Genomic DNA, 113654 nt, shown 5'->3' with positions numbered 1-113654 from the left:
GCGCCGCCGAGCCGCTTCGACCACCGCTCGGCATGGTAGAGCGGCGAGGGCCGCCCTACGTAGTGGGCCAGGTCGTAGTCGAATTCCGCCTGGAAGGCCGGGTCGTCGCGAAGACTCAGGTAGGTCTTCTCCAGCTCGTCCAGGGCGAAGCTCAGGGTCTCCGAGACGAACCGGCCGCCGTAGGGGCCGAAGTGGCCGCGGGCATCCGGCAGTCGGGTCAGGTCACTGAACTTGCTCACGAAAGACACCTCACAGGTCGCCATTGGGGCTTGGGGATGGAATGCATGGACACCGGGGGCACGAATCGCCGGCGCGCTTCAGCGCCCGAGGCGGCGGGCATCGCCCTGGCGCACGGCCGCCATGAAGGCGGCCATCCGCCGGACATCCTTGATGCCCGGCGCGGCCTCGATGCCGCCGGAGACGTCCACCGCGAAGGGCCGGACCCTGGCGATGGCCTCGGCCACGTTGTCCGCGCTCAGGCCTCCGGCGAGGATAACAGGTTTTGCCAGGTTTGCGGGCACCCGCGACCAGTCGAAGGCCGCGCCGGTGCCGCCCGGCACGCCGGGACGGTAGGCATCCAGCAGCAGCGCCTGGGCCCCCCGGTAGGCCGCGGCGACGGCGTGCGGATCGACATCGTCGCGCATGCGCAGCGCCTTGAACCAGGGCCGGCCGAAGCCCTCACAGGCCTCGGGCGCCTCGTCGCCGTGGAACTGCAGCAGGTCGAGGTGGGGGGCGCAGCGTGCGATGAGCGCCGGGTCGGCATCGACGAAGAGCCCCACCCGGGTGACGAAGGCCGGCACCCGGGCGGCCAGCTCGGCCAGCCGCGCCTCATCGAGGGCCCGCTTGCTGCCGGGCCAGAGCACGAAACCCAGGGCGTCGGCGCCGGCGGCCACGGCGGCGTCGACGTCCTCGGGGCGGGTCAGGCCGCAGAACTTGACGCGGGTGCGTTGCATCATGGTGTCTTGCTCTCGACGGGGGTGGAGGAGGCCACCGGCCGGCCGCGGCGGAACTCGACCCAGGGGCAGTCGGGCAGCGCCCGCTCGCCGGTCCACTCGCCGAGGAAGGCCAGCAGGTTGGGGCCCAGCGGCTCCCGCGGCAGGCCCCAGTGCCCATCATACAGGGAATCGACGAAGTGCAGGCCACAGGCCGGGGCGGTAACGTCGGCCCGGGTGCGGTCCTTGAGGGCCAGCAAGTCGGCCAGGTAGTCGTCGCCGACCTCACCGCGCCCCACCGTCACCAGCGCGCCGACGATATTGCGAATCATATGGTGCAGGAAGGCGTTGCCCTGGACGTCCACCACCACCAGGGGACCGTGGCGATGCACCTCGATGAAGTGCAGGTGCCGCCAGGGGGTCTTCGACTGGCAGCCAGCGGCGCGGAAGCTCGAGAAATCGTGCTCGCCGACCACGGCCTGGGCGGCGCGATGCATGGCCTCGGCGTCCAGGGGGTCGCGACACCAGGTAACGTTGGCCCGCTCCAGCACCGGGCGACTGGGCTGGTTGAGCAGCACGTAGCGGTAGCGCCTGGCCAGGGCCTTGAAGCGGGCATGGAAGTCGTCGGGCACTTCGGTGATCCAGCGCACGGCGATGTCGCGCGGCAGGTTGGCGTTCACGCCGAACACCCAGGCCTTCTCGGCGCGCGGCGCCGGCGCATCGAAATGGATGATCTGGCGGGTGGCGTGCACGCCGGAGTCGGTACGCCCGCTGGCGTGGACCTTCACCGGTTGGCTGGCCACCCGGGACAGCGCCGCCTCCAGCGACGCCTGCACCGAGGCGGCGTGCTTGAGGCGTTGCCATCCACAGTAGGCACTGCCGTCGTATTCCACCCCCATGGCCAGGCGGCCGGTCATGGGGGTGCGGTCATCGAGAGGTTGGAAGAGAGTCATGCGGCGGTCAGCTGTCCAGGCGTCGGCGCAGCGCTATCGCCTCGTCACGGACGGCCGGGTCGTCGCTCTGGCACAGGTCGTTCAGCAGGTCGCGCGCCCTGCCGCCCTCTCCTGCCTCGACCAGGCGACGCGCCTCGGCCAGCCGATCCGGGGAAGCGCTGGAGGCAAAGGCACCATTATCCGGATCCAGGGGCGGGAAGGCCACCTCCTCGACCTCCCAGTCGTCCGGCAGGGGCCGCTGGGACGAGGGCGGCTCGTCGGGTTTGTCGGGCGCCGCGGAGGGCGTGAAGTCGACGCTGGGCTGCATGGGCGTCTCCTCGCGGGGGGCCGGGGCGGGGTCGAGGCTCGGCGGACGGTAGTCGATGATTTCGCTGCCGTCGTCGCGCCGGTGGGTGGTCACCGGGGGCAGCTCATCGGCCTCTTCGGGCAACGGCGGAACGTCGTCGCCCGGGCTCGGCATCGCCGGCACCTCGTCCTCCCCGGCCGGTCCCGCCTCGGCGGGCGAGGCTTCGGCTGGTGCCGAGCCCGGGCGACGGAAGCGCTCGGGATCCGGCGCCGGTGGCGCGGCGTCGGGCGCCTCATCGGGCGTCGAGTCTGACGAGGCGGCGTATTCAGGGCGCGTCGAGTCGGTAGCGGCGCCCTGCGCCTCCTCATCCTCCTCGTCGAAACGCCGCGGGGGCATGGCGGCTGCGGTGAAGATGGCCCGATCCTCGGCCGTCCCGCTGGCGGGTGCGGCAGGAGGCGCCTCGCTCGCCACGGGCCCGGCGGCGCCGAGCCCGTGGCGAGCCAAGAGGCGCTCGACCTCCTCCGCCACCGCCGGGTTGCCGCCATCGCGCAGGCGTGCCGCCTCGCGTTCGGCCTCGTCGCGGCTGCCCTGCTCCAGATGCACGGTCAGCAGCTTGAGGCGCAGGTCGTCGCGCTCGGGCTCCCGGGCCAGGCTGGCCTCGAGCAGCTCGCGGGCCTGGTCGTAGCGGCCGTAGGCGATGAAGATGTCGGCCTCGTTGATCGCCTCCGCCTGGGGCAGGCTGGACTGCACCGACTCGCGCGGTGCGGCCGGGGCACTGGGGCGCTGTGGCGAGACCGGCGACTCCCCGCCCGGCGTGGCCACCCGCACCTCGCCGAAGCCGCCCCCTGCGTCCTCCTCGCGGCGACGCCGCACCCTCATCGCCAGCCACAGCGCCAGCAGTGCCGCCAGGCCGGCGCCCCCCAGCATCAGCTTGCGGTCCAGCTCCGCCGGGTAGAAGGCGCCCCACCAGGGGGCCTCCTCCGGGGTGGCGTCGTCGGCCGTGACCAGGCCGCCGGCACCGGGCCCGTCGACGCCGGCGCCACCGGCGGTCAGGGCGGCCAACTGGTCGCGCATTGCCGCCAGCTCGTCGCGCATCTCGCTGACCTCTTCCTGGAGGCGATCACGCTCCTCCTGTACCTCGCTCAGCTGTGCCTGGCTCTCCCGCCAACGATCCTCCAGACGCAGCAGGCGCTCGTCGCTGGTGAGCTCGCCGCCTCCGCCACCATGCAAGGCCTCAAGCAGCTCGGGGTCCACGTTGACCCGCGGTTCGCCCCCCTGCCCGGTCCCCGGGGCGGCGCCAGTATCTTCGGTATCCGCTTCCGCCAGGGCCTGCTCGGCGGCCACCTCGGCATCGGTCAGCAGCGTCAGGCGCGGGGCCGGTTCCTCGCCGGCCGGCGCCTCGACGCCCTCGGGCGGCTCGGCAGCCTGGGCGGCACCCTGCTCTTCCGGCGCCGCCCCTGCCGTCGACGACCCGACATCGGCCACCCGCTCTGCGGGCGCCGTGGCCACCGCCACGTCCGTCTCGCCGTCGCTCGCCCCGCCGTCCAGGGGAACCCGGGCGGGGGCGCCGCTGCCGCGGTTGGCCCAGGCCTGGTTCATGGCGGCGACGAGACGCTCGGCCTCGGTATCGGGCCGCGCGGCGATCGCCTCGCGACCGGGCACCACCAGGGTGAAGCCGGCGCGCATGGCGTTGATGTTTCCCGAGGGGAAGGCATCGGGGTTGGCCTCGACCAGGGCCACCATCATCTGGTTCATGCTGATGCCGCTGTCCGGCCGCAGGCGACCGGCCACGGCCCACAGGGTATCGCCGCTGCGCACCCAGGCGGGGTCGTCGGGGGTCGCTGGCGACGAGGGGCGCGCCACCGGGCGGGTCGACTCGCGGTCGCTGGGGGCGGCCGAGGTCCCGGTGCTCGCGCGGCGCGAGCCGCCGGCCACCAGCACCGGCATCTCGTCGTAGTTGGGCGGATCGAGCAGTAGGGTCACCTCGCGCAGCTGCTGGCCGCCCGGCCAGTCGAAGCGCAGCATCAGATCGAGCCAGGGCTCGCGCACCGGCCGGTCGGTGGTCAGGTCCACCACCAGGCGTCCCTGACGCCGCTCCACGGCCAGCCGAACGCTGGCCGCGAGCGGCGTGCGCGCCAGCCCCGCCGCACCATAGGCATTCTCGTCGGCCACCGAGACATTGAGCAGGCCGGCCTGGATCCCGACGGTATCGGTCAGCGGGATGCTCGCGCGCAGCGGCGCGTTGAGGGTCGAGCGCACTTCCGCCTCGCCCAGCCCCAGGGCCAACGCCATCGGACTGGTGGCGGAAAGCGATAGCAGCATGGCAACAGTCAGCTTGCGGTTCATGGAACTCCCTTGCGTACGTCGGCAAAGCCTGGCAGTTCTCGTCAGCCGATGCGGTGCCGTGGCGTCGTCTTGTTCTGGTATCTGTGTACCATAATTCTCAGCCGATCGCGCCCACCCCGGATCATCCTCGGCCCCATGACTTCAACGTAAGCCATTGATCCGAGGGTTGGCGAATTCGGCTTCCACGCAAATGCAACGGGGCGCCCCTCGAAAGGAAGCGCCCCGTTGGTTACCGAGCCGGCGTGTCACGCCGAGGGAGACATTACTGCTCCCGGAGGATCTGGAGCATCCGCTTGAGCGGCTCGGCGGCCCCCCAGAGCAGCTGATCGCCGACGCTGAAGGCGGAGAGGTACTCGCCGCCCATGGCCAGCTTGCGCAGGCGGCCCACGGGGACGCCCAGGGTGCCGGTGACGGCCGCCGGGGTGAGGCCGGCGATGGTGGCATCCTTGTCGTTGGGGATCACCTTGACCCAATCGTTGTGCTTGGCCAGGCGATCCTCGATCTCATCGATCGGGACATCCTTCTTGAGCTTGATGGTGAAGGCCTGGCTGTGGGAACGCATGGCGCCGATGCGCACGCAGAGGCCGTCGATGGGGATGGGGTTGTCCTGGAGGCCGAGGATCTTGTTGGTCTCCACGGAGCCCTTCCACTCCTCCTTGCTCTGGCCGTTGTCGCGCTTGACGTCGATCCAGGGCAGCAGGCTGCCGGCCAGGGGCGCACCGAAGTTGTCGGTGGGGAAGTCACCACCGCGCATGGCCGCCGTCACCTTGTGGTCGATATCGAGAATCGCACTGGACGGGTCGGCCAGCTCGGCAGCCGAGCTGTCGCGCAGGGCGCCCATCTGGTTGAGCAGCTCGCGCATGTGCTTGGCACCGGAGCCGGAGGCGGCCTGATAGGTCATGGAGGTCATCCACTCGATCAGGTCCGCTTCGAACAGGCCGCCCAGCCCCATCAGCATCAGGCTGACGGTGCAGTTGCCGCCGACGAAGGTCTTGGCGCCCTTCGCCAGCTGGGCATCGATGACGTGACGGTTGACCGGGTCGAGGACGATGGTGCCCTCGTCGGCCATGCGCAGGGTGCTGGCGGCATCGACCCAGTAGCCCTTCCAGCCGCCGTTGCGCAGGTCGCCATAGACCTTCTCGGTGTAGTCGCCGCCCTGGCAGGTAACGACGACGTCGAGCGCCTTGAGCGCGTCCAGGTCGAAGGCGTCCTTGAGCGGGGGCACGTCCACGCCGACGTCGGGACCGGCCTGGCCGACCTGGGAGGTGGTGAAGAAGACCGGCTCGATGCCCTTGAAGTCGCCGTCTTCCACCATGCGCTGCATGAGCACGGAGCCCACCATGCCGCGCCAACCGACGAAACCGACTTTCAACATGTGAAGTCCTCCAGTAATCGAGTGTGGGGCCCATTATACACGAGCCTGCCGCCTCGGGCAGATGGCACCAGGCTCGATCCTCTCCTGATGCAGGCTGCCTCCGCACCGGCGCAAGCCGCCCCGCCGTTAACATAAATTGACAAAAAATACAGTACGGAAATATACTGTAACAGTATCGGCACTCACGGATACCGGTACTCAGGCGCCGCATCGGTCTGCGCTGCGTTCCTGGACACCAGACCACCACTCGCGGGTGGAAGGGGATCTCGGGAGATGTACCACGTCAACGGCTGTTCGGCCTATCGCACGGGAACGGCGCCCATTGAGCGGCGCGGACACCCCAGCCCCACCGATTCGCCCCATTACTACGCCACCTGCGGGCTCCGACTCGCCTCGCAACTCGAGTTTCCGGAATTGCGACCTCTCCTGGCCGGCATGCCAGCGGATGTGGAGATCGTCGCCGAGGACCTTCCCGACTGGCTCGAGGATCCCGATGGGAGCGAGCACGGCTTGCAGTACTCGGGAGACCGCTGCCAGTTCAACTTCGAGGGCATCGCACGCTACCGGGTCGAGCAGGGCCACCGCATCCGGGTCGACAGGCGGGTACGGCCGAAACCGGGGGCCAGCACACCCGACGGCGACCCGCGCCTCTACCCGCTCGGCACCGCTCTCGGCGCCCTGCTGCATCAGAAACACTGGTTTCCCCTCAACCTCAGTGCCCTGGAGACGCCATCCGGCATATGGGGCTTCACCGGTGCTTCCGGCGCCGGCAAGTCGACCCTGGTCGCCTGGCTGCACTACTGTCAGGGCTGGCCCCTGGTGTGCGACGACGTCGGGGTGATCAGGCCAGGCGAAGTACCCCCCTACCTGTATCCGGGTCCGCCTCGCCTCAAACTCTGCGAGGATGCCCTGGCCACTCTGGGAGTCGAGACTCGCGGCCTGGTCAGGAAACCGGCGCGAGCTGGCAAGTACCACCTCATTCAGCACCAGGGTTTTCGCAGCTATGCTCAACCCCTGCGGGCATTGGTCACGCTGGAACCTGCCGAAGAGGGAGAGAGCGCCACTCTCGAACCGCTGAACGGCCGGGAGGCGTTCAAGGTGGTCACGGCCTCTCTCTATCACCCGGAATGGGCAAAGATACTCAATGGTTCGGCACGCCTGATGACCCATGCCGCCGACCTGGCCCGGCGCATCAGGGTCTACCGGTATCGGCGCCACTGGTCACTCGACGACATGGAACAGAGCCTGGCCCCACTGGTGGCGCACATCCATGAGGCCGCGAGACACGAGGCCTGACACCGCGCCGCAGACTCACGCCGCCTCGAAGGCTGCCAGCACGGCGTCGCCCATCTCGGTGGTGGAGACGGTGCGAGTGCCCTCGGCGGCGATATCCGCGGTGCGCAGGCCGTCGTCCAGCACCCGGCCCACGGCATCCTCGATGCGGCGGGCCAGCGCCGGTTCGTCCAGGGAATAGCGCAGCATCATGGCCACCGAGAGGATGGTCGCCAGCGGGTTGGCGACGTCCTGGCCGGCGATGTCCGGGGCGCTGCCGTGGCACGGCTCGTACATGCCCTGGCCGGACTCGTTGAGTGAGGCCGAGGGCAGCATGCCGATGGACCCCGTCAGCATCGCCGCCGCGTCTGAAAGAATATCCCCGAACATATTGCCGGTAACCATGACGTCGAACTGCTTGGGCGCGCGCACCAGCTGCATGGCGGCGTTGTCGACGTACATGTGCGAGAGCTCGACGTCCGGGTACTCCGGCGCCAGGCGCTCCATCACCTCGCGCCAAAGGATGGTGACCTCGAGGACGTTGGCCTTGTCGACGCTGCACAGCTTCTTGCCGCGCTTCTGCGCCATCTCGAAGGCCACCCGGCCGATGCGCTCGATCTCGCTCTCCGAGTAGACGTAGGTATTGAAGCCCACCCGCTCGCCGTCGCGCTCCTCGATGCCGCGCGGCTGGCCGAAGTAGATGCCCCCGGTGAGCTCGCGCACGATCATGATGTCCAGGCCCGCCACCAGCTCGGGCTTGAGGCTGGAGGCGGAAGCCAGCTGTGGGTAGGTGATCGCCGGGCGCAGGTTGCCGAACAGCCCCAACTGCTTGCGCACGCCGAGCAGGCCCTTCTCGGGGCGCTTGGCGAGGTCCTCGATACTGTCCCACTGGGGTCCGCCCACGGCTCCGAGCAGGATGGCGCGGGCGGCCCTGGCCTTCTCCAGGGTCTCGGCGGGCAGCGGCTCGCCGTGCGCGTCGTAGGCGGCACCGCCCAGCAGGCCCTCCTCCACCTCGACGTCGAGGCCACGCGCCTGGCAGGCCGCCAGGATGCGGCTGGCCTGGGCGGTGATCTCGGGACCGATGCCGTCGCCCGGCAATACCAGAATCTTCTGCGTCATGATGTCGTCCTTGCTGGATCAGCGGTGCCTGCTGGTAAGACTCCGCTGAGAGATTGCTTGCGTGACTTATGCATCGCTGCTCGGTGCGTGGCGCTGACCTGCAGGAGGGAGACTTTGTCTCGCGACTGGAGGCCAACGGCCTCCTCCGCCAAATTCCCATGCCGAGGCAACGCCGCGAGGCGCCTGCCGGCGCCAGTCGCGCAGCAAAGCTGCCCTCCTACCTTACGCTCAGCACCAGGCCCGCCGGGTCAGGCCTGGGCGGAATCGCGGAACAGCCAGGGCCGTGCGGCGCGATGCTTCTCCTCGAAGGCGCGGATGGCATCCTCGTCCTTCAGCGTGAGACCGATGTCGTCGAGGCCCTCCAGCAGGCACTGCTTGCGGAACTCATCCACCTCGAACTCGAGGATCTCGCCGGCCGGCGTGGTGATGCGCTGGTTCTCCAGGTCCACGTCGAGGCGATAGCCCTCGCTGGCCTCCACCTCGGCGAACAGCCGGTCCACGGTCTCCTCGGGCAGGGTCACCAGCAGCAGGCCGTTCTTGAAGGCGTTGTTGTAGAAGATGTCGGCGAAACTCGGCGCGATGATCACCCGGAAGCCGAAGTCCTCCAGTGCCCAGGGGGCGTGCTCCCGGGAGCTGCCGCAGCCGAAGTTGCGCCGCGCGAGCAGCACGCTGGCGCCCTGGTAGCGCGGCTGGTTGAGCACGAAGTCGGGATTCAGCGGTCGGCTTGCCACGTCCTGCCCCGGCTGCCCCTCGTCGAGATAGCGCAGCTCGTCGAACAGGTTGACCCCGAAGCCGGTGCGCTTGATCGACTTGAGGAACTGCTTGGGAATGATCAGGTCGGTGTCGACGTTGGCCCGGTCGAGCGGCGCGACGAGCCCTTCGGTACGTTCGAACTTCTTCATGGTTCAGGCCTCCTGTACCTGGGCATCATCGTTGGCGGCAAACTGCCGGACATCCACGAAGTGGCCGGCGATGGCGGCGGCGGCGGCCATCGCCGGGCTCACCAGGTGGGTGCGTCCGCCGAAACCCTGGCGACCCTCGAAGTTGCGGTTGGAGGTGGAGGCGCAGTGCTCGCCGGCACCGAGCTTGTCGGCGTTCATGGCCAGGCACATGGAGCAGCCCGGCTCGCGCCACTCGAAGCCCGCCTCGATGAAGACCTTGTCGAGCCCCTCGGCCTCGGCCTGGCGCTTCACCAGGCCGGAGCCGGGCACCACCATCGCCAGCTTGATGGAGTCGGCCACCTTCTTGCCCTTGGCCACCCTGGCGGCCTCGCGCAGGTCCTCGATGCGCGAGTTGGTGCAGGAGCCGATGAACACCTTGTCGAGCCGGATGTCGGTGATCTTCTGGCGGGCGGAGAGCCCCATGTATTCCAGGGCCCGCACGTAGCCGCGCTGCACCGTCTCGTCAGGCGCCTCGGCCGGGTCCGGCACCTCGCCGGAAACGCCGGTGACCATCTCCGGGCTGGTCCCCCAGCTGACCTGCGGCTCGATCTCGGCGGCGTCGAGGGTCACGACCTTGTCGAAGGCGGCGTCGGCATCGGAAACCAGGTGACGCCAGTCGGCCACCGCAGCTTCCCACTGCTCGCCTCGGGGCGCATAGTGGCGATCGCGCAGGTAGTCGATGGTGGTGTCGTCCACGGCGATCAGGCCGACGCGGGCACCGGCCTCGATGGCCATGTTGCACACCGTCATGCGGCCTTCCATGGAGAGATTCTGGATGGCGCTGCCGGCGAACTCGATGGCGTAGCCGGTCCCTCCGGCGGTGCCGATCCGGCCGATGATGGCCAGCACCACGTCCTTGGCGGTGACGCCGGTGCCGAGTTCGCCTTCGACGCGCACCTGCATGTTCTTCATCTTCTGCGCCAGCAGGCACTGGGTGGCCAGCACGTGCTCCACCTCGGAGGTGCCGATGCCGTGGGCCAGGGCGGCGAAGGCGCCATGGGTGGCGGTATGAGAGTCGCCACACACCACGGTCATGCCCGGCAGGGTGGCCCCCTGCTCGGGTCCCACCACGTGGACGATGCCCTGGCGCGGGTCGTTGATGCGGAACTCCTCGATACCGAACTCGTTGCAGTTGTCGTCGAGGGTCTGCACCTGGATCAGCGACACCGGATCCTTGATGCCGGCGTTGCCCTCGGCGCGCTCCTTGAGGGTGGTGGGCACGTTGTGGTCGGGGGTCGCCAGGTTGGCGTCGAGGCGCCACGGCCGACGTCCCGCCAGGCGCAGGCCCTCGAAGGCCTGGGGCGAGGTCACCTCGTGGAGCAGCTGGCGGTCGATGTAGATGAGGGCGGTACCGTCGTCGCGCTCCTTGACGAGGTGCTGCGACCACAACTTGTCGTAGAGTGTCTGGCCTGCCATGTCGTGTCTCCCGGGCCCGGGGCCCTTCATTTCGTGTCCGGTCTCCTGCAGTGTCCGGCGACTCGCCCATAAAAGCAATTCATGTTATTTATGGATTGCATTCCTTACTGGAATCCTTGACGGCATTGGAGGCGCCATGGACACCCAGAGCCTGCAGGCCTTCCTGGCCGTGGCCGAGAGCGGCAGCTTCTCGCGGGCCGCCGACCAGCTCCACCTGACCCAGCCGGCCATCAGCAAGCGCATCGCCACCCTGGAGGGCCAGATCGACGCCCGCCTCTTCGACCGCATCGGCCGGCGGGTGTCGCTGACCGAGGCCGGCCGGGTGCTGCTGCCCCGCGCCCGCCAGATCCTGGTGATGGTCGACGACAGCCGCCGCGCCCTGGGCAACCTGGAGGGCGAGGTCAGCGGCAGCCTGACGCTGGCCACCAGCCATCATATCGGTCTGCACCGCCTGCCCCCGCTGCTCAAGGCCTATACCCGCGACCACCCCGAGGTCCGCCTCGACCTGCACTTCCTGGACTCCGAGGAGGCCTACCAGGGGGTGCTCGACGGCAACCTGGAGATCGCCGTGGTGACCCTGGCGCCCTCCCCCGATCCCCAGCTCACCGTGGTACCGGTATGGATCGACCGGTTGTGCTTCGTCTGCGCCCACGACCATCCCCTGGCCGGCCAGGCGCAGCCGACCCTGCAGGCACTGTGCGAGCACGACGCCGTGCTGCCTGGCCCGCTGACCTTCACCCGCGGGCTGATCGAGGCCCGCTTCGCCGCCGCCGGCCTGCGCCTGCCGGTGACGCTCTCCACCAACTACCTGGAGACGCTGAAGATGATGGCCGCCATCGGCCTGGGCTGGAGCCTGCTGCCGGAGCGCCTGGTGGCCGGCGAACTGCACGAGATCGCGGTGGACCATCCGTCCATCCATCGTCCGCTGGGCTACATCGTGCACCGCAGCCGCACCCTCTCCAACGCCGCCCGGGCCATGCTGGCCCTGCTCGACGCCGCCCGGGAAACCGACGGCGATATCGGTTAGGCTGCTTATTTTGCCAGGAGCCGCCGCGCATGTCCGAGCCCAGCCCCGAGACGCCGTCGCCGCACCATGCCATCGCCGGGGTAGCGATCCTCGTCGGCCTGCTGCTGCAGGTGCTGGGCTTCGCCGGCCTGTCGCCATCCCCCCACCTGGTCGGCTACGCCCTGTGGCTGGCCACGCTGCTGCTGTGGCGGGACATCCCGCGGCGCACCCGCTGGCAGGCCGGCGCCCTGGTGGTGATCGGCCTGGGGATGCTGCTCACGGCCCGATGGCGCTACGACGCCTCGCTCGACTGGCCGGCGCTGCTCGACGGCAACACCTATGTGGTGGCGATGCTGGTGGGGGTGAGCTTCATCGGCCTGATCGGCAACCGCCGCCAGGGGCGCCCCCTGGGGCGAGCCGTCACCGGCGCCCCCGGCACCGCCGGCACCTGGCTGGGCGTGCACCTGCTCGGCACCATCCTCAACCTGTCGACGGTGTTCATGATCGGCGACCGCCTGGCCAGGCGCGGTCCCCTGACGCTGCCGCAGCTGCTGGCCCTGAACCGCGGCCTCTCGAGTGCCGCCCTCTGGTCGCCGTTCTTCGCCTCCATGGGCGTGGTGATGACCCTGGCACCGGGCATGGATTATCTCCACGTCCTGGCGGTGGGACTGCCCCTGGCGTTGGCGGCCGGCCTGCTCACCGTCACCGAGCTGTCACGGCGCTTCGACCTGGCGACGGTGGCGGGCTTCTCGCTGTCGCCACGCAACCTGCTGATGCCGGTGACCATGGCGGCCCTGGTGATGCTCTTCCACTACGTCCTGACGCCGGCGCTCTCCATCGTCAGCATCATCACCTTCCTGCTGCCCGCGGCGGCCCTGGTGACCAACCTGCCGGCGGGGACGCGCTGGACGCTGGGGCGGGTGCGCCAGCACACCCTGACGCGCCTGCCGGCCATGCGCGGGGAGATCGCCCTGTTCCTGTGCGCCGGCCTGCTCACCCTGGGGCTCTCGACGCTGATCGCCGCGGCCACCGGCAGCGAATGGACGCTCTTCGCGCGGTTCGGCGCCGGCGAGGCCATCCTCAGCTTCCTGGGCATCGTGGCCAGCGCCATCGCCGGGCTGCATCCGATCATCGGGGTCTCGGTGCTGGCCTCGATGCTCGACCTGGAGGGTAGCCGGCAGACGCTGTTCGCCTTCGTCGCCCTGGCCTCCTGGGCAGTGGGCACCTCGGTGGGGCCGCTCTCCGGGATCAATCTCTCGTTGCAGGGCCGCTACGGGGTCAGCGGCTACCGCATGATGAAGCACAACCTGGGCTATGCGATCGTCATGGCCGGCCTGGTGACGGGGGGCATCCTGATCCTCGACGCCTGGCTGTGACTACTCCGACACCCGCCGGAAATAGCGGTGCCCACAGCCATGACAGGGCTCGATGCGGGCGACGCCGTCGAGATCGACCTCGGCGCCGCAGTGCACGCAGGCCAGGCGACCGGCCACGGCCATCTCCCCCTCGCAGTAGTCGGCGCGGGCCGCCTCGAGATCCTCCTCGAAGCGCTCGCGCTCGATCACGCTGCGATCGGCGATGGAGAGCAGCGACTCGCTGATCTTGCGCGACAGCGCCGAGAGGTCGATCCCCAGCCAGGTGGCCACGCCCTCGCCCCCGGCGCTGAGGTAACGACGCATGTCCTTGAGATCGCGCTCCACCCAGGCGCGCAGCAGCGACAGCTCGTCCTTGGTGAACTCCTCCAGTTCGGCCTCGAACTCCACCGCCTCGTCGAGTTCCTGCTGCAGGTTCTCCCAGGTCAGCTCCTGGGCCCCCTCGCGCAGGCGGTCGAGCATACGCTCGTAGCCCTCGCGCAGGCGACGCTCCTGGTGCGGTTTGTGCGGCTCGCTCATGGCACTCTCCTTCTGCTGCGATGGGGTCACGGCGGCCGGGGCATAGCCTGACCCTGCCGTGCTGGGGTATCCTTGCCTACCATTTAGACGACTTCCTGCCGGCAGTTCAACGTCTTGTCGCCACCTTGCGCCAGGATCACGACGCCGGACAAGCCATTCGAGCCCGCGGCGCCTCGAGGCGGCGCGCCGACTTCCAAGGTATCCGTAAACAGCGATGGACGCACAGTACAAGCCCTTCGAGATCGAACGCGACGCCCAGCAGTTCTGGGAAAAGAACCAGTGCTTCAAGGCGGTGGAGGACGCCGACCGCGAGAAGTTCTACTGCCTGTCGATGTTCCCCTATCCCAGCGGCAAGCTGCACATGGGGCATGTGCGCAACTACACCATCGGCGACGTGGTCTCCCGCTACCAGCGCATGCAGGGCAGGAATGTCATGCAGCCCATGGGCTGGGACGCCTTCGGCATGCCCGCCGAGAACGCCGCCATCCAGAACCGGGTACCGCCGGCCCAGTGGACCTACGACAACATCGCCACCATGCGCGGCCAGCTCAAGGCGCTGGGCTTCGCCTACGACTGGAGCCGCGAGTTCGCCACCTGCGACGCCGACTACTACCGCTGGGAACAGTGGTTCTTCACCAAGCTGGTGGAGAAGGGACTGGTCTACAAGAAGATGGCCACGGTGAACTGGGATCCGGTGGACCAGACGGTGCTGGCCAACGAGCAGGTGATCGAGGGGCGCGGCTGGCGCTCCGGCGCCCTGGTGGAGCGCAAGGAGATCCCGCTGTGGTTCCTCAAGATCACCGACTACGCCGAGGAACTGCTCGCCGACCTGGACAGGATCGACTGGCCCGAGCAGGTCAAGACCATGCAGCGCAACTGGATCGGCAAGTCGCGCGGCGTCGAGCTGACCTTCGACATCCAGGGCAACGGCGAGCCGCTCTCCGTCTATACCACCCGCCCCGATACCCTGATGGGCGTCACCTACATGGCGGTGGCTGCCGACCACCCCCTGGCCAGGCAGGCCGCCGAGGGCGACGCCGAACTGGCCGCCTTCTGCGAGGAGTGCGCCCGGGGCGGCACCTCCGAGGCGGAACTGGCGACCCGCGAGAAGAAGGGCATGCCCACCGGCCAGGTGGCCGTGCATCCCCTCAGCGGCCGCGAGATACCGGTCTACGTGGCCAACTTCGTGCTGATGGAGTTCGGCACCGGCGCCGTCATGGCGGTCCCCGGCCATGACCAGCGCGACTGGGAGTTCGCCACCAAGTACGACTTGCCCATCGAGGCGGTGATTGCCACCGAGGACGGGGAGGCACCGGACCTCAGCCAGGGGGCCTTCGATGACTACGGCACCCTGATCCACTCCGGGGAGTTCGACGGCCTGGACTTCGATCAGGCCTTTGCGGCGATCGCGGCCAAACTGGCCGAGCTGGGCCGCGGTGAGGTCAAGACGAACTTCCGCCTGCGTGACTGGGGCGTGGCACGCCAGCGCTACTGGGGTGCGCCCATCCCGGTCAAGTATGGCCCCGCGGGCGAGACCGTGCCGCTCTCCGACGAGGAGCTGCCGGTGGCCCTGCCCATGGAGGTCACCGTCGACGCCACCGGCTCGCCGCTCAAGCGCATGCCGGAGTTCTCCGACCTGGGCGACGGCTGGGTGCGCGAGACCGACACCTTCGACACCTTCATGGAGTCCTCCTGGTACTTCGCACGCTTCTGCTGCGCCGACAACCACACGGCGATGCTCGACGAACGCGCCGACTACTGGCTGCCGGTGGACCTCTACATCGGCGGCATCGAGCACGCCATCCTGCATCTGCTGTATGCGCGCTTCTTCACCAAGCTGATGCGCGACTTCGGCCTGGTGAAGGCCGACGAGCCCTTCCAGCGCCTGCTCACCCAAGGCATGGTGATCGCCGAGACCTTCTACCGCGAGACCGCCAACGGCGGCAAGCAGTGGTTCAACCCCGCCGACGTCGAGGTCAGGCGCGACGACAAGGGGCGGCCGATCAGCGCCATCCTGCTCGACGATGGCCAGCCGGTGGCGATGGGCGGCATCGAGAAGATGTCCAAGTCGAAGAACAACGGCGTCGACCCCCAGTCGATGATCGACCGCTTCGGGGCCGACACCGTGCGCCTGTTCATGATGTTCGCCGCCCCGCCGGAGCAGTCCCTGGAGTGGTCCGACTCCGGCGTCGAGGGTGCCCACCGCTTCCTCAAGCGCCTATGGCGCCTGGTGGCGGAACACCTCGAGGCCGGCACGCCCGGCGCGCTGGATGTCGACGCGCTCGATGAGCCCCTGCGTGAGCTGCGCCGCAAGACCCACGAGACCATCGCCAAGGCCGGCGACGACATCGGCCGGCGCACCACCTTCAACACCGCCATCGCCGCGGTGATGGAGCTGACCAATGCGCTCGGCAGGTTCGACGACGCCAGCCCCCAGGGCCTGGCCGTGGTCCGCGAGGCGGTGGAGGCCTGCGTGCTGCTGCTCGCGCCCATCGTGCCCCACGCCTGCCACGCCCTGTGGCGTGAGCTGGGCCATGAGAGCCCGGTGATCGACGCCCCCTGGCCGACGGTGGATGAATCGGCGCTGGCCCGCGACAGCATCGAGCTGGTGGTGCAGGTCAACGGCAAGCTGCGTGCCCGCATCCAGGTCGCCGCCGACGCCGACAAGGCGGCCATCGAGGCCGAGGCCTTCGCCGCCGAGAACGTCCAGCGCCACACCGAGGGCAAGACGATCCGCAAGGTGATCGTGGTGCCGGGCAAGCTGGTCAACATCGTGGTGGGCTGAGCCCGCCACGGCACAGACGGCACAGGGAGTCACCCATGCAGCGTCGCACCCTCCTTTCGCTCGCCCTGGCCGGCACCGCCGGCCTGGCCCTGACCGGCTGCGGCTTCCGCCTGCGCGGCCTCGATGCCCCGAGCCTGAGCCTGGACGAACTCGCCGTGGCCGGCGGCGACGACGCCTTGTCGGGCCGGGTGGCGGACCGCCTCGAGGCCGCCGGCACACGCGTCCACGATGCCGCCCCCCTGGTGCTCAACCTGGGACCGGAGGCCGTGGATCGCCGCCGACTGGGCGTGCTCGACGCGGGCCCGCGCGACGAGGAGCTGACGCTCTCGGCCCCCTTCTCGGTGCAGCGCCGCGAGGACGGTGCCTACCTCCTCGACCAGCAGCGCCTGAAGGTCGCGACCCACTACACCGTCAGCGACGACGACCTGCTCAATCGCGAGACCCTGCGCGACGAGGCGCTGGACGAGCTGCGCGAGGCCGCGGCACGCCAACTGCTCGACCGCCTGCGCGGCCTATGAAAATCTTCCCCGACAAGCTCCCCGAGGCCCTGGCCAGGAAGCTGCCGCCGGTGGTAATCGTCGCCGGCGAGGAGCCGCTGCAGCACATCGAGGCCTGCGACGCGGTGCGCGAGGCCGCCCGCCAGGCGGGGATCGAGGAACGCGAAATCCTGCACGTGGAGGCCAACTTCGCCTGGGGGCGCCTTCACGAGGCGAGCGCCAGTCTGTCGCTGTTCGCCTCGCGCAAGCTGATCGAGCTGCGCCTGGCCGGCAACAACCTGGGCCAGGACGGCAGCAAGGCCCTCAAGGCCTACGCCGACGGCCTCAAGGGCAGCGACAACGTCCTGCTGCTCAGCATGGGCAAGCTGGACTTCCGCCAGCAGAAGAGTGCCTGGTTCCAGGCCCTGGACAAGGCCGGCCTGTTCGTGCCGGTGTGGCCGGTGGACGTCTCGCGGCTGGGCTTCTGGCTGCGCGACCGTGCCGGACGCCATGGCCTCAACCTCGACCTCGACGCCGCCCGCCTGCTGGGCGAGCGCACCGAGGGCAACCTGCTGGCCGCCGACCAGGAGCTCCAGAAGCTCGCCCTGCTGCTGCCCCAGGGCGCCCGGGTCTCCCCACGCGAGGTGGCCGGCGGCGTGGAGGACAGCGCCCGCTTCGACGTCTTCACCCTGGTGGATGCCTGCCTCAAGGGGGAACGCTCGAGGGTCGCCCGCATCATGGCCGGTCTGCAAGGGGAAGGTGTGGAGCCCCCTATCGTGCTCTGGGCGCTGACCCGGGAGCTGCGCACCCTGCTCTCGCTGCACCAGCACCTGGATCAGGGACAGAGCTTCGAGCACGCCTGCAAGGCCCAGAAACCGTCGATCTTCGAGAAGCGCCGCCCCGCCTACCAGCAGGCCCTGCAGCGCCTGCCGGTGAGGCGCCTGCACAAGCTGCTGCTGTTCGCCCAGCGCCTGGACCTGGCCATCAAGGGTGCCGCGGCCCTGCCGGTCCAGGACGGCCTGCACGACCTGGCACTGACCCTGGCCGGGGGCCGCGGCCTGCTGGCCGAGCTGCCTTCCTCCTACCGCATCGCCTGAACTGTCCCAGCGTTGACTGCCAAGGGCATGAAATCTCTCACCCTTTCGTCCATACTGGATGGCACTCATCGCACTGCCACACCCTGTCGCCGGGACGCGACGCGTGGATCATCAAGGAGCCGGAAGCCCAGCCGAAGAAGAAGGAAGCCTGACATGATGAAGACGATCTGCCGTTACCTCAGCCCCCTGCTCATCGCCGCCCTGGTGCTGGGCAGTCTCCCGGCCATGGCGGCCCCCGCCGGCAGTGGCCTGGTTTCCACCCAGGACGCCCTGAGCGCCGAGCAGGTCCGCTCCGATCGCGAACGCATCCACGAGGTGCTGGCCCGCGATGACATCCGCGACCAGCTCGTCGCCCAGGGAGTGGACCCTGCCGAGGTGGAGGCCCGCGTGGCGGCGCTCTCCGACGCCGAGGCGGCCCAGATGGCCGACCAGCTCGACCAGCTCCCCGCCGGAGCGAGCGTGGTCGGCGCCCTGTTCGCGGTCTTCGTGATCCTGCTGGTCACCGATATCCTCGGCCTGACCAACGTCTACCCCTTCACCCGCTGAGGGAAGGGCCATGACCTCGAGCCCGTTACGGCATCCTGCCCGTCGCGGCCTCCGGAACGCCCGCCCAGCGGGCGTTCTTGCGTTGGCGCTGTCGCTGTTGCTGATGGCCGGCTGCGCCGCCACGCCGCAGATCGACGAGGCCACCCTGGCCAGCGTGCCCCGCCAGGCCCTGCTCGACGACGTCCCCTTCCACGGCCAGCGCGACTACCAGTGCGGCCCGGCCTCCCTGGCCATGGCCCTAGAGCACGCCGGCGTCGATGCCGAGGTGGATGCCCTGATCCCCCAGGTCTTTCTCCCCGACCGGGAGGGCAGCGTGCAACCCGAGATGCTGGCCACGGTGCGCCGTCATGCACGCATCCCCTTCCGCATCGAGGGGGACATGGACGCCCTGCTCACCGAGATCGCGGCCGGCCACCCGGTGGTGGTGATGCAGAACCTGTCGCTGCCCGCCTGGCCGCTGTGGCACTACGCCGTGGCCATCGGCTATGACCTCGACGCGGAAGAGATGATCCTGCACAGTGGCGAGGAGCCACGGCGGCGCGAGTCGTTCCGCGCCTTCGATGCCACCTGGGCGCGCAGCGACCGCTGGGCTTTCGTGGCCTTGCCAGCCGGGGAACTTCCCGCGGGCGCCCGCCCCGGGCCGGCCACGGAGGCGATCAGCGACTTCGAGCGGGTGCAGGGCCCGGCCGCCGCCCTGCCGGCCTGGGAGGCCCTGGCGGAACGCTTCCCGGATGCCGGCATGGTGCACTTCGCCCTGGGTAACGCCCGCCATGCCGCGGGCGACGAGGCGGCGGCCATCGACGCCTTCGAGCGGGCCGTCGCCCGGCAACCCGACCTGGCCGCGGCCTGGCTCAACCTGGGGCTCGCCCAGGAGGCCCGGGGCAGGTCGGACGCCGCCGCCCAGGCCCTGCGCCGTGCCGCCGCCCTGTCGGGCCGCTGGCAGGCGCAGGCCGAGGCGGCCCTGGAGTCACTGGAGGAACGCCATGACCCATGACATCCGCCTCAAGCGCATCTACGCCGCCCCCGCCGAAGAGGACGGCGCCCGGGTGCTGGTCGATCGCCTCTGGCCCCGCGGCAAGCGCCGCGAGGGCCTGGCGCTGACCGACTGGTACCGCGACGCCTCGCCGTCTCCCACCCTGCGACGCCAGTATCGTCAGGCCGAGATCAGCGCCGGGGTGTTCGCCGTCCGCTACCGCGGGGAGTTGCGCGACCGCCCCGAGGTCCTGGTGCCGCTGATGCGACTCGCCCGACGGGGCCCGCTGACCCTGCTGTCGGCCGTCCGCGACCTCGAGGCCTCCCACCTGCCGCTGCTGCGCGAGGCGCTACTCCGGGCCCTTCACGAGGAGGACATCCAGGACATGGAACCTGCCTCGCCGCCCTGCTTCGCCCACCAGCTGCGCAACCCACCGACCCCCTGACACACCACGGCCCCGCCGGATCCGGCGGGGCCAGAACACGCGATCCACCCCGTTCCGGGCCACCACCCGATGAGGCGCCCGCCACCCGCCGAATGGCCCTGGTGGTAGCTTGCGGCTGCCCGCCTCAGCGCCGCGTGGCGTCGTAGCCGAGATCGGCGCCGCGGCTCTCGTCGCTGCGGCGGCGGGCGCTGACGTTGCGCTTGCGGTTCTCTTCCTCGCACACCTCGTCCTTGCCGCCGCACACCTCGCAGCCTTCCTTGAGGCCCAGCTTGTTGAGGCCGCCGCAGGAGCCGGCGATGGGCTTGCGCCCCATGATCACGCCGATGGCCATGGCGGCCATGATCAGCAGCATGAAGGCGAAGGCGATGAGCCAGATGGTCATGTAATCTCTCCTTCGGCTAGCGCTCCAGCAGGGGCAGGAGCGCGGCGCCGTAGCGTATGTCGATGCCCCGTGGCTTGAGGACAATAAGGCGGATGGCCCGTTCCACGGTCCGGGGCGGGTCGCCGGCCAGCAGCTCGCGGGCCAGGCGGTCGGCCTCGAGCGCGCTGGGCGCCACCGCGCTGACCGCGAGGATACGCGCCTGGTCGGCGGCGTCAACGGTATCGGGCGCCTGGCGCGTGACCACGGTCAGGTCTTCCAACTGCAGGACGTCGTCCCGTCCCGCCTCCAGGCCGGGGCGCGCCAGGGACACCCGCCAGGGTTGGCGATTGGCGCGACCCAGGCCGTGCTGCATGCCGCCGAGCTCAACCAGGGCATCGCGCACGCCGGCCTGGCCGAGGCGTTCCACCAGGCGGTCGAGGGCGCGCAACCGGTAGTGGCGGGCGAGCGCCTCCAACAGCCGGTGGTTGGCGGCCGGCCCGAGGGGCGGCCGAGCCATCTGGAAGGGGCGCGCCTGGCGGTCGTGGGCGTGCTGCAGGGCGTCCAGTTCACCCTGGATGACGGCCTCCAGGCGGCGGCGCGCCGCGGACGTGAGGTCGTCATTCAGGGTGATGTGGTAGCCGGTGCCGAGGACGGTGCCCTCGAGCGGGGGGTCGCCCGCCGCCGGCCGGCAGCCCGCGAGCAGGGCCAGCGCCATGGGCAGGGCGAACGCAAAGAGGGCCGGCCGCCAGGCCAGCCCCCGATGTCGCCACTTGGCGAGCGAGATCATCCGCCGAAGTCGTCCAGCATGATGTTCTCGGGCTCGACGCCCATGTCGATCAGCATCTTGATGACGGAGGCGTTCATCATGGGCGGCCCGCACATGTAATACTCGCAGTCCTCCGGTGCCGGATGGTCCTTGAGGTACATGTCGTAGAGGACGTTGTGGATGAAGCCGGTGGGGCCCTCCCAGTTGTCCTCGGGCTGCGGGTCGGAGAGCGCCAGGTGCCACTCGAAGTTGTCGTGCTCCTCGGCCAGCTTGTCGTACTCCTCGTTGTAGAAGGTCTCACGCCAGGAGCGTGCGCCGTACCAGAAGGTGATCTTGCGCTTGGTATCCAGGCGCTTGAGCTGGTCGAAGATGTGGCTGCGCATCGGCGCCATGCCGGCACCGCCACCGACGAACACCATCTCGGCATCGGTGTCCTTGGCGAAGAACTCGCCGAAGGGCCCCATCACGGTGACCTTGTCGCCCGGCTTCAGGTTGAAGACGTAGGTGGACATCAGACCCGGCGGGTGGTTGGTGTTGGGCGGCGGCGTGGCGATGCGGATGTTGAACTTGAGGATGCCCTTCTCTTCCGGGTAGTTCGCCATGGAGTAGGCGCGGATGACTTCTTCGGTGCTCTTGTGGCGGATCTTGAAGAGGTCGAACTTCTCCCAGTCGCCGCGGTACTCCTCCTCGATGTCGAAGTCGGAGAAGGAGATGTCGTAGGGCGGCGCCACCAGCTGCACGTAGCCGCCAGCGCGGAAGGCCACTTCCTCGCCCTCGGGGAGCTTGAGGTTGAGCTCCTTGATGAAGGTGGCGACGTTGGGGTTGTCGATGACCTCGCACTCCCACTTCTGGACGCCGAAGACCTCCTCCGGGACCTCGATCTTCATGTCCTGCTTGACCGGGACCTGGCAGGAGAGGCGCCAGCCCTCCTTCTTCTCGCGCAGGGTGAAGTGCTGCTCCTCGGTGGGCAGGATGGCGCCCCCACCCTCCTCGACGCGGCACTTGCACTGGGCGCAGGAGCCGCCGCCGCCGCACGCCGAGGAGAGGAAGATGCCGTTGGCGGCCAGGGTGTTGAGCAGCTTGCCCCCGGCCTGGGTGGTGATGGTGTGCTCGGGATCGGCGTTGATCTCGATGGACACGTCACCGGTGCTGACGAGCCTGCTGCGGGCGGCCAGGATGATCAGTACCAGGCCGATGACGACCAGGGTGAACATGACCACACCGAGCAAGATGAGCGTTGTATCAACCATGTCGGTTTCCTATTGCTTGACGTTGCCTGGTACCCGACGGCGCCGCGCGCCGCCGGGTGAACACGACCTGCTTCAGAGCTGGATGCCGGAGAAGGACATGAAGCCCAGCGACATCAGGCCCACCGTGATGAAGGTGATGCCCAGCCCCTGCAGGGAGGCGGGAACGTCGCTGTACTTGAGCTTCTCGCGGATGCCGGCCAGGGCGGTGATGGCCAACGCCCAGCCAACGCCGGAGCCGAAGCCGTAGACCACGGACTCGCCGAAGTTGTAGTTACGCTCGACCATGAACAGCACGCCACCCAGGATGGCGCAGTTCACGGTGATCAGCGGCAGGAAGACGCCCAGCGCGTTGTAGAGCACCGGCACGTACTTGTCGAGGAACATCTCCAGGATCTGCACCAGGGCGGCGATGACGCCGATGTAGCTGAGCAGGCCCAGGAAGGAGAGGTCGATGTTCTCGGCGCCGTTGATGCCGGTCCAGGCCAGGGCCCCTTCCGAGAGCAGCAGGCCGTAGACCAGGTTGTTGACCGGCACGGCGATGGTCAGCACCACGATGACCGCGATGCCCAGGCCGAAGGCCGCGGAGACCTTCTTGGACACCGCCAGGAAGGTGCACATGCCCAGGAAGAACGCCAGGGCCAGGTTCTCGACGAAGACCGAGGCGACGAACAGGCTGATGTAGTGTTCCATGTTACACGGCCTCCTTCGGCTGGGTGTTTTCCTTCATCTTGAACTCGTTCTCCTCGACCTGCTCCGGGTTGATGGAACGCAGCACCCAGATGATCAGGCCGATGATGAAGAACGCCGAGGGCGGCAGCAGCAGCAGGCCATTGGGCACGTACCAGCCGCCGTCCTGCACCGGCTGCAGCACGGTGAAGCCGAACACGCTGCCCGAGCCGAACAGCTCGCGGAAGAAGCCCACGGTCATCAGGATGAAGCCGTAGCCCAGGCCGTTGCCGATGCCGTCCAGGAACGACAGATGGGGGCTGTTCTGCATGGCGAAGCCTTCGGCACGGCCCATCACGATGCAGTTGGTGATGATCAGGCCGACGAACACCGAGAGCTGCTTGGACATCTCGTAGGCGAAGGCCTTGAGGATCTGGTCCACCACGATCACCAGGGAGGCGATGATGGTCATCTGCACGATGATGCGGATGGACGAGGGGATGTGGTGACGGATCAGCGACACGAAGAGGTTCGAGAAGGCCGTCACGAAGATCACCGCGCAGGTCATGACCAGCGAGACGCTCATGCTGGTCGTCACCGCCAGGGCCGAGCAGATGCCCAGCACCTGGAGCGCGATGGGGTTGTTCTTGAACACCGGCGTCGTCAGGACGCCCTTGGGGGTCATTTCCGCCATGGTCAGGCTCCTTCCGCTTCGAGTTCGACGTCGGCTGACTGGGTCTCGCCCGGGTCCACCTCGCTGCGGAACCGGGCCAGGTAGTCACCGAAGCCTTCCGGGCTCAGCCAGAACTGCAGCATGTTAGTCACGCCGTTGCTGGTCAGGGTGGCGCCGGAGAGAGCATCGACCTCGTTCTCGCCGCTGGCGCCGCCCTTGGTCAGGTGGATGGCGGGAGACAGGGAGTCGTCGTCACCGAAGATCTCCTTGCCTTCCCACTGGGCCTGCCAGCGCGGGTTGTTGACCTCGGCACCCAGGCCGGGAGTCTCGGCGTGCTCGTAGTAGGTGATGCCGACGATGGTGTTGCCGTCCCCCTCCACGGCGAGGAAGCCACGCATCAGGCCCCACAGGCCCTGGCCGCGGATCGGCAGGATGATCTGCTCGGGGTCGTCCGGGTCGTCGCCGACCAGGTAGACGGTGGCATAGTTCTCGACACGGGTCAGGCCGGCCGGGTCCCTCTCGCCGGACAGGGTGCGGGAGGCGGCCGGGTCGCGACGCGCCTCGAAACCGTCGTAGGTGGACGGGTCGAACTCGTCGGTGTACTCGCCGCTGCGCATGTCCACCACCCGCGGGATGATGGCCGACTCGAACGTCTCGTTCACGTCCATGCCGGGCTCGTAGAGGTTGGCCACCTCGAGGATGTTGGTCTTGCGATCCAGTTCCTGGTTGAACTGCTGCTTGGCGCGCAGCGCCACCGCCGCGGTGGAGACGATGACCGAACACACGATGCAGAGTGCGAACGCCACCGTCAGGATCTTCTTGATGGAGTTGTTGCTCTGTGCCATCAGGCGGTCTCCTCGGCCGAAGCACCGGTGCGCTGCTGACGGCGCTTGATGTTGGCCTGAACAAAGATGTGGTCGATGAGCGGCGCGAACAGGTTGGCGAACAGGATCGCCAGCATGATGCCTTCGGGGAAGGCGGGGTTCACGACGCGGATCAGCACGGTCATGACACCGATCAGGACACCGAAGATCAGGCGGCCCGGATTGGTCATGGAGGCGGAGACCGGGTCGGTGGCCATGAACACCATGCCGAAGGCGAAGCCGCCGATCACCAGGTGCCAGTACCAGGACATGGCGAACATCGGGTTGGAGTCGGAACCGACCAGGTTGAACAGCGCGCTGGTGGCCACCATGCCCAGGAAGCAACCCAACATGATGCGCCAGGAGGCGATCTTGGTCCACAGCAGTACCGCGGCGCCGATCAGGATGGCCAGTGTCGAGGTCTCACCCACCGAGCCGGGGATGAAGCCGAGGAAGGCGTCCCACCAACTGTACTGGCTGGACAGCGCCGCCATGCCGTCCTGGAAGGCGATGGACAGCGGCGTGGCGCCGGTGAAGCCATCGGCCGCCACCCAGACCGCGTCACCGGAGATCTGCGCCGGATAGGCGAAGTAGAGGAAGGCGCGGCCGGTGAGCGCCGGGTTGAGGAAGTTCTTGCCGGTGCCGCCGAAGATCTCCTTGCCGATCACCACGCCGAAGGTGATGCCCAGCGCCACCTGCCACAGCGGGATGGTGGCCGGCAGGACCAGGGCGTAGAGCACGGAGGTGACGAAGAAGCCCTCGTTGACCTCGTGGCCGCGCTTGATGGCGAACAGTACCTCCCAGAAGCCGCCGACCACGAAGGTCACCAGGTAGATCGGCAGGAAGTAGGTGGCGCCGAGCACGAAGTTGGACCACAGGCTGTCGGCGGCATGGCCGCTGGAGAGCAGCATCATGATCGCCTCGCGCCAGCCGTCCATGGAGGCGTAGCCGTCGGCGATGGCCATGTTGGCCTGCCAGCCGGCGTTCCACATGCCGAAGAACATGGCCGGGAAGGTGCACAGCCAGACGGTGATCATGATGCGCTTGAGGTCGATGCCGTCACGCACGTGGGCAGTGGTCTTGGCCACGCTGGGGGGCGAATAGAAGATGGTGTCCACCGCTTCGAAGAGCGGGTAGAACTTCTCGTACTTGCCGCCCTTGTGGAAATGCGGCTCGAGATTTTCGAGTGTCTGTCGAATAGCCATCATCAGGCCTCTTTCTCGATCGTGGTCAGGTTGTCGCGCAGGATGGGACCGTACTCGTACTTGCCGGGACACACATAGGTGCACAGCGCGAGGTCCTCCTCATCCAGCTCCAGACACCCGAGCTGCATGGCGGTCTCGATGTCCCCGACGATCAGCGTGCGCAGCAACTGCGTGGGCAGGATGTCCAGCGGCATCACCTCCTCGTAGGTGCCCACCGGCACCATGGCACGCTCGGAGCCGTTGGTGGAGGTGGTCGGCGCGTAGTCCTTGAGGCCGGTGATCTTCGACAGGTAGATGCCCAACACCGAGTGACGGTGCTTGCCCGGCGACATCCAGCCCATGAAGGTGCGCTTGTTGCCCTCCTCGAGCAGGCTCACCTGGTTGTGGAAGCGCCCCAGGTAACGCAGGCTGCCCTCGCAGGTGAAGCCGGAGAAGACCGAGCCCGAGATCACGCGGGTATCGTCCGGCTCGACCACTTCCCCTGACAGCAGCTCCTCGGTGCTGGCACCCAGGCGGGTACGCAGCAGGCGCGGCTGCTCGGCGCGCGGGCCGCCCACGGCGATCACGCGGGTGGTGTCCAGCTTGCCCTCGGCGAACAGCTTGCCGAAGGCGATGACGTCCTGGTAGCCGATGTGCCAGACCCGCTTGTGCAGACCCACGGGCGAGAGATAATGGATATGGGTCCCCACCAGGCCTGCGGGGTGCGGGCCGGCGAAGGTCTGGGCCTGGACGCCGTCGATGTTGCCACCGGGGATGCTGTTGTCCGGGGCGGTGCAGAGGTAGACCTTGCCCTCGGTCAGGCGGGCGAGCACCTTGAGACCGTCTTCGAAGGCCTGGACCTGCTCATGGATCACCTTGGCGGGATCGGCGGCCAGCGGATGCGTATCGATGGCGGTGACGAAGATGTCGGTGGGCACGCCGTCGATGGCCGGGGTGCGCGAGTAGGGGCGCGTGCGCAGGGCGGTCCACAGGCCGGACTCGACCAGCTGGTCGACCACGGCCTGGCGTTCCAGGCTCTCCAGCCTGTCGCGACCGTGGGCGGTGAACTCGACGGCCTCCTCGGTGTCGGCGACCTGGATCACCACCGAGAGCAGGCGGCGCCTCTCGCCACGGTTGATGGCCACCACCTCGCCGGCGGCCGGCGCGGTGAAGCGCACACCATCGATCTTCTTGTCGGTGAACAGCAGCTGGCCAAGCTTGACGGTATCTCCCTCCTTGACCTCCATGGTCGGCTTCATGCCGACGTAGTCGGTGCCCAGGACCGCCACGTGGCGCACGGGCCGCGCATCCTCGATGCGCTGCTCGGGCGCTCCCGCGATGGGGAGATCCAGGCCTTTCTTGACTTCGATCATAGTCTCGCCCAGTTGATGGATCGGGTAGATGAAGGAAAGGGGTGCGAATGGATTCGAATAGTTGTGATGTCGGTACGTTACCAGTCCGGCCCGAGGCTAGCCCGGACCACCCCGAAAAATCCTCGGTATTATAAAGACAAGGCAAGGGGATGACTACCTGAGCGAAGGTCGCACACGCCCGCCGGCCGGTCCGCAAGCGGCCGCCAGCAGCGTGATTCAGGCGTGAAAAAGCCGCCATCCCGAAGGGTTGGCGGCTCGTTCACATGAGCGCCGAGTGCCACCGAAATGTAGGAGACCAACTCGTTGGGCGATGGAGGCCGGAGGCTTCCCGGCGGTGGCCACCCAACCGTCGGTGGTACCCGCCGGGCGCCTGACGGCGCCGGTCGCGCAGCGAAACTGCCGTCCTACGACAAGATCGCCAACGTTGGTGGTACCGCCGTCAGGCGCTGACGTGCGGTAGCTTGAGGAAGCGCACGTTGGAGATGTGCTGGAGGATGCGTACCAGCTGGCAGCTGTAGCCGAACTCGTTGTCGTACCAGACGTAGAGCACCACATTCTTGCCATTGGCGATGGTCGCCTGGGCGTCCACGATGCCGGCGTGGCGGTTGCCGACGAAGTCGGTGGAGACGATCTCCGGCGAGTCCACGTAGTCGATCTGCTTCTGGTAGAGGGAATCGATGGACATGCGGCGCAGGAAGTCATTGAGCGCCTTGACATCGGTCTCCTTCTCCAGGCGCAGGTTGAGGATCGCCATGGAAACGTTGGGCGTCGGCACGCGGATGGCGTTGCCGGTGAGCTTGCCGGCGAACTCCGGCAGTGCCTTGGCCACCGCCTTGGCGGCCCCGGTTTCGGTGAGCACCATGTTGAGCGGCGCGCTGCGCCCGCGACGATCGCCCTTGTGGTAGTTGTCGATCAGGTTCTGGTCGTTGGTGTAGGAGTGCACCGTCTCGACATGGCCGTGCTCGACGCCGAACTCGTCGTTGAGCACCTTGAGTACCGGCACGATGGCGTTGGTGGTACAGGAGGCGGCGGAGAGGATGCGGTCGTCGTTGCCGATGTCATCGTGGTTGATGCCGAAGACGATGTTCTTGACGTCGCCCTTGCCCGGCGCGGTGAGCAGCGCCTTGGCCACGCCCTTGCACTCCAGGTGCTGGCCGAGGCCGGCCTCGTCGCGCCAGATGCCGGTGTTGTCGACCACCACGGCGTTGTCGATGCCGTAGGCGGTATAGTCGATCTCGGCGGGCGAGTCGGCGTAGATCACCCGGATGACGTTGCCGTTGGCGGTGATGGTGCGGGCCTCGGCGTCGACCTGGACGGTGCCGTTGAAGGGGCCGTGCACGGAGTCGCGACGCAGCAGGCTGGCACGCTTCTCGAGGTCCTTGGCGATGTCGCCGCGGCCACGCACCACGATGGCACGCAGGCGCAGCAGGTTGCCGCCGCCGGCCTTCTCGATCAGCACCCGGGCGAGGATGCGGCCTATGCGGCCGAAGCCGTAGAGCACCACGTCCTTGGGCTCGCCGTTGCCATCGTCGGGGTCGTGCCGGTCGACGATCTCGGCCAGTTCCTCGCGCAGGAAGGCCACGGGGTCACCGCCGCCGCGCCGCTTGAAGGCCACGCCCAGCTTGCCCACGTCGACGTGGGCCGGCCCCAGGTTGAGCTGCCCCATCGCCTCGACCAGCGGAAAGGTATCCTGCACGGAGAGCTCGGTCCCCTCGATCTTGCGCACGTAGCGGTGATCCTTGAGGATGCGGATCACCGAGCAGTTGAACAGCGAGCGTCCGTAGAGGGTGGTGACCACGTTGTGGTGCCGGTAGAGCCTGCCGATCATCGGGATCATCTGCTCGGCGAGCGCCTGGTTGTCGTGCCATGCCTGGAAGACGGAATCGGAGGGTTGCTGACTCACGTGCGGCCTCACTGCTGGGGTTGAAGGGTTCACTATCATTATCCCGGCCCCCTCCCCCACCGGCAATCACTGGATGGTCGCAGGCGCTGTAGGGGGATTACAGGAATCGCCGTTTGACTACAAGACGTTGGCGGCCTGGTATGATGGGCGTTCCTTGTCAGCCACCCCCGGGATCCCGTCGGGCCCCGCCCGTCGACAGCCTAACGACGTGACCATGCCGACTTTCTCCCCGCTCGACCCGCCGCGCCCCCAGGGGCTGCGCGACACCCTCTACTGGCAGATGCCCCAGGGCAGCGCCGCCGCCCTGGCCCTGGCGCACCTGGCCGACGACGCCCCGCTGCTGGTGATCACCGCCGACACCGCCCAGGCACTACGCCTGGAGAACGAGCTGCGCTTCTTCAGCCGGGTACCGGTACTGCCCTTCCCCGACTGGGAAACGCTGCCCTACGACAGCTTCTCGCCCCACCAGGACATCGTCTCGGCCCGGCTGCGAACCCTGCGCCGGCTGCAGGACGGCGAGCACGGCATCGTGCTGGTGCCCATCAATACCCTGATGCAGCGCCTGCCGCCGGTGGACTACATCGCCGGGCGGGTGATGACCCTGGAAGTGGGCCAGACCCTGGATCGCGAAGGCTTTCGCGACGCCCTGTCGCGGGCCGGCTACCGCGCCGTGGAGACCGTCTACGAGCACGGCGAGTACGCCCTGCGCGGCGCCCTGATCGACCTCTTCCCCATGGGCAGCGAGGCGCCGCTGCGCATCGACCTGTTCGACGACGAGATCGATACCCTGCGCCACTTCGACCCCGACACCCAGCGCTCGCGCGACAAGGTGGAGCGGGTGGAGCTGCTGCCGGCCCACGAGTACTCGCTGTCGCGCTCGGCCATCGCCTGCTTCCGCGAGGGCTTCGAGACGCTGTTCGACGTCGACCCGCGCCAGTGCCCGCTCTATGTGGACGCCCTGAAGGGCATCCCCTCCCCCGGCCTCGAGCAGTACCTGCCGCTGTTCTTCGAGGAGACGGCGACGCTCTTCGAGCACCTGGCCGAGGGTACCCGGGTCGCCCTGCTGCCCGGCGTCCACCAGGCCGCCGAGCACCATTGGACGGCCATCGAGAGCCGCTATGAGAACCTCGGCGTGGACCCCACCCGGCCGCTGCTGCCGCCGGCCCGGGCCTTCGTGCCGGTGGCCGAGGTGTTCGGCGCCGTCAAGCGCCACCCGCGGGTGGCACTCACCGAGGATGTCGAGCATCGCCATGCGCTGACGCCGGCCACCCAGGCGCCACCGCGGGTCGGCATCAACGCCCGGGCCAGGGAGCCGCTGGGCGAGCTGGCGACCTTCCTCGCCGACCACCCCGCCACTCGGGTGCTGTTCGTGGCCGAGTCCCGTGGGCGCCGCGAGGCCCTGGAGGAGACCCTGGCGCCGCTGCGCCTCGACCTGCCCCATGTGGAGGACTTCGCCGCCTTCCTGGAGAGCGGGGCGGCCACGGCGATCACCGAGGGCGAGATCGACACCGGCCTGTGGCTCGAGGCCCCCGACCTGGCGGTGATCGGCGAGTCGGAGCTGTACGGGGACGTGGTGCGCCAGAGCCGGCGCCGCGAGAAGGCCACCGACGCCGACGAGCTGGCGATCCGCCACCTCTCGGAGCTGCGCCCCGGCGCCCCCGTGGTGCACCAGGCCCACGGCGTGGGCCGCTACAAGGGCCTGGAGACCCTGGAGGCCGGCGGCCAGGCCGCCGAGTTCGTGACCCTGGAATACGCCGACGGTGCGCGCCTCTACGTGCCGGTGGAGAGCCTGCACCTGATCTCGCGCTACGCCGGCGCCGACGACGAGCTGGCCCCGCTGCACCGGCTGGGCTCCGAGCAGTGGGAGAAGGCCCGGAGGAAGGCCGCCGAGAAGATCCGCGACACCGCCGCCGAGCTGCTCGACATCTACGCCCGCCGCGAGGCCCGGGAGGGCTTCGCCTGCGAGCTGCCGGACATCGAGTACGCGCGCTTCGCCGCCGCCTTCCCCTTCGAGGAGACCCCCGACCAACGCGCCGCCATCGAGGCGGTGACCCGCGACATGACCGCGCCGCGCCCCATGGACCGGGTGGTGTGCGGTGACGTGGGCTTCGGCAAGACCGAGGTGGCCATGCGCGCCGCCTTCCTCGCCGTGCACTCGGGCCGCCAGGTCGTGGTGCTGGTGCCCACCACCCTGCTGGCCCGCCAGCACTACGAGAACTTCCGCGACCGCTTCGCCGATACCGCGGTGAACATCGAACTGGTGTCGCGCTTCACCGCCGGCAAGGGCCAGGCGGCGGCCATGAAACGTATCGAGGAGGGCCGGGCGGACATCGTCATCGGCACCCACAAGCTGCTGTCGAAGTCCACTCGGCTGCCGAAGATGGGGCTGTTGATCATCGACGAGGAACACCGCTTCGGGGTGACCCAGAAGGAACGCCTCAAGGCACTGCGCGCCGAGGTGGACATCCTGACCATGACCGCCACGCCCATCCCGCGGACCCTGAACATGGCCATGAGCGGCATCCGCGACCTGTCGATCATCGCCACGCCCCCGGCACGGCGCCTGTCGGTGAAGACCTTCGTGCAGCAGCGCGACGAGGCCATCCTCAAGGAGGCGATCCTGCGCGAGATCCTGCGCGGGGGCCAGGTCTACTTCCTGCACAACGAGGTCAAGACCATCGAGACCGCCGCCGGGAAGGTCCGCGAGCTGGTGCCCGAGGCCCGGGTCGGCGTGGCCCACGGCCAGCTGCCCGAGCGCTCCCTGGAGCGAGTGATGTCGGACTTCTACCACAAGCGCTTCAACGTGCTGGTGTGCTCGACCATCATCGAGACCGGCATCGACGTGCCCAGCGCCAACACCATCGTCATCGAGCGCGCCGACAAGTTCGGCCTGGCCCAGTTGCACCAGCTGCGCGGCCGGGTCGGGCGCAGCCACCACCAGGCCTACGCCTACCTGCTGACCCCGCCCCCCCGCGTGATGACCAAGGACGCGGTGAAGCGCCTGGAGGCAATCGGCGAGGCCGAGGACCTGGGCGCCGGCTTCACCCTGGCCAGCCACGACATGGAGATCCGCGGCGCCGGCGAGCTGCTCGGCGAGGAGCAGAGCGGCCAGATGGAGGCGATCGGCTACGGCCTCTACATGGAGATGCTCGACCGCGCGGTGGCGGCGATCCGCGCCGGCAAGACGCCCAACATCGAGGCGCCGCTGGACGAGGGCGTGGAGGTCAACCTCAACCTGCCGGCGCTGATCCCCGACGACTACCTGCACGACGTCCAGCAGCGGCTGGTGATGTACAAGCGAATCGCCAGCGCCGCCAGCGAGGCCGAGCTCAAGGAGCTCCGGGTGGAGATGATCGACCGCTTCGGCCTGCTGCCGGCGCCGGTCAAGACGCTGTTGCGCCAGACCAGGCTGCGCCAGCGCGCCGAGGCGCTGGGCATCACCCGCCTGGAGGCCGGCCCCGAACGCGGCCGGGTGATCTTCGCCGGCCACACCCGGGTCGATCCCCTGACCCTGGTCAACCTGATCCAGCAGGCGCCGGAACGCTACCGCCTCGACGGTGCCGACACCCTGCGCTTCGAGGCGGACATGGAGCAGGAGGAGACGCGCTTCGAGACCGTCGAGCAGCTGCTGGAGACGCTGAACCGCAAGACCGAGGCGGCGTGAAAGACTGGCGAACCACCGCTTTTCCCGGCACTCTATACTATCGGCCGAGCGTCTCATCGCCCTGACCCCCGGCACCGGCCCCAGGATGGTCCGGTGCCCTCATGATGCCACCAGGAGTCGAATGCCCCTGATGAACACCGCAACACTGGCTCGGCGCGGCCTACGCTGCGTCTGGATACTGGGCCTCGGCGCTCTGCTCTCGACGAACGCACTGGCCGCGGAGCCCGAGCGTGACGAGGTGCGCGAGCTGCCGCGCGGCCACTATGCGCTACCCGAGGAGGGTAACGTGATCGGCGAGAACTACACGGTGACCGTCGAAGAGGGCGACACCCTCGTCGATATCGCTCGCGAGCACAACGTGGGCTACGAGGAGATCCGCATGGCCAACCCCGAGGTCAGCATCTGGGCGCCCTACGAGGGCACCGAGGTGAAGATCCCGGGCCGGCGCCTGCTGCCCGAGGCCCCCCGCGAGGGCATCGTGGTCAACCTCTCCGAGTTGCGCCTCTACTACTACTCCGAGGAGGGCATCGTCGAGACCTACCCGATCAGCGTCGGCCGCGAGGAATTCTCCACCCCCGTCGGCGTCACCAAGACCACCGTCAAGGTCAAGGATCCCGCCTGGTCGCCGCCCGCCTCGATGCGTCGCGAGGCCGCCGAACGCGGCGAGCCGGCCCCCGAGGTGGTGCCGCCGGGCCCCGACAACCCCCTGGGGAGCCACGCCATCCTGCTGGGGATCCCCAGCTACCTGATCCACGGCACCAACAAGCCCGAGGGCGTGGGCATGCGCGTCAGCCGCGGCTGCATCCGCATGTTCCCGGAGGACATCGAGTCGCTCTACGAGCGCGTGCCCAGCGGCACCAAGGTGAACATCATCGACCAGCCGTTCAAGGCCGGCTGGTCCGATGAGGGCGTGCTCTATGCCCAGTCCTACCCGCAGCTGGAGGAGAACCAGGGCAGCTTCGAGCCGCTGATCAACGCCATCGAGACGGTGACCCGCGCCTTCGGCGAGGAGCAGCCGCCGGTGGACTACGCCCGACTGCGCGAACTGGTGGAGGCCCCCGACGGCCAGATCGTCTCGCTGCTGCAGGCCGCCAGCGAGGAGCCCACGCCGGCCGAGCCCGAGCCGCCGGAGCTGTTCGAGGAGCTCCAGGTCAGCGAGCGATGAGCGCCTAGCGCTGGGCGCTGCCCGTAGGACCTGCGCTGACTAACGAGAAAACCCCGCCGAGGCGGGGTTTTCTTTTACGGCAGAACCGCCATCACCCCAGGGTGATGCCGGCGCTCCTGCTTACTTCTGCATGGAGCGCTGGAACATGCGGTTCATCTCGTCACGGTTCTGCTCGGACATCTGCAGAGCCGCCTGGGCGTCACGCTGTGCCTGGTTGGCGGTGTTCTGCGCCTGAACCGCGATGCTGCGGGCCTCGGCGGCGTCAGCCTGAGCGGTCTCGGCGGTCTGACGGACCTCTTCCAGGGCGCTGTTGGAGGCACAGCCAGCCAGAACGGCCAGAGAGGCAGCGGCGGCGGTCAGCTTCAGGGTGGTCTTCAGAGTCATGGTGTTCTCCTCGGTCTTCCTTGGTACTGCGTTGGTGAGTGCCTGACTTCAGGCTTCCTTCCTGCGGATGCAGGCTATTCTGCAGCGACTTGTGCTGACAAGCACAGGAGTCAAACGCTGTTTTATTATACGCAACGGCGCTTGTCCATCGCTTTCAACGTCCCTTGCGCATGTAACAGCCTAGCGGATCACGACGCGCGTGCCAATGCCGATCACGTCGGCCAGGCGCTCGATCTGGGCATCGGTCACCGCCACGCACCCCTGGGTCCAGTGGAACTGGCGATGGATATCAGGATCGCCCTTGCCGACACCGTGCAGGCCGATGAACCCGCCCAGTGCGGTGTCCTGGGGCGGATAACCGTGGCGGCGATAGTAGCTGAAGTAATCGTCGTAGTCCTGCTGGGTATAGACGCCCTCGTCGAGCGCCACCCGGGCATGGGTGGGCGTCGGGTAATCGAGACCGATGAAGATGTGCCAGTCGCTCTCGTGGTTGAAGCGATTGACCCGGAACTCGCCCATGGGCGTCGCATTACTGCCACGCCGACGGGTGAGGCGAGCGCCGCCGCGCCCCAGGGAGATCGGCGCGAAGCGCTCCAGCTCGCGGTTGCCGTTATAGACGGTCAGGGTCGCCTGACGGTCGTCGATCAGCACCCAGCGCTCGCCGGCATGCCGCGGCAGGTGGGCACGCTCCAGCTGGGTCTCGATCAGGTTGGCCCGGGCCGGGTCGGCGCCGAGCACCACCAGGGGGGCGCCCAGGGCCAACTGGGCGAAGCGGCGTCGCGAGAGGGATGTCATCTTGGTCCGGTTCACAAGGTTAGGGTCACCCCGCCGCCGAGTACGGCGACGGGCGTCGAAAATCCGCTGACGTTTATAGCGCAAAAGCCCCTCTCTTGTCAGCTGTTCCCTCGAGCCGACAGCTATCCCAAGGGACGCCTCAGGCCGGCAGGATCGCCCCCATGCGCAACACCTCGCGCAGGGAGGTGATCCCCTGCTCGGCCTTGGCCAGGCCTTCCTGCAGCATCAGGGTCTCACCGCGTTCCACCAAGGCACGGCGCAACCGGGACTCGTCGGCATGGCGCATGATCAGGCTGTGGTCCTCGGCGGTGGGCTGCCACGCCTCGAACACCCCCGTGCGCCCGCGGAAGCCCAGGCCGTCGCAGTGGTCGCAGCCGACCGGCTGCCATGCCTCCTCGGGCAAGTGCATGTCCATGGCGTCGAGCCATACGGCTTCCCGCTCGGGCAAGGGGCGACGCTCCCGGCAGTGCGTGCAGAGCCGCCTGACCAGCCGCTGCGATACCACCAGGCCCAGGTTGGCGCCGATCTCAGCATCCCTCAGCCCCAGCTGTCGCAGCGAGGAGACGACCCCCACCGCATCGCGGCTATGCAGGGTGCCCATCAGCGAGCGACCACTGCCCGCGACGTTGAGGGCAGCGCGCGCGGACTCCGGATCACGAATCTCACCCAGCAGCACATAGTCCGGATCGAGGCGCAGCAACGACCGCGCGCCGGAGGGGAAGTCCAGCCCCTTGGCCTCGTCCACCTGCACCTGGTTGATGCCGGGAATCTCGTACTCCACCGGGTCCTCGAGGGTGACCACGTGCCCCTCCTCGAGACGCAGCTGGTTGAGCAGGGTATAGAGGGTGGTGGTCTTGCCGGCGCCCGTGGGGCCGGCCACCAGCAGCATGCCCCCGGTGGCATCCATCCAGCGCCGGATGCCGTGGGCCCCCTCCTCGCCGATGCCCAGCGACAGGGTATCGTGGAAGGTGGCCGGCGGCGCCAGGAAGCGGATCGCCAGTTTCTCCCCCGCCACGCAGCCCACCGCCGTGACGCGCAGGAAGGCTTCCTCGCGTCCCTCCTCGCCCGGCGGCCAACTGAAGCTGCCGTCCACCGCTGTCATGGAAGGCACCGGGTCGAGGCCCGCCAGCACCTTGAACTGGTTGGTGAGGCGGGCTCCCAGCCCGGCATCGACGCGCAGCGCCTCGATCACTCGGCCATCGATCCGCAGACGAATGCGCAGGCTCTCTTGAAGGGGATCGAGGTGGATGTCGGTGGCCCGGGTTCGCAGGGCGTCCTCGAGCAGGGCATGGGCTTCCAGTACCTCCTCGCCGGACCCGGCGGGGGCCTCGATCAGGGGCAGCAGGCGGGGCAGTAGGCGCTGCCCCAGTAACGGATCATCGGGCATGGAGTCCTCCGGCGTACGAGCCCCGTCGGGAGCGGCCCCCTACAGCCCAGGTGCAAGGCGCCCATCCTGCCCGCCGGGATGATGCCACCGGGTCAGCCGGCAGCATACGTGGCCTCGTCTTCAGTCCTGGCGCATCACGGTGAAGATACTCTGCAGCATGTCCTTCTTGCCGTAGAGGTGGACGGTAGTCTCGTCGAAGGGGAAACGCTCCAGGAAGGGGCTGTGACCGTTGAAGCGCGGCTTGTGGGAGTTGATCATCGCCGCCATCAGCCGCTCGCGGTTGGCCTTGCCGCACAGCCCCACCGAGTACCAGAGCTCCTCGCCGGGCCGCAGGAAGGCGTGCCAGCGCTCACGCGTCTCGTCGTTCTGGATGCCGAAGCGGGCGCTGCGGTGCTCGCCCACGCGGAGCAGCTCCTGGACCGCCATCTCCTCGCTTTCGGGATCCCGGGCGGCACGCAGCACACAATAGATGCCCGATTCGTCCGGGGCCTCCTTGAGGTTGGCATCCGTCCAGTAACCGAGCATCTTGGGCGACAGGATCTGTTCGGTCATGTTCGTCTCCTTGGTCGTCGAGGGCCCGTCGCCGGGCGCCTGTCTTCATCCTAGCCAAGGCGACGGCGAGCCGCTCGACGCCTGTCAACGACCGGAGGGCGCTACCACTCCTCGCTGGTCTGGCGCAGGGCCGCGATCTCGGCCTTGGCCTCGCCCAGGCACCACGCCAGCTCCTCGGCCAGTGCCGCCCCGCTGCCCACGGCGATCAATCCCTGGGCGGCACCGCTGCGGCGGCGGGCCACGCCGTCACTCTCGTGCAACGCCGCGAGCCTGGCGAGTAGCCAGGCGAGCCAGCTGTCCTCGCGGGTGGCCAGCTCGCGCAGGCGATGCAGCTCGGCGATGCCGGCGCCCTGGGGGCCCAGCAGCTCGCGCCAGTCGTGGCGCTCGAGGGCGGCATGCTCGGTTACCTCGCGCAGCAGCGATTCCAGCGCCAGCTCGGTGAGCGCGAGCGCTCCCTCCTCGCCGGCCATGCGCCGCGCCTCGGCGTGCTCGTCGTCGCCGGCGGGCGTCTGGAGCAACAGTTCGGCCTGGTAGAGCAGTTGGTTGGTACGGGCTCTCGGGGTCACTTGCGCTTGTCCTCCACCTGCCACTTGCCGCCATCGAAGGTCGCCTTCCAGCCGGTGGCCTTGCCGTCCTCGTCGGTCATCACGAACTGCTCCTTGGCCTTGCGCGAGAAGCGGATCTGGGCGGGGCGGCCGTCCGGGTCCTCGCTGGGGGCATCCAGCAGGTAGCGATACTTGTCGGGCAGCTCCTCGGCATGGGCCTTGAGCTCGCGCACCAGCGGCGGGCGGGTCTCGCGGTTCTTGGGGAACTTGCTCGCCGCCAGGAACAGGCCGCTGGCCCCGTCGCGCAGCACATAGTGATCGTCGACCTTCTGGCAGGCCAGCTCCGGCATGGGGATGGGGTCCATCTTGGGCGGCGCCACCTCGCCGTTGCGCAGCAGCTTGCGGGTGTTCTTGCACGCCTCGTTGGTGCAGCCGAAGTACTTGCCGAAGCGCCCGCTCTTGAGCTGCATCTCGCTGCCGCACTTGTCGCACTCGATGGTGGGCCCGTCATAGCCCTTGATGCGAAACTTGCCCTTCTCCACCTCGTGGCCGTCGCAGTCCGGGCTGTCGCCGCAGATGTGCAGCTTGCGCATCTCGTCGATCAGGTAGCTGTCCATGGCCGTGCCGCACTTGGGGCAGCGGTGCTTGGCACGCAGCGCATCGGTCTCGGCCTCCTCGTCGGCATCGGCGGCCACCGCCTCCTCGCCCGGCAACAGGTCGATGGTGGTCTTGCAGCGCTCCTTGGGCGGCAGGTTATAGCCCGAGCAGCCCAGGAAGACCCCGGTGGAGGCGGTGCGGATCTGCATCTTGCGCCCGCAGCTGGGGCAATCGACGTCGGTGGGCACCGGCTGGTTGGGGCGCATGCCCTCCTCGCTCTCGGCCTCGGCGAGCTCCTTCTTGAACTCGGCGTAGAAGGCGTCGAGCAGCCCACGCCAGTTGCGCTCGCCCTCGGCCACCTCGTCGAGGCTGTCCTCCATGCGCGCGGTGAAGGAGTAGTCCATCAGGTCGGGGAAGGACTCCTTGAGGCGCTCGGTGACGATGTCGCCGAGCTTCTCGGCATAGAAGCGGCGGTTCTCGAGCCTGACATAGCCGCGATCCTGGATGGTGGAGATGATCGAGGCGTAGGTGGAGGGCCGGCCGATGCCGCGCTTCTCCAGCTCCTTGACCAGACTCGCCTCGGTGTAGCGAGCCGGCGGCTTGGTGAAGTGCTGCTGCGGATCCAGCGCCTCGAGGCGCATCGGCGTGCCCTCGGCCAGGTCGGGCAGCGCCTGGTCCTCGTTCCGGCCGGCGGGCTTCATCACCCGGGTATAGCCGTCGAACTTGAGCACCCGACCCTTGGCCTTCAGCTCGTAGCCATCGGCCTCCACGGTCAGGGTGGAGGACAGGTACTCCGCCGGGGTCATCTGGCAGGCCACGAACTGGCGCCAGATCAACTCGTAGAGACGCTCGGCATCGCGTTCCATGCCGGCCAGGTCGGTGGCGCGACGGGCGACGTCGGAGGGACGGATCGCCTCGTGGGCCTCCTGGGCGCCCTCCTTGCTGGAGTAGCGGTTGGGGGCCTCGGGCAGGTAGCGGCCGCCGTACTCGTCCCCGATGAAGTCGCGCACGCTCTCCACCGCGTCCCGCGAGAGGTTGGTGGAGTCGGTACGCATGTAGGTGATATAGCCCGCCTCGTAGAGCCGCTGGGCGAGCGTCATGGTCTTCTTGACCGAGAAGCCCAGCCGGCCGCTGGCGGCCTGCTGCAGCGTCGAGGTGATAAAGGGCGCGCCCGGCTTCGAGCGGGTCGGCTTGTCTTCACGCGCGGTGATCGCAAGCGCGGCCTGGCGCAGGGCCGCGATACGCTCCAGGGTCTCGGCCTCGGAGGTGGGCCGGAAGGCCCGGCCGTCCTGGCGCACCAGCTCGAAGCGGATCGGTTCCCCGCCTGACTCACCGGATCGCGCGACCAGGTCGGCGTGGACGTCCCAGAACTCCTCGGGCACGAAGGCGTGGATCTCGCGCTCGCGCTCGACGATCAGGCGCATGGCCACCGACTGCACGCGGCCGGCGGAGAGGCCGCGGGCGACCTTGGCCCACAGCAGCGGCGAGAGCATGAAGCCCACCACCCGGTCGAGGAAGCGCCGCGCCTGCTGCGCCTCGACCCGCGGGATGTTGAGGTTGCCGGGATCCTGGAAGGCCTCACGGATGGCGTTCTTGGTGATCTCGTTGAACACCACGCGCCGGTAGCGCGCCTCGTCGCCGCCGATGGTCTCGCGCAGGTGCCAGGCGATGGCCTCCCCCTCGCGGTCGAGGTCGGTAGCGAGATAGACGGCATCGGCCTTGTCGGCGAGCCTCTTGAGATCGGCGACCACCTTCTCCTTGCCGGGCAGGATCTCGTAGGTGGCCTGCCAGCCGTGCTCGGGGTCGATGCCCATGCGGCGGATCAACTGGTCCTGGGCCTTCTGCTTCTTGTACTCCGCCTTCTCCTCCGGCGACATCCTGCGCGTGGCCGCGGCCTGGCGGGCGCGCTCCTTGGGGTCGGAGGCCGCCTTGCCCGAGCCGCTGGTCGGCAGGTCACGGATATGACCCACGCTCGACTTCACGATGAAGTCGCTGCCGAGATACTTGTTGATCGTCTTGGCCTTGGCCGGCGACTCGACGATGACCAGTGACTTGCCCATAGTGCTCCACAAAGTGTCGATGACACGGGCCCGCAGCCCTTGCCTGGAGATTGCGTACCGTCCTGTCGGGCGGCGAAAAATGCGCTTACCCTACCCCAGCGCTCGGCGTCACGCCAGTCGTGAGCGCCCGCCGGCCCTCTGACCCTAGACCGCCGACTCCGCCCGGGCAAGACCGGCGCTTACGACGACGCCCCCGCCGCACGGGGCGACGGGGGCGTCGAAGACACGAGTCACGGGGCGGCGCTCAACGCCGGCCGCCGCCCTCCGGCTTGCGACGCGTGGGGTTGCGCTTGCGCGGGGAACGGGGGGTCGCCGCCCCGCCCTTGCCGTCGGCGGCCGCGCCGCCCTTGGCACGGGATGAGCGGTCGGGCTTCGACTCAACGTTCTCTGTGGTATCGGCGTCGCCATCCGCCTCGGACGCGACCGGCTTCACGGGCTCCTCCGCCGGGCGTGACTCCATCAACTCCTCCACGCTGCTGAAGGCCAGCGACTGGGCCTGGGCCTGATGGCCGACCCAGTCCTCGGCCTCGGCACGCGCCTCGGCCTCGAGCAGCGGCGCCTGGTCGATGGCCTGTTCGAAAAGCGACCGCACCCGGACCAGGCGATCGGCCGAATGCGCCGTGAGTTCGCCGCTCGCCGCCAGCACGTGCTCGATATGCTCGAGGTGCGCGGCGATCTGCTCGGCCGTCTGGCCGTCGAGCAGCGCGGGCAGCGCCTCGACGGCCGCCTCGCGATCCAGCTTGAGGATGAAGAACTGCTCGCGCATGAGGCACTTGAAGTCGGCCAGCGACAGCTGGGGCTCCAGCTCGGCATGCGAGGCCCGGAGCCGCTTGAAGTTACGCTCGTCGGTGGAGGGGGCCCCGCCCAGCACGTAGATCAGGGCACGGATCACCGCCTCGTGGCTACCGCCGGCAGCGATCTTGGCGCGAAGCTCGTCGCGGCGCCGCTCGATGAAGCGTCGATGCTCCGGCTCGGCCCCCGGGCGGCGGTGATGCGCATGGGCGTCGCCGCCCAGCCCCACCAGGGACTGCAGCAGCGGCTGGCCGTAGACGTCCAGGAACAGCCGCTCCGCACTGCCATCGCGCAGGTCGCGCCAGGCATCGAGGCCGCGGGTGATCTGGCCGGAGACGATGTGCTCGAGCACTCGGAAGAGGTTGTCCTCGTCCACCGGGTGGCGATCGGCGCGGATTCGATCGGCCAGCACCGGGATCGCCGTCATCAGCGGATTGCGATCCGAGAGCAGCCGATAGCCCAGGCGATTGGGATGCATGCGACGCATCCAGCGCGCCGACTCGGGGGTGGCCAGGGCGCGTATCCAGGGCTGCACGAAGAGCCGGTAGAGCCCCAGGTTGATCTCGGAGAGCCGCGCCACCGTGGCGAAGCGCCGGTCATCCTCGGCCAGGGGCTGGACTTCCGCATCGAGCTCCTCGACGCTGCGCGGGGTGAATTCCAGCAGGTAGTCGCGATCGATCAGCTCGGCGTCGTCGCGCTGGGCGGCCTCGGAGATGGAGGTCTCGTAGAGGCCCGGCGGCAGCACGTCGATGTAGTCCATGTTGGCGGTGAACTCGACGTGCTCCTTGCGCGACACGCTGCCGGACACGAAGATCCCCAGGTGGCCGGTGGTATCGTGGACGCAGTAGACGATGGTCTGCTCGTTGGCGACGATGTCCTCGGTACCTTCGTAGAGGTCGCGCACCCAGCCCAGCGCCTGGGGCGGCGGGGTGATGTCGTCGCCCCGGGAGCAGAACACCACCACCGGCGAGCGCACGTTGCGCAGGTCGATGCGCCGGCCGTCGGAGGTCACCAGCTGGGCGGTCGAGAGGCGATTGCCGACGAAGAGATTGTCGACGATGTACTGGATCTCGTCGCCGCCCAGCACCACGTGGCCGCCCCACCAGCGTTCGAACTCCAGGTAGCGCTCCGCCTCGGTGTCGATGTTGGCGTAGAGCCGGTACTGCTTGGTCCACCAGGTATTGGCCGGATTGAGGCGCTCGAAGTTCTGCACCAGCCAGGCGCCGTCGAACTTGCCATCGCCCAGATCGCTGAGCATCGCGGTCGTCCAGCTGCCGCTAGTCATGCCACCGGTGTAGCGCATGGGCGCGCCACCCCGTTCGCCGGCCCAGTAGGAGAGCGGGGCGCCGGCGATGAGGATGGGGCCGAACAGGTGGGGCTCCAGGGAGGCGGCCATCATGACCTGCCAGCCGGCCTGGCAATTGCCTACCACCATCGGCCTCTCGGAGAGCTCGGCATGGCGCTCGTTGACGTGACGCAGGAAGGCGACCTCGGCCTCCACCACGTCCTCCACGGTCTGCCCCGGCTCGGGAAACGGCAGGAAGCCGATGAAGTAGCAGGGATGGCCGGCGCGCAGCGCCACGCCGATCTCGCTGTCAGGCTTGAAGCCGCCGATCCCCGGGCCGTGACCGGCACGGGGATCGACCACCACGAAGGGGCGCATCTGCGGGTCGGTGGGCTGCCCCTCGGGGGGCCGGATGCGCAGCAGTTCGTAGTTCACCGGCCGCGGCAGGTCGCGACCGTCGAGCAGCACCTCGGTGTCAAAGCCCAGCACGCTGGGCTTTGTCTGCTCGAGGTGTTCCAGGTATTGATTGCCGCGCACACGCATCACGTCCATGAACAGCACGCTGCGCTCGACGGCATCCAGCCAGTAGCGGCCGGCGGCACGCCCGAACCCGAACGGGTCCAGCAAGGAGAGCGCGTCGGCCGGAGGGGTCGGCATCGGAAGGTTCATCACGGGCTCCTGGCGTTGGCGGTCAGGGAAAGGGAGATCACATGGCGATTCGCCAACGCGCTTTGCTGCGTTGCAATATAGCGCATATCCGATCACACGACGAGTCTTGTAGAACTATCGCCAGGGCAAATGCAGATGCCCATAGCGAGGAGCGCCGGGGACAAGCCGAAGAGGAGATTACCGTCTCCCCCGAGCGATGCCGATATCTGCGATTGTCCTGATGAGTCCTGTCTCTTCCATGCCGAAATGTGCCAGCTGTGGTAGATTAGGCAGCGATTTCCAGAAACCATCAGCAGCGCGCCACGCGGGCCCGGCCGGGTGATCCCCGGCGACGATCGTCGTATCGGCCGTCACGGCCCGGGCAGACGCCGAGCGGAGGGGCTCACACACGCTATGAGCGACAGGACCTCGAAACACGTCTCCAGCGGCGAGAAGTTCCGTACCGAGCACGGCTTCGCCGCCATCAAGGACGGTATCAAGCAGAGCAGGCAACAGGCCGAGGGCGGCGACCCGGGCCGCAAGCCCAAGTGGCTACGCGCCCAGATCCCCGGCGGCGAGCGCTTCGAGGCGGTCAAGCGCAACGTCAAGGAGCATCGCCTGAGCACCGTCTGTGCCGAATCGCACTGCCCCAACATGGGCGAGTGCTGGAGCAACGGCACGGCGACCATCATGCTGATGGGCTCGGTGTGCACCCGCGCCTGCCGCTTCTGCGCAGTAGACACCGGCAACCCCGGGGGCTGGCTGGATCCCGAGGAGCCGACCAACACCGCCGAGTCGGTGGAGCTGATGGGGCTGCGCTACGTGGTGCTGACCTCGGTGGACCGCGACGACCTGGACGACGGCGGTGCCGGCCACTACGCCGACTGCATCCGCGCCATCAAGGCCAACACGCCCGAGGTGGTGGTCGAGGCGTTGACCCCCGACTTCGACGGCACCCATTCGGCCATCGAGCGGGTGGTGGACTCCGGCCTGGAGGTATTCGCCCAGAACGTCGAGACCGTGGAACGCCTCACCCGGCGGGTGCGCGATCCCCGCGCCGGCTACCGTAAGACCCTCGACGTGCTGGCCCACGCCAAGGCCTACAAGCCCGCGGTGCTGACCAAGACCAGCCTGATGCTGGGCCTGGGCGAGACCGACGAGGAGATCCTCGCCACCTTCGACGACCTGCGTGCCATCGGCGTGGACATCGTCACCCTGGGCCAGTACCTGCGCCCGACCCGCAACCACCTGCCGGTGGAGCGCTGGGTCAGCCCCGAGGAGTTCGAGCGCTATCGCCGGCTCGGCCTGGAGAAGGGCTTCATGGAGGTGGCCTCCGGCCCCCTGGTGCGTTCCAGCTATCGCGCCGACCGGGTGTTCGAGAAGAACAACCTGGGCCTGGCCGCCCCCGCCGAGGTACCCGGCCAGGAGCCCGACGCGAGCCGCATTCCCGCCATCAACGTCGGTTGAGCGCCGAGCACTCGGCGCTGCCCAACTCCCGCCCCAGCTCCAGGGCCAGGCACTCGGCCAGCGCCTCCCCCACCGCCTCGACGCCGGGGCGGTCGTCCACCAGGTCGGACAGGCGGGTCATGGCCATGCCGGCATGGCCACAGGGGTTGATGCGCTGGAAGGGCGCGAGGTCGCCGTCGACGTTGAGCGCCACGCCATGGAAGCTGCCGCCGCGGCGGATGCGCAGGCCCAGCGAGGCGATCTTGGCCTCGCCCACGTAGACGCCCGGGGCATCCGGGCGCGCCCGGGCCTCGACACCATGCCGGGCCAGCAGGGCGATCACCGCGTTCTCCAGACCGCTGACCAGGTCGCGCACGCCGAGCCGGGCGCGGCGCACGTCGATCAACGGGTAGAGCACCACCTGCCCGGGCCCGTGGTAGGTCACCTGGCCGCCGCGGTCGGTCTGTACCACCGGGATGTCACCCGGCATCAGCAGGTGCTCCGGCCTGCCGGCCTGGCCCTGGGTGAACACCGGATCGTGCTCCACCAGCCAGAACTGGTCGGGCGTGTCGGCGCCGCGGCTGTCGGTGAGCTCGCGCATCGCCTGCCAGACGGGCTGGTAGGGACGCCGGCCGAGACGATGCAGCTCGACCGGCGGCAGGACGTTCGGCGCCATCCTCAGACCACCATGTGCACGCGGCCGGTGGCCTTGAGTTCCTGGAAGAGCGCCTGCAACTGCGCCTCGCCGGTGGCCCGAATGGTCACGCGCACCGACTGGAAGCGACCGTTGCGGCTCGCCACCACCTCCAGGCGGGCCGGATCGAAGTCGGGATCGTGGCGGCTGACGATCTGGCAGACCTCCGCCGCGAAGTCCTCGGCGGCATCCCCCACCACCTTGAGCGGATAGCGGCAGGGGAAGGTGATCTTCGGCGGCTTGCCGGAGGCCGGGCGGCTGGGACGGCGCAGGTCGCGCAGCGACTTGTCGTTCATCGCGGGGCTCGTGATTCGAGGATTCACGGCCATTTTACGCAAGCCAGCGCCTGGGGGCGAGGGCACATTGTAGGAGGCCAGCTCTGCTGGGCGATGGAGGCCGCAGGCCTCCCGGCAGCGGCCATCCCGCGTCGGGCAACGTCTCCGGGCGCCTGACGGCGCCAGTCGCGCAGCGGAGCTGCCCTCCTACCAACGCGACTGGAGGCCGCCGGACTCTTAATCGAACCAGCCGTCGATCAGGTTGCTGAAGAAGCGCTGCACCTGGTCGATCAGCTTCTTGAAGAAGCCGCCCTCCTCGACCGCCTCCAGGGCCACCAGGGGCTGCTCGCCGACCACCTCCTCGCCGAGGCGCACCTCCAGGGTGCCGACGCGCTGGCCCTGCCCGATCGGCGCCTCCAGGTCGCCCTGGATGTCCAGGCGGGCGGTGAGCTCCTCGTTGCGGGCCCGCGGCACCGTCATCACCACGTCCTGGTCGACCCCCACGCGCAGCTCGTTGATCTCGCCGCCCCACACCCGCGGGGTGTTGAGCACCGAGCCGCGGTCATAGAGCTTGAGGGTCTCGTAGTAGCGGAAGCCAAAGCTGAGCAGCTTCTGGGTCTCCTGGGCGCGCGCTTCCTCGGAACTCGTGCCCATCACCACCGAGATCAGGCGCATGTCATCGCGCTTGGCCGAGGCCACCAGGCAGTAGCCCGCCGCCTCGGTATGGCCGGTCTTGAGGCCGTCCACGCTGGCATCCCGCCACAACAGGCGGTTGCGGTTGGGCTGGCGGATGTCGTTGTAGGTGAAGTACTTCTCGGCGTAGGTGGCGTAGTGCTCGGGATAATCGTTGATGATATGGCGCGACAGCAGCGCCATGTCACGCGCCGAGGAGTAATGCTCGTCATCCGGCAGGCCGGTGGCGTTGCGGAAGTTGGTGTTGCTCAGCCCCAGACGGGTGGCGTGCTGATTCATCAGGTCGGCGAAGGGCTCCTCGCCGCCGGCCAGGTGCTCGGCCACGGCGACGCTGGCGTCGTTGCCCGACTGGATGATGATGCCGTAGAGCAGGTCGCGGATGGACACCTGGGCCCCCACCTCGATGAACATCTTGGAACCACCGGTACGCCACGCCTTCTCGCTCACTTCCACCATGTCGTCCATGGTGATGTTGCCGCGATCCAGCTCCCGCTCCACCAGGTAGGCGGTCATCAGCTTGGTCAGGCTGGCCGGCGGCAAGCGCTCGTCGGCGTTGTGCTCCACCAACACCTTGCCGCTGTCGGCGTCCAGCAGGATCCAGGAACTCGCCGCCAGTTGTGGCGGCGACGGGATCAGGGTCTGTGGCTGGGGAACCGGGACTTCCTGGGCCATGGCCGCTGGCGGGACCACCAGCATCAGACAGGCCACCAACACCGTCAGGAACCGGAAGGGGCGAAGGGAAAACAGCTCTCTCATGGGGCGAATCTCGTCAGGACCATCGAAGGGAAGCGGGCGGCGGCCGATCATTCGGCCTCCTTGACTATGAAGCTCTGTTCGAAGCCGGCGCGACGCAGCGCCTCGCGTACCGGCTCCACCTGGTCGGTGCGGGCGATGGGGCCGACCTGGACGCGGTGCATGCCCGGCTCCGTGGCCACGCGCACCGGATGCGACAGCTCACCCTGCAGGCGCGACTTTAGCGCCTGGGCATTCCGGGCGGAGCCCAGGGCCGCCACCTGCAGGTAGACCGGAGCGCCCCGGCTGTTGGCCACGGTAGGCGACTGCGTGGCGGCAGGCGGCGAATGGTGCTCGGCCGAGGCAGCCGCCACCTGCCCCGCCGCCTCCCGGGCGGGCTCGGCCATGGGTGCCGGGCGACCTGCTTCGCCGCCGCTGCCGTCGCCGTTCTCGGCGAGCCAGCGCTCGACGTCGATCGCCTCGACCCTCACCCGGCCGGTGCCGCGATCGAGGATGTCGAGGCGCGCCGCGGCGGCGTAGGAGAGGTCGATCTCGCGATCGTTGTGGAAGGGACCACGGTCGTTGACCCGCACGATCACCGAGCGGCCGTTGTCCAGGCTGGTGATCCGGGCATAGGTCGGCAGCGGCAGCGAGCGGTGGGCGGCGGACATCTTGTACATGTCGTAGATCTCGCCGTTGGAGGTGGCGTAGCCGTGGAACTTCTCGCCGTACCAGGAGGCCGTGCCCTGCTTGGCATAGCCGCGGGCATCGTCCATCACCCGGTAGGTCTTGCCCCACACCTGGTAGGTGGAGCGGTTGCCGGCACGCGAGGGGGCCTCGCGGCGCGGCACGGCATCGGGCACCTCGCTGACGTCGGGGGGCTCCTCGGGATAGGCGTCGCCGGACAGCGCGTAGCGGCCGCCGCCCGACGAGGCAGCGCTCGACGCCGCGGCACGCTCCTCGGAGGGTACCTGCCCTCCTCCACCGGCACAGCCGGCCAGCAGGATCACCAAGAGCAACGGGATGCAACGATGGGTCATGGCGCCTCCTTCCCGTCGGTATCCACCGCCTCCAGCCAGTGACTGCCGAGCTCCCGGGCCGCCTCGATGGCCTCGGCCAGCTCGGTCACCGCCATGGCATAGAGGTGACTGTGGTTGTAACGGGTGATGACGTAGAAGTTGTACTCGCCCAGCACATAGCGCCAGCGATCCGCGCCGTCCTCCAGCGCCACGGGCAGCAGGCGGTGGTCGTCGGCGAGTGCCTCCGGCACCGTGATGCCGGCCGCCCGGAGCGCGCCGGCCGCCACGCCGGGCGGACGCGCCGCCCGGTTGAAGACGATGTCGTCCGGCGGCGCCCCCGGCCCCTCGGCATCATGATAGAGGGGCTCGTCCGGGCGCCAGCCGTGCTCGGCGAAGTAGTTGGCCACGCTGCCGATGGCATCCACCGGATTGGTCCAGAGATCGCGCAGGCCGTCGTCGTCGAAGTCCACGGCATAGGCGCGGTAGCTGGTGGGGATGAACTGCGGGTAGCCCATGGCACCGGCGTAGGAGCCCTGCGGCTCGCCGGGAGCGACCTCCTGCTCGTGGGCGATCTCCAGGAAGGCGCCGAGCTCGCCGCGGAAGAAATCGCCACGGGACGGATGGTGGAACGCCAGGGTGGCCAGGGAATCGATCACCCGGTGGTCGCCGGTGATGCGTCCGTAGCGGGTTTCCACGCCAAGGATGGCGGCGACGATCTCCTCGGGCACGCCGTACTCGGCCTCCGCCCGCCGGAAGGCGTCGCGATGGGTCTCGAGGAAGGCGACGCCGGCGTGGATGCGTTCGGCGTCGAGGAAGATGTCGCGATACTCGTCCCAGCGCAGGCGCCGCTCGGCGGCCCCGGACATGGCCTCGAGCACCGCCGGGCGCAGGCGCGCCTCGCGCAGTGCAGCCTCCAGCCAGGCCCGGTCGATGCCGGCCTCGGCCAGCTCACTGACCAGCGCACGGGCACCGGCATGGCGCTGGGGATCGAACTCCGCCGCACCTGCCATCGGCACGAGCAGCGACAACCCGAGCCCGGCCGTCGCGACCAACGCCTTCGCTCCATGAATGCGGGACACCGCCATGCGCTGCCTCTCCCTGATGCTGTGTCTGGATGCCTAGCGGGGCAGCAGCCGCCGGTGGGCATTGATGGCCATGAGAATACCGAAACCGGCCATCAAGGTCACGCTGGAGGTACCGCCATAGCTGACCAGGGGCAGCGGCACGCCGACCACCGGCAGGATACCGCTGACCATGCCCACGTTGACGAAGACATAGATGAAGAAGGTCAGGATGATGCTGCCCGCCACCAGCCGTCCGAAGGTGTCCTGGGCCTCGGCGGCCAGCCACAGGCCGCGGCTGACGATCATCAGGTAGAGCAGCAGGAAGGCGAGCATGCCCACCAGGCCGAATTCCTCGCCCAGCACGGCGACGATGAAGTCGGTATGGCGCTCGGGCAGGAACTCCAGCTGGGACTGGGTACCCTCCAGCCAGCCCTTGCCGAACACCCCGCCGCTGCCGATGGCGGTGGTCGACTGGATGATGTTCCAGCCGGAGCCCAGGGGGTCGCTGTTGGGGTCGAGGAAGGTCAGCACCCGCTGACGCTGGTAATCGTGCAGGTTCATCCACAGCAACGGCAGCGCCGCCGCCGCCAGGGCGGCGAGCACGCCGATGACCCGCCAGGAGAGCCCCGCCAGCAGCACCACGAAGACCGCCGCGGCCGCCACCAGCAGGGAGGTACCGAGATCCGGCTGCTTGGCGATCAGCACCACCGGCACGCCGATGATCACCGCACAGGCGAGCAGATCCTTGAGACGCGGCGGCAACTCCCGGCGGCTGAGGTAGGCCGCCACCATCAGCGGCATGGCCAGCTTCATCATCTCCGAGGGCTGGAAGCGGATGACGCCGGGGATCGTCAGCCAGCGCCGGGCCCCCATGCCCATGTCGCCCACCAGTTCCACCGCCACCAGCAACATCACGCCGACCAGGTAGGCCGGCAGGGCCCAGCGCAGCAGCGTGGCCGGAGAGAACTGGGCGATCACCACCATCACGCCGAGCGCCACGCCGAAACGGATCCCCTGGGCCATCACCGTCTCGATGCGCTGACCGCTGGCGCTGTAGAGCACCACCAGCCCCGCCGCCATCAACAGCAACAGCATGCCGAACAGCCAGGGATCCAGGTGCACGCGCTCCCAGAGCCCCCGGCGGCGGCTCATGCCACTGGCCGGCGGCCTCACGGGATGGGGGCGCCAGGCCCGGGTCAGATCGTTCAGGGCCATGGTTCAGTTCCCCGCCACGCTGCCATCGTCTTCCTCCATCGCCTCACGCAACTCCTCCACGTCGGGCTCCTCCTCTTCCAGTAGCCAGGCATCGGTCATCGCCCTGGCCAGATGGGCGGCATGGGTGCTGCCACCGCCGGCGTTCTCGACGATCACCGCCACGGCGATCTGCGGGTCCTCCAGCGGCGCGAAGGCCATGAACAGGGCGTGGTCGCGCAGCCGTTCGGCCAGTTCCTCGGCGTTGTACTTCTGGTCCTGGCCCAGGGAGAACACCTGGGCGGTACCCGACTTGCCCCCCATGCGGTACTCGAGTCCCACCCCGGTACGGCGCGCCGTGCCCTCGTTGCCGGATATCACCTTCTCCATGCCCGAGAACACGCGATCCCACCAGGCCTCGTTCTCCAGGCGAATATCCTCCGGGGTATCGGGCAACGCCACCGGCACCTCCTCCTCGCCCAGGCGGCGGGCCAGGCGTGGCCTGACCCAGTCGCCGCGGTTGGCCAGCACCGCCGTGGCGGTGGCGAGCTGCAGCGGGGTGACCTGCCAGTAGCCCTGGCCGATGCCCACCGAGAGGGTCTCGCCGGGGTACCAGGGCTGGTTGTAGCGCTCGCGCTTCCAGTCGCGGGACGGCATCAGGGCGGCGCTCTCGCCGAAGACGTCGTGGCCCACCCGGGTGCCGAAGCCGAAGGCCGTCATGTTCGTGTGCAGGCGGTCGATGCCCAGCTCGTGGGCCAGGTTGTAGTAGTAGGTGTTGTTGGATACCGCGATCGAGCGCTCCAGGTCGACCCGGCCATGCCCCCAGCGCAGCCAGTTGCGGTAGCGCCGGCTGTCGTTGGGCAGCTGGAAGTAGCCGGGGTCGTAGATGGTCTCGCCGGGGGTGATGACCCCCTCGGCCAGGCCGGCCAGGGCCAGGAAGGGCTTGATGGTCGACCCCGGCGGATAGTGGCCACGGATGGCGCGGTTGTAGAGTGGCAGGTCGAGGTCCTCCTGCAGCCCCCGGTAGGAGGCGACGTCGATGCCGGTGACGAACTGGTTGCTGTCGAAGCCGGGGGCCGAGACCATCGCCAGGATCTCGCCGGTCCTGGGCGCGATGGCGACGATGGAGCCGCGCCGCCCGTCGAGCAGCTCATAGGCCAGCGCCTGCATCTCCTTGTCCAGGGTCAGGGTCAGGTCCTTGCCGGGCACCGGATCGTTGCGCCCCAGTTCGCGCAGCACGCGCCCGCGGGCGTTGGTCTCCACCTTGCGCAGCCCCGCCTGGCCATGCAGCGCCTCCTCGTAGAAGCGTTCCACGCCGGACTTGCCGATGAAGTGGGTGCCGGCATAGCGCCCCGGGTCCAGGCGCCCCAGCTCCTCGGCGTTGATCCGGCCCACGTAGCCCAGGGCATGGGCCATCACTTCGGCATCCGGATAGTAGCGCAACAGCTGGGCCTCCACCTCGACGCCGGGCAGCAGGTGGCGGTTGACCGCCAGGCGGGCAATCTGCCCCTCGTCCAGGTCGCTCATCAGCAGGGCCGGCTGGAAGGGCCGCTGGCGCTGCCGGGAACGCACGCGGAAGGCCGCCGCCTCCTCCTCGGGCAGTTCGAGGATCTCCACCAGCCGCGTCAGGGTGGCATCCAGGTCCTCGACCCGCTCACGCACCAGGGTGAGGTTGTAGGTAGGGCGATTCTCGGCCAGCAGCACGCCGTTGCGGTCGTAGATCAGCCCGCGGGTGGGCGGCAGTGGCTCGACCCGCACGCGGTTCTTCTCCGAGCGGGTGGTGAAGACCTCGTGCTGGACCACCTGCAGGTAGGCGAGGCGGCCCATCAGCAGGCCGGTGAGGGCGAACACGATCACCGCGGCCAGCAGGGCACGCACCCGGAAGATCCGCAGCTCCTGCTCGGGGCTCTTGAGGTTGTGGCGTGGGTTGCGCATGGGGGTCCCGGTCAGGCGAATGGCGGCTCAACGGTGGTAGGGATGGCCGACCAGCAGGGTCCAGGCGCGATAGAGCTGCTCGGCGAGCAGGATGCGCACCAACGGGTGAGGCAGGGTCAGCGGCGACAGCGACCAGCGCTGATCGGCCCGGGCGGAGAGGTCGGGGGCCAGGCCATCGGGGCCACCGACCAGCAACGCCACGTCGCGCCCGTCCAGGCGCCACGTCTCGGCCTGCTCGGCCAGTTGCTCGGTGCTCCAGGCCTTGCCCCCCACCTCCAGGGCCACCACTCGCTCGTCGCCACGCAGCCGCGCCTGGAGACGTTCGGCCTCCAGGGCGACGGCACGGCCCACATCGGCGTTCTTGCCACGCTGCCCGGGGGCGATCTCCTCCACCTCCAGGGCGAAGTCGCGAGGCAGGCGCTTGCGGTACTCCTCGACGCCCTCGGTGACCCAGGCCGGCATGCGGGTCCCCACCGCCAGCAGGCGGATCCTCATGCGCCGGACAGCTCGCTTTCGCGCTCCAGGTCGCTGGGCAGGTCGGCCCACAGGCGCTCGAGGTCGTAGAGCTGGCGCGTCTCGGGCATCATCACATGCACCACCAGGTCGCCCAGGTCGACCAACACCCAGTCGGCACCATTCTCGCCCTCGACGCCACGCGGCTGCACGCCCTCCTCCTTGGCCTTCTGCACCAGATTGCTGGCCAGCGCCGCCACGTGCCGCGACGAGGTACCGCTGGCAATCACCATCAGGTCGGTCACGCTGGTCAACCGGGAGACGTCCAGCTGGACGATGTCCCGGGCCTTGAGTTCCTCCAGCGCGTCCAGCGCTAGAGTCTTGAGTGCGTCGATATGCATAGGTTCTTCGTCATCAGCCCTTCGTTGATGGCCATTGTACCGGGTTGACCCTGCGCTGGCAGCGTCCGTTCCCGTCCCTGTCAGGCTATTGCGGATGGCGACACCGCTCGGGGCTGAGCCCCGATCGACGTCAGCGACGGTAGAGGCCATGGGTCAGGATATGACGCTCCACCGCCTCGGGCAGCAGGTAGCGCACGCTCCTGCCCTCCTCGAGGCGGCGTCGCACCTCGGTGGCCGAGATGGCCATGCGCGAGGGAAGCCGCAGGCGCAGCAGCCCCCCGGCCGGACGGGCCATCAGCGAAGCAACGTCGGCCACCTCGCGCCCCTCGATCAAGCGTGCCAGGGGAGCCGCCAGGGGCGCCGCGTGGTCGGGTCGGTCGACCACCACCAGGTGGGCCAGCGCGAAGAGACGCTCGGGGGCATGCCAGTCGGCCAGGCGCAGGAAGGCGTCATGGCCGAGCGCCATCACCAGCCGCGCACCGGCGCCGAACTCGGCACGCAGCGAGGCCAGGGTGTCGGCGCTGTAGGAGGGCCCCTCGCGGGCCAGCTCGCGGTCGTCGGCCACCAGGCCCGGGGTGTCGCCGATGCCCAGACGCAGCAGCGCCAGGCGCTGCTCCCCCGTCACCCGCGGCGCGCCGCGCAGCGGCGGCGCCTTGGCGGGCATCAAGTGCACCCGGTCCAGCCCCAACGCCTCGTGGAGCTCCACGGCACTGCGCAGGTGACCGAGATGCACCGGGTCGAAGGTGCCGCCGAACATGGCGATATGCGGCGGGCGCTCACCGCCATGCCGCGTCCCCCGCAGGCCCGTCTGGGTCACTGGCGCACCTGGCCATCGCCCAGCACCACGTACTTGCGGGTGGTCAGGCCCTCGAGGCCCACCGGACCGCGGGCGTGGAGCTTGTCGGTGGAGATGCCGATCTCGGCCCCCAGGCCATACTCGAAGCCGTCGGCGAAGCGGGTGGAGGCATTGACCATCACCGAGCTGGAGTCCACCTCGGCCATGAAGCGCCGCGCCAGGGTCCAGGACTCGGTGACGATGGCATCGGTGTGGTGGGAACCGTAGCGCTCGATGTGGTCGATGGCCGTGTCGATGCCGTCCACCACGCGGATCGCCAGCACCGGGGCCAGGTACTCGGCGTGCCAGTCCTCCTCGGAGGCCTCGGCCGCCTCGGCCAGGATCGCCCGGGTGCGCTCGCAGCCGCGCAGCTCGACGCCCTTCTCGGCATAGGCCGCCGCCAGCCGGGGCAACAGCGCCTCGGCCAGCGGGGCATCGACCAGCAGGGTCTCCATGGTATTGCAGGTGCCGTAGCGGTGAGTCTTGGCATTCAATGCGATGGCGAAGGCCTTCTCCAGGTCCGCGGTGGCGTCCAGGTAGACGTGGCAGACGCCGTCGAGATGCTTGATCACCGGCACCCGCGCCTCGCGGGAGATGCGCTCGATCAGCGACTTGCCCCCGCGCGGGATGATCACGTCGACGTATTCCGGCATGGCGATCAGCCGCCCCACGGCGGCCCGATCGGTGGTGGCCATTACCTGCACCGCGGCCTCCGGAAGGCCCGCGTCGGCCAGGCCGGCACGAATGCAGTCGGCGATCGCCGCATTGGACTCCCGCGCCTCCGAGCCGCCGCGCAGGATCGCTGCATTGCTCGACTTCAGGCACAGGCTGGCCGCCTCAAGGGTGACGTTGGGGCGCGATTCGTAGATGATGCCGATCACCCCCAGGGGCACCCGCATCTGGCCCACCTGGATGCCGCTGGGCCGGGCGCGCAACCCGTCGATCTCGCCCACCGGATCCGGCAGGGCCGCCACCTGGCGCAGGCCCTCGAGCATGGCGTCCAGGCGGGCGTCGTCCAGGGCCAGGCGATCGAGCAACGCCGCGTCGAGCCCGCCCTCGCGACCGCGTTCCAGGTCGCGGGCATTGGCGGCCAGCACCTCCGCCCGCGCGCCCTGCAACCGCTCGGCCATGGCCAGCAGGGCGGCGTTCTTGGCGGCGGTCGAGGTACGTCGCATGATGGCGGCGGCAGCCCGGGCCGCCTGGCCCAGCCCGGTCATGTAGGTCTCGATGTCGCGGATCTCGTCGGCGCCGACCGAGGCGGCGCCGTCGCGGGTGACTTGAGCTGTCATGCCGAAGGGTGTCTCCTGTAGACGTGGCCAAGACGGCCGGCCGCGGGAGTATACTGGCGCGGTCGGACGAGCGATTCGGGAAGGAGTCATAGTAAGCCACCATGCAGAACAAGTACAAAGTCGGACTGTTGCGCGGGAACCTGATACTGGCTGCCCTGCTCCCGGCGCTGATGGCACCCACCGCACAGGATGTCTCGGAGGCCCTGCTACTGTGGCTGGCGGCCGGATGGCTGGGCATCACTGCGCTGCTGGTGGAGTTCAGCCACCGGCGCCCCGCCCTGGTGCCCTGGCAGCTACTGCCCAGCCTGCTGCTGGCCGCCCTGCTGTGGATCGCCCCGGAACGCCACCCGCTCTGGCTGTGGGCCTGGGCGGCCCTGATCATGCTGCCCCAACCGACCTGGATGGTGGTCATGAACGTCCTGCTCGCGGGCATGTCCTGGAGTTGGGTGGCCCGGCAGCTGCCACCCGAGCAGGCGCTGACCGCCGGCCTGGTGCTGGCACTGCTGCTGTCGCTGGGCCTGAGCCGCTCGCACCACCTGGCGCCGCTGCACGGACAGGCCCGCCGCCGGGTGAGCCTGGTACCTGGGCTGCGGCTCTGGACGGGCATCCAGCTCGGCACCGACCTGCCCCTTGAGTACAGCCGCTCCCAGCGCGACGGCAACCACTGTGAACTATTGCTGGTTCGTACCCGGCGCCGCCACTTCTGGTCGGTGGCCCAACGCCTCTGCCAGCTGACACGCAGCTTCGAGCACTGCTATCGCCTCGATGGCCGGACCCTGGCGACGCTACTGCTGAGCCGCGACCTCGACCAGGCCGAGCAGCGTCGCAAGGCGCTGCTCGAACGCCTGACGCCCGTCGAGCGGCTGCGGGCGGTACCCCTCGAGCACATCGATTCCCTGGGCGATGAGTGCCTTGCCCTGGATCGGCAGGCGGCACCGGTGACGATCACGAGGCGGCCTGCCGATGACTGACCACCCCCGACTGCATGCGGCGCTCTACACCCTGGCGGCCCTGCTGCTGCTGGGGCAAGCGCTGTGGCTCTACCTGATCGGCGACTATGCGCGGATCCTGATGCCTGCCCTGCTGGCCCCGCTGCTGCTCACCGCTGCGCTGATGCGGCTGGGGCAGCAGGAGACCGCACGCCTCTCGGCCTATCTCGCCCTGATCTGCGGCTACCTGCTGGTCGCCGTGGCACTGCCCGGCGAGGCCAGCCTGTCGCCGCTATGGCTGGGGCTGCCACCGGTACTGACGCTGCTGTTGCTGCCGCTGGGGCCGGCGACGCTGCTCAACCTGACCCTGACCCCGATCTGGCTGCTGCTGGCCGACAACCATATCGATGCCGACCTGGTGCTGGCCTACCTGGCCCTGGTGGCGGCCGCCAGCCTGGCACCCTGGGAGCTGCGCCACCACCGCGCCCTGCTGCAGGCTACCGACCCCCGGGACGAGGAGTGCGCAGCCATGAAGCGCCAGCCTCTCATCGACCGACTGCACAGCGAGCACGAGCGCGCTGAACTGCTGAATCAGCGGCTGGCGATACTGGTCTTCCACCTCCCCCAGTTGGAGATGGCCGGCGAGCAGTTCGGTCCTGCCACCCGGCAGACCCTGCTCGACAACTTCTGCGAGGTGGTGCTCAGGTACAGCCGCGACCATGACATCCTGGGACGCAGCGGTGACGCCGACTTCTGGCTGGTGCTGCCGGTCACCACCGAAAGCGGTGCCCTGCTGGTGCGCCAGCGCATCGAGGAGGGCCTGCAGCAAAATGTCCTGCTGGACATCGGCCAGTTGGAAGTGCGCACGTCGGTCTGCCACGAACAGCCCAGGGAGACCTTCGCCCACCTGCTGCAGCGCCTCGACGCCATCTCGCGACGCCTCGTCGATGCCTGACGCCAACCGGTCCAGGAGCACCCCGTGAACCTCGCCGATGCCCTCTACCAGTTGACGCCCTCGCCCGGCCTGCTGCTGCTGATCATCGCGGCCATTTCGCTGGTCGAGTCACTGGCCCTGGTGGGCGTGCTGGTACCGGGCGTGCTGCTGATCACCGTCGCGGCCTCCATGGCCGGCCATCAGGAGCTGGCCCTGCCGGCGACCCTGATAGCGGCCTTCGCCGGCGCGGTGATCGGCGACGGTGCCAGCTTCCTGCTCGGCTATACCCAGCACGAGCGGGTCACCCGGCGCTGGCCGCTGTCGCGCCACCCTGAGTGGCTGGCCCGCGGTGCCCGCTTCTTCCAGCGCTACGGGACGCTGTCGGTGTTCCTGGGACGCTTCGTCGGCCCGGTACGCCCCATCGTGCCGCTCATCGCCGGCATGCTGCGCATGTCGCCCCGCGACTTCACCTGGGCCAATCTGGCCTCCGCCGCCCTGTGGGCCCCGGCCTACGTCCTGCCCGGCTACCTGCTGGGACGCACCTGGCAGCAGCTGCTGGACGTACCGCCCGAGCTGCAGCAGCTCCTCGCCATGCTGGTGATGGGCCTGCTGGCCCTGGCGGTGACCTTCTCCTGGCTGCGTCACCACGTCGGCCGCGGCGGGCGCGTCTATCGGCAGATGGCCGGCCTGGCCCGGCGCCACCCGCTGCTGCGCAACGCCTGGCTGCGCCAGAGCGGCAACGGCGAGGTGCCCCTGGCCAGCCTGCTGCTGCTGATCCTCTCCCTGGGCGGCCTGTCGGGCTGGACGCTGCTGGTGATGCAGCACGGCGCCGAGGGTCCCCTGCGCCTCGACCGGCAGGTCCACACACTCCTCGCCGCCTGGTCGTTCCCCGGGCTGGACGCCTTGGGCCAGGCCCTGGCCCGCGCCGGCGACCTGCTCGGCGTGCTGGCCCTGAGCCTGCCCTGGGCGGCCTGGCTGCTGTGGCGGCAACGGCACGACGCCCTCTTCCACCTGGGCGCCGGCCTGGGCGGCATCGCGCTGCTCAACACCCTGGGCAAGGCGCTGTTCGGCCGCCCGCGTCCCGATACACCGGCCTACCTGGCGGACTCGCTCGCCTATCCCAGTGCCCACACCTCCACCGCGGTGGTCGTGTTCGGCCTGGCGGCCGCCTTCACCGCCCGCGAGCTCTCTCCCGGCCATCGCCACTGGGTCTTCTGGCTGGCCATCCTGGCCGCCACCCTGATGGCCCTGTCGCGGCTGACCCTCGGCGTCCACTGGTTCAGCGATCTGGTCGGTGGCGCCCTGCTGGGGCTGGTGGTGTGCGCCCTGGTGCTGCTCGCCTGGCAGCAGAAGGATCGCGCCTCCCTGGCGCCCTGCCCCTGGCCCTGGCTGGGACTGGCTTCGCTGGCCCTGGTGGCGACACGTGTCGCCTGGCTGCCGCCCGTCTAGCCCAGCGCCAACCACAGCCCGACGCCGATCATCAGGGTGCCGGCGATACGGTTGAGCAGGCGCACGCTGCCGCCCTTGCCCAGCAGGCGACGCAGCCGGCTGCCGCCGGTGGCGTAGAGCAGCAGGCAGACGAGCTCGATGGACAGGATCACCAGGATCAAGGCGACGAGCTGACCCGCCAGGGGGCGCGTGCCGTCCAGGAAGGGCGGCAGCAGGGCCACGAAGAAGGCCCAGCCCTTGGGATTGGCCACCGCGGTGACGAAGCCCTGCACGGCCAGCTGAACCCGGCCGGCGGGAGGCATTTCCAACCCCTCCTCGGGGATGGCCATGCGCCCCCGGGAGCGCCACATCATCACCCCCAGGTAGGCCAGGTAGGCGCCACCCACCCACTTGAACAGCGCGAACAGCTCCGGCTGGCGCAGCATCAGGGCGGCCACCCCGGCCCCGGCGGCGGCCGCCACCAACCCCACCCCGACCAGCTCACCGGCCATCATCCACAGGCTGCGCCGTACGCCCTGGGTCATGCCCAGCACCATGGCCAGGGTCATGCACATGCCCGGAGTCAGGGAGACCAGGAAGAAGGTCGGCACGAACACCGACAGCAGGGCGGGACTGATCATCGAGGGAACCTCCATGTTTGAGACACGGGCTACTCTCTACTCCTCGCCCTTTACGCCTTGTTTACTGCCTGCCCTTTCCCCTGGCGCCTTGCCGCTGGGTGCTGTTTCTCCCCAGCGCGGCACCAGTCGATGCTCGATGCCCAGCTGGTTGAGGATGCGCGCCACGATGAAGTCGACCAGATCCTCGATGCGCTGCGGCTGGTGGTAGAAGCCCGGCGCCGCGGGCAGCATCACCGCGCCCATGCGGGTCAGGGCGAGCATGTGCTCGAGGTGGATCGCCGAGAGGGGGGTCTCACGGGGCACCAGGATCAGTCGGCGACGCTCCTTGAGGGCCACGTCGGCGGCACGTTCGATGAGGTTGTTGCTGGCCCCGGTGGCCACCGCCGAGAGGGTGCCGGTGGAGCACGGGCAGATCACCATCGCGGAGGGGGCCCCGGAACCCGAGGCCACCGGGGCCATCCAGTCCTCGCGGCCGAAGCAGCGGATCTGGCCGGGCCGAGCGCCGCTTCGTTCGGCAAGCGCCTCGGCCAGACGCTGCGGCCGCGCCGGCAGTTCGGCCTCGGTCTCGGTGGCGATCACCAGGTGGGCCGCCTTGGAGATCAGCACCCACACCTCATGGTTCGCCGCCACCAGGGCCTCGATCAGCCGCAGGCCGTACTGGGCCCCGGAGGCACCGGTCAACGCCACGGTCACCGGGGGAGCGAAGGCGCTCTCTTCCATCGGACCGACACTCGCCTCAGTCATGGGCCGCCTCCAGGGCCGCCAGCAGCTTCTCGTGGATGCCGCCGAAGCCACCGTTGGACATCACCACGATGCGGTCATAGGGGCGCGCCTCGGCCACCAGCGACGCCACCAGGGCGTCCAGGTCCTCCTCCAGGCGGGCCGGCACCGGGCTCGCCTCGATGACCGGAGCCAGCGACCAGTCGAGTTCCGCCGGCCGGTACCAATAGGCCTGGTCGGCGGCGGCCACACTTGCCGCCAGGCGGTCGCTCAGGGTGCCCAGGCGCATGGTGTTGGAGCGCGGCTCGATCACCGCCAGCAGCCGCCCGCGGGTGGTGGCGGCGCGGAGCCCCTCCAGGGTGGCGGCGATGGCGGTGGGATGGTGGGCGAAGTCGTCGATCACCTGGATGCCGGCCACCTCACCGCGCAGCTCCTGGCGCCGCCGCGGGGTCGCGAAGCGTGCCAGGGCCGCGGCGCCCCGCGCCGGATCGACCCCGCAGGCATGGGCGGCGGCCAGCGCGGCCAGGGCGTTGCGGGCGTTGTAGGCGCCGGTGAGCGGCCAGTCGACCACCGCATCCTCGTTCGCCTCGCCTTCCTGATGGATCACCCGGAAGCGCGAGGCGTCTTCACGCTCCAGCTCGAGGCGCCAGGCGCTGTGGGCGGCGTCGCCGAAATGTACCACCGGGGTCCAGGCGCCCATGTCGAGCACCCGCTCGAGGGCCGGCTCGCCGTCGGCCACCAGCAACCGCCCCTTGCCGGGCACGGTACGCACCAGGTGGTGGAACTGCCGTTCGATGGCGGCCAGGTCGGGAAAGATGTCGGCGTGATCGAACTCCAGGTTGCCCAGGATGGCGATCTCGGGGCGATAGTGGACGAACTTGGAGCGCTTGTCGAAGAAGGCGGTGTCGTACTCGTCGGCCTCCACCACGAAGGGGGCCCCCGCGCCGCCCAACCGTGCCGAAACGCCGAAGTTACGCGGCACGCCGCCGATCAGGAAACCGGGATCCAGCCCCGCCGACTCGAGCAGCCAGGCGGTGAGGCTCGCCGTGGTGGTCTTGCCGTGGGTGCCGGCCACGGCGATCACCCGCCGCCCGGGCAGGACGTGCTCGGCCAGCCACTGGGGGCCGGAGACGTAGGCCAGGCCGGCGTCGAGCACCGCCTCCACCTCGGGGTTGCCGCGGGACAGGGCGTTGCCGATCACCACCAGGTCGGGGCGCGACGCCAGGTTGGCGGCGGCATAGCCCTCGCACAGGGTGATGCCCGCCTCCTCGAGCTGGGTGCTCATGGGCGGATAGACCCCCGCATCCGAGCCGCTGACGGTATGGCCCAGCTCCCGGGCCAGCAGCGCCAGGCTGCCCATGAAGGTGCCGCAGATACCGAGGATATGAAGGTGCATGGGGCTCGCTCCGCCGTGGATCCGGGCGCCGCGCATCCGGCGCGGCGCAGGGTGTGGCGAGACTAGCATGCCCGCGGTGAAGGGCTCCAGCGCATCGGGCCGCCGGGTGCAGCGTCCGGGACTTTGGGCTAGAATCGGGGCCTTCCCCTCTCCCCGACAACGCGACCAGGAGCACAACCGCCCCATGGCCCAGCACAACGCCTTCTACGCCCAGTCCGGCGGCGTCACCGCCGTGATCAATGCCAGCGCCTGCGGCGTGATCGAGGCCTGCCGCCGCCATCCGGACCGCATCGGCAAGGTCTATGCCGGCCACAACGGCATCATCGGCGCCCTCACCGAGGACCTGATCGACGTCAGCCGCGAGTCGGACGATGCCATCGCCGCGCTGCGCCACACTCCGGGCGGCGCCTTCGGTTCCTGCCGCTACAAGCTCAAGGACATCGAGAGCCACCGCGCCCAGTACGAGCGCCTGATCGAGGTCTTCAAGGCCCACGATATCCGCTACTTCTTCTACAATGGCGGCGGCGACAGTGCCGACACCTGCCTCAAGGTTTCGCAGCTCTCCGAGCGGCTGGGCTATCCGCTCACCGCCATCCATGTGCCCAAGACCATCGACAACGACCTGCCGATCACCGACAACTGCCCGGGCTTCGGCAGCGTGGCCAAGTACATCGCCACCTCCACCCTGGAGGCCTCGCTGGACATCGAGTCGATGTGCGCCACCTCCACCAAGGTCTTCGTGCTCGAGGTGATGGGACGCCATGCCGGCTGGATCGCCGCCGCCGGCGCCCTGGCCGGCAACGGCGAGGGCGAGCCGCCCCACCTGGTGATCTTCCCCGAGGTGCCCTTCGACCGCGCCGCGGTGATGGCCCGGGTCGAGGAGGCCGTCAGGAAGTACGGCTACTGCGTGATCGTGGTCTCCGAGGGCGCCCGCTACGAGGACGGCACCTTCCTCGCCGACTCCGGCAACACCGATGTCTTCGGCCACCGCCAGCTGGGCGGCGTGGCCCCGACGCTGGCCGGCATGGTCAAGCAGGACCTGGGCTACAAGTACCACTGGGCAGTGGCCGACTATCTGCAGCGCGCCGCCCGTCACCTGGCGGCGAAGACCGACGTGGAGCAGGCCTATGCCGTCGGCGAGAAGGCCGTGGAACTGGCGCTGGACGGCAAGAATTCGATGATGCCGGCGATCAAGCGAGTCTCCGACACCCCCTATGAATGGCGCGTCGAGGCCGCCCCGCTGGCCGAGATCGCCAACCGTGAGAAGTTCATGCCCCGCGACTTCATTCGCGAGGACGGCTTCGGCATCACCGAGGCGTGTCGCACCTACCTGGCACCGCTGATCCAGGGCGAGGAGTTCCCGCCCTTCGAGAACGGCCTGCCGAAGGTGGCCAAACTCGCCAAGCACCGCGTCGAGCGCAAGCTGCCGGAGTTCAAGATCTAGGCGCCTGGCGCTACCGCAACAGCCAGGACATCACCAGCAGCAGCAGCAACACGGCCGCCACGCCCTGCCAGAAGTGGCTGGGGTCGCGCAGCAGGCGCGGGCCGGTGGACGGGTCGCCTCGGCGTTCGGCGGAGAGCGGTCGACGCAGGGAGCGCAGGAACTCCGACATGCGGCGGAAACGCAACGCCCGCTGGGGGTCCAGGGCACGGCGCAGGGCCTCGTCCAGGGCCACCGGCACCTCGGGGTTGCGCTGGCGAGCACTGCGGTAGACCAGCTGCTCCAGGTCGGTGTGACGCAGCAGCCGGTTGGGCGGCAGTTCGTAGGGCAGCTCGCCGGTCAGCAGCCAGTAGACCGTGGAGGCGAAGGAGTACTGGTCGCTGCGCCGGCCGATCTCGTCGTCCAGGGCATACTCCGGGGCGCTGTGTTCGGTGAGCCCTACCTGGCGCAGCAGTTCCCGGGCGTCCTTGAGCCCGTTGCCCTCGCGCATGCGACAGGCGCTGAAGTCGGTGAGCACCACCTGGCCGTGGCTGTCGATCATGATGTTGCCGGGATGGATCTGCTGATGCAGCAGCTCACGGTGATGCAGCGCCTGCACCGCCTTGCCCAGCTGGTTGGCGATGTCCAGGCGCTGGGCCAGGCTGGCCTGGGGGTGGCGGCGCGCCCAGTCGGCGAGCGTCTCGCCCTCCACGTAGGCCATCAGGTAGTAGAGGTAGCGGCGTGGCCGGGAGGGCTCCATGATGCGCACCACGAAGGGCGACTTGACGCGCTCCACCACCCACTGCTGGAGCAGGAAGTGCTCCAGGTAGACGTTGCGGTTGGAGAGTTCGGGGCTCGGCGCCTTCATCACCATCTCACGCTCCGTGCGCAGGTCGCGCACCCGGTAGACCCGGGACTGGGCGGTGCGCGACAGCACCGCCTGGACCTCCATGCCGTCCAGCCTGTCGCCCGGGGAGAGCTCCGGGGGAATGGGCAGGTCGCCGTAGGCGCGGCTGGGGTGATCCGGCAGCTCGTCGGGAAGCTGGTCGATGCGCACCAACTGGAAGCAGAACTGGTCGGCACCATAGCCCCGCGACTGGGCGCGGCTCACCGCGGCGTCGGCCAGGCGGTCGCAGGCGGCATTGAGGTCACTGGCGTCCTGGCGGATCAGCTGAACGTACTCCGAGGGCATCAGGGTGCCGCCCACCGCCTGGGTGGTGAACAGGAAGAGGTCGCCCTGCTTGATGGGAAAACGGGCGTAATCGATGTCGATGCTGTTGTCCATGCCCATGGCACGGGAGGGATAGCGGTAGCCGCCCAGGTCGGTGACATGGTCGCGGGTCAACTGCTCGAACTCGGCCCCGCGCAGCCGGAACACCAGGGTGTCGCCCATGTGGAAGAGGTGCCCCTCGCGGCCGTGGAGCACCAGGGCCGACAGCGAGGCCACGAAGCTACCGTCGGGGGCCTGCTGACTCTGGCTGTAGCACCAGGCGTTGAGGGCCCGCAGCACCCGGGTCGCCGAGGTCTTGATGTCCCAGTGGTCGGGCGTGGAGTAGTAGTCGCTGAGGTAACCGCGCACACTGAGGTCCCCGGCCTGCTTGGCCATGGTGTTGCGCAGGGTGGCATCGCTGATCAGGGCGCAGGCGCCCTTGGCATTGAGTTGCCCGGTCTCGGGCAGGCGCACCGACATGGAGCTGCGGTGGTGGCGGCGATCCGGGGCCACGAAGGCCTGGCCGTAACTCAGGGACAGCTGCGCAGGTGCCAAGTCGCTCTCCTCGCATGAAACGATTCATCCTTACTCGCCCGCCCCTCGTCGGGCGAGCGGATCCGACGGCGCCCATCATACACGGCGGAGGCGTGCAGCGTGTGTCCCACCTAAAGACAAGGACGTTGGCCCCGGCACCTAGGTCGAATTGGTAATCGGCGGGCCGGCTTCGTATAATTCCGCGGATTTTTCGCCCATGCGTTTCGCCAACCCGAAGGAAGCGACGAGATGAACTTCGACAACATCCCCGCCGGCAAGGAACTTCCCAACGACGTCTACGTGGCGATCGAGATCCCGGCCAACCATGCTCCGGTCAAGTACGAGATCGACAAGGACATGGGCGCCCTGCTGGTCGACCGCTTCATGGCCACCCCGATGTTCTACCCGGCCAACTACGGCTTCATCCCGCACACCCTGGCCGATGACGGCGATCCCCTGGACGCCCTGGTGGTCACCCCCTACCCGGTCCAGCCCGGCAGCGTGATCCGCGCCCGCCCGGTGGGCATCCTCAACATGACCGACGAGGCCGGCGAGGACGCCAAGCTGGTCTGCGTACCGCATCCCAAGCTCTCCAGCCTCTACGACGACGTCCAGGAGGTGACCGACCTGCCCGAGCTGCTGCGCCAGCAGATCGCCCACTTCTTCGAGAACTACAAGGACCTCGAGAAGGGCAAGTGGGTCAAGGTGGAGTCCTGGGAAGGCGTCGAGGCCGCCCGCAAGGCCATCGAGAAGGCCGTCGCCGCCTACGGCAAGGCCTGATAGACCGCCCCTTGCCCGTCACTCCGGGACGGGCACCGCTCACGCAACGGGCCGCCCCCATGAGGGCGGCCCGTCGCCGTTCCGGCAGCTTACTCCTGGGTGGCGCCCGATGCAGCGGCTTCTTCCGCCTCGGCGTCGTCGCCCTCCCCGGTGCCCTCCTCCCGCTCGTCATAGGTTTGCTCGGCGGTCGGTTCGGCCTGGGCATCGCCGGCTTCCTCGGCGGTCGGTTCGGCGTCGTCATCCACGGCCTCGGCATCCGCCGCCTCGGGGCTCGGGGCCGCCTCGGGCGTCGCCGCGCCGGCGGCATCGGTGGCACGCTCGACCTCCTCCACCTCGGGCTCCACCGCCGGGGCCTCGTCGACCCCGGCCCCGGATGGGGTGGCGTCGGAGGCCGTGGCCAGCGACTCGGCGAGTTCCGCAGCGAGATCCCGTGCCCGACTCATGTGCAGCGCCATCACCAGGGAGTGGTTGGCGAAGGGGCCGAAGCCGGAGCCGCTGAGGATCACCGGGCTCCACAGCCGGCGCTGGGTCATGGCGAGCTCCGCGCGCAGGCGTTCCCACTGCTCGGTCACGCCGGCCGCCTCCAGCACGTCGGCCTGGTCGCGCTGCACGCCCTCCAGCAGCTGCACCAGCGCCCAGCCGGTGCCGCGCGCCTCGAAGAAGACGTCGTCGACCCGGTACCAGGGGGTGCGCGGCGGCAGCGCCTCGGTGTCGATGGCCAGCTCGCGCAGCCAGCGCTGGCTGCCCACCCCGGCCGCCAGGCGCAATGCGAGGTCGTCCAGGCGCGCGGTGACATCGGCCAGCCAGCGCGGCAGCCCGGCGCCCGGCGTATAGCCCTCGGCCGGGTCCTCGCCCAGTCGCCGCAGCTCGCGGTCGAGCGCCGCCACCGCCTGGGCCAGGTGGTCCTCGGTGGCCGGCCGGTACCAGTCGAGCCCATCGCCGGCCAGACCACGGATCGCCGCCTCCAGCTCCTCGACCTCGCCCGGCGTCATGGACGGCAGGGCCCGCGCCAGGTCCTTGGCCTGGCGCAGCACGCCCAGCTCCCAGTGCGGCATGTTGTCGAGCCACAGCCCCGGCGGGAAGAGATCGTTGCGCAGGTAGCCGCCCGGCTTGGCATAGAGGGTCTCGACGATGGAGGCCAGGGTGGCCACGGTGACCGTGCCCCGGGCCGACGGGTCGAAGGCGGCCTCGCCGCGTCGCTCCATGGGAATCTGCTCCACGCTGTGCGGCGCCGGGGTACGGCTCCACCAGATGCCCAGCGCCAGGGTGACCACCAGGTAGAGCACCAGCAGCGTCAGCAGCGGCTTCCAGATCCAGCCGTACTCGGGGCGCTCCAGCACCTCCGTGCGTCTGCGGCGCCCGGCGCCGCCCTTGCCCTTCCAAGCCATGTGCAGGTTCCTTTCCGTTGCGAACGTGGCAACGTGCGACAACGTGGCGCAGCGAACTCCGCCGGCGTCGGTGAACGCACGTTCTCCCTGCGTTATCCTAGCACCCGTCTGCCGGCTTCGGTCAGGCCGGGCCCGCCGAGGCCCGGAACCGCCCCCGCCGGCCGCAGTCTGATAGCGAGCCCTCTCGCCACACCGCCCAGGAAAGGACCCCAAGTGTTGACCCTCCGACGCCTCGCCCTCTCGCTGCTCCTCCTCCTGCCACTGGCCGCCCAGGCCCAGTGGTTCTCGGGTAACGACGCCGAGGAGTTCCTGCCGGTGCTCGAGGCCTTCCAGCCCAGCGCCTGGCACGACGGCGAGACGCTCTACGTGGGCGTGGAGGCGGCCGAGGGCTACTACCTCTACCGCCACCGCTTCAGCGTGGAATCGGACCAGGTGGACCTGGGCGAACCCGAGCTACCCGCCGGGGAATTCACCAGCGACGAGTTCCTCGGCGACGTCTACGTCTTCCGCGACAGGGTGGTCTTCGGGGTTCCCCTCGATAAGGAGGCCAGTGGCGCCTTCCCCCTCGCCCTGACCTTCCAGGGCTGTGCCGACGCCGGCCTCTGCTACCCGCCGGAGCGCGTCGCGCTCGAGGCCGGCGAACGCGAGGCCCCGGCCGCCTTCGCCGGCTGGCGCGACGCCGGAGACGAGCGCAGCGGGGCTGACGGAAGCGGCGCGGAGGCCACCACCGCCACCCAAGGCGAGGCAGCGAGCGCACCGCAGAGCGAGGACGGTCGTTTCCGGGCGCTGATGAGCGAGGCGAGCCTGCCGCTGGCCCTGGGCCTGTTCTTCCTGGCCGGCCTGGGCCTCACCTTCACGCCCTGCGTGCTGCCCATGGTGCCGATCCTGTCGTCGATCATCGTCGGCCAGAATCCCGGCCGCCCACGGGCCTTCGCCCTCTCCGCCAGCTACGTGGCGGGCATGTCGGTCACCTATGCCGTGGTCGGCGTGCTGATGGGCCTGTTCGGTGCCGGCCTCAACCTCCAGGCCCGGCTGCAGTCGGCCCCGGTGCTGATTGCCTTCGCCGTCCTCTTCACCCTCTTCGCCTTGACCATGTTCGGCGCTTTCAGGCTGCGCCTCCCGACGCGCCTGGCCGGGCGCGTCGATGCCTGGCAGGCCCGCGCCCAGCGCAGCGGCCCGGCCGGCCTGGCACTGGCCGGGGCACTCTCGGTGCTGGTGGTCTCCCCCTGCGTCTCGGCGCCCCTGGCCGGTGCCCTGGTGTTCATTTCCACCACCGGCGACGCCCTGCTGGGCGGCGCCGCCCTGCTCGCCCTGGGCCTGGGCATGGGCGTGCCGCTGCTCGCGGTGGGCACCTTCGGCACCACGGCGCTGCCGCGCAGCGGCGCCTGGATGACCGGCGTCAAGGCCGCCTTCGGCATCCTGCTGCTGGGGGTCGCCATCTGGCTGGTGGAACGCCTGCTGCCGGCCGGCGTGGTACTGCTGCTGTGGGCGGGGCTGGCCATCGGCAGCGCCCTGGCGCTGGGCGCCCTGTCGTTCGACCGGCCCCAGGGCTGGCCCCGGGTGCGCCAGGCCGCCGGCTTGCTGCTGCTGGCCTGGGGCCTGGCCCTGGTGGTGGGGGCGGCCAGCGGCGGCCGCGACCCGCTGCGCCCGCTGGCGCCCCTGGCCGGTGATGGCGCCCCCACGACGGAGGCCAGGGAGGTCACCACCGTGGCCGGGCTCGACGGCCTGCGCCGCGCCCTGGCCGAGGTGCCCGAGGGCCGTGCCGCCTTCGTGCATCTGACCGCCGACTGGTGCATCTCCTGCAAGCAGCTCGAGCGCCGGGTCTACCCGAATCCGCGGGTCGCCGAGCCGCTCTCGGCCTTCACCCGCATCGACGTCGACGTCACCGAGACCGATGCGGCCAGCCGCGAGTTGCTCGATCACTTCGGCCTCTTCGGCCCGCCCAGCCTGCTGTTCTTCCACGCCGGCGAGGAGATCCGCGAGGCACGCATCCAGGGCGAGATGCGCGCCCCGCAGTTGGCCGACCACCTGGAGGGAGTGCTGAGCCGTGTCGCCGAACGCCCCTCGGCCTGACCCTCGAACAGCGTTCTCCACGATGCTGGACATCCCCGGGGATTTTCGGCAAACTCCGGCGTCATCCCTTATTCAAGGCCAATAGGGGCGGAAAGAGACGCTATCTTGCCGCGATCTATTGCAAGTTGGCCGAGGTTGACAGCGCCGCGTCACCGGGGCCGACCGCCATCCACCGAACCCAATCGACCGGGACAACGTCATGGATATCCGCAAGGTCAAGAAGCTGATCGAGCTGCTCGAAGAGTCCAACATCAGCGAAATCGAGATCCAGGAAGGCGAGGAGTCGGTGCGCATCAGCCGCCACCCCAACGGGACGAACTGGCAGCCCGCCATGCCCCAGCAGGGCTACCCGGCACCGGCCCAACCCGCCGCGCCGGCCCCCGCCGAGAGCCCCGAGCCCGCCGCCGACGAGGCCCCGGTCTTCCAGGGCCAGGCCGTCACCTCGCCGATGGTGGGCACCTTCTACCGCTCGCCGGCCCCCGGCGCCAAGCCGTTCGTCGAGGTGGGCTCCAGCATCAAGAAGGGCGACACCGTGTGCATCGTCGAGGCCATGAAGATGATGAACCAGATCGAGGCCGACCGCGATGGCGTGATCGAGGCCATCCTGGTCGAGGACGGCGAACCGGTCGAGTTCGACCAGCCGCTGGTCGTGATCGCCTGATCGCGCCCTGTCCCATCATTCACCCGACACTGGCGGACCCATCATGCTGGACAAGGTTCTCATCGCCAACCGTGGCGAGATCGCCCTGCGCATCCTGCGCGCCTGCAAGGAACTGGGCATCAAGACGGTGGCGGTCCACTCCAAGGCCGACCGCGAGCTGATGCACGTGCGCCTGGCCGACGAGGCCGTGTGCATCGGGCCGGCACCCTCGGCCCAGTCCTACCTCAACATCCCGTCGCTGATCAGCGCCGCGGAGGTCACCGACACCAGCGCCATCCACCCCGGCTACGGCTTCCTCTCCGAGAACGCCAACTTCGCCGAGCAGGTCGAGCGCTCCGGCTTCACCTTCATCGGCCCGCGGGCCGAGACCATCCGCCTGATGGGCGACAAGGTCAGCGCCATCGCGTCGATGAAGAAGGCCGGCGTCCCCACGGTGCCCGGTTCCGACGGTCCGCTGCCCGAGGACGACGAAGGGGAGATCGTCGCCACCGCCCGGCGCATCGGCTATCCGGTGATCATCAAGGCCGCCGCCGGTGGCGGCGGACGCGGCATGCGCGTGGTACACACCGAGGCCCACCTGCTCTCCGCGGTCACCGTGACCCGGACCGAGGCCCACTCGTCCTTCGGCGACGGCACCGTGTACATGGAGAAGTTCCTCGAGAATCCGCGCCACGTCGAGGTCCAGGTGCTGGCCGACGGCCAGGGCAACGCCATCCACCTCTATGACCGCGACTGCTCCCTGCAGCGCCGTCACCAGAAGGTGATCGAGGAGGCTCCCGCGCCGATGCTCGACCAGGCGGCACGCGCCGAGGTGCTCGAGGCGTGCCGCGAGGCCTGCCTCACCATCGGCTACCGCGGCGCCGGCACCTTCGAGTTCCTCTACGAGGACGGCCAGTTCTTCTTCATCGAGATGAACACCCGGGTCCAGGTGGAGCATCCGGTCACCGAGATGGTCACCGGGGTGGACATCGTCAAGGAGCAGCTGCGCATCGCCTCGGGCCTGCCGCTGTCGATCTCCCAGGAAGAGGTCGAACTCCACGGCCACGCCTTCGAGTGCCGGATCAACGCCGAGGACCCCCGCACCTTCATGCCCTCTCCCGGCAAGGTGACCCTCTACCACCCGCCGGGTGGCCTGGGGGTACGCATGGATTCCCACGTCTATACCGGCTATACGGTACCGCCCCACTACGACTCGCTGATCGGCAAGCTGATCACTTGGGGCGACGACCGCGAGACCGCGCTGACCCGCATGCGCAACGCCCTGGACGAGCTGCTGGTGGAAGGCATCAAGACCAACACCGACCTGCACAAGGATCTGGTGCGCGACGGCTACTTCCAGCAGGGTGGCGTCAACATCCACTATCTGGAGAAGAAGCTGGGCCTGTAGGCTGCCCCACCTCCGGGCGAGAGGCATGTTTCAGCCCCGGGCACCGGTATGCTCGGGGCTGATCCGGCCCACCACCTCCCCGATCGACCACGGAACGCCCCTATGCCCTGGCTGCAACTCAAGGCCCATATCGCCCCCGAACAGGCCGAGCCCCTGGAGGAGCTGCTGCTCGCCGAGGGCGCCACCGCCATCACCCTGCAGGACGCCCACGACGACCCGGTGTTCGAGCCGGAACGCGGCACTGCCCCGCTGTGGCAGGAGACGGTGCTCACCGGCCTCTACGATGATCTCGAGGGCGTCAACGCCATGCTCGAGCGGGTGCGCCAGGCCTGGGCCGCCGAGCAGCCCGAGGAGCCCTGCCCGGAGATCGAGGTGGAACTGCTCGCCGACCGCGACTGGGAGCGCGAGTGGATGGACGACTTCCAGCCGCTGCAGATGGGCGAACGGCTGTGGATCGTGCCCAGCTGGCACCAGCCCCCCCAGCCGAACGCGGTGAACCTGCACCTGGACCCGGGGCTCGCCTTCGGCACCGGCTCCCACGCCACCACGGCGCTCTGCCTGGCCTGGCTGGACGGCCTGGCGGTGACCGAGGCCCTGGACGGCCAGGCGGTGCTCGACGTCGGCACCGGCTCCGGCATCCTGGCCATCGCCGCGCTCAAGCTGGGGGCCAGCCGGGCCGTGGGCACCGATATCGACCCCCAGGCGCTGACCGCCAGCCGCGACAACGCCGAGCGCAACGGCATCGAGGAGGCCCGCCTGCGGCTCTGCTATCCCGAGCGACTCGACGACGCCGAGGCCTTCCCCATCGTGGTGGCCAACATCCTCGCCGGGCCGCTGGTCGAGCTCGCCACGATGATCGCCGGCCACGTCGCCCCGGGCGGGCGCCTGGCGCTCTCCGGCGTACTGGCGAACCAGGCCGAGGAGGTGCTGGCGGCCTACCGCGACCAGGGCCTGATCATGGACGAGCCGGTGACCAGCGAGGGCTGGGCGCGCCTCACCGGCCGTCGGCCGGGCTGAACCCCGCCGCCACTTCACCCTGACCACCCGGGGGCGTATGATATGCCCCCCTTTCCGACACCAGCCAACGCCATGTCCGAGAGCTCGCCCTCCCTGCCCCGCATCGGTCCCTATGCCCTGCCCAACCGGGTGATCCTGGCACCGATGGCCGGCGTGACCGATCGTCCCTTCCGCCGGCTCTGCCGGCGGCTGGGCGCCGGCCTGGTGGTGGGCGAGATGGTGACCTCGGACCCGGCGCTGTGGCACACCCGCAAGTCGCGGCTGCGCATGGATCACCGCGGCGAACCCGGGCCGCGCAGCGTGCAGATCGCCGGCGGCGACGCCATGATGCTCGCCGAGGCGGCGCGCCTCAACGTCGACCAGGGCGCCCAGATCATCGACATCAACATGGGCTGCCCGGCCAAGAAGGTCTGCAACAAGGCCGCCGGCTCGGCGCTGCTGCGCGACGAGGCCCTGGTGGCCGAAATCCTCGAGGCGGTGGTCGCCGCCGTGGATGTCCCGGTGACCCTGAAGATCCGCACCGGCTGGTGCGCCGACAGCAACAACGGCGTGCGCGTGGCGCGCCTGGCCGAGGCCGCCGGCATCCAGGCGCTGGCCGTACACGGCCGCCACCGCCAGCAGCGCTACGGCGGCGAGGCCGAGTACGACACCATCGCCGCCATCAAGGCCGCGGTCTCCCTCCCGGTCTTCGCCAACGGCGATATCGATTCTCCCGGGAAGGCCGCCGCCGTCCTCGACTATACTGGAGCGGATGCGGTGATGGTCGGCCGCGGCGCCCAGGGCAACCCCTGGATCTTCCGCGAGATCGACCACTACCTGCGTCACGGGGAGCCGCTGATGCCCCCGAGCGACGCCGAGCGCGCCGGGGTCCTGCGCGACCACCTGGCGGCGCTCCACGACTTCTACGGCGACTACATGGGCGTGCGCATCGCGCGCAAGCATCTCGGCTGGTACCTGGCCGGCGACCCACGCCTGGCGGCGACCCGCCAGCGCGAACTGCGGGCCGCCTTCAATGGCCTGGAGTGCCCCGACGCCCAGCAGCGCTTCATCGATGACCTCTTTCTCGAGCAGCCGTTCTCGAAAGGAACCCGAGCCGCATGACCAGCCAAGCCTTCCCCCCGAACCCCGACCTATCGGGACGTCATCACGAATCGTCCGGGCTGGCCGGTGAAGGCCAGTCGGCCGAACCCATCGGGCAGCAGCCACTGCGTGAGGCCGTGGACCTCGCCATGCGACGCTACTTCGCCCACCTGGACGGCGGCGAGGTCACCGGGCTCCACGCCATGGTGATGGCCGAGGTGGAGGCCCCGCTGCTCGCCGCCGTGCTCGACCACACCCAGGGCAACCAGACCCGCGCCGCCGAGATGCTCGGCCTCAACCGCGGCACCCTGCGCAAGAAGCTCAAGCAGTACGACCTGATCTGACCAAGGGAGCCGAGGCTCCCTTCGGCGTGTCCCCGGGCACGCCGCTTTTCCATCGCCCCAGACGTCAAGAGAGTGACCCCATGGCCCAAGCCTCCCCCACCCCGGTTCGCCGCGCCCTGATCAGCGTCTCCGACAAGACCGGCATCGTCGACTTCGCCCGCGGCTTGGCCGAGCGCGGCGTCGAGCTGCTCTCCACCGGCGGCACCTTCCGCCTGCTGCAGGAGAACGGCATCGCCGTCACCGAGGTCTCCGAGCACACCGGCTTCCCCGAGATCATGGACGGCCGGGTCAAGACCCTGCATCCCAGGATCCACGGCGGCATCCTGGGGCGCCGCGGCCAGGACGAGGCGGTGATGGCCGAACACGACATCGCGCCCATCGACATGGTGGTGGTCAACCTCTACCCCTTCGCCCAGACCGTGGCCAGGCCGGACTGCACCCTCGAGGACGCCATCGAGAACATCGACATTGGCGGCCCCACCATGGTGCGCGCCTGCGCCAAGAACCATGCCTACACCACCATCGTGGTGGACGCCGGCGACTACGCCCGGGTGCTGGGCGAGATCGCCGCCCAGGACGGTGCGGTGTCCGAGGCCACCCGCTTCGACCTGGCGGTCAAGGCCTTCGAACACACCGCCGGCTATGATGCCGCCATCGCCGACTACCTGGGCCAGCGGGTGCCCGGCGGCGAGAACGGCTTCCCGCGCACCTACAACCAGCAGTTCGTCAAGAAGCAGGCCATGCGCTACGGCGAGAACCCGCACCAGGGCGCCGCCTTCTACGTCGAGGCCGACGCCAGCGAGGCCGGCGTGGCCACCGCCACCCAACGGCAGGGCAAGGCGCTGTCGTTCAACAACGTGGCCGACACCGACGCCGCCTTCGAGTGCGTCAAGGCCTTCACCGAGACCGCCTGCGTGATCGTCAAGCACGCCAACCCCTGCGGCGTGGCGGTGGGCGGCAGCCCGAGGGAGGCCTACGACAAGGCCTTCGCCACCGATCCCACCAGCGCCTTCGGCGGCATCATCGCCTTCAACGTGCCGCTGGACGCCGAGACCGCCCGCGCCATCATCGACCGCCAGTTCGTCGAGGTGATCATCGCCCCCGGGGTCGAGAAGGCAGCCGCCGAGATCGTCGCCGAGAAGCAGAACGTGCGCCTGCTCGACGTGGGCGAGCACTGGCCCGGCAGCCGGGAACCTGCCCACGACGTCAAGCGCGTCACCGGCGGCCTGCTGGTCCAGGACCGCGACCTGGGCATGGTCGGCCGCGACGAGCTCACCGTGGTCAGCGAGCGAGTGCCCAGCGAGCAGGAGCTGCGCGACCTGGCCTTCGCCTGGAAGGTCGCCAAGTACGTCAAGTCCAACGCCATCGTCTATGCCAAGGACGGTCAGACCATCGGCGTGGGCGCCGGCCAGATGAGCCGCGTCTACTCGGCCAAGATCGCCGGCATCAAGGCCGCCGACGAAGGCCTCTCGGTGCCCGGCTCGGTGATGGCCAGCGATGCCTTCTTCCCCTTCCGCGACGGCATCGACGCCGCGGCGGCGGCCGGCATCACCGCGGTGATCCAGCCCGGCGGCTCCATGCGCGACCAGGAGGTGATCGACGCCGCCAACGAGGCCGGCATCGCCATGGTCTTCACCGGCATGCGGCACTTCAGGCACTGACGCCGACGGCGAGCTGGAAGCTGGAAGCTGGAAGCTGGAAGGCAGCCTGAGCTCAGTCAGTAGAGGAAACACCCCTGCCGGTAGCCCCGGCAGGGGTGTTTTTGTGGCTCATCGCCAATCGGCTTGATTTCACACTGTAGGAGGCCAACTCTGTTGGGCGATTGGAGGCCGCAGGCCTCCCGGCGGCAACCAATGACACGTCGACAACACCGCCAGGCGCCTGACGGCGCCGGTCGCGCAGCGGAGCTGCCCTCCTATCTCATCACGACCGGCGTGTTGGTTACCCGAGGTCGATGCACAGGTACTTGGTCTCGAGGAACTCCTCCAGTCCCTGATGGCCACCCTCGCGGCCCAGGCCGGACTCCTTGACCCCGCCGAAGGGTGCCGCGGCGTTGGAGATCAGGCCGGTGTTGATGCCCACCATGCCGTACTCCAGGGCATCGGCGACGCGCCACACGCGGCCCAGGTCGCGGGAATAGAAGTAGGCGGCCAGGCCGTACTGGGTGTCGTTGGCCAGGCGTACCGCATCCTCCTCGTCCTCGAAGGGGAATACCGCCGCCAGGGGACCGAAGGTCTCCTCGTGGGCCACCTTCATGTCGGCGGTGGCGAAGCTGATCAGGGTGGGGGTGAAGAAGTTGCCGCCCAAGGGATGCGGGTGGCCGCCCAGCAGCAGCTCGGCGCCCTTGTCGACGGCATCGTGCACGTGTTCGCTGACCTTGGACACCGCCCGGTCGTCGATCAACGGCCCGATGTTGATGTTCGGCTGGGTGCCGTCGCCCACCTTGAGCTCGCTGTTCATGGCCACGGCGAGCTTCTCGCAGAAGGCGTTGACCACGCTGGACTGCACCAGGAAGCGGTTGGTGCAGACGCAGGTCTGGCCGGCGTTGCGGAACTTGGCGGCCATGGCGCCCTCCACCGCGGCGTCCAGGTCGGCGTCCTCGAAGACGATGAAGGGGGCGTTGCCGCCCAGTTCCAGGGAGATCTTCTGGATATGGCGAGAGGCGTTGGCCATCAGCTCGCGGCCCACCTCGGTGGAGCCGGTGAAGGTGATCTTGCGCACCAGCGACGACTCGGTCATGGCGGCGGCGATCTCGCTGGCGCGCCCCGGCACCACGTTGAACACCCCGCGCGGCACGCCGGCGCGCTCGGCCAGCAATGCCAGGGCGGTGGCGGAGAACGGCGTCTGGCTGGCCGGCTTGGCCACCACGGTGCAGCCGGTGGCCAGGGCGGCGCCGGCCTTGCGGGTGATCATGGCGGCGGGGAAGTTCCAGGGGGTGATGGCCCCCACCACGCCCACCGGCTGCTTGGTCACCATGATGCGCTGGTTGGGCTTGGCGGCGGGGACGGTCTCGCCGTAGACGCGCCGCGCCTCCTCGGCGAACCAGCGCAGGAAGCTCGCCGCATAGGCGATCTCGCCGGCGGCCTCCTTGAGCGGCTTGCCCTGTTCGTGGGTCATGATCATGGCCAGATCGTCCTGGTGCTCGAGCATCAGGTCGTGCCACTTCATCAGGACATCGGCGCGCTCCTGGGCGGTGAGCGCCTTCCAGGCCGGCAGGGCGGCGTCGGCGGCCTCGATGGCGCGCTCGGTCTCGGCACGCCCCAGGCGCGGCACGTTGCCCATCACCTCGCCGGTGGCCGGGTTGACCACCTCGATCTGTTCGCCGCTGTCGGCGGCCACCCAACTGCCGTCGATGTAGGCGAAGGGACAGTAGAGCTGCGTTTCCTTGAGGGATTCCATTTCGGTCTCCTGCCGCGGACGCGGCATATGGTCGGTTTATCCCTCATGCTAAGCGTAAAGGCCCCGGCACTCCAAGCGCCGGGACCCACCTTTTACGCACCGACCTCAACGCGGCTGGCGGGATTCGGAGAGGGTGATGGAGACGGAGTCGGCGAAGCGCAGGGCGTGGGGCTTGTCGATCTCCACCTGGGCGGTCAGCACCTCGGGATGCGCCATGATCAGGTCGAGCACCTCGCGGGTCATGCGCTCGAGCAGCAGGAAGCGGTTCTCCTCCACATGGGCGATCACCTCCTTGGTGATGGTGCGGTAGTCGAGCGCCTGCTCGATGTGGTTGAAGGCCACCGCCTTGTCGGCCCGGTAACGGATCACCGCGTTGACCACCACGTCCTGGCGATTGTTGATCTCCTCCGCCTTGATGCCGATATGGGTGCGCAGGCGGAGGTTCTTGATGCGGATGGTCGCCAGGTCGTGGTCGAAATGCTGGTCGTCGATGGCGTGCAGCGGCATGGCCGATCTCCTGGTTGGCTGGCCTCAGCGCCCGTTGATCAGGGTCAGGAACTCCTGGCGGGTCGACTGGTTCTGGCGGAAGGCGCCGAGCATCACCGAGGAGGTCATGCTCGAGTTCTGCTTCTCGACGCCACGCATCATCATGCACAGGTGCTGGGCCTCGATGACCACCGCTACGCCGCGGGCATTGGTGACCTCCTGGATCGCCTCGGCGATCTGGCGGGTCAGGTTCTCCTGGATCTGCATGCGCCGGGCGTACATGTCGACGACGCGGGCGAACTTGGAGAGCCCCAGCACCCTGCCGTTGGGCAGGTAGGCGATATGGCACTTGCCGATGAAGGGCAGCAGGTGGTGCTCGCACATCGAATAGAGCTCGATGTTCTTCACCAGCACCATCTCGTCGGTCTCGGACTCGAAGACGGCGCCGTTGACGATCTCCTCGAGGCTCTGCAGGTAGCCGCGATTGAGGAATTGCATCGCCTTGGCGGCGCGCTTGGGGGTGTCACGCAGGCCCTCCCGCTCGGGATCCTCGCCCAGGCCAAGGATGATCTGCCGGTAGTGGTTGGCGAGTTCTTCTGTCATCGTCGGGCCCTGTCCGGTGGTCTCTATTCATGTACAAAAGATAGACAAGTCAACATTCTTGTACAAGATTGGTTCGCGTAAACGCCCATTCTAGCGCAAGACCTTCCCCGCCGCAGTCGCCCGGCGCGACACGCTGCCGCACTGCCGCCTGGGTCGCCGCCCGGCCTGTGCTATCATGCCGGCTCTCATGCTGAGCACGTCATCCCTCGAGAGCCCGTCATGACCAAGACTCGTCCCCTACTGCTGGCCGCCCTGCTGGCCCCTTCCCTGGCCCTCGGCGCCACCCTGGAACTGCCCGCCGACGCCCGCCTGGAGGTCCAGGTGATCGACCGCCTGGCCCTGGATGCCGACAACCCGCGCCAGGACGACATCCTGATGCGCCCGGTGGCCGAGGGCAGCGGCACCCACCAGTTGCCGGACCACTGCGTGATGGTCGGCGACGCCCGCCTGGACGGCGAACGCATCCGCCTGACCACCAAGACGGTCACCTGCGTCGCCACCCAGGGCGCCGACAGCGAGATCTACAGCGGCGAGATGTCCGCCGCGGCCTATGACGCCGACGGCGCCTTCGGTATCGCCGCCTGCGACGGCGGGCGCTGCGAGCTCTCCCCGGAGCAGGGCTTCTTGCTGCAGCTGGCCAGCGAGCTGGTCATCGAGGAGCAGGAGAACCCCGCCGAGCAGATCAACATCGAGCGCCGCCAGGCCGAGGGCGAGGGCGTCGCCAATCCGATTCCCGCCGAACAGCCCGACCCCGACCAGTAGGCCCGCCCCGGGCGCCCCACCGGGGCGCCCGCCTCGCCTCAGGCCAACCAGCGGGGTCCTTCCTCCAGCAGCTGACGCTGCCGCTCCAGGGTGCGGATGTGCTGCTCCCAGTAGCCCGCATCGGCGAGCCAGGGAAAGGCCGCCGGGAAGGCCGGATCCTCCCAGCGGGCCACCAGCCAGGCACTGTGGCGCAGCAGCCGCAGGGTGCGCAGCGGCTCCGCCAGGGCCAGCTCGGTGCGGTCGAGGTCGCGATGCTGCTCGTAGCCTTCGATCACCTCGGAGAGCTGCATGTGGCGCTCCTCGTCGTGTTCGGCGGTGATCAGCATCCACAGGTCCTGTACCGCCGGCGCCATCAGGCAGTCGTCGAAGTCCACCAGGGCGAAGGCCTCGTCGCGTCCCAGGATGTTGCCCACATGGCAGTCGCCTTGCACCCGGATCGCCCGCTCCGGTGACCAGGCGTGCCCCGCCAGGCTGTGGTGCAGGGCCGCGGTGACCCGCTCGTAGGCCCGGCGCTGGTGGCGATCCAGCCAGGGGCTGGCGAGCACCCGCTCGCGGGCCTCGACCACCATGCCGTCCAGGTCCAGGGCACCACGATGCCGAAAGGCACCGCGCTCGCCCACCGCATGCACGGCGCCGATCAGCTCGCCCAGGGCGAACAGGTGGGCGGGGTCCTCCAGCTCCGGGGCCTGGCCCGGCAGTTGGGGGAAGAGGGCGAAGCGGAAGTCCTCGGCCAGGTGCAGACTCCGCCCCTCGGCGTCGCGCCAGGGGGCGGCCACCGCCACGCCAGCGTCCGCCAGCTCGGCCAGGAAGTCGTGCTCCTCCTGGATGCGCGCATCGCTCCAGCGCTCGGGGCGGTAGAACTTCACCACCCAGCGGCGACGCTCCTCGTCGTGGACCAGATAGACGCGGTTCTCGTAGCTGTTCAGCGCGAAAGGCTCGCCGGGCAACCAGAAGCCCAGCGACTCCACCGCCGCCACGACCCGCGCCGGCGACAGCGTGGCGAAGGGGTGTTCCTGCATGGGGCGCTCCCGAAAAATGCCTACTCTATCAGGATCAGGCCTCGGCCAGGGGCGTGCGTGCCACCGCCCAGGCCTCGACCTCCTCGGCGCCCGCCGCGCGGCAGGCACGGCCCAGGGCGTCCAGCGTCGCCCCGGTGGTCATGACATCGTCGAGCAGCGCGACCCGCCGCGGCAAGGGCCCCGTGACCCGGAAGCCGTGGCGCAGGTTGGCACGCCGCTCGGCCCGATCGAGCCCGCGCTGGCTGGGCGTGTCGCGGCGCCGTTCGCCATGCCGCAGCGGCACCTCGAGCCGTCGGGCCAGGCGCCGGGCCAGCCACTCGGCCTGGTCGAAGCCCCGCGTCCGCGAACGCCGTGGATGCAGCGGTACCGGCACGATCGCCTGCGGCCAGGCCAGCGCCTCGTCCGCCAGCCCCCTCTCGAGCAGCGCCAGCAACACCGCCCCGGCCCGCGGCGAGGCCTGGAACTTGAAGCGCCGCACCAGCCAGGCCACCTCGTCGGCATAGCGCAACGGCGCGCGGGCCCGAGCGAAGGCCGGCGGCCGGCGCAGGCAGGCGCCACACAGGCGCCCCGAGAAGCGATCGGGCTGCGGCTCGGCGCAGCGCGGGCAGGCCGGCAGGTTCCAGGGCAGCGCCTCGAAACACGCCGGGCACCAGGGCCTCTCGCCACTGCGCGGCGAGAGGCAGAAGGCGCAGCGTCCCGGCAGCGCCCGGCGCAGTGCCGCGTCAACCATTGGTATCCCACGGGTTGACAAGATCCCCCGCGGCCGTAAGCTGTCCGTCAACTTCTTCCATCCCGACCAGTTGACCATAGGCGAGCCACCATGCCCCAAGCGCCGCAGTCTCCCGCAGCCGATACCCAGACCCTAGCCACCCGGGCCGGGGTGCGCCACGACTGGACCCTCGACGAGATCGAGGCGCTCTTCGCCCTGCCCTTCAACGACCTGCTGTTCCGCGCCCAGCAGGTGCACCGCGCCCACTTCGACCCCAACGCCGTGCAGGTCTCCACCCTGCTCTCCATCAAGACCGGCGCCTGCCCCGAGGACTGCAAGTACTGCCCGCAGTCGGGCCACTACAACACCGGGCTCGGCCGCGAGAAGCTGCTGGAGGTCGAGAAGGTGGTGGAGCAGGCCCGGGCGGCGAAGGAGGCCGGCGCCAGCCGCTTCTGCATGGGCGCGGCCTGGAAGAGCCCGCGCGAGCGCGACCTCGAGGTGGTGCTGGAGATGGTGCGCCGGGTCAAGGCGCTGGGGCTCGAGACCTGCATGACCCTGGGCATGGTCGACGGCGACCAGGCCGGCCGCCTGGCCGAGGCCGGGCTCGACTACTACAACCACAATCTGGACACCTCGCCGGAGTACTACGGCGAGATCATCACCACCCGCACCTACGCCGACCGCCTGGCGACCCTGGGGCACGTGCGCGAGGCGGGCATGAAGGTGTGCGCCGGCGGCATCCTGGGCATGGGCGAGGCGCCCCGCGACCGTGCCGCCCTGCTCCAGCAGCTGGCACGCCTCGAGCCGCACCCGGAGTCGGTGCCGATCAACATGCTGGTCAAGGTCCCCGGCACGCCGCTGGAGGACGTCGAGGACCTTGATCCCATCGAATTCATCCGCGCCATCGCCGTGGCCCGCATCCTGATGCCACGCAGCCATGTGCGCCTCTCCGCCGGCCGCGAGCAGATGGACGAGTCCACCCAGGCGCTGGCCTTTCTGGCCGGGGCCAACTCCATCTTCTACGGTGACAAGCTGCTGACCACGTCCAATCCCCAGGTGGAACGCGACCGGGCGCTGTTCGGCAAGCTGGGCCTGCACCCGGAGCAGCGCGAGACCTGCGCCGACGATGATCGCACCGCGGCCGGCCTGGCCGCCGAACTGGCCCGCCAGGCCGCCGTCCGGGCCAGTGACCTCGCCTACGACGCCGCCGGGGCCTGAAGGTGTCCGCCGACTGGCCGACCCGACTCGCCGAGCGCGCCGCGGCACGCCGTGCCGCCGGGCTCTGGCGTCTGCGCCGCACCCGGGTCGAAGGGTCCGCGCCACGCGACTTCGCCGGCAACGACTACCTGGGCCTGGCTCGGGATCCGCGCCTGGCGGAGGCCATGGCGGCAGGCGCCAGGCGCTTCGGCGCCGGCGCGCGGGCCTCGCACCTGGTGAGCGGCCACCTCGAGGTGCACGAGGCCCTCGAGCACCGTCTGGCCGAGCTCACCGGCCGCCCCCGGGCGCTGCTCTTCTCCACCGGCTACATGGCCAACCTGGGCACCCTCCAGGCGCTCGGCGAGGCCGACACCCGGCTCTTCCAGGACCGCCTCAACCACGCCTCGCTGCTCGACGGCGCCACGCTGGCCAAGTGCGCCTCGCGGCGCTTCCACCACCGCGACCTCGATGACCTCGAGCGGCTGCTGACCCGTGCCCCGGCGGAGTCGCCCAGGCTGGTGGTCAGCGACGGGGTGTTCAGCATGGACGGCGACGTCGCCGATATCGCCGGGCTGGCCGCCACCACTCACCGTCACGGCGCCTGGCTGATGGTCGACGACGCCCACGGCCTGGGCGTGCTGGGTGACCAGGGCGACGGCTGCGTGGGCCGCGCCCACGGGGTCGAGGCGGTGCCGGTGCTGGTCGGCACCCTGGGCAAGGCGCTGGGCACCGGCGGCGCCTTCGTGGCCGGCAGCGAGGCGCTGATCGAGCACCTGATCCAGTTCGCCCGTCCCTACGTCTACACCACCGCCCAGCCCCCCGGGGTGGCGGCGGCGACCCTGGCGGCGCTGGACATCCTTGCCGCGGAGCCGGAGCGGCGGGAGCGGCTGCGCACCCTGATCGCCCGCTTCCGCGCCGCGGCCACCGGCCTGGGGCTGCCGCTGATGGACAGCCCCACGCCGATCCAGCCGCTGGTGCTGGGCGACGGCCAGCGTGTGCTGGCCTGGGCCGCACGGCTCGCCGAGCGCGGCCTGGCGGTGGGTGCCATCCGCGAGCCCACGGTGCCCCACGGCAAGGCACGGCTGCGCATCACCCTCTCCGCCGCCCACAGCGACGCCGACCTGGACGCCCTGCTCGACGCCCTGGCCGAGTGCCGGGCCAAGGACGCAGGCCAGCCGCAGGAGATCGCCCCATGACCCGCCTGGTGCTGCTCTCCGGCTGGGGCTGCGATGCCCGCATCTGGCAGCCGCTCGCCACCCACTGGCCGGTGGGAATCCGGGTCGAAACGCCCGACTGGCCGGGCTACGCCGGGCGCCCGGCGCCGACGGACCCCGCCGCTCTCGATGCCGTGGCCTGCGCCATGGCCGCCGAGCTGCCGGCCGATGCCGTCTGGGTGGGCTGGTCGCTAGGCGGGTTGCTGGCGGCCGCCCTGCTCGAGCGCCTGCCGGCGCCGCGGGGACTGATCATGATCGGCATGGGCCCGCGCTTCTGCCACCCCCAGGGGGTGCCGACCCGGGAACTGGCCGCCTTCCGCCGCGCCTTCGCCCGGGACCCCGACGCCACCCTGGCCCACTTCCGGCGCTGGCAGCTCTCCGGCGAGCCCGCCCCACGCAGCGTCCATCGCCGGCTGCGCGACCTGCTCGGCGATGCCCCGGGGGCCGATACGCCCACCCTGGCCGCCGGCCTCGACTGGCTGGCCGAGCTCGATGTGAGTGCCGCCCTGGCCGCGCCACCCTGCCCGGTGCACACCCTGGCCGGCGCCGACGACCCCCTGCTGGCCCCGTCCCGGGTCGCGGCCGCCGACCGGCGGCTCGACGGCGCCGGCCACTGCCCGATGCTCTCGCGCCCCGACACCCTGGCCGCGGCCCTGGTCGAGCTGGCCCGGGAATGCCCCCGGGACGGCGCCACATTCCGTCGCCCGGAGGCATGCCCCCTATGAGCACCGCCCTGCAGCCCCACCCCAGGGTGCCGGCCGACTGGCAGCGCCGCGTGGCCCACGCCTTCTCGCGCGCCGCCGACGACTACGAGCGCCTGGCGAGCGCCCAGCAGGCCATGGGCGAGCGGCTCTGGAGCCGGCTGCCGGCCCGGGCGGAGCGCGTGCTCGACCTGGGCTGCGGCCCCGGCCACTGGAGCGCCCGGCTCGCCGCGCGCTACGGGCCCGACGCCGACCTCGTCGGCCTGGATCTCGCCCCGGGAATGCTGGAGGTCGCCCGGCGACGGCACGGCACCCCTCTCTGGCTGTGCGGCGACGCCGGCGCCCTGCCGCTGGCCGATGCCGGCCTCGACCTGGTCTTTTCCAACCTGGCCATCCAGTGGTGCCCGGACCTCGGCCAGGTATTCGCCGAGCTTCACCGGGTGCTGCGCCCCGGCGGCCGCGCGCTGCTCAATACCCTGGGCCCGGGCACCCTGGCCGAGGTCGGCCGCGCCTGGGCGCGTCCCGGCCGCCCCGCGGCACTGCTCGACTTCCGCAGCCGCGAGCGGCACCTGGCCGCGGCCCGCCTGGCGGGCTTCCGCCGCGTGGCGGTCGAGGCCAGCCGGCCACGCTTCCACTACCCCGACCTGGCCGCGGTGATGGCCTCCATCAAGGGCGTCGGCGCCCAGACCGCGCGCCCCGATGCCCGCCTGACCCGCGCCGACCTGGCCCGCGCCCGGCGCCGCTTCGAGGCGCTGCGCGAGCCCGAGGGACTGCCGGTCACCTACCACCTGCTGACGCTGGAGCTGGAACGCTGAGATGCCCGCCTGTTTCGTTACCGGCACCGATACCGACGCCGGCAAGACCCTGGTCACCGCCGGCCTGCTGGCCCTGGCCTGCCGTCGGGGCCTGACCACCCTGGGGCTCAAGCCCATCGCCTCGGGCAGCGAGACGACGCCCGACGGCCTGTGCAACGCCGATGCCCTGGCCCTGCAGGCCCAGTGTCATCCCCCCGTGCCCTATGCCACGGTGAACCCCTACGCCTTCGCCCCGGCCATCGCCCCGCACCTGGCCGCCCGGCGCGACGGCGTGACGCTGACGCTCGAGGCCCTGGGCGAGCGAGTCCGCGACGGGCTGGCCCTGGGCCGCGACCTGACCCTGGTGGAAGGCGCCGGCGGCTGGCGGGTGCCGCTGAACGATACTGAGGACCTGGCCGGCCTGGCGGGTCGGCTCGAGCTGCCGGTGATCCTGGTGGTGGGCCTGCGACTCGGCTGTATCAGCCATGCGCGCCTCACCCGTGAGGCGATCCGCGCCGACGGGCTGCGCCTGGCCGGCTGGGCCGGCAGCCTGGTGGACCCGGCGTTCGCCGCCGACGACGACCTCTACCGCGACAACCTGGCGACCCTGGCGCACACCCTCGACGCCCCCTGCCTAGGCATCGTGCCCCGCCTGCCGGCCGGCGACCCGCGCGCCATGGCCGCGGCCGCCGCCGATCACCTGGAGCTGCCCGATGTTGATTGACTTGCCGGGGGGCGTCCGTAAAATATGGTCGCCTGCCTGTCCGTGCGGATGTGGTGGAATTGGTAGACACGCCAGGTTTAGGTCCTGGTGCCTTCGGGCGTGGGAGTTCAAGTCTCCCCATCCGCACCACTCGATCTCTTCCGTATCGACCTCGACCGATCGCCCTCTTCCCGAGACGCGCAGCGCCTTCGCGTGCCCGGCATTTCGCCTGCCCCCGCTTATTGACCTCTTCACCGCTCGGCATAGAACGAGGCGTGTCGTAGGAGGGCAGCTCCGCTGCGCGACCGGAGACCGCAGGCCTCCTGGCGGCACCCCTCCATCGGGCAAGCTTCTCTCCAGCCATTCTCACGGCACCGACCACCCCGTCCTCACCGGAGGTCTCCGATGAATTCTTCTGCCTGGAATCCCTCTTCCATGAGGAATCCCTCCCCCATCTGGCACCCCTATGCCCATCTCAAGACCCAGCGGCCGGCGCCCAAGGTGGTCGGCGGCGAGGGCCCACGCTTCACCCTGGAGGGCGGCGAGACCCTGCTCGACGCCACCTGCTCCTGGTGGTGCATGATCCACGGCTACCGCCATCCCCGCCTGGTGCGCGCCATCCAGCAGCAGGCCGACGAACTGTGCCACGTGATGCTCGGCGGGCTGACCCATGAGCCCGCCGACCGCCTGGCCCGGGAGCTTACGCGCGTCACGCCCGAGGGGCTCAACCACGTCTTCTACTCCGACAGCGGCTCGGTGGGCATGGAGGTCGCCATGAAGATGGCGGTGCAGTACCACCAGCTGCGCGGCAGGCCCGGCAAGCATCGCCTGCTGTCGCTGATGAAGGCCTACCACGGCGATACCGCCGGCTGCATGGCGGTATGCGACCCCGAGGAGGGCATGCACTCGCTGTTCGCCGGCTACCTGCCCCGGCACCACTTCGCCCCGGCGCCCACCGCGCCCTTCGACGCCGAGCCCGCGGCGGTGGAGGCCGACCTGGCCGCCCTGCGCGGGGTGCTGGAGGCGCACCATGAGGAGATCGCCGCGCTGCTGATGGAGCCGCTGCTGCAGGCCGCCGGCGGGCTCAACATGACCTCGCCCCACTACCTGCGCGGCGCCCGCGAACTCTGCGACGAGTTCGACGTGCTGCTGGTGTTCGACGAGGTGGCCACCGGCTTCGGCCGCACCGGGCGGATGTTCGCCGCCGACCACGCCGACGTCACGCCCGACATCATGGTGCTCTCCAAGGGGCTCACCGGGGGCTATCTGGGCCACGCCGCGACACTGGCCACCGACCGGGTGCACGACGCTTTCGTAGGTGACAGCGAGATGCACGCCTTCATGCACGGCCCCACCTTCATGGGCAATCCGCTGGCCTGCCGGGTGGCCCTGGAGAGCCTCGCCGTGTTCGAGGACGAGGACTACCTCGGCAAGATCGCCGCCCTCAACCGCGTGCTGTGCCGGGAGCTGCTGGAGGATGCGGCCCTGCACGACCACCCGGCGGTGCAAGACGTGCGCGTGCTGGGCGCCACCGCGGTGATCGAGACCCGCCGGGGCGCGGACCTCGCCGGGGTCGGCGACTGGGCCCGCGAGCAGGGCGTCTGGCTGCGCCCCATCGGCCGCTGGCTCTACACCATGCCGGCCTACGTCACCGGCGCGGCCGACATGCGGCGCATCACCCAGGTCATGAAGGGCTGGTTTCGCCGCTCGGGGCCGATAGGATAGGGGCAAAGACTCGCCATCGGGCCCCATGACCGTCACGCCGCGTCGCCACCACCTCGTCGCTCTGCTCACCGGGCTGCTGCTGGCCGGTTGCGGCCAGACCACCCTGCAACAGCCGGGCCCCGGGGCTGAGCGAGCCCGGCTCGAACCCGACCGGGTGATCGCCGAGGACGGCTACCGGCTCCCCCTGCGCCACTGGCCCACCGGGGAGACGCCCCGAGCCGTGGTGCTAGCGGTCCACGGCTTCAACGACCATGGCGGCAGCTTCGAGATCATGGCCGAGGCCCTGACGCCCCACGGCATCGCCGTCTACGCCCATGACCAGCGCGGCTTCGGCCTGACCGAGCAGCGCCGCCTCTGGCCCGGCCACCGGCGCCTGGTGGCCGATGTTGAACTGCTCGCCGAACTGCTGCGCGAGCGCCACCCCGAGACGCCGCTCTATCTGGTGGGCAAGAGCATGGGAGCGGCCGTGGTACTGCTCGCCCTGGCGGGCGAGACGCCGCCTCCGGTGGACGGCAGTGTGCTGATCTCCCCGGCGGTCTGGGGGCTCGACGCCATGCCCTGGTACCAGCGCCTGAGCCTGTGGCTCGGCATACGCCTGATCCCCTCGGTGAGCTTCTCCGCCAATGCGGCACGCCGGCTCGGCATCCAGCCCACCGACGATCCGGAGATCCGCCGGCGACTCGCCCAGGACCCGCTGATCCTGCGCCGCGCCCGGGTGGACACCCTGTACGGCGTGACCGAGACCATGAGCCTCGCCCTGGAGGCTGCCGAGGGCCTGACCGGCCCGGCGCTGATCCTCTATGGGGACGAGGACCAGGTGATTCCCCCGGAGGCGATGTGTGCCCTGTTCGAGCGGCTGCCCGAGGCGGGCGCCGACGAGCCGATATGGCAGTTCGCCCTCTATCCGGACGGCTACCATATGCTCACCCGCTATACCCGGCGCGATCGCACCGAGGCCGACCTCGCCGCCTGGCTGCTGGACCCCGGAACCGCCCTGCCCTCCGGCCATGAGCGCGACCGCGACTCGGCCACCCGGCGGCTGTGTGCCACCTCGTCGCCCCGAAGCTGACGGGATAAGGTGAACGGCCGCCGCTTCATCGACAAGGTGACCCTGTGACGCTTTCCAAGACCAAGGCGAGTTTCTATCGCCGCCTCTACGTCGCCCACCTGGTGGCCAGCGGCATCGCCAGCGTGCCCGCGGTGATGGCCGCTACCGGCATGCCGCGGCGCACCGCCCAGGACACCCTCACCGCCCTGGGCGAGCTGGACATCGTCTGCGAGTTCGAACCCGCGCCCGGCGAGCGCCACAACATCGGCGCCTACGTGATCCGTGACTGGGGGCCCATCGACCCCGACTGGGTGGCGGCGAACGCCGAGCGGCTGCGTGACGCCCTGGGCTACCCGCCCCGGCCGTGAGGATAGCGGAGACGGCCTGGGCTGGGGTGACGGCATGGATCGCCACGAGGGCGACACAACGGTGGCTTGCCATGCGGCTCGTGCCGCTGGGCCTGCTGCTCCTGCTGGCCGGCTGCGGCGAGGGGGTCATCCGCCAGTCGCCGGGGCCCGGCAGCGACGAGGTCCGGCTGGCGGAGGGCCAGGTGATTGCCGAGGACGGCTACCGACTGCCGCTTCGCCACTGGCCGGCCGAGGACGAGCCGCGGGCCATCGTGCTCGGGATCCACGGTTTCAACGAACACGGCGGCACCTTCCAGGTCCTCGCCGAGGCCCTGGCCCCCCGCGGCATCACCCTCTATGCTCACGACCAGCGCGGCTTCGGCACCACCGCCCAGCGACGCCTCTGGCCCGGCCACGAGCGCTTGGCCGCCGACGTCACTCTGCTTGCCGGCCTGCTGAGCGAGCGCCATCCCGAGCCCCCGCTCTACCTGGTCGGTCACAGCATGGGCGGCGCCGTGGCGATCCTCGCCCTGAGCGGCGACGATCCGCCCCCGGTGGACGGCAGCGTACTGATCGCGCCCGCCGTGTGGGGCTTCGAGGCCATGCCCTTACACCAAGCGCGATCGCACCGAGGCGGACATCGCGGCCTGGCTGGCCGCCCCCAGTGCGGGTCTGCCCTCCGGGCACGAGGTCGACCGCCGGGAAGCGCGCCGGGCCCTCTGCGATCATCCCTCCGTGTGATATACCCCAAGGCATGCCGTTCTCCATGGATCCGGTCCTTGACCGCCCCTCGACGGGCATCAGGTCACGGACGCCACTACCGGGTAGCGCCAGGGCGCCGAAGGCCACGTGATCGACCACCAGCGGCTCGCTACAGTGCCTGGTGCCCCATGGAACCATGCTCACGACTGCCTCTCCCAGCCTCTTGCCGCACCGCAAGGCGCCGGGAGGCCAGTAGCTGTTTTTCCGGTGCTAATCTTAGGGTAACGGACAGTGTCCGCCGGATTCGCCGTTGCGACACCTGCTGAGGGTGCAGAATGTCCTGCGCGTGGCCTATCCAAAGGTGATTGACATGTCACGAGATTGGACGAACCCTGGGCCGATGAGCATGGATATTCACGAGTCCGCCCGCCATGACGACGGCACGTCAGGCGAGCTGGTGAAGCCGCTCGACGCCGCCATCGAGCGGCTTTGCGCCGCAAATGCCGTTGCAGGAGCCTCTCCCGTATTCGAGGTGATCGATGCGGCACGCCCCTTGATGTTCGATGCCAGGGGGCTGGAAGCACTCTACGCGCGGGTACCGGCGCTCGAGGCCGCCGGGTTCTTCGGTGGTAGTGACTGGGATTATCCCCAGACGCTGGTGCCTTCGCTCGCCGTACGTACCATACGTCATGGCGACCCGGTCGCCACCCTGGTCGAAAGCCTGAGCCAGATTCGCCTGCTGGCTGTTGCCAAGGGCGACTATTCGCACCCTTCGCTCTCGGCGGAGCACGCTCATCACTTTCTCGCTCAGGTGATGGCCATGAACCTCGATCTCGTGGTCAGCGACCTGCACGAGGGCGACCGGCTGCGGCCTGACCGGCTCGGGTACGCCGTCCAGAATCTGTATCACTACCTGCTTGAGCATCTGGGCTACGAGAATCTTCTGGAGCATCTGGTGGCCGAGGTCTGGCGGATTCTCGAGCAGCGCCCGGTACAGGTCGATGGTGTCAAGCAGATGGTGACCCAGATCGCCGCCTGCCTGAACACGCCGGACACCATAGTGGGAGAGGCCGGGGAGGATGCCCGCAAACTCGTCAATGCCGTCTTCGGTCCCACCGAAGGCTGCCGCGAAGATCCCGGCTTTGACGTGTACGCCGAGCGGCTGGCGGGCATGGACGACGCGACCCTGCTGCAGGAGGCCATTGCCTTTGCCCAGGCCATGCACAGCACCGGCCTAGTCTCGCCCTACATGCCAGGGTTCATACGTTACCTGAGGAATCGATGGAACGCGCTGATCCCCACGGCACTGGGCCTGAGCCATACGGGGGCAGACGCCTTTCACTGTTACCCGGCGTTGATTCACACGCTGATCGATGAGGCCCTGTTTGCCGAAACCAGCCAGGCCGCCTATGGCCTTGCCATGATGCTCGAGCGAGGCATTCTGTACTCGCCTCCGGTGGCCCCGTCGCTGTGGCGGCAGCTAAGACTGTCGTTGTGCGATGCCGCGGCACAGAAGATCGTGGCTGTCTTTGGTAACCGCCGCTCGCCAGAATGCTTTCTGCTCGCCGACGTGCTCAATGTGCTCGGCCGCCCGCTGGGCGTGGGACAGGGGAATTACCCCACCTGCCAGTCCACGCGCGCCCTGTCCATGTGGGCCTTCAATACGCCGGCTGACCTGCTCCGCGTCGTCGCCTGGGCGGCGCGGGACGACGAGATCGTGATGCGCTTCGAGGGCTACAGCATTTCTTCCCGCGAGCTCGGGGCTGGCCTGGCAGCCGAGCCACCCGTGGATGTGGACGCCGTGTCCCTGCTCACCGTCCCACACCTGGATCGCATCTACTTCGAGATGGGACGCCGCAGTGCCGGACGCGGAGAGGACCCGCACAAGTGGGTCAACGCCGAGTTCCATGGCGATCATGTGGGCCATGGGTTCCGCATCGCGGTCGATGTCTTTACCGGCGGCCTGAAGGACTTCGAGGGGTTCATTCGTGACTTTTATGCGGCGTATCACCCCTTCTACAACGGCAACATTCCGGTGATCAATCCGCAACCCGCGGGCATTGCGGTGACCGATAGCGCCACGCGCTTTCTCGGCTGGCACGCGATCACCATCCAGCGCCTTGCACTCGATCCGAGCCAGGTCATGCGGGTGTACTTCTTCAATCCCAACAACGACAGTGGGCAAGACTGGGGACAGGGAATCGTCACCTCGACCCAGGGCAACGGCGAACGCTACGGTGAGGCCTCGCTGCCGGTTGTCGAGTTCGCCTCGCGATTATACGTCTTTCACTACGACCCGCTCGAGAAGGGCGAGCCGGCGGATATTCCAGCCGGCGAAGTAGATCGGGCCATGCGTCTGGCCCGGCAGAGCTGGGCGTCGGGGCGATAGTCCGACGATGCTTGGCACTCAAGCTCGACAAGACCGCTCGAAACCGAGCGTCAATACCCTGCCCCAGGCAGAAGGAGAGCAGCACATGTCGACCGTATCAGAAACCCCGGCCGCCAAGGACATCTCTAGCTGGACCGACCCGACACTGGATTCGGTCAAGGGAACTGAAACTCCCAAGGACCCCAACAAGGGCTACATCGCACTGCTGGGCTGGAGCGTCAATGCCATCAAGGCCGCGCAGAAGTTTGACCGCCGCTACGTGGTGGTTGCACCCGATTGGGCCGCCGACTTCTGCGAAGCCAACAAGATCCCGTACATTCAATGGGATTTCGTGCGCCTGAATGATCGATCCATGGAAATTGCCGAACGGCTCAAGGCGGAAGGCGTTGATGTGGCCATACCGCTGTTCGAGGAGACCGTCGAATGGTCCGGCGCGATCAACTCCGTCCTCATGGACAACCCCCGCATGTACGGGCAGTCCATCCTGTTTCGGGACAAGGCCCTGATGAAGCGCCGCGCCCAGCTTGGCGGTATTCGCGTAGGGATCTTCGAGGAAGCACATGAGAAAGATGACATCATCCGCTTCATGAAACGAGTCAACCAGACGCTGCTCAAGCTCGACGGCGACCCCGATGACCCGATTCATGTCAAGGCCTTCGACAAGGCCGGTTGTCTGGGACACCGCATGATCCGCAAGATAGACGAGATCGACAGCATACCGGTCGAAGAGTATCCATTGCTGATGGAGAGTCACCTTGATGGCTGGGAGTTTGCCATCGAGGCCTGGATCCACGATGGTGAGATCAAGTTCCTCAATATCTCCGAGTACGTGACCCTGGGCTATTCGGTGTTCGTGCCCGCCACACGGGAGCTCGAGAGCTGGCGCGATGCCATCACCAAGCAGATCAAGAAATTGATCAAGACATTCGATATCCAGTTCGGTCTGATCCATCCCGAGTATTTCGTGGCGGCGGACGGCGAGATGTACTTCGGTGAGATCGCCTATCGCCCACCCGGCTTCAAGGCCTTCGAGCTCATCGAGCGCGCCTATGGATTCAATGCCTATCAGGCATCAATGCTGGTCTTCGATCCCAAGAGCACCAAGGAGGAGGTGGATGCCTTCTTTCCCCGCGAAGTGGTCGACGCGAAAGGCTATGCGGGTTGCTTTGGCGTGTATCCACGGCGTCGTGTCGTCAGCAAGCTGGAGATGCCCAAGGAAACCGTCGAGCACCCGTACTTCGAGTATCACGAGCTGGTCGCGCCGGCCGAAGAGACGGTTCCGGACCGGTCGGCTTTCGGCACGCACTGGGGCCTGGTGTTCTTCTTCGGTGACGATCCGATCAAGATGCGGGACCTGCTCAAGGCCCAAGAGGAGCTGGACTTCTACGTCTAGACTCGTTCAAGGTCGTCTCGATTCCAGGCTGAATGTGACCAAGGGCAGGGCTTATGCCCTGCCTTTTGCGGGCAGATTCATTCATCAGCTTTTAAACGAGCACCATTCGCTGTCTGCACGACCGCCGCAGAAGGGCTCACCCGCCGTGTTCATCGCATCACCTCTAATCGCGGCCCTGTTATGCTGAAGGGAGTCAGCACCGAAATGAGGAGGCTTGCCATGACCCTGACCCCTTCCAACATGATCGAGCTGGGCAGCCTGCTGCCCGCCTTCCGCCTGCCCGACCCCGACGGTCGCCAGGTCGCCAGCGACGACTTCGCCGGCCAGCCGCTGCTGGTGGTCTTCATGTGCAACCACTGCCCCTTCGTCAAGCACATCGCCGACGCCCTGGCCGAGTTCGCCCGGGAGTACCAGGCCAAGGGGCTCGCCGTGGTCGGCATCAACAGCAACGACTACGCCAGCCACCCCGACGACAGCCCCGAGAAGATGCGCGAGGAGATCGCCGAGCGCGGCTACGCCTTCCCCTACCTGGTGGACGAGAGCCAGGACGTGGCCCGCGCCTTCGAGGCCGCCTGCACGCCGGACTTCTTCCTCTTCGACGCCGACCACCGGCTCGCCTACCGCGGCCAGTTCGACGACAGCCGCCCCAGCAAGGAAGAGACGCCGGTGACCGGCGAGGACCTGCGTGCCGCGGCCGACGCCGTGCTGGCCGGCCAGGCCCCCAGCGAGCGCCAGAAGCCCTCCATGGGCTGCAACATCAAGTGGCGGGAGTGAACCGCCCCGCGGGTCACGTCGCCAGGCCGTACTCCCGCTCCACCCGGGCGATGCGCACCCGATAATCGGCATACCAGCGCTCGCGGCCCAGCGCCCTGGGGCCGAGGAAAGGCAAGAGCGCCAATGCAACGCCGCTCCGTCACTCATATGCTGGAGAGGTATCGGAATGCCCACGGGAGAAAAGGCGATGATCGATGCCAAGGACATGGAGTATCTGGAACGCTGCGTGGCGCTGGCGGAGCAAGCGCTGGAGGCCGGCGACGAGCCGTTCGGCTCGGTGCTGGTGAGCGGTGACGGCGAGGTACTGGCGGAGGACCACAACCACGTGGCCGGGGGCGACAGCACCCAGCATCCGGAGTTCTTCCTGGCGCGCTGGGCGGCGCAGCACCTGACGCCGGAGCAGCGGGCGCGGGCCACGGTCTACACCTCCGGGGAACACTGCCCGATGTGTGCGGCGGCCCACGGCTGGGTAAGGCTGGGACGCATCGTCTACGCCAGCTCGTCGGCGCAGCTGATGGACTGGCTGGAGGAGTTGGGCGTCGGTCCGGCGCCGGTGGCGCCGCTGCCGATCCGGGAGGTGGTGCCGGAAGCGGTCGTCGAGGGGCCAGTGCCGGAGTTCGCCGAACGCCTCCGCGGCCTGCACCGCCGCCTGCACGGCCTGTGAGGCGCCCTACTCGTCCCGCCGGCCGAGGATCCGGTAGGTCTCGGGCGTCTGGACCTCCTCGGGGGAGGCCGCACGGGCCAACCGCTCCTCCAGGGCCCGGGCCGCGCCGGCGGTAGAGGCCTCCAGCGTCAGGGCCATCGCGGCCCGGGTGCGGGCGAGCTCCTCCTGCAGCTGGGCCTGCATGGCCGGACGCTGAAGGGCCTTCTGCGCCTTGAGCAGGGCGAATTCGCTGCCGGCGATGCCGGCCAGGGTCGCCGCGGTGGTGACGGTACCCGCCACCAGGGCGCCCGGGCCGGTGGGGGCGCTGGCCGCCGCCGCCGCGCCGCCGCCCAGCAGCGCCCGCGCGGTGCCGGCCCCCAGGCGCGCCGTTAGGCTGCGCACTACCATGCGGCTGCCCTGTACCGCCGTCGTACTCCCCAGGCGAGCCGCCATGGCCCGGCCGGCCAGCAACCCCGCACCGCCGCCGCCCACGGCGGCGACGTTCCAGCGCGACCGGTCGAGGCCGTCGTGCAGCGAGCGCTGCAGCACCCCGTCCAGGTCGAGGGCGGCGAGCGCCCCGTCGCCCTCCTCCGCATCCGCCTGGCGCGGGGCATAGCGTGCCTGCAGCGTGGTGGCCAGTGCATCGGTCAGCCTTTGCTGTTCACGGGCCAGGCGCCGGGGGTAGTCCGCCTGGAGCTCGGCCAGGGCCGCCTCGATGCCGCTCGGCTCCACCAGGCGTGAGTGCAGCTGCTCGTCCAGCCAGCCGTCCAGGTCGCCGACCAGGGCCACGCCGAGGCGGGTGTAGCTGCCGGTCGCGGAGAAGTACCAGTCCAGGTAACCGGGTACCGCCGCCTCCAGCGGGGCGAAGGCCGCCGCGAGGCGCGCCTCGACCCATGGCGTCATGCGCGCCGCGAGCCGACCCCGGGCATCGTCGGTGAGCGCGGCCAGGTCCCGGGAGAAGGCGGCATGGGTCTCGGCATCCAGGGTCAGCGACTCGCCCGCCACGATCACCCGGAACAGCGGTGCCTGGCTGCGCGACTCGAGCCAGCGATGGCCGCCCTCGAGCAGCAACAGCAGCGGCGCGACCACCAGCAGCGTCGGCATCCAGCGGCGCCAGCCACCCGGCAGGCAGCGCCGCTCTCGGGAATCCGGGAGCGAAGCGCGCGACGCCGTCATGGCGACTCCTCCCGATGCCGGCGGGTCACCGCCGGTCGCTCCCTTCGCAGGGCATCGACCCCCACCAGCAGGCGGACATAGGCCCAGGCGACGACGCCCTGGGTCAGCAGTAACAGCAACCAGCCCAGCAGCGTCATGAGAGGGCCGAGCAGGAGCCGCTCCATGGCGTTCTGCATGGCCCAGTACTGGGTGACCTCGGCGCTGGCGGCCAGCCGCTCGAAGAAGGCCAGCAGCGAACCGCCTTCGTCGCCCGGCAGGTGGTCAGCGATCGCCTCCTCCCAGCCCAGGCCGACCAGCCAGGGCTGCGGCAGCCAGAACGCCGCGACCACCAGCACCAGGGCCAGCAGGCCAGCCACGGGTGGCACCAGCAGGCGCCGGGTCACCGCCGGCAGCCGCTCGCCGATCACGTGGCGCGCCAGGCGACGACGCATCCATTGGCGCGCCAGCACCAGGCCGGCCGCCCCCGCCAGCAGCAGCGGCCAGGCGACGAGCGGCAGCAGGCGCAGCTTGACCAGCAACACCAGCGCCAGCAGGGCCCCTACCAGCTGGTGGCGCAGCACCATCACCAGGCCGCCACGCAGCCAACGATGCCAGGGCGAGTCGTCGAAGAGGTACTGGTCGAGCCAGGCCCGGCGCTGCAGCCGAGCCGCCTCCAGGCTACCGGCCACGATCAGCTGGGTGGCCACTACCCACACCGGCAGGAACAACGCATCAGCCAGCCCCCGGCCTGCCAGCGACCACAGCAGCAGCATCAGCAGCACCAGGGCGAGAGGCCAGTGGCGCGAGAGCCGCGGGAGCATGCTGCGTTTCGCCATCAGGCCTGCTGGGCCAGGGCCTGCTGGACGAACGCCTCACACTGCTGGCGCGCCGGCCGGTCCTTCAGTCCCGCCCAGTAGGCCTCGAACTCGGGGCGCCGGGGAAGGGTGCCGAACTGCATGCCCCAGCCGATGTGGGAGCCGACGTAGACGTCGGCGGCGCTGAAGGCATCACCCGCGATGTAGCGGCGTCCCTCCACGGCGGCGGCCAGGGTGTCGATCACCGCCGCATAGTCACCCGAACCCAGCCGCATCCGCTGCTCCACGCTGGGCCGGAAGCCCAGACTGTCCAGCGAGATGGCGGCCTCCAGCGGCCCGGCGGCGAAGAACAACCAGCGGTAGTAGTCGCCTCTCGCCGGGGGCGGCGGCACCAGGTCGGCCTCGGGGAAGGCATCGGCGAGGTAGGCGCAGATGGCGGCGGCCTCGGTGACCACCCGCTCGCCGTGGCGAATGGCCGGCACCTTGCCCATGGGGTTGATGGCCAGGTAGTCGGGCGACTTCATCGTGGCGCCGTACTCCAGGGTCACCAGGCGATAGGGCACGCCGAGCTCCTCGAGCATCCAGTGCACGATGCCGCCCCGCGAGAGGGGGTGGGTGTAGAAGACCAGTTCGGCCGGCTGCGCGGCGGCGGGCTCCCGCAGCGCCAGGGGCGGCAGCAGGACATCGGGCGGCAGTACATACCCCTGGCCGGGTTCGCTGACCACCTCGACTCCCACCGCCCTGAGCGCGGCGATGTCCTGGTAGAGGGTGCGCAGCGGCACACCCAGCGCCTCGGCGAGGTCCGGTCCGCTGACGGGGCCATCGTGGTGTCGCAGCCTCCTGAGGAGTTCATGCAGGCGGTTCGTTCGGGACATGCTGGCCTCCTGGCGCACAAGACGCGTTTTCCTGTCTCAACCTACGCTGGCATCATGCCTCCACCACCGTCCGAGCACCAGAGCCCCCAGCGGCCAGACGTAAAAAAGCGGCGGGATTGCCCCGCCGCCAAGCCACCGATCGTCGACCGATCGAGAGAGAGCTCGCTGGTCCGTCCGTGCCTCAGACCTCGAAGCCGCGGCCGAAGTCCTCGGCGGAGAGCGCCATCAGCGACTCGGCGCCGGCCTCGATGGCCTGCTTGTGGGCGCGGGTACGCGGCAGCAGGCGCTGGAAGTAGAAACGGGCGGTGTCGAGCTTGGCCGAATAGAAGGCGCCGTCATCGGTGCTCTCAGTCAGCGCCGCCTTCGCCTGCTTCGCGGCCCGGGCGAAGAGGTAGGCCAGGGTCACGTAGCCGGCGTACATCAGGTAGTCGACGCTGGCGGCACCCACCTCCTCGCGATCGGCCATGGCCTTCATGCCGATGCCCAGGGTCAGCTCGCCCCACTCGGCGTTGAGCTTGGCCAGCGGGCGGATGAACTCGGCGATCTCGGCATTGCCCTCCTCGGCCCGGCAGAACTTGTGGATCTCCCGAGTGAAGACCTTGAGCGTCTCGCCCTGGCTCATCAGCACCTTGCGTCCCAGCAGATCGAGGGCCTGGATGCCGGTGGTGCCCTCGTAGAGGCGGGTGATGCGCGCGTCGCGCACCAGCTGCTCCATGCCCCACTCCTGGATAAAGCCGTGCCCACCAAAGACTTGAACACCTTCATTCGTCGCCTCGCAACCGGTCTCGGTGAGGAAGGCCTTGACGATGGGGGTCAGCAGGCCCAGCAGGGTCTCGGCGCGCTCGCGCTCGGCGGCGTCCTGGCCGTGCTCGACGATGTCGATCATCTGGGCGGTATAGAGCGTCAGCATCCGGCCACCCTCGGCGAAGGCCTTCTGGGTCAGCAGCATACGCCGCACGTCCGGGTGGACGATGATCGGATCGGCGGCCTTCTCCGGCGCCCGGGGGCCCGCCAGGCCGCGCATCTGCAGGCGATCGCGGGCATAGGCCAGGGCGTTCTGGAAGCTCGCCTCGGCGACGCCCAGGCCCTGGATGCCCACACCGATGCGCGCGGCGTTCATCATGGTGAACATGCAGGCCAGGCCCTTGTGGGGCTCGCCCACCAGGAAGCCGCGGGCGCCGTCGAAGTTCATCACGCAGGTGGCGTTGCCGTGGATGCCCATCTTGTGCTCCAGCGAGCCGCATGCCACGGCGTTGCGCTCGCCGGGATTGCCGTCGGCATCGGGCAGGAACTTCGGCACCACGAATAGCGAGATGCCCCTGGAGCCCTCCGGGGCGTCGGGCAGCTTGGCCAGCACCAGGTGGACGATGTTCTCGGCCAGGTCGTGCTCGCCGGCGGAGATAAAGATCTTGGTGCCGGTGATGTCGAAAGCGCCGTCATCGGTGGGCGCGGCACGGGTCTTGATCAGCCCCAGGTCGGTACCGCAGTGGGGCTCGGTCAGGCACATGGTGCCGGTCCAGGCCCCCGCCACCAGCCGGGTCAGGTAGGTGGCCTTCTGCTCGGCGCTGCCGTGGTGGCGCAGGGCGTCGGCGGCGCCGTGGGAGAGCCCCGGGTACATGCCCCAGGCCAGGTTGGTGGCGCAGATCATCTCGCTGAGCACCATGGCGAGCGAAGGCGGCAGGCCCTGGCCACCATGCTCGGGGTCGGCGGCCAGGCTCGGCCAGCCGCCCTCCACGTACCGGGCATAGGCCTGCTTGAACCCCTTCGGCGTCTTGACTTCACCACCCTCCAGCAGGCAGCCCTCGCGATCGCCACTCTGGTTCAGCGGCAGCAGCACCTCGCGAGCGAAGCGCGCGCCCTCCTCCAGGATGGCGGCCACCACGTCGGGACTGGCGTCCTCGCCGCCGGGCAGGCGCGCATAGTGGGCCGGGTAGTCCAGCATCTCGTCCATCACGAAGCGCAGGTCGCGCAGGGGGGCCTGATAGTCGGGCATCCGGGTCTCTCCTGGTGTCGGGCGCACGAGAGCGGCGGGAACCGCTTTCAAACATGTGTTTGAAATTACGCCTGCCAGCAAAGAGAGTCAAGCGTTCGTTTCACTCCCGACACAACAGTGGGAAGAGAAAAGAGCGCGGCTTCGCCGCTCGAAGAGGGAAGACAAACATCTCTTCCCTCTCAAAGCTTGCAGCTTAAGGCTTATAGCTCCGGGCGAAGCCCGGCTATTGCATGCGAATGCCGCCGTCCAGGCGGATCACCTCGCCATTGAGCATGGGATTGGCGAGGATCTGTTCGGCCAGGCGGGCGAACTCGTCGGGCCTGCCGAGGCGCTTGGGGAAGGGCACGGATGCCGCCAGGGCCTGGGCGGCCTCGTCGGGGATCTCGCTCATCATTGGCGTCTCGAAGACGCCGGGGGCGATGGCCATCACCCGCACGCCGTGACGCGAGAGCTCCCGGGCCGCCGGCAGGCTCATGCCCACCACCCCGGCCTTGGAGGCGCTGTAGGCGCACTGCCCCACCTGGCCGTCGAAGGCGGCGACCGAGGCGGTGTTGACGATCACCCCGCGCTCGCCGTCCTCGCCCGCGGGGTTCTTCGCCATGGCCGCGGCGGCCAGGCGCATCACGTTGAAGGTACCCACCAGGTTGATCTGGATGGTGCGCTGGTAGGCGTCGAGGTCGGCGGGATTGCCCTCGCGGTCGACCAGCTTGGCCACGCTGACCACGCCGGCGCAGTGCACCACCCCGGCCAGGCCGCGGCCGGCACTGAGCTCGACGGCGGCGTCAATGGCGGCCTGGATGTCACTGCCTGCGGTGACATCGCCGCGCACCGCGCGGGCGGCGTCACCGAGGGTCTCGGCGTGGGTCTCCACGGCCTCGCTGAGGTCGCAGAGCACCACCCGGCCACCGGCGGCCACCAGGCGTTCGGCGGTGGCCGCCCCCAGCCCGGAGGCGGCACCGGTGATCAGGAAGGTGTTGTCCTTTACTTGCATGGAAAATTCCTCGATGTCATGTGGCCGGCGAGGCGTCCGCCTTCTCGGCGGCATCGGCGCGCAGCTTGAAGCGCTGGATCTTGCCGCTGGGCGTCTTGGGCAGCGTCTCCACGAACTCGATGACCCGCGGGAAGGCGTGGGTGGAGAGCCGCTCGCGCACCAGCTGGCGGATCTCGTCGGCGAGTGCATCGCCGGGCTCGAAGCCCTCGCGCAGCACGATGTAGGACTTGATGATCTCGCCGCGGATCTCGTCAGGCTGGCCCACGGCGGCGGATTCCGCCACCGCCGGGTGGGTCATCACCGAGTTCTCCACGTCGGTGGGCCCGACCCGATAGCCCGCGGTGGTGATGATGTCGTCGTCGCGACCGGCGTACTGGAAGGTGCCGTCCTCGTTGCGCACCACCACGTCGCCGGTCAGGTAGTAGCCCTCGGCGAAGGGGTGCTTCTCCTGCCAGGTGTAGCCGGGGAAGAAGAAGGCCGGCGAACGCGCGATGTCCACCGCCAGTACCCCTGGCTCGCCCGGCGGCAACTCGCGGTATTCGGCGTCGAGGATCGCCAGGCGATGCCCGGGCATCGGCACGCCCATGCCGCCCACGTGCTTGGGGTGGGCCAGGGCATGGTGGTTGTTGCAGGTCATGCCGGTCTCGGTCTGGCCATAGTGGTCCATGACCGGGCACCCCAGCGCGCGTTCCACCCAGGCGACGACCTCGGTATTGAGCGGCTCGCCGGCGGAGCTGGCGGCGCGCAGCTCGAGGGTCTGGTGGGCGTCGTCGAACAGCCCCGAGGCCTTCATCAGACGGTAGGCGGTGGGCGCGGCGGCGAAGTTGGTGATGCGGTGGCGCTGCATGAAGGCGAGCGCCCCCTCGGCACTGAAGCCCGCCTCGCAGAAATGGGTGGTCACGCCCAGCAGCAGCGGCCCGGCGATGGCGTAGTAGAGGCCGTAGGCCCAGCCCGGATCGGCCATGTTCCAGAAGCGATCGCTGTCGCGCAGGTCGATAGCCAACTCCATGTAGAGGGCGAAGGCGGTCATGGCGGCGAGCGGCACCGCCACGCCCTTGGGCTTGCCCACGGTGCCGGAGGTGAACATCTGCAGGAAGGGGGCATCGCGGCCCAGGCGCGGCGGCGCGGCCTGGATCGGGCCGTGGGCCAGGGCCTCCTGCCAGTCCCGGTCCTCGGCGTGCTCGGCGGTGGGACCGCCCACGGCCAGCACCGGCGGGCACTGGGCGAGGCCCTCGAACTTGTGGCGGTTGGCATGATCGGTGATCACCAGCCGGGTGTCGGCGCGGCCCAGGCGGTAGTCCACGGCGTCCGGCCCGAAGGCGGTGAACAGCGGCTGGTAGACGGCGCCGATGCGCCAGGTGGCCAGCGCCGCCACCAGCAGTTGGGGCGAGCGCGGCAGCATGCAGGCGATGCGGTCGCCCACGCCCAGGCCCTGCTCGGCGAACCAGCCGGCGAGCCGGGCGCTCTCGGCCTCCAGCTCGGCATAGGTCAGCCGGTTGACGTTGCCCTGGGTGTCCTCGTGCACCAGGGCCGGCACCTCGCCGCGGCCGGCGCGCAGGTGGCGTCCGCAGCAGGACTCGAAGGCGTTGGCCTTGCCGTCCCGATGGTCGTCGAGCCGGGCGATCATGTCGTCGACGGAGAAGCTCTCGAGGTAGGCCCGATACTCGGGGAGTCTCGCTTGCGTGCTCATGAAGTGTCCTCTTCTGCCGGGTTGTGCTTGTTGTAGCTCTTCAGTTAACGTAAGCGTCAACCTATCAAGCGCTAGGTCCAAGCTAGCGAGTCACGGACCGCAGGGCAAGGGTGGAGAGCGGTGGAAACGACTAGACGTTGGTCGAGCGAGCCGCCGGGGCGCGGCTCGCCGGCATCAGGCGGGAGCGCGGGTGATCATGGCGACCAGCTCGTCGGCCAGGTCGTCCGGGGTGCGGGGGCCGTCGGGGTCGTACCAGCGCACCGTCCAGTTGAGCGCCCCCATCACGAAGCGCGAAACCAGGAAGCGGTCGCCGCGGATCAACCCGGCCGCCAGGGCCTCGTCGATGACCTGCTCCCACAGCGCCTCGTAGGCGTCGCGCAGGTGGCTGAGGTGGTCGCGGGCCTCGGGCGACAGGCGGCGCCACTCGTAGAGCGCCACCACATGGGCGTTGCGGTCGGTGAGCAGCGTCTCGAGGTGCGCCCGAGCCATGGCATGCAACCGTGTCCCCGCCTCGTTGTCGCAACGGGAGAGGGCCTTGCGGGCGATGACCAGGGCGTTCTGGGTACCCTCCTCGATCACCGCGGCGAGGATCTCCTGCTTGTCGCGGAAGTGGTGGAAGAGGCTGCCGGACTTGATACCCATCTCCTGGGCCAGCATGCGCACCGTGGTGCGGTCGAACCCTTCCTGGACGAACAGCTGGGCGGCCAGGCGGGTGAGTTCCTTGCGGCGCGGGGAGTCGTTCATTACATTCATCGACGTTTACACTAGCGCTTGCTTGGTTGACCCTGAGAAAACCACAGCCCCGCGGACGGGTCAACGCACGGCGGCCAACACCACCATCACAACGCGGCCCGGGCGACCGGCCCGGGCCCCATCGGGAGCCACACCATGAGCCACGCCAACGACATCGTCTTCCTCTCCGCCACCCGCACGCCCATGGGCGGCATGCTGGGCAGCCTCGCCAGCCTCACCGCACCCGAGCTGGGTGCCGCCGCCGTGCGTGCCGCCATCGAGCGGGCCGGCATCCAGGCGCCGGACATCGACGAGGGCATCCTGGGCTGCGTGCTGCCCGCCGGGGTCAAGCAGGGCCCCGCCCGCCAGGCCATGCGCCAGGCGGGCATCCCCGACGCCGTCGGCGCCACCACCGTCAACAAGCTGTGCGGCTCGGGCATGAAGGCCACCATGCTGGCCCATGACCTGATCCGTGCCGGCAGCGGCGAGGTGGTGCTGGCCGGCGGCATGGAGTCCATGTCCAACGCACCGCATGTGCTGACCAAGGCGCGCACGGGCTACCGCCTGGGTCATGGGGAGCTCAAGGACCATATGTTCCTGGATGGCCTCGAGGACGCCGAGACCGGCAAGCTGATGGGCGGCTTCGCCCAGGAGATCGCCAGCGAGCGCGAGTATTCCCGCGAGCGCCTGGACGACTTCGCCATCGCCTCCCTGGAACGCGCCATGGCGGCCACCGAGGCCGGCCAGCTGGATGCCGAGATGGTGCCGGTCACCGTCTCCAGCCGCCAGGGCGAGAGCGTCGTCGAGCACGACGAGCAGCCCTTCCAGGCCAGGCTCGACAAGATCCGCTCGCTGCGCCCGGCCTTCGCCAAGGACGGCACCATCACCGCGGCCAACTCCAGCTCGATCTCCGACGGTGCCTCGGCGCTGATCCTGGCCAGCCAGGCCGCGGCCGACCGCCTCGGCGCCAGGCCCATCGCACGGATGCTGGGCCACAGCACCCACTCGCGCCACCCCAGCGAGTTCACCATCGCCCCGGTGGGTGCCATCGAAAAGCTGATGAAGACGCTCGACTGGAGCGTCGACGACGTCGACCTCTTCGAGATCAACGAGGCCTTCGCCGTGGTCACCCTGATGGCCATGGACGACCTGGGCCTGCCCCACGACAGGGTCAACGTCTTCGGCGGCGCCTGCGCCCAGGGCCATCCCATCGGCTCCACCGGCTCGCGGATCATCGCCACCCTGATCCATGCCCTGCGCACCAGGGGCGGCAGGCGCGGCATCGCCAGCCTGTGCATCGGCGGCGGCGAGGCCACCGCCGTGGCCGTGGAACTCATCGACTGAGGCCGGCGACATGGCAGGGAGGCCCGAGATGCAGGAGTCACGGATCGCCTCGCCCCGGGGCGAGCTGCACGCCGTGTGCTGGTCGCCGGAGATCGGCGCAGCGCCACGCAGCCCCATCGTACTGATGCACGATTCGCTGGGCTGCGTGGCGCTGTGGCGGGATTTCCCCGAGCGCCTGGCCCGGACCACGGGGCGCGCGGTGATCGCCTATGACCGGCTGGGCTACGGCCGGTCGGATCCGTTTCCGGGACGCCAGCCGACGAGCTTTATCGCCGACGAGGCGGAGCGCGACTTCGCCGCCGTGCGGGCGCGGCTGGGGCTCGAGCGCTGCGTGCTGCTGGGCCATAGCGTGGGCGGCTGCATGGCCGTGGCCAGCGCCGGCTACCATCCCGAGGCCTGCGAGGCGCTGGTCACGGTGGCGGCTCAGGCCTTCACCGAGGCGCGCACCCTGGCCGGCATCCGCGATGCCGAACGGGCCTTCGACGCGCCCGGCGGACTCTCGCGTCTCGAAAAGTACCATGGCGACAAGGCCGCCTGGGTGCTGCGCTCCTGGGTCGAGACCTGGCACTCCGAGGCCTTCCGCGACTGGCGCCTGGACGACGCCCTGGCCGCGGTGCACTGCCCGACGCTGGCCATCCACGGCGAGCGGGACGAGTACGGCTCCCGGGCCCAGCCCGAGCGCATCGCCGCCCTGACCCCCGGGCCCGCGGCGCCCCACCTCCTGCCAGACTGCGGCCATGTGCCCCATCGCGAGTGCCCCGAGCGGCTGATCGCCGCCGTCGAAGGCTTCCTGGCCGAACCGCCAGGGCGATAGATCCGGCGCACGACCGGCTATCCCCTTGGGGTCGCCAGGCGATCCAGACGCAGTCGCTCACGGCCGTCGAACAGCCGCCGGCTGCCCGCGGCCACCGCGGCGAGGGTGCCGAAGCCGGTGCCCAGGGTGATGGTGAACATCACCAGGATCTGGTACTTCACCGCCAGCGCCGGCGGGCTGCCGGCGAGTATCTGGCCGGTCATCATGCCCGGCAGGCTGACCACCCCGGCGGCGGCCATGGCGTTGATGGTGGGCATCAGGCCGCTGCGCATCGCCTCGCGACGGATGTCGCCGACCGCCTCCTGCCAGCGCTGGCCGAGCATCAGGCGATTCTCGATCACCGCCCGCTGGCGCCAGGCGGTGTCGGTGAGGCGATCCAGCGCCAGGGCGACCCCGGTCATGGTATTGCCGAGCATCATGCCCAGCAGCGGGATGGCATACTGCGGCCGGTACCAGGGCTCCGGGCCGATGATCACGGTCAGCGTCAGCACGGTCACGGTGAACGACGACAGGAACATCGCCACGGTGCCGATGCCGAAGGCCCAGCCGCCCAACAGGCGGCGCTGCTGACGCGCCATCACCTCGCGCCCGGCGATCAGCAGCATGCCCAGCGCCATCAACGCCACCCAGTGCAGCCTAGAGGCCGCGAACAGTACCTCCAGCACCAGCCCCACCAGGGCCAGCTGGATCACGGTGCGCGCCGCGGCGACCAGCAGGCTCCTGGCCATGCCCAGCCGCGCGACGACCGAGCAGCCGGCCAGGGCCACCACCAGCAGCGCCGCCAGGGCCAGCTGCCACCAGGCCAGCTCGATCACGTCCATGCGCCCTCCTCTCGCTCCTCCAGCCGGCCATCGAGGATACGCCGGTGGCGATCCGCCACCCGCTCGATCTGGGCGGGGTCGTGGGCCACCCAGAGCGTCGGCCAGCCTCGCGCTCGGATCCACGCCGTCAGCCACGCCTCCACTCGACGGGTCGTCGCCTCGTCGAGGTTGGCGGTGGGCTCGTCGAGCAGCAACGCCGCCGGCTCGCGGCCAACCGCCCGCAACAGGGCCAGGCGCTGCTTCTCCCCGGAGGAGAGCCGCGATACCTGCCAATCGAGCACCTCCGGCATGAAGCCCAGCGCCTCGAGGTCGGCGGGCTCGGCCCCGGCCAGGTGTTCGCCCACCCGATCCGCCCACCAGTGGCTCTCCGCCGGCACCAGCATCACCCGGGCCCGCCATTCGTGGGCCGGGGTGGCCGACTGCGCCAGCTCGCCCAGCCACGCCTCGCCGCCGTGGGGCTCGAGGTCGGCCACGGCGCGCAACAGCCGGCTCTTGCCGGAGCCGCTGGCCCCGGAGAGACAGAGGATCTCGCCGGGGGCGAGGGTCAGGTCGACGCCGGCCAACTCGCCGATGGCAAGCCGCTCGAGGCGCAGGGCATCGTGGGCAGACAAGGGCACCTCCTGATGGCCAGGGTACGGCGCGATCATAGCAGGTCGCACGACCGGGGACGGGGACCGGAGGCTCGCCCCGGATAAGCCTGTGTCCGACTACCTCTCCTATATTTCAATATTGCATGAAATATAGAGTTCAACTAATCTTGAAATATGAGCCACGACAACGACGATATCGTCGCCAGAAAACTGACCGCCCTCGCCCATCCCGTCCGCCTGGCGGCGATTCGTCAGCTGGCGGCGGCGGGCCCCACCGGCCTGGCGGCAGGCAGGCTCGGCGAGCGCCTCGACGTGGCGCCGAATGCGCTGACCTTCCACCTGCAGAAGCTGGCCGCCGCCGGCCTGGTCGAATCGCGCCGCGAGGGCCAGTTCGTCTATTACCGGGCGGTGTTCGATGCCCTGCTGGCATTGACGGACCACCTGGTCGGTGCCTGCTGCAGCGAGGCCGAGGAAAGCTGCGGGCCCCGCTGCCCCACGTCTCGCGACCGGTGACCCTCCGCCTCTCCCGAGGGTTCATCCGCACCGCCCATGACAAGGGAGCCCAAGATGATCCAGACAGCCCCCAACAGACCCTCCTGGCCCAGGGCGATCGGCATCGGGATCGCGGTGTCGGTGCTCACCGCCATCGTCATGGTGACCTTGTTGAAGGCCGGCATATCGCCCTTCCCGAAGCCCCCTTCCCTGGCCTTCGCCGAGACTCTGCTGGGACGGACCCTGCCGATGCCGGTCGGCCTGCTCTTCCACACGGCCTATGTGACCTTCTGGTCGGTGGTGTTCGTGCGCTATTTCCCGCGCAAGACCCTGCCGACCGCGCTGGGACTGGCCGCCGTGCTATGGGGGGTGATCCTGGTGGTGTTCTTCCCCGTGGTGGGCTGGGGACCCGCCGGCCTGGCGATCGGTCCCCAGCTGATCCCCGCTTCCGCCCTGCCGCACCTGCTGTTCGGCCTGCTGCTGTGGGGGCTGGACCGCTATTTCGGCAGGCCGTGACACCTCATCGACGCAGCCCGGCGAGCGGTGCCGTCGACGTGAAGGAGGCGCCATGACAACGATCGATACCGCCACCCTGCGGGACTGGCAGAAGCGACACCCGGACATCACCCTGGTGGATACCCTGCCGGCCGCTGCCTTCGCCAAGGGGCACCTGCCGGGGGCCATCAACATCGTTTCCGACGACGTCCTGGACGAGGCCCCCCGCCGGCTTCCCGACAAGCAGGCAACCATCGTCGTGTATTGCGCCAGCGAGAACTGCAAGCGGGCCGGTCGTGCCGCCGAACGACTGGCCCGCCTCGGCTACACCGAGGTCTACCACTATGTGGGTGGAAAGAAGGCCTGGTTGGCCGAAGGCTTGACACTGGAACACTGAGAAGGACCCTCTCCCGTGCACGACTGGATGGAACGGTGGCAATCCTGGATCTATCTGATCGGTATCCTGGCGGGCCTGGCCATCGGGCTGGGCCTGCCGGACGTCACCTCACACCTTGAAGCCTTCCTCTGGCCGCTGCTCGGCGGACTGCTCTATGCCACCTTCACCCAGGTTCCGCTGACGCGGCTCGGCCAGGGCCTCAAGGACTGGCGCTTCCTGGCGGCCCTGCTGCTCGGCAACTTCGTGGTGATTCCCGGCGTTCTGGGTGGGCTGATGACCCTCCTGCCCGTGTCGCCGGTCGTGCAGGCCGGCGTGCTGCTGGTGCTGCTGGTCCCCTGTACCGACTGGTTCATCAGCTTCACCCACCTCGGCAAGGGCGATGCCGGCCGAGCCATCGCCGCCGCACCGGTACTCCTGCTCGTGCAGTTGCTGGCCCTGCCCTTCTATCTCTGGCTCTTCCTGGGTGCGGAGTGGCTTCAGGCCGCGATCAGCACCCACCTGCTCGGTGCCTTTGCGGGATTGATCCTCACCCCCCTCGCCCTGGCCTGGGTGACCGAGCGTCTGGCCGAGCGTAGCCTCAATGCCAGGCGGCTGGTGCATGGCCTGGGCATGCTGCCCGTGCCACTGCTGGCGCTGGTGGTCTTCGTCATCGCGGCCTCGCAGGTGGCGACCGTCACCGGCCTCGGCGGGGTGTTGCTGCAGGTACTGCTGATCTTCGTCGCCTACCTGGTCTTCGCCGCCTTCCTGGGCAAGACCCTGGGCCGGCTGTTCCGGCTCCCCGTGCCGGCGGCCAGGACCCTGACCTTCAGCTTCGGCACCCGCAACTCCTTCGTGATGCTGCCCATCGCCCTGGCGCTGCCCGAGGCCTGGCAGGCCGCCGTGGTGGTCATCGTCTTCCAGTCGCTGGTCGAGCTGTTCGGCATGGTGGCCTACCTGAGCTGGGTGCCGACCAGGTTGATCCCCGAGCCCGCTCACTCCTAGCCGCATGGCCAACGGCAGACCGCTCAGCACAGGGCGGCGCGGCGCTCGGGGCGATTGCCCATGCGGCCGAGCCGCGCCTGGAGCGCGTCGAGACGCGCGGCCTCGCCTTCCGCCCCGGCCGCCAGGATCCGTGATGCCCAGCCGGGCAGGTCGGGGGCGATGGCGTAGTAGACCCACTGGCCCTCGCGGCGGTCCTCGAGCAGGCCGCACTGGCGCAGCTGGGCCAGGTGACGCGACACCTTGGGCTGCGACTCCTCCAGGGCGTGGGTCATCTCGCAGACGCACAACTCCCGCTCGCGCAGGATGAGTAATGTCAGCAACAGGCGGGTCTCGTCGGCGAGGCACTTGAAGAGGCGGAGGGGATCCAGCGACATGGGACGCTTCCTGCAAGGATTCGAATTCGATTCTACGCCAGCCGGCCGGGGGCGCGAAGCTCACGGCCGGCTGGCGAATCAGCGCACAGCGGCCTCCCGCGGCAACGCCAGGGCCATCGAGGCGCTGGCCGCCACCAGGGCCGCCGAGATCCACAGGCAGGCGGCCAACCCGTAGACCTGATAGACCCAACCCGACAGCAGCGTGCCCAATAGGCGCCCCATGGCGTTGGCCATGTAGTAGAAGCCCACGTCCATGGACACCCCGTCCGCTCGGGCGTAATGCACGATCAGGTAGCTGTGCCAGCTGGAGTTGACGGCGAACAGCACGCCGAAGGCCAGCAGGCCCACCACCAGCCAGCCCACCTCGGCCAGGGGCAGCAGGGCCAGCAGCGCCGGCAGCCCGGCCAGTGCCAGGGCCCAGAAGGCGGTGATCCCGCGCGCCCCGCCCTTGACCAGGCCGGTGAGGCGCGGTGCCTGGGTCTGCACCCCGCCGTAACCGATCACCCAGACGGCCAGCAGGCCGCCCACCGTCCAGTGGCTCCAGCCGTGCTGGTCGTAGAGGAACACCGGCAGCGCCACCACGAACCACACGTCGCGGGAGGCGAACAGGCAGAGCCTGGCCGCCGACAGCACGTTGACCGCACGTGACTTGGAGAACGCCTCGGTGAACTTCGGCTTGCGCTTCTGACGGCCCAGGTCGGCCGTGAGCCGCGAAAGCGACAGCGCGAGCACCGCGGCGAGCATCACCGCCATGGCGATGACGGCGCCCCGGAAGCCGATCAGCGTCAGCAGCGCCCCGCCGAGGAAGAAGCCGGCCCCCTTCAGCGCGTTCTTGGAGCCGGTGAGGATCGCCACCCAGCGGTAGAGGGCGCTGCCCGCGTTGGGGCTGTCCCTGGGCACCAGCACCTTGACCGCGCTCTTGGCGCTCATCTTGTTGAGGTCCTTGGCGATCCCCGACAACGCCTGGGCGGCCATCACCCAGGGCACGGTCAGCGCCGCGGCGGGCACCATCAGCATCGCCAGCGCCACGATCTGCAGGGCGAGGCCGACGTTCATGGTGCGATTGAGCCCCAGGCGCGCGCCCAGCCAGCCCCCCACCAGGTTGGTGACCACGCCGAAGGCCTCGTAGAAGAGGAACAGCAGCGCCACCTCCAGCGGCGTATAGCCCAGCTGGTGGAAATGCAGCACCACCAGCATGCGCAGGGCGCCGTCGGTGAGGGTGAAGGCCCAGTAGTTGCCGGTGATCAGCAGGTACTGGCGTACCTCGAAGGGCAGCGACTTCAGGCGTCTCGTGAGCCCCCCCGTATCAGGCATTGCCCACCTGCCCATTCCCTACCTTCAGGGCCAGTTCGGCGGTGCGGTTGGCGTAGCCCCACTCGTTGTCGTACCAGGCGTAGAGCTTGAGCTGGGTGCCGTTGATCACCATGGTGGAGAGCGCATCGATGATGGCGCTGCTAGGGTCGGTGCGGTAGTCGATGGAGACCAGTGGGCGCTCCTCATAGCCCAGGATGCCGGCAAGCTCGCCCTCGGCGGCGGCCTGGAGCGCCGCGTTGACCTCCTCCACCGTGACCTCGCGCTCGAGCTCGAAGACCATGTCGGTGAGCGAGGCATTGGCCAGGGGCACGCGCACGGCGTGGCCATTCAGCTTGCCCTCGAGTTCGGGAAAGATCGCCGTGATCGCCTTGGCCGAGCCGGTGGTGGTGGGGATCAGGCTCATGCCGCAGGCCCGGGAACGACGCAGGTCGGGTTTGCTGGGAGAACTCGGCGCATCCAGGATGACCTGGGTATTGGTGATGTCGTGCACCGTGGTTATCGAGCCGTGGCGGATGCCGAAGGTCTCGTGGATCACCTTGACTGCCGGTGCCAGGCAGTTGGTGGTGCAGCTCGCCGCGGTGACGATGCGATGGACCTCCGGGTCGTAGCGGTCGTCGTTGACGCCCATGACCACGTTGAGTACGCCCTCCTCCTTGACCGGCGCGCTCACCACCACCCGCGCGACGCCCTGATCCAGGTAGGCCTGGAACCTGTCGCGGGTCTTGATCCTGCCGGAGCATTCGATGGCCACGTCGCAGGCCGACCAGTCGCTGTCGGTCAGCTCGCGATTGGCACTGAAGGCGACCCGCCGGCCATCGACGAGGATGGCCTCGGTCTCGGCCTGGATCCCCTGCCCCGGCGCCCAGCGGCCGTGCACCGAGTCGAACTCCAGCAGATGGGCGAAGGTCGCCGCGTCGCCCCCCGGGTCGTTGATGCGCACGAGTTCGACCTCGCCGGCCTCGACCCGGGGCCACAGGCCGCGCAGGGTCAGGCGGCCGATGCGGCCGAAGCCGTTGATACCGATGCGTAGGGTCATGACGTTCTCCTGTCAGGCGTTTTCTATATCTGGAATTCCATATATGACAGGACGGGATGTCAAACCCGTGACTACCGCACACGACGACGGGAAGGCCGAGGCCTCCCCGTCGAGTTCGTCTGCCGGCAGCGGTGCCGTTAGCCGTAGCGCCCGGTGATGTAGTCCTCGGCCTTCTTGGTGGCGGGATTGGCGAACATGGTGTTGGTGTCGTTGTACTCGATGATCTCGCCCAAGTGGAAGAAGGCGGTGTAGTCCGCCACCCGAGCCGCCTGCTGCATGTTGTGGGTCACCGTGATGATGGTGAACTGCTGCTTGAGGCGATCCATCAGGTCCTCGATGGTGGCGGTGGAGATGGGGTCCAGCGCCGACGTCGGCTCGTCCATCAGGATGACGTCGGGCTGCACGGCGATGGCCCGGGCGATGCAGAGTCGCTGCTGCTGGCCGCCGGAGAGCGAGGTGCCGGGCTGGTGCAGCTTGTCCTTGACCTCCTCCCAGAGGCCGGCGTCGCGCAGGGCCTTCTCCACCAGGTCGTCCTGCTCGGGCTTGCGGCTCACCAGGTCGTGCATGCGCGGCGCATAGGCGACGTTCTCGTAGATCGACTTGGGAAAGGGATTGGGCTTCTGGAACACCATCCCCACCCGGCGACGCAGCGCCACCTCGTCCATCTTGACGGCATTGACGTCGTGGCCGTCCATCTCCACCAGGCCCTCGATGCGCACGCCGGGGATCAGGTCGTTCATGCGGTTGAGGCAGCGCAGGAAGGTGGACTTGCCGCAGCCGGAGGGGCCGATCAGGGCGGTGACGTTCTTCTGGAAGAGGTCGATGTTGAGCCCCTTCAGTGCCTGGGCCTGGCCGTACCAGAGGCTGAGATCGCGGATGCGGATGCTCAGGTCGTGGCACGCCTTGTCGTTGCGGGTGTGGGGCTGGCCCACCGCCGGCGTGGCCTGGTCGGTCTGTCGGGGAGCGGTTTGCATGTTCATGACGGTATCCTCTATGGCGCGCCGGGGCTACCAGCGGCGCTCGAATTTCTTGCGCAGGATGACGGCGGTGGCGTTCAGGAAGATCAGGATCGCCAGCAGCACCAGGATCCCCCCGGCGGTCTTCTCCACGAAGGCCTTCTCCGGTTCCCCCGCCCAGGTGAAGACCTGTGCCGGCAGCACGGTGGCAGCCTCGGTGAAGGAGGCCGAGACGTCGGGAATGAAGGCCACCATGCCGACGATGATCAGCGGCGCCGTCTCGCCCATGGCCTGGGCCAGGCCGATGATTGAGCCGGTCATGATGCCGGGCATGGCCAGCGGCAGCACATGGTCGCGCACCACCTGCCAGCGCGAGCAGCCCACGCCGAAGGCGGCGTGGCGGATGGAGTCGGGCACGCTGCGCAGCGCCGTACGGGTGGCGATGATGATCACCGGCAGGGTCATCAGCGCCAGCGTCATGCCGCCCACCAGGGGCGAGGAGCGCGGCACGCCGAAGAAGTTGATGAAGATCGCCAGGCCCAGCAGGCCGAACAGGATCGAGGGGATGGCCGCCAGGTTGTTGATGTTGATCTCGATGATCTGGGTCAGGCGGTTGTCCGGCGCGAACTCCTCCAGGTAGATCGCCGTCATCACCCCGATGGGGAAGGCGATGGCGAGCGTCACCAGCATGGTCATCACCGTCCCCACGGCGGCGGAGAGGATCCCCGAGGCCTCGGGCATCTTGGAGTCGCCGGTGGTGAAGAAGGTGGTGTTGAACTTCAGTTCCACCCGGCCCTGCTCCACCAGCTCGTCGACGGTGGCCTGCTGGGAGTCATTGAGCTTGTGGCGATGCCCCTTGAGGTACTGGTCGACTTCGCCGTCGGCCAGTACCCAGCGGGTCTCGCTGGTGCCCAGCAGGTCGGGATTGTCACGGATCATGCCCGGAATCAGGCGCTCGAAGGTGCGGCTGACCAGGCGCGACACTTCGGGCTCCAGGGCGGCCCGCCCCATGCGTTGGGCATCCTCGTTGTAGTCGATCTCCACCTGGATCTGGGCCTGCTGGAAGGCCGGCAGGCCCTTGCCCAGCATATCGGCGAAGAACAGCACCAGGAACAGGCCGGCCAGCCCCAGGGCCCCCATGGAGATCCACTTGAGTCGCGCCGACCGGCGGTGGCGCTTCCGCAGCTGGGCGCTGATGTCGTCGAAGGATTGACTCATCTCGGCGATTCCTCGGCGTTAGAGGTTGTTGACGCGATACTTCTCGCGGAAGCGGCGGATCATCAGCACCGACGCCAGGTTCAGGCTCAGCGTGACGGCAAAGAGCACCAGGCCCAGGGCGAAGGCGGAGAGGGTCTCGGCGCTCTCGAACTCCAGGTCGCCGGTCAGTGCGGCGACGATGCGCACCGTCACGGTGGTCATGTCCTCCAGCGGGTTGGCGGTGAGGTTGGGCCGCATGCCCGCCGCCATCACCACGATCATGGTCTCGCCCAGGGCCCGGGAGACCGCCAGCAGCGAGGCGGAGATGATCCCCGGCAGCGCCGCGGGAATGACCACGTCGCGGATCGTCTCGCCCTTGGTCATGCCCAGTGCCAGCGAACCCTGGCGCATGCTGTCGGGCACCGAGTTGATCACGTCGTCGGAGAGCGAGGAGATGAAGGGGATGATCATGATGCCCATCACCACGCCCGGCGCCACGGCGTTGTTGAAGGAGGCATCCAGGCCGAAGACCCCGGCGATATCGACGATGATCGGCGCCACCGTGATGGCGGCGAAGAAGCCGTAGACCACGGTGGGAATGCCGGCCAGGACCTCCAGGGTCGGCTTGGCCAGGGTGCGCACCCGCTGGGGCGCGAACTCGGCCATGTAGATGGCCGCCAGCAGGCCGATGGGAATCGCCACCAGCATGGCGATGGCGGTGATCATGAAGGTGCCGGCGAACAGCGGCACCGAGCCGAACTGGGCGGCACTGGCGCCCTCTTCGGCGCGACCGGCGGCGGCCAGGAAGCTCGCACCGGGGTTCCACACCGTACCGGTGATGAACTCCCAGAAACTGTGCATCCGGAAGAAGCGCAGCGCCTCGAAGACGATCGAGAAGAGGATGCCGAAGGTGGTGAAGATGGAGATCAGCGCCGCCCCCACCAGGAGCCAGCGAATTGTCCGTTCGATGGCCTTGCGTGCATGGAAATCGGGTCGCACCTGCTGGATACCCACCAGCAGGCCGGCGGCGGCCACTGCCAGGCTGGCCGCGAGCAGGTAGAGCGGCGGGATCTCGGCCCCCAGCAACAGCATGAGCAAGGCCCCTGCGGCTCCCACGAGCAACGCCGGCCCGGCGGTGGCCAGCACCGCGAACCAGGCGTACTGGTCGGGCTGCGCATACATGGCCGTGCCGCCGGCGCGTACCCGCGCGGCCTTGGCACGACCGGTGAAGAAGGCTATCAG

Annotated in this window: 105 protein-coding genes and 1 tRNA gene (1 of these 106 only partly in view); 45 read left to right on the top strand and 61 right to left on the bottom strand. The window is 69.2% G+C overall.

Annotated features, from left to right (window positions below):
• The 5 genes from trpB to asd all read right to left on the bottom strand — a co-directional run.
• Positions 1-263, bottom strand: partial view of a tryptophan synthase subunit beta gene (gene trpB, locus QWY80_RS03765; RefSeq protein WP_290229363.1) — the start only. It extends 976 nt beyond the left edge of the window; 263 of the gene's 1239 nt are visible here — the first part of the coding sequence; the start codon lies at positions 261-263; its stop codon lies off the left edge, out of view.
• A 54-nt stretch (positions 264-317) separates the two neighbouring features.
• Complete coding sequence (locus tag QWY80_RS03760; protein WP_290229362.1) at positions 318-956, bottom strand: phosphoribosylanthranilate isomerase; 639 nt, start codon at positions 954-956, stop codon at positions 318-320.
• Complete coding sequence (gene truA, locus QWY80_RS03755; RefSeq protein WP_290229361.1) at positions 953-1885, bottom strand: tRNA pseudouridine(38-40) synthase TruA; 933 nt, start codon at positions 1883-1885, stop codon at positions 953-955. Before truA ends, QWY80_RS03760 begins: the two co-directional genes overlap by 4 nt.
• A gap of 7 nt (positions 1886-1892) precedes the next feature.
• Positions 1893-4517: a FimV/HubP family polar landmark protein gene (locus QWY80_RS03750; RefSeq protein WP_290229360.1), complete on the bottom strand. Its 2625-nt coding sequence runs from the start codon at positions 4515-4517 to the stop codon at positions 1893-1895.
• Positions 4518-4779: 262 nt separating this feature from the next.
• Positions 4780-5892 carry an aspartate-semialdehyde dehydrogenase gene (gene asd, locus QWY80_RS03745; protein WP_290229359.1) on the bottom strand — a complete coding sequence of 371 codons (1113 nt, stop codon included), beginning with the start codon at positions 5890-5892 and terminating at the stop codon, positions 4780-4782.
• Between the two features lie 273 nt (positions 5893-6165).
• On the opposite strand from asd, the gene QWY80_RS03740 reads away from it, so the two are divergent.
• A complete protein-coding gene (locus QWY80_RS03740) occupies positions 6166-7188 on the top strand; it encodes a hypothetical protein (RefSeq protein ID WP_290229358.1) in 1023 nt (340 codons plus the stop codon).
• A gap of 15 nt (positions 7189-7203) precedes the next feature.
• Here QWY80_RS03740 and leuB read toward each other — a convergent pair whose 3' ends face one another.
• The 3 genes from leuB to leuC form a co-directional block, all read right to left on the bottom strand.
• Entirely contained in the window at positions 7204-8283 is a 1080-nt protein-coding gene (leuB, locus tag QWY80_RS03735; RefSeq protein WP_290229357.1) for a 3-isopropylmalate dehydrogenase, read from the bottom strand.
• Between the two features lie 248 nt (positions 8284-8531).
• The gene (leuD, locus tag QWY80_RS03730) at positions 8532-9185 is read right to left on the bottom strand and encodes a 3-isopropylmalate dehydratase small subunit (protein WP_290229356.1); all 654 of its coding nucleotides are present in this window, start codon (positions 9183-9185) and stop codon (positions 8532-8534) included.
• A gap of 3 nt (positions 9186-9188) precedes the next feature.
• Entirely contained in the window at positions 9189-10640 is a 1452-nt protein-coding gene (gene leuC, locus QWY80_RS03725) for a 3-isopropylmalate dehydratase large subunit (protein ID WP_290229355.1), read from the bottom strand.
• Positions 10641-10776: 136 nt separating this feature from the next.
• Between leuC and QWY80_RS03720 the strand changes: the two genes are divergently transcribed.
• Together QWY80_RS03720 and QWY80_RS03715 are read left to right on the top strand one after the other, a co-directional pair.
• Positions 10777-11667, top strand: coding sequence for a LysR family transcriptional regulator (locus QWY80_RS03720; protein WP_290229354.1), 891 nt, complete (start codon positions 10777-10779; stop codon positions 11665-11667).
• Positions 11668-11696: 29 nt separating this feature from the next.
• Positions 11697-13022, top strand: a complete 1326-nt coding sequence (locus QWY80_RS03715; RefSeq protein WP_290229353.1) for a hypothetical protein — start codon at positions 11697-11699, stop codon at positions 13020-13022.
• Here the strand turns inward: QWY80_RS03715 and QWY80_RS03710 are convergent, their stop codons facing one another.
• Positions 13023-13538: a zinc ribbon-containing protein gene (locus QWY80_RS03710; RefSeq protein WP_290229352.1), complete on the bottom strand. Its 516-nt coding sequence runs from the start codon at positions 13536-13538 to the stop codon at positions 13023-13025.
• A 214-nt stretch (positions 13539-13752) separates the two neighbouring features.
• Between QWY80_RS03710 and leuS the strand changes: the two genes are divergently transcribed.
• The 6 genes from leuS (at position 13753) to QWY80_RS03680 (ending at position 19860) form a co-directional block, all read left to right on the top strand.
• Positions 13753-16323, top strand: a complete 2571-nt coding sequence (gene leuS / locus QWY80_RS03705) for a leucine--tRNA ligase (protein ID WP_290229351.1) — start codon at positions 13753-13755, stop codon at positions 16321-16323.
• Positions 16324-16358: 35 nt separating this feature from the next.
• A complete protein-coding gene (locus QWY80_RS03700) occupies positions 16359-16841 on the top strand; it encodes an LPS-assembly lipoprotein LptE (RefSeq protein WP_290229350.1) in 483 nt (160 codons plus the stop codon).
• Positions 16838-17896 (top strand): DNA polymerase III subunit delta, encoded by a 1059-nt coding sequence (gene holA / locus QWY80_RS03695; RefSeq protein WP_290229349.1) that lies wholly within the window; start codon positions 16838-16840, stop codon positions 17894-17896. Before QWY80_RS03700 ends, holA begins: the two co-directional genes overlap by 4 nt.
• 156 nt (positions 17897-18052) lie before the next feature.
• Positions 18053-18442, top strand: a complete 390-nt coding sequence (locus tag QWY80_RS03690; protein ID WP_290229464.1) for a PA2779 family protein — start codon at positions 18053-18055, stop codon at positions 18440-18442.
• An 82-nt stretch (positions 18443-18524) separates the two neighbouring features.
• Positions 18525-19436, top strand: coding sequence for a PA2778 family cysteine peptidase (locus QWY80_RS03685; protein ID WP_290229348.1), 912 nt, complete (start codon positions 18525-18527; stop codon positions 19434-19436).
• Positions 19426-19860, top strand: coding sequence for a DUF488 domain-containing protein (locus tag QWY80_RS03680; protein WP_290229347.1), 435 nt, complete (start codon positions 19426-19428; stop codon positions 19858-19860). The genes QWY80_RS03685 and QWY80_RS03680 overlap by 11 nt, the downstream gene beginning before the upstream one ends.
• A 124-nt stretch (positions 19861-19984) precedes the next feature.
• On the opposite strand, the gene nqrM is transcribed toward QWY80_RS03680, so the two are convergent.
• The 9 genes from nqrM to QWY80_RS03635 all read right to left on the bottom strand — a co-directional run bounded on the left by nqrM (position 19985) and on the right by QWY80_RS03635 (position 28899).
• Positions 19985-20242, bottom strand: coding sequence for a (Na+)-NQR maturation NqrM (gene nqrM / locus QWY80_RS03675; RefSeq protein WP_290229346.1), 258 nt, complete (start codon positions 20240-20242; stop codon positions 19985-19987).
• 16 nt (positions 20243-20258) lie between these two features.
• On the bottom strand, positions 20259-21008 hold the full coding sequence (locus QWY80_RS03670) for an FAD:protein FMN transferase (RefSeq protein WP_290229345.1): 750 nt from the start codon (positions 21006-21008) through the stop codon (positions 20259-20261).
• Entirely contained in the window at positions 21005-22237 is a 1233-nt protein-coding gene (gene nqrF / locus QWY80_RS03665) for an NADH:ubiquinone reductase (Na(+)-transporting) subunit F (RefSeq protein WP_290229344.1), read from the bottom strand. Before nqrF ends, QWY80_RS03670 begins: the two co-directional genes overlap by 4 nt.
• A gap of 72 nt (positions 22238-22309) precedes the next feature.
• Positions 22310-22927, bottom strand: a complete 618-nt coding sequence (gene nqrE, locus QWY80_RS03660; protein ID WP_290229343.1) for an NADH:ubiquinone reductase (Na(+)-transporting) subunit E — start codon at positions 22925-22927, stop codon at positions 22310-22312.
• A 1-nt stretch (position 22928) separates the two neighbouring features.
• Positions 22929-23597 carry an NADH:ubiquinone reductase (Na(+)-transporting) subunit D gene (locus tag QWY80_RS03655; RefSeq protein ID WP_290229342.1) on the bottom strand — a complete coding sequence of 223 codons (669 nt, stop codon included), beginning with the start codon at positions 23595-23597 and terminating at the stop codon, positions 22929-22931.
• Positions 23598-23599: 2 nt separating this feature from the next.
• Positions 23600-24421 (bottom strand): Na(+)-translocating NADH-quinone reductase subunit C, encoded by an 822-nt coding sequence (locus tag QWY80_RS03650; protein WP_290229341.1) that lies wholly within the window; start codon positions 24419-24421, stop codon positions 23600-23602.
• Positions 24421-25647 carry an NADH:ubiquinone reductase (Na(+)-transporting) subunit B gene (locus tag QWY80_RS03645; RefSeq protein WP_290229340.1) on the bottom strand — a complete coding sequence of 409 codons (1227 nt, stop codon included), beginning with the start codon at positions 25645-25647 and terminating at the stop codon, positions 24421-24423. Before QWY80_RS03645 ends, QWY80_RS03650 begins: the two co-directional genes overlap by 1 nt.
• Complete coding sequence (locus QWY80_RS03640; RefSeq protein WP_290229339.1) at positions 25647-26996, bottom strand: Na(+)-translocating NADH-quinone reductase subunit A; 1350 nt, start codon at positions 26994-26996, stop codon at positions 25647-25649. Before QWY80_RS03640 ends, QWY80_RS03645 begins: the two co-directional genes overlap by 1 nt.
• A gap of 439 nt (positions 26997-27435) precedes the next feature.
• Positions 27436-28899 (bottom strand): glyceraldehyde-3-phosphate dehydrogenase, encoded by a 1464-nt coding sequence (locus QWY80_RS03635; RefSeq protein WP_290229338.1) that lies wholly within the window; start codon positions 28897-28899, stop codon positions 27436-27438.
• A gap of 214 nt (positions 28900-29113) precedes the next feature.
• Here QWY80_RS03635 and mfd point away from each other — a divergent pair, with 214 nt between their 5' ends.
• Together mfd and QWY80_RS03625 are read left to right on the top strand one after the other, a co-directional pair.
• Positions 29114-32563, top strand: a complete 3450-nt coding sequence (mfd, locus tag QWY80_RS03630) for a transcription-repair coupling factor (protein WP_290229337.1) — start codon at positions 29114-29116, stop codon at positions 32561-32563.
• 130 nt (positions 32564-32693) lie between these two features.
• Complete coding sequence (locus QWY80_RS03625) at positions 32694-33728, top strand: L,D-transpeptidase family protein (RefSeq protein ID WP_290229336.1); 1035 nt, start codon at positions 32694-32696, stop codon at positions 33726-33728.
• A 120-nt stretch (positions 33729-33848) separates the two neighbouring features.
• Here the strand turns inward: QWY80_RS03625 and QWY80_RS03620 are convergent, their stop codons facing one another.
• From QWY80_RS03620 to QWY80_RS03590, 7 genes are all read right to left on the bottom strand, one after another.
• Positions 33849-34112: an Lpp/OprI family alanine-zipper lipoprotein gene (locus tag QWY80_RS03620; protein WP_290229335.1), complete on the bottom strand. Its 264-nt coding sequence runs from the start codon at positions 34110-34112 to the stop codon at positions 33849-33851.
• A gap of 180 nt (positions 34113-34292) precedes the next feature.
• Positions 34293-34907 (bottom strand): L,D-transpeptidase family protein, encoded by a 615-nt coding sequence (locus QWY80_RS03615; RefSeq protein ID WP_290229334.1) that lies wholly within the window; start codon positions 34905-34907, stop codon positions 34293-34295.
• A 139-nt stretch (positions 34908-35046) separates the two neighbouring features.
• Positions 35047-36294 carry a GspE/PulE family protein gene (locus QWY80_RS03610; RefSeq protein WP_290229333.1) on the bottom strand — a complete coding sequence of 416 codons (1248 nt, stop codon included), beginning with the start codon at positions 36292-36294 and terminating at the stop codon, positions 35047-35049.
• Between the two features lie 120 nt (positions 36295-36414).
• Entirely contained in the window at positions 36415-36846 is a 432-nt protein-coding gene (locus QWY80_RS03605; RefSeq protein WP_290229332.1) for a hypothetical protein, read from the bottom strand.
• A gap of 101 nt (positions 36847-36947) precedes the next feature.
• Positions 36948-37412 carry a DUF6586 family protein gene (locus QWY80_RS03600; protein ID WP_290229331.1) on the bottom strand — a complete coding sequence of 155 codons (465 nt, stop codon included), beginning with the start codon at positions 37410-37412 and terminating at the stop codon, positions 36948-36950.
• Complete coding sequence (topA, locus tag QWY80_RS03595) at positions 37409-40048, bottom strand: type I DNA topoisomerase (RefSeq protein ID WP_290229330.1); 2640 nt, start codon at positions 40046-40048, stop codon at positions 37409-37411. The genes QWY80_RS03600 and topA overlap by 4 nt, the downstream gene beginning before the upstream one ends.
• Before the next feature lie 244 nt (positions 40049-40292).
• Positions 40293-42794: a DUF3141 domain-containing protein gene (locus QWY80_RS03590; protein WP_290229329.1), complete on the bottom strand. Its 2502-nt coding sequence runs from the start codon at positions 42792-42794 to the stop codon at positions 40293-40295.
• Positions 42795-43187: 393 nt separating this feature from the next.
• On the opposite strand from QWY80_RS03590, the gene lipA reads away from it, so the two are divergent.
• Positions 43188-44240, top strand: coding sequence for a lipoyl synthase (gene lipA / locus QWY80_RS03585; RefSeq protein WP_290229328.1), 1053 nt, complete (start codon positions 43188-43190; stop codon positions 44238-44240).
• On the opposite strand, the gene lipB is transcribed toward lipA, so the two are convergent.
• The 11 genes from lipB to QWY80_RS03530 form a co-directional block, all read right to left on the bottom strand.
• The gene (gene lipB / locus QWY80_RS03580; protein WP_290229327.1) at positions 44227-44895 is read right to left on the bottom strand and encodes a lipoyl(octanoyl) transferase LipB; all 669 of its coding nucleotides are present in this window, start codon (positions 44893-44895) and stop codon (positions 44227-44229) included. The two genes, lipA and lipB, sit on opposite strands and share 14 nt — an antisense overlap.
• Before the next feature lie 2 nt (positions 44896-44897).
• Positions 44898-45209: an HP0495 family protein gene (locus QWY80_RS03575; protein ID WP_290229326.1), complete on the bottom strand. Its 312-nt coding sequence runs from the start codon at positions 45207-45209 to the stop codon at positions 44898-44900.
• Between the two features lie 216 nt (positions 45210-45425).
• Positions 45426-46637: a D-alanyl-D-alanine carboxypeptidase family protein gene (locus tag QWY80_RS03570; protein WP_435389242.1), complete on the bottom strand. Its 1212-nt coding sequence runs from the start codon at positions 46635-46637 to the stop codon at positions 45426-45428.
• A gap of 47 nt (positions 46638-46684) precedes the next feature.
• Positions 46685-47653, bottom strand: a complete 969-nt coding sequence (locus QWY80_RS03565) for a septal ring lytic transglycosylase RlpA family protein (protein ID WP_290229325.1) — start codon at positions 47651-47653, stop codon at positions 46685-46687.
• Positions 47650-48717: a lytic murein transglycosylase B gene (gene mltB, locus QWY80_RS03560; protein WP_290229324.1), complete on the bottom strand. Its 1068-nt coding sequence runs from the start codon at positions 48715-48717 to the stop codon at positions 47650-47652. The genes QWY80_RS03565 and mltB overlap by 4 nt, the downstream gene beginning before the upstream one ends.
• A gap of 33 nt (positions 48718-48750) precedes the next feature.
• Positions 48751-49911: a rod shape-determining protein RodA gene (gene rodA / locus QWY80_RS03555; RefSeq protein ID WP_290229323.1), complete on the bottom strand. Its 1161-nt coding sequence runs from the start codon at positions 49909-49911 to the stop codon at positions 48751-48753.
• Positions 49912-49914: 3 nt separating this feature from the next.
• Entirely contained in the window at positions 49915-51822 is a 1908-nt protein-coding gene (gene mrdA, locus QWY80_RS03550) for a penicillin-binding protein 2 (RefSeq protein WP_290229322.1), read from the bottom strand.
• A 27-nt stretch (positions 51823-51849) separates the two neighbouring features.
• Positions 51850-52317, bottom strand: a complete 468-nt coding sequence (rlmH, locus tag QWY80_RS03545; protein ID WP_290229321.1) for a 23S rRNA (pseudouridine(1915)-N(3))-methyltransferase RlmH — start codon at positions 52315-52317, stop codon at positions 51850-51852.
• Positions 52314-52676, bottom strand: a complete 363-nt coding sequence (gene rsfS, locus QWY80_RS03540) for a ribosome silencing factor (RefSeq protein ID WP_290229320.1) — start codon at positions 52674-52676, stop codon at positions 52314-52316. The genes rlmH and rsfS overlap by 4 nt, the downstream gene beginning before the upstream one ends.
• 130 nt (positions 52677-52806) lie before the next feature.
• Positions 52807-53433 (bottom strand): nicotinate-nucleotide adenylyltransferase, encoded by a 627-nt coding sequence (gene nadD / locus QWY80_RS03535; protein ID WP_290229462.1) that lies wholly within the window; start codon positions 53431-53433, stop codon positions 52807-52809.
• Positions 53434-53489: 56 nt separating this feature from the next.
• Entirely contained in the window at positions 53490-54800 is a 1311-nt protein-coding gene (locus tag QWY80_RS03530) for a glutamate-5-semialdehyde dehydrogenase (RefSeq protein ID WP_290229319.1), read from the bottom strand.
• Between the two features lie 101 nt (positions 54801-54901).
• On the opposite strand from QWY80_RS03530, the gene QWY80_RS03525 reads away from it, so the two are divergent.
• From QWY80_RS03525 to QWY80_RS03515, 3 genes are read left to right on the top strand one after another with little or no spacing between them, the layout of a single operon-like run.
• Positions 54902-55771, top strand: coding sequence for a hypothetical protein (locus tag QWY80_RS03525; protein WP_290229318.1), 870 nt, complete (start codon positions 54902-54904; stop codon positions 55769-55771).
• Positions 55764-56684, top strand: coding sequence for a GGDEF domain-containing protein (locus tag QWY80_RS03520; protein ID WP_290229317.1), 921 nt, complete (start codon positions 55764-55766; stop codon positions 56682-56684). Before QWY80_RS03525 ends, QWY80_RS03520 begins: the two co-directional genes overlap by 8 nt.
• A gap of 24 nt (positions 56685-56708) precedes the next feature.
• Complete coding sequence (locus tag QWY80_RS03515) at positions 56709-58112, top strand: bifunctional DedA family/phosphatase PAP2 family protein (protein WP_290229316.1); 1404 nt, start codon at positions 56709-56711, stop codon at positions 58110-58112.
• On the opposite strand, the gene QWY80_RS03510 is transcribed toward QWY80_RS03515, so the two are convergent.
• From QWY80_RS03510 to mpl, 3 genes are read right to left on the bottom strand one after another with little or no spacing between them, the layout of a single operon-like run.
• The gene (locus QWY80_RS03510; protein WP_290229315.1) at positions 58109-58732 is read right to left on the bottom strand and encodes a LysE family translocator; all 624 of its coding nucleotides are present in this window, start codon (positions 58730-58732) and stop codon (positions 58109-58111) included. The two genes, QWY80_RS03515 and QWY80_RS03510, sit on opposite strands and share 4 nt — an antisense overlap.
• A gap of 36 nt (positions 58733-58768) precedes the next feature.
• Positions 58769-59476, bottom strand: coding sequence for a flavin prenyltransferase UbiX (locus tag QWY80_RS03505; RefSeq protein WP_290229314.1), 708 nt, complete (start codon positions 59474-59476; stop codon positions 58769-58771).
• Positions 59469-60848: a UDP-N-acetylmuramate:L-alanyl-gamma-D-glutamyl-meso-diaminopimelate ligase gene (mpl, locus tag QWY80_RS03500; RefSeq protein ID WP_290229313.1), complete on the bottom strand. Its 1380-nt coding sequence runs from the start codon at positions 60846-60848 to the stop codon at positions 59469-59471. The genes QWY80_RS03505 and mpl overlap by 8 nt, the downstream gene beginning before the upstream one ends.
• 184 nt (positions 60849-61032) lie before the next feature.
• Here mpl and QWY80_RS03495 point away from each other — a divergent pair, with 184 nt between their 5' ends.
• Positions 61033-62292, top strand: a complete 1260-nt coding sequence (locus tag QWY80_RS03495; RefSeq protein ID WP_290229312.1) for a 6-phosphofructokinase — start codon at positions 61033-61035, stop codon at positions 62290-62292.
• Between the two features lie 10 nt (positions 62293-62302).
• On the opposite strand, the gene QWY80_RS03490 is transcribed toward QWY80_RS03495, so the two are convergent.
• The gene (locus QWY80_RS03490; RefSeq protein WP_290229311.1) at positions 62303-64033 is read right to left on the bottom strand and encodes a bifunctional protein-serine/threonine kinase/phosphatase; all 1731 of its coding nucleotides are present in this window, start codon (positions 64031-64033) and stop codon (positions 62303-62305) included.
• A 228-nt stretch (positions 64034-64261) separates the two neighbouring features.
• Between QWY80_RS03490 and ppa the strand changes: the two genes are divergently transcribed.
• On the top strand, positions 64262-64792 hold the full coding sequence (gene ppa / locus QWY80_RS03485) for an inorganic diphosphatase (protein ID WP_290229310.1): 531 nt from the start codon (positions 64262-64264) through the stop codon (positions 64790-64792).
• 89 nt (positions 64793-64881) lie between these two features.
• Here the strand turns inward: ppa and QWY80_RS03480 are convergent, their stop codons facing one another.
• Complete coding sequence (locus QWY80_RS03480; protein WP_290229309.1) at positions 64882-66180, bottom strand: DUF2333 family protein; 1299 nt, start codon at positions 66178-66180, stop codon at positions 64882-64884.
• A 213-nt stretch (positions 66181-66393) separates the two neighbouring features.
• On the opposite strand from QWY80_RS03480, the gene dsbD reads away from it, so the two are divergent.
• The 7 genes from dsbD to purH all read left to right on the top strand — a co-directional run bounded on the left by dsbD (position 66394) and on the right by purH (position 74403).
• Positions 66394-68253, top strand: a complete 1860-nt coding sequence (gene dsbD, locus QWY80_RS03475; RefSeq protein ID WP_290229308.1) for a protein-disulfide reductase DsbD — start codon at positions 66394-66396, stop codon at positions 68251-68253.
• A 199-nt stretch (positions 68254-68452) separates the two neighbouring features.
• Entirely contained in the window at positions 68453-68914 is a 462-nt protein-coding gene (gene accB, locus QWY80_RS03470; RefSeq protein ID WP_290229307.1) for an acetyl-CoA carboxylase biotin carboxyl carrier protein, read from the top strand.
• Between the two features lie 43 nt (positions 68915-68957).
• Positions 68958-70301, top strand: coding sequence for an acetyl-CoA carboxylase biotin carboxylase subunit (gene accC, locus QWY80_RS03465; RefSeq protein ID WP_290229306.1), 1344 nt, complete (start codon positions 68958-68960; stop codon positions 70299-70301).
• A 102-nt stretch (positions 70302-70403) separates the two neighbouring features.
• Positions 70404-71318, top strand: coding sequence for a 50S ribosomal protein L11 methyltransferase (gene prmA / locus QWY80_RS03460; protein WP_290229305.1), 915 nt, complete (start codon positions 70404-70406; stop codon positions 71316-71318).
• Between the two features lie 72 nt (positions 71319-71390).
• Positions 71391-72419 carry a tRNA dihydrouridine synthase DusB gene (gene dusB, locus QWY80_RS03455; protein WP_290229303.1) on the top strand — a complete coding sequence of 343 codons (1029 nt, stop codon included), beginning with the start codon at positions 71391-71393 and terminating at the stop codon, positions 72417-72419.
• On the top strand, positions 72416-72742 hold the full coding sequence (gene fis, locus QWY80_RS03450; protein WP_290229302.1) for a DNA-binding transcriptional regulator Fis: 327 nt from the start codon (positions 72416-72418) through the stop codon (positions 72740-72742). Before dusB ends, fis begins: the two co-directional genes overlap by 4 nt.
• An 80-nt stretch (positions 72743-72822) precedes the next feature.
• Positions 72823-74403, top strand: a complete 1581-nt coding sequence (gene purH / locus QWY80_RS03445; protein WP_290229301.1) for a bifunctional phosphoribosylaminoimidazolecarboxamide formyltransferase/IMP cyclohydrolase — start codon at positions 72823-72825, stop codon at positions 74401-74403.
• Between the two features lie 280 nt (positions 74404-74683).
• On the opposite strand, the gene QWY80_RS03440 is transcribed toward purH, so the two are convergent.
• The 3 genes from QWY80_RS03440 to folE form a co-directional block, all read right to left on the bottom strand.
• Positions 74684-76141, bottom strand: coding sequence for an NAD-dependent succinate-semialdehyde dehydrogenase (locus QWY80_RS03440; protein ID WP_290229300.1), 1458 nt, complete (start codon positions 76139-76141; stop codon positions 74684-74686).
• A 105-nt stretch (positions 76142-76246) separates the two neighbouring features.
• Positions 76247-76648 (bottom strand): dihydroneopterin triphosphate 2'-epimerase, encoded by a 402-nt coding sequence (gene folX, locus QWY80_RS03435; protein WP_290229299.1) that lies wholly within the window; start codon positions 76646-76648, stop codon positions 76247-76249.
• A 24-nt stretch (positions 76649-76672) separates the two neighbouring features.
• The gene (gene folE, locus QWY80_RS03430; RefSeq protein WP_290229298.1) at positions 76673-77230 is read right to left on the bottom strand and encodes a GTP cyclohydrolase I FolE; all 558 of its coding nucleotides are present in this window, start codon (positions 77228-77230) and stop codon (positions 76673-76675) included.
• Positions 77231-77449: 219 nt separating this feature from the next.
• Here folE and QWY80_RS03425 point away from each other — a divergent pair, with 219 nt between their 5' ends.
• Positions 77450-77992, top strand: coding sequence for a hypothetical protein (locus tag QWY80_RS03425; protein ID WP_290229297.1), 543 nt, complete (start codon positions 77450-77452; stop codon positions 77990-77992).
• A 38-nt stretch (positions 77993-78030) separates the two neighbouring features.
• Here the strand turns inward: QWY80_RS03425 and QWY80_RS03420 are convergent, their stop codons facing one another.
• Positions 78031-79011 (bottom strand): serine/threonine protein kinase, encoded by a 981-nt coding sequence (locus tag QWY80_RS03420; protein WP_290229296.1) that lies wholly within the window; start codon positions 79009-79011, stop codon positions 78031-78033.
• A gap of 34 nt (positions 79012-79045) precedes the next feature.
• Positions 79046-79741 carry a ComFC family protein gene (locus QWY80_RS03415; RefSeq protein ID WP_290229294.1) on the bottom strand — a complete coding sequence of 232 codons (696 nt, stop codon included), beginning with the start codon at positions 79739-79741 and terminating at the stop codon, positions 79046-79048.
• A gap of 90 nt (positions 79742-79831) precedes the next feature.
• Between QWY80_RS03415 and bioB the strand changes: the two genes are divergently transcribed.
• The 14 genes from bioB (at position 79832) to QWY80_RS03345 (ending at position 93371) form a co-directional block, all read left to right on the top strand.
• Positions 79832-80938, top strand: a complete 1107-nt coding sequence (gene bioB / locus QWY80_RS03410; RefSeq protein ID WP_290229293.1) for a biotin synthase BioB — start codon at positions 79832-79834, stop codon at positions 80936-80938.
• A gap of 2 nt (positions 80939-80940) precedes the next feature.
• Positions 80941-82113 (top strand): 8-amino-7-oxononanoate synthase, encoded by a 1173-nt coding sequence (bioF, locus tag QWY80_RS03405; protein ID WP_435389240.1) that lies wholly within the window; start codon positions 80941-80943, stop codon positions 82111-82113.
• The gene (locus QWY80_RS03400) at positions 82110-82856 is read left to right on the top strand and encodes an alpha/beta fold hydrolase (RefSeq protein ID WP_290229291.1); all 747 of its coding nucleotides are present in this window, start codon (positions 82110-82112) and stop codon (positions 82854-82856) included. The genes bioF and QWY80_RS03400 overlap by 4 nt, the downstream gene beginning before the upstream one ends.
• On the top strand, positions 82853-83647 hold the full coding sequence (locus QWY80_RS03395; RefSeq protein ID WP_290229290.1) for a malonyl-ACP O-methyltransferase: 795 nt from the start codon (positions 82853-82855) through the stop codon (positions 83645-83647). Before QWY80_RS03400 ends, QWY80_RS03395 begins: the two co-directional genes overlap by 4 nt.
• Before the next feature lies 1 nt (position 83648).
• Positions 83649-84350: a dethiobiotin synthase gene (gene bioD / locus QWY80_RS03390; protein WP_290229288.1), complete on the top strand. Its 702-nt coding sequence runs from the start codon at positions 83649-83651 to the stop codon at positions 84348-84350.
• 44 nt (positions 84351-84394) lie between these two features.
• Positions 84395-84479 (top strand) — tRNA-Leu (locus QWY80_RS03385).
• A 285-nt stretch (positions 84480-84764) separates the two neighbouring features.
• A complete protein-coding gene (gene bioA, locus QWY80_RS03380) occupies positions 84765-86054 on the top strand; it encodes an adenosylmethionine--8-amino-7-oxononanoate transaminase (protein ID WP_290229286.1) in 1290 nt (429 codons plus the stop codon).
• A gap of 25 nt (positions 86055-86079) precedes the next feature.
• Positions 86080-87123: an alpha/beta hydrolase gene (locus tag QWY80_RS03375; protein WP_290229284.1), complete on the top strand. Its 1044-nt coding sequence runs from the start codon at positions 86080-86082 to the stop codon at positions 87121-87123.
• A 44-nt stretch (positions 87124-87167) separates the two neighbouring features.
• Complete coding sequence (locus tag QWY80_RS03370) at positions 87168-87470, top strand: winged helix-turn-helix domain-containing protein (protein WP_290229283.1); 303 nt, start codon at positions 87168-87170, stop codon at positions 87468-87470.
• Positions 87471-87541: 71 nt separating this feature from the next.
• Complete coding sequence (locus QWY80_RS03365) at positions 87542-88477, top strand: alpha/beta fold hydrolase (protein WP_290229282.1); 936 nt, start codon at positions 87542-87544, stop codon at positions 88475-88477.
• A gap of 74 nt (positions 88478-88551) precedes the next feature.
• Positions 88552-90540 (top strand): hypothetical protein, encoded by a 1989-nt coding sequence (locus QWY80_RS03360; protein WP_290229281.1) that lies wholly within the window; start codon positions 88552-88554, stop codon positions 90538-90540.
• Positions 90541-90625: 85 nt separating this feature from the next.
• Positions 90626-91933 (top strand): ATP-grasp domain-containing protein, encoded by a 1308-nt coding sequence (locus QWY80_RS03355; protein WP_290229280.1) that lies wholly within the window; start codon positions 90626-90628, stop codon positions 91931-91933.
• Between the two features lie 219 nt (positions 91934-92152).
• Positions 92153-92707, top strand: a complete 555-nt coding sequence (locus tag QWY80_RS03350; protein ID WP_290229279.1) for a thioredoxin family protein — start codon at positions 92153-92155, stop codon at positions 92705-92707.
• 187 nt (positions 92708-92894) lie between these two features.
• A complete protein-coding gene (locus QWY80_RS03345; protein ID WP_290229278.1) occupies positions 92895-93371 on the top strand; it encodes a nucleoside deaminase in 477 nt (158 codons plus the stop codon).
• Between the two features lie 6 nt (positions 93372-93377).
• Here QWY80_RS03345 and QWY80_RS03340 read toward each other — a convergent pair whose 3' ends face one another.
• The 7 genes from QWY80_RS03340 to QWY80_RS03310 form a co-directional block, all read right to left on the bottom strand.
• A complete protein-coding gene (locus tag QWY80_RS03340; protein WP_290229277.1) occupies positions 93378-94526 on the bottom strand; it encodes a hypothetical protein in 1149 nt (382 codons plus the stop codon).
• On the bottom strand, positions 94523-95341 hold the full coding sequence (locus QWY80_RS03335) for a hypothetical protein (protein WP_290229276.1): 819 nt from the start codon (positions 95339-95341) through the stop codon (positions 94523-94525). The genes QWY80_RS03340 and QWY80_RS03335 overlap by 4 nt, the downstream gene beginning before the upstream one ends.
• The gene (locus tag QWY80_RS03330; protein ID WP_290229275.1) at positions 95341-96195 is read right to left on the bottom strand and encodes an HTH domain-containing protein; all 855 of its coding nucleotides are present in this window, start codon (positions 96193-96195) and stop codon (positions 95341-95343) included. The genes QWY80_RS03335 and QWY80_RS03330 overlap by 1 nt, the downstream gene beginning before the upstream one ends.
• Before the next feature lie 181 nt (positions 96196-96376).
• On the bottom strand, positions 96377-98188 hold the full coding sequence (locus QWY80_RS03325; RefSeq protein WP_290229274.1) for an acyl-CoA dehydrogenase C-terminal domain-containing protein: 1812 nt from the start codon (positions 98186-98188) through the stop codon (positions 96377-96379).
• A 223-nt stretch (positions 98189-98411) separates the two neighbouring features.
• Positions 98412-99179 carry an SDR family NAD(P)-dependent oxidoreductase gene (locus QWY80_RS03320; protein WP_290229273.1) on the bottom strand — a complete coding sequence of 256 codons (768 nt, stop codon included), beginning with the start codon at positions 99177-99179 and terminating at the stop codon, positions 98412-98414.
• 16 nt (positions 99180-99195) lie between these two features.
• Entirely contained in the window at positions 99196-100869 is a 1674-nt protein-coding gene (locus tag QWY80_RS03315; protein WP_290229272.1) for an AMP-binding protein, read from the bottom strand.
• A 174-nt stretch (positions 100870-101043) separates the two neighbouring features.
• Positions 101044-101613 (bottom strand): TetR-type transcription factor C-terminal domain-containing protein, encoded by a 570-nt coding sequence (locus QWY80_RS03310; RefSeq protein ID WP_290229271.1) that lies wholly within the window; start codon positions 101611-101613, stop codon positions 101044-101046.
• Between the two features lie 144 nt (positions 101614-101757).
• Between QWY80_RS03310 and QWY80_RS03305 the strand changes: the two genes are divergently transcribed.
• Together QWY80_RS03305 and QWY80_RS03300 are read left to right on the top strand one after the other, a co-directional pair.
• Positions 101758-102945 (top strand): acetyl-CoA C-acyltransferase, encoded by a 1188-nt coding sequence (locus tag QWY80_RS03305; protein WP_290229270.1) that lies wholly within the window; start codon positions 101758-101760, stop codon positions 102943-102945.
• A gap of 28 nt (positions 102946-102973) precedes the next feature.
• Positions 102974-103759 carry an alpha/beta fold hydrolase gene (locus tag QWY80_RS03300; protein ID WP_290229269.1) on the top strand — a complete coding sequence of 262 codons (786 nt, stop codon included), beginning with the start codon at positions 102974-102976 and terminating at the stop codon, positions 103757-103759.
• A 17-nt stretch (positions 103760-103776) separates the two neighbouring features.
• Here QWY80_RS03300 and QWY80_RS03295 read toward each other — a convergent pair whose 3' ends face one another.
• Together QWY80_RS03295 and QWY80_RS03290 are read right to left on the bottom strand one after the other, a co-directional pair.
• Entirely contained in the window at positions 103777-104580 is an 804-nt protein-coding gene (locus QWY80_RS03295; RefSeq protein WP_290229268.1) for an ABC transporter permease, read from the bottom strand.
• Positions 104571-105191, bottom strand: a complete 621-nt coding sequence (locus QWY80_RS03290) for an ABC transporter ATP-binding protein (RefSeq protein ID WP_290229267.1) — start codon at positions 105189-105191, stop codon at positions 104571-104573. Before QWY80_RS03290 ends, QWY80_RS03295 begins: the two co-directional genes overlap by 10 nt.
• A 153-nt stretch (positions 105192-105344) precedes the next feature.
• Between QWY80_RS03290 and QWY80_RS03285 the strand changes: the two genes are divergently transcribed.
• Genes QWY80_RS03285 through QWY80_RS03270 form a run of 4 tightly spaced genes read left to right on the top strand, consistent with a single transcriptional unit; the run spans position 105345 to position 107535 of the window.
• The gene (locus QWY80_RS03285; protein WP_290229266.1) at positions 105345-105683 is read left to right on the top strand and encodes an ArsR/SmtB family transcription factor; all 339 of its coding nucleotides are present in this window, start codon (positions 105345-105347) and stop codon (positions 105681-105683) included.
• Positions 105684-105737: 54 nt separating this feature from the next.
• Positions 105738-106178 (top strand): hypothetical protein, encoded by a 441-nt coding sequence (locus QWY80_RS03280; RefSeq protein WP_290229265.1) that lies wholly within the window; start codon positions 105738-105740, stop codon positions 106176-106178.
• A 52-nt stretch (positions 106179-106230) separates the two neighbouring features.
• Entirely contained in the window at positions 106231-106554 is a 324-nt protein-coding gene (locus QWY80_RS03275) for a rhodanese-like domain-containing protein (RefSeq protein ID WP_290229264.1), read from the top strand.
• A gap of 15 nt (positions 106555-106569) precedes the next feature.
• On the top strand, positions 106570-107535 hold the full coding sequence (locus QWY80_RS03270) for an arsenic resistance protein (RefSeq protein ID WP_290229263.1): 966 nt from the start codon (positions 106570-106572) through the stop codon (positions 107533-107535).
• A 23-nt stretch (positions 107536-107558) separates the two neighbouring features.
• On the opposite strand, the gene QWY80_RS03265 is transcribed toward QWY80_RS03270, so the two are convergent.
• The 6 genes from QWY80_RS03265 to pstC all read right to left on the bottom strand — a co-directional run.
• Positions 107559-107909 carry a metalloregulator ArsR/SmtB family transcription factor gene (locus QWY80_RS03265; protein ID WP_290229261.1) on the bottom strand — a complete coding sequence of 117 codons (351 nt, stop codon included), beginning with the start codon at positions 107907-107909 and terminating at the stop codon, positions 107559-107561.
• 78 nt (positions 107910-107987) lie between these two features.
• Positions 107988-109223, bottom strand: a complete 1236-nt coding sequence (gene arsJ / locus QWY80_RS03260) for an organoarsenical effux MFS transporter ArsJ (RefSeq protein WP_290229259.1) — start codon at positions 109221-109223, stop codon at positions 107988-107990.
• The gene (locus QWY80_RS03255) at positions 109216-110259 is read right to left on the bottom strand and encodes an ArsJ-associated glyceraldehyde-3-phosphate dehydrogenase (protein WP_290229258.1); all 1044 of its coding nucleotides are present in this window, start codon (positions 110257-110259) and stop codon (positions 109216-109218) included. The genes arsJ and QWY80_RS03255 overlap by 8 nt, the downstream gene beginning before the upstream one ends.
• Before the next feature lie 137 nt (positions 110260-110396).
• The gene (gene pstB, locus QWY80_RS03250; RefSeq protein WP_435389234.1) at positions 110397-111239 is read right to left on the bottom strand and encodes a phosphate ABC transporter ATP-binding protein PstB; all 843 of its coding nucleotides are present in this window, start codon (positions 111237-111239) and stop codon (positions 110397-110399) included.
• A 27-nt stretch (positions 111240-111266) separates the two neighbouring features.
• Positions 111267-112433, bottom strand: coding sequence for a phosphate ABC transporter permease PstA (gene pstA / locus QWY80_RS03245; protein WP_290229256.1), 1167 nt, complete (start codon positions 112431-112433; stop codon positions 111267-111269).
• A gap of 18 nt (positions 112434-112451) precedes the next feature.
• Positions 112452-113654, bottom strand: a 1203-nt coding sequence (gene pstC / locus QWY80_RS03240; protein WP_290229255.1) for a phosphate ABC transporter permease subunit PstC, incomplete at its 5' end; no start/stop codon positions are given.

This window comes from Halomonas ramblicola, assembly GCF_030409215.1.
GTDB classification, from domain to species: Bacteria; Pseudomonadota; Gammaproteobacteria; order Pseudomonadales; family Halomonadaceae; genus Halomonas; species Halomonas ramblicola.
The sequence above is the reverse complement of the archived record's forward strand: the minus strand, read 5'-3'. Positions and strand labels throughout refer to the sequence as shown.

Coding starts and splice junctions, on each gene's coding strand:
- rsfS (WP_290229320.1), bottom strand. CDS start 52,676: ATGCATATCGACGCACTCAAGACTCTAGCGCTGGACGCGCTGGAGGAA.
- mrdA (WP_290229322.1), bottom strand. CDS start 51,822: ATGCGCAACCCACGCCACAACCTCAAGAGCCCCGAGCAGGAGCTGCGG.
- QWY80_RS03300 (WP_290229269.1), top strand. CDS start 102,974: ATGCAGGAGTCACGGATCGCCTCGCCCCGGGGCGAGCTGCACGCCGTG.
- QWY80_RS03285 (WP_290229266.1), top strand. CDS start 105,345: ATGAGCCACGACAACGACGATATCGTCGCCAGAAAACTGACCGCCCTC.
- QWY80_RS03690 (WP_290229464.1), top strand. CDS start 18,053: ATGAAGACGATCTGCCGTTACCTCAGCCCCCTGCTCATCGCCGCCCTG.
- QWY80_RS03350 (WP_290229279.1), top strand. CDS start 92,153: ATGACCCTGACCCCTTCCAACATGATCGAGCTGGGCAGCCTGCTGCCC.
- QWY80_RS03280 (WP_290229265.1), top strand. CDS start 105,738: ATGATCCAGACAGCCCCCAACAGACCCTCCTGGCCCAGGGCGATCGGC.
- QWY80_RS03720 (WP_290229354.1), top strand. CDS start 10,777: ATGGACACCCAGAGCCTGCAGGCCTTCCTGGCCGTGGCCGAGAGCGGC.
- QWY80_RS03640 (WP_290229339.1), bottom strand. CDS start 26,996: ATGATCGAAGTCAAGAAAGGCCTGGATCTCCCCATCGCGGGAGCGCCC.
- QWY80_RS03575 (WP_290229326.1), bottom strand. CDS start 45,209: ATGAACGACAAGTCGCTGCGCGACCTGCGCCGTCCCAGCCGCCCGGCC.
- accB (WP_290229307.1), top strand. CDS start 68,453: ATGGATATCCGCAAGGTCAAGAAGCTGATCGAGCTGCTCGAAGAGTCC.
- QWY80_RS03605 (WP_290229332.1), bottom strand. CDS start 36,846: ATGACCGAACAGATCCTGTCGCCCAAGATGCTCGGTTACTGGACGGAT.
- QWY80_RS03360 (WP_290229281.1), top strand. CDS start 88,552: ATGAGCATGGATATTCACGAGTCCGCCCGCCATGACGACGGCACGTCA.
- nqrM (WP_290229346.1), bottom strand. CDS start 20,242: ATGACCATCTGGCTCATCGCCTTCGCCTTCATGCTGCTGATCATGGCC.
- QWY80_RS03415 (WP_290229294.1), bottom strand. CDS start 79,741: ATGGTTGACGCGGCACTGCGCCGGGCGCTGCCGGGACGCTGCGCCTTC.
- QWY80_RS03700 (WP_290229350.1), top strand. CDS start 16,359: ATGCAGCGTCGCACCCTCCTTTCGCTCGCCCTGGCCGGCACCGCCGGC.
- QWY80_RS03505 (WP_290229314.1), bottom strand. CDS start 59,476: ATGACTGAGGCGAGTGTCGGTCCGATGGAAGAGAGCGCCTTCGCTCCC.
- bioD (WP_290229288.1), top strand. CDS start 83,649: ATGCCCGCCTGTTTCGTTACCGGCACCGATACCGACGCCGGCAAGACC.
- QWY80_RS03620 (WP_290229335.1), bottom strand. CDS start 34,112: ATGACTCTGAAGACCACCCTGAAGCTGACCGCCGCCGCTGCCTCTCTG.
- QWY80_RS03525 (WP_290229318.1), top strand. CDS start 54,902: ATGCAGAACAAGTACAAAGTCGGACTGTTGCGCGGGAACCTGATACTG.
- nqrE (WP_290229343.1), bottom strand. CDS start 22,927: ATGGAACACTACATCAGCCTGTTCGTCGCCTCGGTCTTCGTCGAGAAC.
- QWY80_RS03325 (WP_290229274.1), bottom strand. CDS start 98,188: ATGCCCGACTATCAGGCCCCCCTGCGCGACCTGCGCTTCGTGATGGAC.
- QWY80_RS03670 (WP_290229345.1), bottom strand. CDS start 21,008: ATGATCTCGCTCGCCAAGTGGCGACATCGGGGGCTGGCCTGGCGGCCG.
- QWY80_RS03615 (WP_290229334.1), bottom strand. CDS start 34,907: ATGACATCCCTCTCGCGACGCCGCTTCGCCCAGTTGGCCCTGGGCGCC.
- QWY80_RS03295 (WP_290229268.1), bottom strand. CDS start 104,580: ATGGACGTGATCGAGCTGGCCTGGTGGCAGCTGGCCCTGGCGGCGCTG.
- QWY80_RS03395 (WP_290229290.1), top strand. CDS start 82,853: ATGAGCACCGCCCTGCAGCCCCACCCCAGGGTGCCGGCCGACTGGCAG.
- lipA (WP_290229328.1), top strand. CDS start 43,188: ATGAGCGACAGGACCTCGAAACACGTCTCCAGCGGCGAGAAGTTCCGT.
- QWY80_RS03310 (WP_290229271.1), bottom strand. CDS start 101,613: ATGAACGACTCCCCGCGCCGCAAGGAACTCACCCGCCTGGCCGCCCAG.
- QWY80_RS03740 (WP_290229358.1), top strand. CDS start 6,166: ATGTACCACGTCAACGGCTGTTCGGCCTATCGCACGGGAACGGCGCCC.
- bioB (WP_290229293.1), top strand. CDS start 79,832: ATGCCCCAAGCGCCGCAGTCTCCCGCAGCCGATACCCAGACCCTAGCC.
- QWY80_RS03530 (WP_290229319.1), bottom strand. CDS start 54,800: ATGACAGCTCAAGTCACCCGCGACGGCGCCGCCTCGGTCGGCGCCGAC.
- QWY80_RS03345 (WP_290229278.1), top strand. CDS start 92,895: ATGATCGATGCCAAGGACATGGAGTATCTGGAACGCTGCGTGGCGCTG.
- QWY80_RS03315 (WP_290229272.1), bottom strand. CDS start 100,869: ATGAGCACGCAAGCGAGACTCCCCGAGTATCGGGCCTACCTCGAGAGC.
- dusB (WP_290229303.1), top strand. CDS start 71,391: ATGTCCGAGAGCTCGCCCTCCCTGCCCCGCATCGGTCCCTATGCCCTG.
- QWY80_RS03495 (WP_290229312.1), top strand. CDS start 61,033: ATGGCCCAGCACAACGCCTTCTACGCCCAGTCCGGCGGCGTCACCGCC.
- QWY80_RS03340 (WP_290229277.1), bottom strand. CDS start 94,526: ATGACGGCGTCGCGCGCTTCGCTCCCGGATTCCCGAGAGCGGCGCTGC.
- topA (WP_290229330.1), bottom strand. CDS start 40,048: ATGGGCAAGTCACTGGTCATCGTCGAGTCGCCGGCCAAGGCCAAGACG.
- QWY80_RS03440 (WP_290229300.1), bottom strand. CDS start 76,141: ATGGAATCCCTCAAGGAAACGCAGCTCTACTGTCCCTTCGCCTACATC.
- QWY80_RS03715 (WP_290229353.1), top strand. CDS start 11,697: ATGTCCGAGCCCAGCCCCGAGACGCCGTCGCCGCACCATGCCATCGCC.
- QWY80_RS03510 (WP_290229315.1), bottom strand. CDS start 58,732: ATGATCAGTCCCGCCCTGCTGTCGGTGTTCGTGCCGACCTTCTTCCTG.
- rlmH (WP_290229321.1), bottom strand. CDS start 52,317: ATGAGGATCCGCCTGCTGGCGGTGGGGACCCGCATGCCGGCCTGGGTC.
- QWY80_RS03365 (WP_290229282.1), top strand. CDS start 87,542: ATGCGGCTCGTGCCGCTGGGCCTGCTGCTCCTGCTGGCCGGCTGCGGC.
- QWY80_RS03425 (WP_290229297.1), top strand. CDS start 77,450: ATGACCAAGACTCGTCCCCTACTGCTGGCCGCCCTGCTGGCCCCTTCC.
- QWY80_RS03400 (WP_290229291.1), top strand. CDS start 82,110: ATGACCCGCCTGGTGCTGCTCTCCGGCTGGGGCTGCGATGCCCGCATC.
- QWY80_RS03570 (WP_435389242.1), bottom strand. CDS start 46,637: ATGAGAGAGCTGTTTTCCCTTCGCCCCTTCCGGTTCCTGACGGTGTTG.
- QWY80_RS03265 (WP_290229261.1), bottom strand. CDS start 107,909: ATGTCGCTGGATCCCCTCCGCCTCTTCAAGTGCCTCGCCGACGAGACC.
- pstA (WP_290229256.1), bottom strand. CDS start 112,433: ATGAGTCAATCCTTCGACGACATCAGCGCCCAGCTGCGGAAGCGCCAC.
- folX (WP_290229299.1), bottom strand. CDS start 76,648: ATGCCGCTGCACGCCATCGACGACCAGCATTTCGACCACGACCTGGCG.
- holA (WP_290229349.1), top strand. CDS start 16,838: ATGAAAATCTTCCCCGACAAGCTCCCCGAGGCCCTGGCCAGGAAGCTG.
- leuB (WP_290229357.1), bottom strand. CDS start 8,283: ATGACGCAGAAGATTCTGGTATTGCCGGGCGACGGCATCGGTCCCGAG.
- QWY80_RS03710 (WP_290229352.1), bottom strand. CDS start 13,538: ATGAGCGAGCCGCACAAACCGCACCAGGAGCGTCGCCTGCGCGAGGGC.
- asd (WP_290229359.1), bottom strand. CDS start 5,892: ATGTTGAAAGTCGGTTTCGTCGGTTGGCGCGGCATGGTGGGCTCCGTG.
- pstB (WP_435389234.1), bottom strand. CDS start 111,239: ATGAACATGCAAACCGCTCCCCGACAGACCGACCAGGCCACGCCGGCG.
- nqrF (WP_290229344.1), bottom strand. CDS start 22,237: ATGGTTGATACAACGCTCATCTTGCTCGGTGTGGTCATGTTCACCCTG.
- QWY80_RS03680 (WP_290229347.1), top strand. CDS start 19,426: ATGACCCATGACATCCGCCTCAAGCGCATCTACGCCGCCCCCGCCGAA.
- QWY80_RS03420 (WP_290229296.1), bottom strand. CDS start 79,011: ATGCAGGAACACCCCTTCGCCACGCTGTCGCCGGCGCGGGTCGTGGCG.
- arsJ (WP_290229259.1), bottom strand. CDS start 109,223: ATGCCTGATACGGGGGGGCTCACGAGACGCCTGAAGTCGCTGCCCTTC.
- QWY80_RS03750 (WP_290229360.1), bottom strand. CDS start 4,517: ATGAACCGCAAGCTGACTGTTGCCATGCTGCTATCGCTTTCCGCCACC.
- ppa (WP_290229310.1), top strand. CDS start 64,262: ATGAACTTCGACAACATCCCCGCCGGCAAGGAACTTCCCAACGACGTC.
- mfd (WP_290229337.1), top strand. CDS start 29,114: ATGCCGACTTTCTCCCCGCTCGACCCGCCGCGCCCCCAGGGGCTGCGC.
- accC (WP_290229306.1), top strand. CDS start 68,958: ATGCTGGACAAGGTTCTCATCGCCAACCGTGGCGAGATCGCCCTGCGC.
- mpl (WP_290229313.1), bottom strand. CDS start 60,848: ATGCACCTTCATATCCTCGGTATCTGCGGCACCTTCATGGGCAGCCTG.
- QWY80_RS03375 (WP_290229284.1), top strand. CDS start 86,080: ATGACCGTCACGCCGCGTCGCCACCACCTCGTCGCTCTGCTCACCGGG.
- QWY80_RS03320 (WP_290229273.1), bottom strand. CDS start 99,179: ATGCAAGTAAAGGACAACACCTTCCTGATCACCGGTGCCGCCTCCGGG.
- truA (WP_290229361.1), bottom strand. CDS start 1,885: ATGACTCTCTTCCAACCTCTCGATGACCGCACCCCCATGACCGGCCGC.
- QWY80_RS03275 (WP_290229264.1), top strand. CDS start 106,231: ATGACAACGATCGATACCGCCACCCTGCGGGACTGGCAGAAGCGACAC.
- leuS (WP_290229351.1), top strand. CDS start 13,753: ATGGACGCACAGTACAAGCCCTTCGAGATCGAACGCGACGCCCAGCAG.
- leuC (WP_290229355.1), bottom strand. CDS start 10,640: ATGGCAGGCCAGACACTCTACGACAAGTTGTGGTCGCAGCACCTCGTC.
- QWY80_RS03335 (WP_290229276.1), bottom strand. CDS start 95,341: ATGGCGAAACGCAGCATGCTCCCGCGGCTCTCGCGCCACTGGCCTCTC.
- QWY80_RS03625 (WP_290229336.1), top strand. CDS start 32,694: ATGAACACCGCAACACTGGCTCGGCGCGGCCTACGCTGCGTCTGGATA.
- QWY80_RS03610 (WP_290229333.1), bottom strand. CDS start 36,294: ATGCCCGATGATCCGTTACTGGGGCAGCGCCTACTGCCCCGCCTGCTG.
- QWY80_RS03520 (WP_290229317.1), top strand. CDS start 55,764: ATGACTGACCACCCCCGACTGCATGCGGCGCTCTACACCCTGGCGGCC.
- prmA (WP_290229305.1), top strand. CDS start 70,404: ATGCCCTGGCTGCAACTCAAGGCCCATATCGCCCCCGAACAGGCCGAG.
- lipB (WP_290229327.1), bottom strand. CDS start 44,895: ATGGCGCCGAACGTCCTGCCGCCGGTCGAGCTGCATCGTCTCGGCCGG.
- mltB (WP_290229324.1), bottom strand. CDS start 48,717: ATGGCGGTGTCCCGCATTCATGGAGCGAAGGCGTTGGTCGCGACGGCC.
- folE (WP_290229298.1), bottom strand. CDS start 77,230: ATGACAGAAGAACTCGCCAACCACTACCGGCAGATCATCCTTGGCCTG.
- nadD (WP_290229462.1), bottom strand. CDS start 53,433: ATGTTCGGCGGCACCTTCGACCCGGTGCATCTCGGTCACCTGCGCAGT.
- QWY80_RS03565 (WP_290229325.1), bottom strand. CDS start 47,653: ATGACCCATCGTTGCATCCCGTTGCTCTTGGTGATCCTGCTGGCCGGC.
- bioA (WP_290229286.1), top strand. CDS start 84,765: ATGAGGAATCCCTCCCCCATCTGGCACCCCTATGCCCATCTCAAGACC.
- QWY80_RS03590 (WP_290229329.1), bottom strand. CDS start 42,794: ATGAACCTTCCGATGCCGACCCCTCCGGCCGACGCGCTCTCCTTGCTG.
- purH (WP_290229301.1), top strand. CDS start 72,823: ATGGCCCAAGCCTCCCCCACCCCGGTTCGCCGCGCCCTGATCAGCGTC.
- fis (WP_290229302.1), top strand. CDS start 72,416: ATGACCAGCCAAGCCTTCCCCCCGAACCCCGACCTATCGGGACGTCAT.
- QWY80_RS03305 (WP_290229270.1), top strand. CDS start 101,758: ATGAGCCACGCCAACGACATCGTCTTCCTCTCCGCCACCCGCACGCCC.
- leuD (WP_290229356.1), bottom strand. CDS start 9,185: ATGAAGAAGTTCGAACGTACCGAAGGGCTCGTCGCGCCGCTCGACCGG.
- QWY80_RS03355 (WP_290229280.1), top strand. CDS start 90,626: ATGTCGACCGTATCAGAAACCCCGGCCGCCAAGGACATCTCTAGCTGG.
- QWY80_RS03255 (WP_290229258.1), bottom strand. CDS start 110,259: ATGACCCTACGCATCGGTATCAACGGCTTCGGCCGCATCGGCCGCCTG.
- QWY80_RS03645 (WP_290229340.1), bottom strand. CDS start 25,647: ATGATGGCTATTCGACAGACACTCGAAAATCTCGAGCCGCATTTCCAC.
- QWY80_RS03480 (WP_290229309.1), bottom strand. CDS start 66,180: ATGGCTTGGAAGGGCAAGGGCGGCGCCGGGCGCCGCAGACGCACGGAG.
- QWY80_RS03650 (WP_290229341.1), bottom strand. CDS start 24,421: ATGGCACAGAGCAACAACTCCATCAAGAAGATCCTGACGGTGGCGTTC.
- rodA (WP_290229323.1), bottom strand. CDS start 49,911: ATGGCCCTGAACGATCTGACCCGGGCCTGGCGCCCCCATCCCGTGAGG.
- QWY80_RS03330 (WP_290229275.1), bottom strand. CDS start 96,195: ATGTCCCGAACGAACCGCCTGCATGAACTCCTCAGGAGGCTGCGACAC.
- QWY80_RS03655 (WP_290229342.1), bottom strand. CDS start 23,597: ATGGCGGAAATGACCCCCAAGGGCGTCCTGACGACGCCGGTGTTCAAG.
- QWY80_RS03760 (WP_290229362.1), bottom strand. CDS start 956: ATGATGCAACGCACCCGCGTCAAGTTCTGCGGCCTGACCCGCCCCGAG.